This window comes from Rhizobacter sp. Root1221, assembly GCF_001425785.1.
Classification (GTDB): domain Bacteria; phylum Pseudomonadota; class Gammaproteobacteria; order Burkholderiales; family Burkholderiaceae_C; genus Rhizobacter.
Genome location: NZ_LMDI01000023.1, coordinates 1 through 112,316, shown reverse-complemented (window position 1 = coordinate 112,316; position 112,316 = coordinate 1). Strand labels below are relative to the sequence as shown.

The 112,316-nt window shown below is 68.5% G+C and carries 102 protein-coding genes, 1 tRNA gene and 1 pseudogene (1 of these 104 running past the window's edge); 56 read left to right on the top strand and 48 right to left on the bottom strand.

Annotated elements, in window-relative coordinates:
• Positions 1-217, top strand: partial view of a VOC family protein gene (locus ASC87_RS16995; protein ID WP_056664486.1) — the final stretch only. The gene continues 281 nt to the left of window position 1, outside the view; 217 of the gene's 498 nt are visible here — the last part of the coding sequence; its start codon lies beyond the left edge, outside the window; its stop codon occupies positions 215-217.
• Positions 218-248: 31 nt separating this feature from the next.
• Here the strand turns inward: ASC87_RS16995 and ASC87_RS16990 are convergent, their stop codons facing one another.
• Genes ASC87_RS16990 through ASC87_RS16980 form a run of 3 tightly spaced genes read right to left on the bottom strand, consistent with a single transcriptional unit; the run spans position 249 to position 5,942 of the window.
• Positions 249-1,616, bottom strand: a complete 1,368-nt coding sequence (locus tag ASC87_RS16990; RefSeq protein WP_056664483.1) for an efflux transporter outer membrane subunit — start codon at positions 1,614-1,616, stop codon at positions 249-251.
• Positions 1,616-4,747, bottom strand: a complete 3,132-nt coding sequence (locus tag ASC87_RS16985) for an efflux RND transporter permease subunit (protein ID WP_056664480.1) — start codon at positions 4,745-4,747, stop codon at positions 1,616-1,618. Before ASC87_RS16985 ends, ASC87_RS16990 begins: the two co-directional genes overlap by 1 nt.
• A 10-nt stretch (positions 4,748-4,757) precedes the next feature.
• Positions 4,758-5,942, bottom strand: a complete 1,185-nt coding sequence (locus ASC87_RS16980) for an efflux RND transporter periplasmic adaptor subunit (RefSeq protein WP_082568688.1) — start codon at positions 5,940-5,942, stop codon at positions 4,758-4,760.
• Between the two features lie 138 nt (positions 5,943-6,080).
• Here ASC87_RS16980 and baeS point away from each other — a divergent pair, with 138 nt between their 5' ends.
• Positions 6,081-7,481, top strand: a complete 1,401-nt coding sequence (baeS, locus tag ASC87_RS16975) for a sensor histidine kinase efflux regulator BaeS (RefSeq protein WP_056665058.1) — start codon at positions 6,081-6,083, stop codon at positions 7,479-7,481.
• Positions 7,478-8,161, top strand: coding sequence for a winged helix-turn-helix domain-containing protein (locus tag ASC87_RS16970; RefSeq protein ID WP_056664474.1), 684 nt, complete (start codon positions 7,478-7,480; stop codon positions 8,159-8,161). The genes baeS and ASC87_RS16970 overlap by 4 nt, the downstream gene beginning before the upstream one ends.
• 20 nt (positions 8,162-8,181) lie before the next feature.
• On the opposite strand, the gene ASC87_RS16965 is transcribed toward ASC87_RS16970, so the two are convergent.
• Complete coding sequence (locus tag ASC87_RS16965) at positions 8,182-8,949, bottom strand: sulfite exporter TauE/SafE family protein (RefSeq protein ID WP_056664471.1); 768 nt, start codon at positions 8,947-8,949, stop codon at positions 8,182-8,184.
• 96 nt (positions 8,950-9,045) lie between these two features.
• Between ASC87_RS16965 and ASC87_RS16960 the strand changes: the two genes are divergently transcribed.
• The gene (locus tag ASC87_RS16960) at positions 9,046-9,930 is read left to right on the top strand and encodes a LysR family transcriptional regulator (protein ID WP_056665055.1); all 885 of its coding nucleotides are present in this window, start codon (positions 9,046-9,048) and stop codon (positions 9,928-9,930) included.
• Between the two features lie 26 nt (positions 9,931-9,956).
• On the opposite strand, the gene ASC87_RS16955 is transcribed toward ASC87_RS16960, so the two are convergent.
• The 8 genes from ASC87_RS16955 to ASC87_RS16925 form a co-directional block, all read right to left on the bottom strand.
• Positions 9,957-10,325: a response regulator gene (locus tag ASC87_RS16955; protein WP_056664468.1), complete on the bottom strand. Its 369-nt coding sequence runs from the start codon at positions 10,323-10,325 to the stop codon at positions 9,957-9,959.
• Between the two features lie 35 nt (positions 10,326-10,360).
• Positions 10,361-10,993: a response regulator transcription factor gene (locus ASC87_RS16950; RefSeq protein WP_056664465.1), complete on the bottom strand. Its 633-nt coding sequence runs from the start codon at positions 10,991-10,993 to the stop codon at positions 10,361-10,363.
• A complete protein-coding gene (locus ASC87_RS16945; protein WP_157604091.1) occupies positions 10,990-12,387 on the bottom strand; it encodes a CHASE3 domain-containing protein in 1,398 nt (465 codons plus the stop codon). Before ASC87_RS16945 ends, ASC87_RS16950 begins: the two co-directional genes overlap by 4 nt.
• A 159-nt stretch (positions 12,388-12,546) precedes the next feature.
• Entirely contained in the window at positions 12,547-12,714 is a 168-nt protein-coding gene (locus tag ASC87_RS31935; RefSeq protein ID WP_157604090.1) for a hypothetical protein, read from the bottom strand.
• A gap of 28 nt (positions 12,715-12,742) precedes the next feature.
• A complete protein-coding gene (locus ASC87_RS16940; protein ID WP_056664459.1) occupies positions 12,743-13,180 on the bottom strand; it encodes an OsmC family peroxiredoxin in 438 nt (145 codons plus the stop codon).
• A 16-nt stretch (positions 13,181-13,196) separates the two neighbouring features.
• Entirely contained in the window at positions 13,197-14,267 is a 1,071-nt protein-coding gene (locus tag ASC87_RS16935) for a flavodoxin family protein (RefSeq protein ID WP_056664456.1), read from the bottom strand.
• A gap of 80 nt (positions 14,268-14,347) precedes the next feature.
• Entirely contained in the window at positions 14,348-15,484 is a 1,137-nt protein-coding gene (locus ASC87_RS16930; RefSeq protein WP_056664453.1) for a GGDEF domain-containing protein, read from the bottom strand.
• Entirely contained in the window at positions 15,453-16,649 is a 1,197-nt protein-coding gene (locus tag ASC87_RS16925; RefSeq protein WP_082568687.1) for a GGDEF domain-containing protein, read from the bottom strand. Before ASC87_RS16925 ends, ASC87_RS16930 begins: the two co-directional genes overlap by 32 nt.
• 266 nt (positions 16,650-16,915) lie before the next feature.
• Here ASC87_RS16925 and ASC87_RS16920 point away from each other — a divergent pair, with 266 nt between their 5' ends.
• The 3 genes from ASC87_RS16920 to ASC87_RS16910 all read left to right on the top strand — a co-directional run bounded on the left by ASC87_RS16920 (position 16,916) and on the right by ASC87_RS16910 (position 19,634).
• Positions 16,916-17,458 (top strand): Spy/CpxP family protein refolding chaperone, encoded by a 543-nt coding sequence (locus ASC87_RS16920; RefSeq protein WP_056664447.1) that lies wholly within the window; start codon positions 16,916-16,918, stop codon positions 17,456-17,458.
• 80 nt (positions 17,459-17,538) lie between these two features.
• Positions 17,539-18,252, top strand: a complete 714-nt coding sequence (locus tag ASC87_RS16915) for a response regulator (RefSeq protein WP_056664443.1) — start codon at positions 17,539-17,541, stop codon at positions 18,250-18,252.
• 8 nt (positions 18,253-18,260) lie between these two features.
• Complete coding sequence (locus ASC87_RS16910) at positions 18,261-19,634, top strand: HAMP domain-containing sensor histidine kinase (RefSeq protein ID WP_056664440.1); 1,374 nt, start codon at positions 18,261-18,263, stop codon at positions 19,632-19,634.
• Here the strand turns inward: ASC87_RS16910 and ASC87_RS16905 are convergent, their stop codons facing one another.
• The 3 genes from ASC87_RS16905 to ASC87_RS16895 are packed head-to-tail and all read right to left on the bottom strand — an operon-like array spanning position 19,635 to position 22,773.
• Entirely contained in the window at positions 19,635-21,020 is a 1,386-nt protein-coding gene (locus tag ASC87_RS16905) for an MATE family efflux transporter (RefSeq protein ID WP_235582194.1), read from the bottom strand.
• Entirely contained in the window at positions 21,017-21,457 is a 441-nt protein-coding gene (locus tag ASC87_RS16900; RefSeq protein WP_056665050.1) for a DUF3717 domain-containing protein, read from the bottom strand. Before ASC87_RS16900 ends, ASC87_RS16905 begins: the two co-directional genes overlap by 4 nt.
• A gap of 17 nt (positions 21,458-21,474) precedes the next feature.
• Positions 21,475-22,773 carry a tryptophan--tRNA ligase gene (locus ASC87_RS16895; RefSeq protein WP_056664437.1) on the bottom strand — a complete coding sequence of 433 codons (1,299 nt, stop codon included), beginning with the start codon at positions 22,771-22,773 and terminating at the stop codon, positions 21,475-21,477.
• 76 nt (positions 22,774-22,849) lie between these two features.
• On the opposite strand from ASC87_RS16895, the gene purN reads away from it, so the two are divergent.
• Positions 22,850-23,482, top strand: coding sequence for a phosphoribosylglycinamide formyltransferase (gene purN, locus ASC87_RS16890; protein ID WP_056664434.1), 633 nt, complete (start codon positions 22,850-22,852; stop codon positions 23,480-23,482).
• Here purN and ASC87_RS16885 read toward each other — a convergent pair.
• Complete coding sequence (locus tag ASC87_RS16885) at positions 23,474-23,698, bottom strand: DUF1653 domain-containing protein (protein WP_369820771.1); 225 nt, start codon at positions 23,696-23,698, stop codon at positions 23,474-23,476. The two genes, purN and ASC87_RS16885, sit on opposite strands and share 9 nt — an antisense overlap.
• A gap of 39 nt (positions 23,699-23,737) precedes the next feature.
• Here ASC87_RS16885 and ASC87_RS16880 point away from each other — a divergent pair, with 39 nt between their 5' ends.
• The 4 genes from ASC87_RS16880 (at position 23,738) to ASC87_RS16860 (ending at position 28,580) form a co-directional block, all read left to right on the top strand.
• Positions 23,738-24,997 (top strand): RsmB/NOP family class I SAM-dependent RNA methyltransferase, encoded by a 1,260-nt coding sequence (locus tag ASC87_RS16880; protein WP_056664428.1) that lies wholly within the window; start codon positions 23,738-23,740, stop codon positions 24,995-24,997.
• Positions 24,998-25,160: 163 nt separating this feature from the next.
• A complete protein-coding gene (locus tag ASC87_RS16875; RefSeq protein ID WP_056664425.1) occupies positions 25,161-26,384 on the top strand; it encodes a fatty acid desaturase in 1,224 nt (407 codons plus the stop codon).
• A 577-nt stretch (positions 26,385-26,961) separates the two neighbouring features.
• Positions 26,962-27,660 carry a hypothetical protein gene (locus tag ASC87_RS16865; protein ID WP_235582193.1) on the top strand — a complete coding sequence of 233 codons (699 nt, stop codon included), beginning with the start codon at positions 26,962-26,964 and terminating at the stop codon, positions 27,658-27,660.
• Positions 27,639-28,580, top strand: a complete 942-nt coding sequence (locus ASC87_RS16860) for a fatty acid desaturase family protein (RefSeq protein ID WP_056664419.1) — start codon at positions 27,639-27,641, stop codon at positions 28,578-28,580. Before ASC87_RS16865 ends, ASC87_RS16860 begins: the two co-directional genes overlap by 22 nt.
• Before the next feature lie 108 nt (positions 28,581-28,688).
• On the opposite strand, the gene xopF is transcribed toward ASC87_RS16860, so the two are convergent.
• From xopF to trxB, 5 genes are all read right to left on the bottom strand, one after another.
• Positions 28,689-30,860 carry a XopF/Hpa4 family type III secretion system effector gene (gene xopF, locus ASC87_RS16855; RefSeq protein ID WP_157604089.1) on the bottom strand — a complete coding sequence of 724 codons (2,172 nt, stop codon included), beginning with the start codon at positions 30,858-30,860 and terminating at the stop codon, positions 28,689-28,691.
• An 18-nt stretch (positions 30,861-30,878) separates the two neighbouring features.
• Positions 30,879-31,364 (bottom strand): hypothetical protein, encoded by a 486-nt coding sequence (locus tag ASC87_RS16850; protein WP_056664412.1) that lies wholly within the window; start codon positions 31,362-31,364, stop codon positions 30,879-30,881.
• A gap of 157 nt (positions 31,365-31,521) precedes the next feature.
• Complete coding sequence (gene rpmG / locus ASC87_RS16845; RefSeq protein WP_056664409.1) at positions 31,522-31,689, bottom strand: 50S ribosomal protein L33; 168 nt, start codon at positions 31,687-31,689, stop codon at positions 31,522-31,524.
• Between the two features lie 14 nt (positions 31,690-31,703).
• On the bottom strand, positions 31,704-31,937 hold the full coding sequence (gene rpmB, locus ASC87_RS16840; protein WP_056664405.1) for a 50S ribosomal protein L28: 234 nt from the start codon (positions 31,935-31,937) through the stop codon (positions 31,704-31,706).
• A 222-nt stretch (positions 31,938-32,159) separates the two neighbouring features.
• On the bottom strand, positions 32,160-33,122 hold the full coding sequence (trxB, locus tag ASC87_RS16835) for a thioredoxin-disulfide reductase (protein ID WP_056664402.1): 963 nt from the start codon (positions 33,120-33,122) through the stop codon (positions 32,160-32,162).
• Positions 33,123-33,299: 177 nt separating this feature from the next.
• On the opposite strand from trxB, the gene ASC87_RS16830 reads away from it, so the two are divergent.
• From ASC87_RS16830 to ASC87_RS16810, 5 genes are all read left to right on the top strand, one after another.
• A complete protein-coding gene (locus ASC87_RS16830; RefSeq protein ID WP_056664399.1) occupies positions 33,300-33,965 on the top strand; it encodes a Crp/Fnr family transcriptional regulator in 666 nt (221 codons plus the stop codon).
• 231 nt (positions 33,966-34,196) lie between these two features.
• Entirely contained in the window at positions 34,197-36,581 is a 2,385-nt protein-coding gene (locus ASC87_RS16825) for a DNA translocase FtsK (protein ID WP_056664395.1), read from the top strand.
• A 26-nt stretch (positions 36,582-36,607) separates the two neighbouring features.
• Positions 36,608-37,228: an outer membrane lipoprotein chaperone LolA gene (lolA, locus tag ASC87_RS16820; protein ID WP_200954381.1), complete on the top strand. Its 621-nt coding sequence runs from the start codon at positions 36,608-36,610 to the stop codon at positions 37,226-37,228.
• A 7-nt stretch (positions 37,229-37,235) separates the two neighbouring features.
• Entirely contained in the window at positions 37,236-38,543 is a 1,308-nt protein-coding gene (locus ASC87_RS16815; protein ID WP_056664392.1) for a replication-associated recombination protein A, read from the top strand.
• Positions 38,544-38,653: 110 nt separating this feature from the next.
• Positions 38,654-39,421, top strand: a complete 768-nt coding sequence (locus ASC87_RS16810; RefSeq protein ID WP_056664389.1) for a carbonic anhydrase — start codon at positions 38,654-38,656, stop codon at positions 39,419-39,421.
• 207 nt (positions 39,422-39,628) lie between these two features.
• Here ASC87_RS16810 and ASC87_RS16805 read toward each other — a convergent pair whose 3' ends face one another.
• The 6 genes from ASC87_RS16805 to ASC87_RS16780 are packed head-to-tail and all read right to left on the bottom strand — an operon-like array spanning position 39,629 to position 45,338.
• Complete coding sequence (locus tag ASC87_RS16805; protein WP_056664387.1) at positions 39,629-40,597, bottom strand: phosphatidate cytidylyltransferase; 969 nt, start codon at positions 40,595-40,597, stop codon at positions 39,629-39,631.
• Positions 40,594-41,247, bottom strand: a complete 654-nt coding sequence (locus tag ASC87_RS16800) for a 1-acyl-sn-glycerol-3-phosphate acyltransferase (protein WP_056664384.1) — start codon at positions 41,245-41,247, stop codon at positions 40,594-40,596. Before ASC87_RS16800 ends, ASC87_RS16805 begins: the two co-directional genes overlap by 4 nt.
• Positions 41,248-41,252: 5 nt before the next feature.
• Entirely contained in the window at positions 41,253-41,666 is a 414-nt protein-coding gene (locus ASC87_RS16795; protein WP_056664380.1) for a hypothetical protein, read from the bottom strand.
• Entirely contained in the window at positions 41,663-42,967 is a 1,305-nt protein-coding gene (locus ASC87_RS16790) for a phosphatase PAP2/dual specificity phosphatase family protein (protein WP_056664377.1), read from the bottom strand. The genes ASC87_RS16795 and ASC87_RS16790 overlap by 4 nt, the downstream gene beginning before the upstream one ends.
• On the bottom strand, positions 42,964-44,736 hold the full coding sequence (locus tag ASC87_RS16785) for a bifunctional alpha/beta hydrolase/class I SAM-dependent methyltransferase (protein ID WP_056664374.1): 1,773 nt from the start codon (positions 44,734-44,736) through the stop codon (positions 42,964-42,966). Before ASC87_RS16785 ends, ASC87_RS16790 begins: the two co-directional genes overlap by 4 nt.
• Positions 44,733-45,338, bottom strand: coding sequence for a CDP-alcohol phosphatidyltransferase family protein (locus tag ASC87_RS16780; protein WP_056664371.1), 606 nt, complete (start codon positions 45,336-45,338; stop codon positions 44,733-44,735). Before ASC87_RS16780 ends, ASC87_RS16785 begins: the two co-directional genes overlap by 4 nt.
• A 307-nt stretch (positions 45,339-45,645) precedes the next feature.
• Between ASC87_RS16780 and ASC87_RS16775 the strand changes: the two genes are divergently transcribed.
• Genes ASC87_RS16775 through ASC87_RS16760 form a run of 4 tightly spaced genes read left to right on the top strand, consistent with a single transcriptional unit; the run spans position 45,646 to position 49,174 of the window.
• Positions 45,646-46,569 carry a branched-chain amino acid ABC transporter permease gene (locus ASC87_RS16775; protein ID WP_056664368.1) on the top strand — a complete coding sequence of 308 codons (924 nt, stop codon included), beginning with the start codon at positions 45,646-45,648 and terminating at the stop codon, positions 46,567-46,569.
• 15 nt (positions 46,570-46,584) lie between these two features.
• Positions 46,585-47,679, top strand: a complete 1,095-nt coding sequence (locus tag ASC87_RS16770; protein ID WP_056664365.1) for a branched-chain amino acid ABC transporter permease — start codon at positions 46,585-46,587, stop codon at positions 47,677-47,679.
• On the top strand, positions 47,676-48,464 hold the full coding sequence (locus ASC87_RS16765) for an ABC transporter ATP-binding protein (protein ID WP_056664362.1): 789 nt from the start codon (positions 47,676-47,678) through the stop codon (positions 48,462-48,464). The genes ASC87_RS16770 and ASC87_RS16765 overlap by 4 nt, the downstream gene beginning before the upstream one ends.
• A complete protein-coding gene (locus ASC87_RS16760; RefSeq protein WP_056664359.1) occupies positions 48,461-49,174 on the top strand; it encodes an ABC transporter ATP-binding protein in 714 nt (237 codons plus the stop codon). Before ASC87_RS16765 ends, ASC87_RS16760 begins: the two co-directional genes overlap by 4 nt.
• 67 nt (positions 49,175-49,241) lie before the next feature.
• Here ASC87_RS16760 and ASC87_RS16755 read toward each other — a convergent pair whose 3' ends face one another.
• On the bottom strand, positions 49,242-50,279 hold the full coding sequence (locus ASC87_RS16755) for a CDP-6-deoxy-delta-3,4-glucoseen reductase (RefSeq protein WP_056664356.1): 1,038 nt from the start codon (positions 50,277-50,279) through the stop codon (positions 49,242-49,244).
• A gap of 59 nt (positions 50,280-50,338) precedes the next feature.
• Here ASC87_RS16755 and ASC87_RS16750 point away from each other — a divergent pair, with 59 nt between their 5' ends.
• Positions 50,339-51,241 (top strand): SDR family oxidoreductase, encoded by a 903-nt coding sequence (locus ASC87_RS16750; RefSeq protein ID WP_056664353.1) that lies wholly within the window; start codon positions 50,339-50,341, stop codon positions 51,239-51,241.
• Between the two features lies 1 nt (position 51,242).
• On the opposite strand, the gene ASC87_RS16745 is transcribed toward ASC87_RS16750, so the two are convergent.
• Entirely contained in the window at positions 51,243-51,836 is a 594-nt protein-coding gene (locus tag ASC87_RS16745; RefSeq protein WP_056664348.1) for a rhomboid family intramembrane serine protease, read from the bottom strand.
• Positions 51,837-51,959: 123 nt separating this feature from the next.
• On the opposite strand from ASC87_RS16745, the gene ASC87_RS16740 reads away from it, so the two are divergent.
• Positions 51,960-52,043, top strand: a tRNA-Leu gene (locus ASC87_RS16740).
• A 37-nt stretch (positions 52,044-52,080) separates the two neighbouring features.
• Here ASC87_RS16740 and ASC87_RS16735 read toward each other — a convergent pair.
• Positions 52,081-52,266 carry a hypothetical protein gene (locus ASC87_RS16735; protein WP_056664345.1) on the bottom strand — a complete coding sequence of 62 codons (186 nt, stop codon included), beginning with the start codon at positions 52,264-52,266 and terminating at the stop codon, positions 52,081-52,083.
• A 204-nt stretch (positions 52,267-52,470) separates the two neighbouring features.
• Between ASC87_RS16735 and cysM the strand changes: the two genes are divergently transcribed.
• The 3 genes from cysM to ASC87_RS16720 are packed head-to-tail and all read left to right on the top strand — an operon-like array spanning position 52,471 to position 54,179.
• Positions 52,471-53,376, top strand: coding sequence for a cysteine synthase CysM (gene cysM / locus ASC87_RS16730; protein ID WP_056664342.1), 906 nt, complete (start codon positions 52,471-52,473; stop codon positions 53,374-53,376).
• Between the two features lie 16 nt (positions 53,377-53,392).
• The gene (locus ASC87_RS16725) at positions 53,393-53,935 is read left to right on the top strand and encodes an NUDIX domain-containing protein (RefSeq protein ID WP_056664338.1); all 543 of its coding nucleotides are present in this window, start codon (positions 53,393-53,395) and stop codon (positions 53,933-53,935) included.
• 16 nt (positions 53,936-53,951) lie between these two features.
• Complete coding sequence (locus tag ASC87_RS16720; protein ID WP_056664336.1) at positions 53,952-54,179, top strand: sulfurtransferase TusA family protein; 228 nt, start codon at positions 53,952-53,954, stop codon at positions 54,177-54,179.
• A 50-nt stretch (positions 54,180-54,229) separates the two neighbouring features.
• On the opposite strand, the gene galU is transcribed toward ASC87_RS16720, so the two are convergent.
• Positions 54,230-55,096 (bottom strand): UTP--glucose-1-phosphate uridylyltransferase GalU, encoded by an 867-nt coding sequence (galU, locus tag ASC87_RS16715; protein ID WP_056664333.1) that lies wholly within the window; start codon positions 55,094-55,096, stop codon positions 54,230-54,232.
• Between the two features lie 94 nt (positions 55,097-55,190).
• Here galU and ASC87_RS16710 point away from each other — a divergent pair, with 94 nt between their 5' ends.
• Complete coding sequence (locus tag ASC87_RS16710; RefSeq protein WP_056664329.1) at positions 55,191-56,168, top strand: D-isomer specific 2-hydroxyacid dehydrogenase family protein; 978 nt, start codon at positions 55,191-55,193, stop codon at positions 56,166-56,168.
• Here the strand turns inward: ASC87_RS16710 and ASC87_RS16705 are convergent.
• The gene (locus ASC87_RS16705; protein WP_056664326.1) at positions 56,110-58,914 is read right to left on the bottom strand and encodes a valine--tRNA ligase; all 2,805 of its coding nucleotides are present in this window, start codon (positions 58,912-58,914) and stop codon (positions 56,110-56,112) included. The two genes, ASC87_RS16710 and ASC87_RS16705, sit on opposite strands and share 59 nt — an antisense overlap.
• 110 nt (positions 58,915-59,024) lie before the next feature.
• Here ASC87_RS16705 and ASC87_RS16700 point away from each other — a divergent pair, with 110 nt between their 5' ends.
• From ASC87_RS16700 to ASC87_RS16675, 6 genes are all read left to right on the top strand, one after another.
• Positions 59,025-60,335 (top strand): S41 family peptidase, encoded by a 1,311-nt coding sequence (locus ASC87_RS16700; RefSeq protein ID WP_056664322.1) that lies wholly within the window; start codon positions 59,025-59,027, stop codon positions 60,333-60,335.
• Positions 60,336-60,450: 115 nt separating this feature from the next.
• Positions 60,451-61,377, top strand: a complete 927-nt coding sequence (locus ASC87_RS16695) for an ABC transporter substrate-binding protein (RefSeq protein WP_056664319.1) — start codon at positions 60,451-60,453, stop codon at positions 61,375-61,377.
• Positions 61,374-62,531, top strand: coding sequence for an ABC transporter permease (locus ASC87_RS16690; RefSeq protein WP_056664316.1), 1,158 nt, complete (start codon positions 61,374-61,376; stop codon positions 62,529-62,531). The genes ASC87_RS16695 and ASC87_RS16690 overlap by 4 nt, the downstream gene beginning before the upstream one ends.
• Complete coding sequence (locus ASC87_RS16685) at positions 62,528-63,460, top strand: ABC transporter ATP-binding protein (RefSeq protein WP_056664314.1); 933 nt, start codon at positions 62,528-62,530, stop codon at positions 63,458-63,460. The genes ASC87_RS16690 and ASC87_RS16685 overlap by 4 nt, the downstream gene beginning before the upstream one ends.
• Positions 63,457-64,191, top strand: a complete 735-nt coding sequence (locus tag ASC87_RS16680) for an ABC transporter permease (protein ID WP_056664311.1) — start codon at positions 63,457-63,459, stop codon at positions 64,189-64,191. The genes ASC87_RS16685 and ASC87_RS16680 overlap by 4 nt, the downstream gene beginning before the upstream one ends.
• 73 nt (positions 64,192-64,264) lie before the next feature.
• Positions 64,265-65,098, top strand: coding sequence for a hypothetical protein (locus tag ASC87_RS16675; protein WP_056664309.1), 834 nt, complete (start codon positions 64,265-64,267; stop codon positions 65,096-65,098).
• 6 nt (positions 65,099-65,104) lie between these two features.
• Here the strand turns inward: ASC87_RS16675 and ASC87_RS16670 are convergent, their stop codons facing one another.
• Positions 65,105-65,776: a hypothetical protein gene (locus ASC87_RS16670; protein ID WP_056664306.1), complete on the bottom strand. Its 672-nt coding sequence runs from the start codon at positions 65,774-65,776 to the stop codon at positions 65,105-65,107.
• Positions 65,773-66,216: a YbaY family lipoprotein gene (locus ASC87_RS16665; RefSeq protein WP_056664303.1), complete on the bottom strand. Its 444-nt coding sequence runs from the start codon at positions 66,214-66,216 to the stop codon at positions 65,773-65,775. The genes ASC87_RS16670 and ASC87_RS16665 overlap by 4 nt, the downstream gene beginning before the upstream one ends.
• A gap of 94 nt (positions 66,217-66,310) precedes the next feature.
• Here ASC87_RS16665 and ASC87_RS16660 point away from each other — a divergent pair, with 94 nt between their 5' ends.
• From ASC87_RS16660 to ASC87_RS16650, 3 genes are all read left to right on the top strand, one after another.
• Positions 66,311-66,916 (top strand): TetR/AcrR family transcriptional regulator, encoded by a 606-nt coding sequence (locus tag ASC87_RS16660; protein WP_056664300.1) that lies wholly within the window; start codon positions 66,311-66,313, stop codon positions 66,914-66,916.
• Positions 66,917-67,024: 108 nt separating this feature from the next.
• A complete protein-coding gene (locus ASC87_RS16655; RefSeq protein WP_056664297.1) occupies positions 67,025-67,837 on the top strand; it encodes an oxidoreductase in 813 nt (270 codons plus the stop codon).
• A 29-nt stretch (positions 67,838-67,866) separates the two neighbouring features.
• Positions 67,867-68,868 (top strand): NADP-dependent oxidoreductase, encoded by a 1,002-nt coding sequence (locus ASC87_RS16650; protein ID WP_056664294.1) that lies wholly within the window; start codon positions 67,867-67,869, stop codon positions 68,866-68,868.
• Positions 68,869-68,976: 108 nt separating this feature from the next.
• On the opposite strand, the gene ASC87_RS16645 is transcribed toward ASC87_RS16650, so the two are convergent.
• Positions 68,977-69,897: a hypothetical protein gene (locus ASC87_RS16645; RefSeq protein ID WP_200954379.1), complete on the bottom strand. Its 921-nt coding sequence runs from the start codon at positions 69,895-69,897 to the stop codon at positions 68,977-68,979.
• 110 nt (positions 69,898-70,007) lie between these two features.
• Here ASC87_RS16645 and ASC87_RS33810 point away from each other — a divergent pair.
• Positions 70,008-70,684: pseudogene (locus ASC87_RS33810) on the top strand (TonB-dependent receptor plug domain-containing protein); the annotation flags it as partial.
• Between the two features lie 1,936 nt (positions 70,685-72,620).
• On the opposite strand, the gene ASC87_RS16630 reads toward ASC87_RS33810, so the two are convergent.
• The 4 genes from ASC87_RS16630 to ASC87_RS16615 all read right to left on the bottom strand — a co-directional run bounded on the left by ASC87_RS16630 (position 72,621) and on the right by ASC87_RS16615 (position 75,094).
• Positions 72,621-72,980 carry a VOC family protein gene (locus ASC87_RS16630; protein WP_056664283.1) on the bottom strand — a complete coding sequence of 120 codons (360 nt, stop codon included), beginning with the start codon at positions 72,978-72,980 and terminating at the stop codon, positions 72,621-72,623.
• A gap of 52 nt (positions 72,981-73,032) precedes the next feature.
• Complete coding sequence (locus tag ASC87_RS16625) at positions 73,033-73,380, bottom strand: DUF1428 domain-containing protein (protein WP_056664281.1); 348 nt, start codon at positions 73,378-73,380, stop codon at positions 73,033-73,035.
• Between the two features lie 99 nt (positions 73,381-73,479).
• Positions 73,480-73,983, bottom strand: coding sequence for a Crp/Fnr family transcriptional regulator (locus tag ASC87_RS16620; RefSeq protein ID WP_056664279.1), 504 nt, complete (start codon positions 73,981-73,983; stop codon positions 73,480-73,482).
• A 226-nt stretch (positions 73,984-74,209) separates the two neighbouring features.
• The gene (locus tag ASC87_RS16615) at positions 74,210-75,094 is read right to left on the bottom strand and encodes a hypothetical protein (RefSeq protein WP_056664275.1); all 885 of its coding nucleotides are present in this window, start codon (positions 75,092-75,094) and stop codon (positions 74,210-74,212) included.
• A 157-nt stretch (positions 75,095-75,251) separates the two neighbouring features.
• On the opposite strand from ASC87_RS16615, the gene ASC87_RS16610 reads away from it, so the two are divergent.
• The gene (locus tag ASC87_RS16610; RefSeq protein ID WP_056664273.1) at positions 75,252-76,487 is read left to right on the top strand and encodes an MFS transporter; all 1,236 of its coding nucleotides are present in this window, start codon (positions 75,252-75,254) and stop codon (positions 76,485-76,487) included.
• Positions 76,488-76,531: 44 nt separating this feature from the next.
• A complete protein-coding gene (locus tag ASC87_RS16605; protein ID WP_056664269.1) occupies positions 76,532-77,167 on the top strand; it encodes a site-2 protease family protein in 636 nt (211 codons plus the stop codon).
• 5 nt (positions 77,168-77,172) lie between these two features.
• Here the strand turns inward: ASC87_RS16605 and ASC87_RS16600 are convergent, their stop codons facing one another.
• On the bottom strand, positions 77,173-77,643 hold the full coding sequence (locus ASC87_RS16600) for a nuclear transport factor 2 family protein (RefSeq protein WP_056664267.1): 471 nt from the start codon (positions 77,641-77,643) through the stop codon (positions 77,173-77,175).
• 54 nt (positions 77,644-77,697) lie between these two features.
• Between ASC87_RS16600 and ASC87_RS16595 the strand changes: the two genes are divergently transcribed.
• From ASC87_RS16595 to ASC87_RS16565, 7 genes are all read left to right on the top strand, one after another.
• A complete protein-coding gene (locus tag ASC87_RS16595; RefSeq protein WP_056664265.1) occupies positions 77,698-78,120 on the top strand; it encodes a helix-turn-helix domain-containing protein in 423 nt (140 codons plus the stop codon).
• A 168-nt stretch (positions 78,121-78,288) separates the two neighbouring features.
• Complete coding sequence (locus tag ASC87_RS16590) at positions 78,289-78,960, top strand: SDR family oxidoreductase (protein WP_056664262.1); 672 nt, start codon at positions 78,289-78,291, stop codon at positions 78,958-78,960.
• A gap of 162 nt (positions 78,961-79,122) precedes the next feature.
• Positions 79,123-79,884 carry a response regulator transcription factor gene (locus ASC87_RS16585; RefSeq protein WP_082568679.1) on the top strand — a complete coding sequence of 254 codons (762 nt, stop codon included), beginning with the start codon at positions 79,123-79,125 and terminating at the stop codon, positions 79,882-79,884.
• Positions 79,885-79,954: 70 nt separating this feature from the next.
• Positions 79,955-81,304, top strand: a complete 1,350-nt coding sequence (locus ASC87_RS16580; RefSeq protein WP_162255174.1) for an ATP-binding protein — start codon at positions 79,955-79,957, stop codon at positions 81,302-81,304.
• Positions 81,305-81,357: 53 nt separating this feature from the next.
• Positions 81,358-82,419, top strand: coding sequence for a TRAP transporter substrate-binding protein (locus ASC87_RS16575; protein ID WP_082568678.1), 1,062 nt, complete (start codon positions 81,358-81,360; stop codon positions 82,417-82,419).
• A gap of 8 nt (positions 82,420-82,427) precedes the next feature.
• Positions 82,428-84,461 (top strand): PAS-domain containing protein, encoded by a 2,034-nt coding sequence (locus ASC87_RS16570; RefSeq protein ID WP_056664255.1) that lies wholly within the window; start codon positions 82,428-82,430, stop codon positions 84,459-84,461.
• Between the two features lie 56 nt (positions 84,462-84,517).
• A complete protein-coding gene (locus ASC87_RS16565; protein WP_056664252.1) occupies positions 84,518-85,114 on the top strand; it encodes a HutD family protein in 597 nt (198 codons plus the stop codon).
• 397 nt (positions 85,115-85,511) lie between these two features.
• Here ASC87_RS16565 and prpF read toward each other — a convergent pair whose 3' ends face one another.
• From prpF to prpB, 4 genes are read right to left on the bottom strand one after another with little or no spacing between them, the layout of a single operon-like run.
• The gene (prpF, locus tag ASC87_RS16560; RefSeq protein WP_056664249.1) at positions 85,512-86,696 is read right to left on the bottom strand and encodes a 2-methylaconitate cis-trans isomerase PrpF; all 1,185 of its coding nucleotides are present in this window, start codon (positions 86,694-86,696) and stop codon (positions 85,512-85,514) included.
• Between the two features lie 13 nt (positions 86,697-86,709).
• Positions 86,710-89,304 (bottom strand): Fe/S-dependent 2-methylisocitrate dehydratase AcnD, encoded by a 2,595-nt coding sequence (gene acnD, locus ASC87_RS16555; RefSeq protein ID WP_056664246.1) that lies wholly within the window; start codon positions 89,302-89,304, stop codon positions 86,710-86,712.
• Between the two features lie 7 nt (positions 89,305-89,311).
• Positions 89,312-90,472, bottom strand: coding sequence for a 2-methylcitrate synthase (gene prpC, locus ASC87_RS16550; RefSeq protein ID WP_056664243.1), 1,161 nt, complete (start codon positions 90,470-90,472; stop codon positions 89,312-89,314).
• A 30-nt stretch (positions 90,473-90,502) separates the two neighbouring features.
• A complete protein-coding gene (gene prpB / locus ASC87_RS16545) occupies positions 90,503-91,405 on the bottom strand; it encodes a methylisocitrate lyase (protein WP_200954377.1) in 903 nt (300 codons plus the stop codon).
• A 157-nt stretch (positions 91,406-91,562) separates the two neighbouring features.
• Between prpB and prpR the strand changes: the two genes are divergently transcribed.
• The 3 genes from prpR (at position 91,563) to ASC87_RS16530 (ending at position 96,352) form a co-directional block, all read left to right on the top strand.
• Positions 91,563-93,440, top strand: a complete 1,878-nt coding sequence (prpR, locus tag ASC87_RS16540) for a propionate catabolism operon regulatory protein PrpR (RefSeq protein ID WP_056664237.1) — start codon at positions 91,563-91,565, stop codon at positions 93,438-93,440.
• Positions 93,437-94,249, top strand: coding sequence for a hypothetical protein (locus ASC87_RS16535; protein WP_056664236.1), 813 nt, complete (start codon positions 93,437-93,439; stop codon positions 94,247-94,249). The genes prpR and ASC87_RS16535 overlap by 4 nt, the downstream gene beginning before the upstream one ends.
• A 168-nt stretch (positions 94,250-94,417) precedes the next feature.
• Complete coding sequence (locus tag ASC87_RS16530; protein WP_056664233.1) at positions 94,418-96,352, top strand: carbohydrate-binding module family 20 domain-containing protein; 1,935 nt, start codon at positions 94,418-94,420, stop codon at positions 96,350-96,352.
• 28 nt (positions 96,353-96,380) lie between these two features.
• Here the strand turns inward: ASC87_RS16530 and ASC87_RS16525 are convergent, their stop codons facing one another.
• Positions 96,381-96,644, bottom strand: a complete 264-nt coding sequence (locus ASC87_RS16525) for a hypothetical protein (RefSeq protein WP_056664230.1) — start codon at positions 96,642-96,644, stop codon at positions 96,381-96,383.
• Positions 96,645-96,651: 7 nt separating this feature from the next.
• Positions 96,652-98,130 (bottom strand): S8 family serine peptidase, encoded by a 1,479-nt coding sequence (locus ASC87_RS16520; protein WP_056664227.1) that lies wholly within the window; start codon positions 98,128-98,130, stop codon positions 96,652-96,654.
• 151 nt (positions 98,131-98,281) lie between these two features.
• Between ASC87_RS16520 and ASC87_RS16515 the strand changes: the two genes are divergently transcribed.
• The 6 genes from ASC87_RS16515 to ASC87_RS16490 all read left to right on the top strand — a co-directional run bounded on the left by ASC87_RS16515 (position 98,282) and on the right by ASC87_RS16490 (position 106,750).
• Complete coding sequence (locus ASC87_RS16515) at positions 98,282-99,550, top strand: extracellular solute-binding protein (RefSeq protein WP_056664225.1); 1,269 nt, start codon at positions 98,282-98,284, stop codon at positions 99,548-99,550.
• An 87-nt stretch (positions 99,551-99,637) separates the two neighbouring features.
• A complete protein-coding gene (locus tag ASC87_RS16510; protein WP_235582192.1) occupies positions 99,638-100,891 on the top strand; it encodes an ROK family transcriptional regulator in 1,254 nt (417 codons plus the stop codon).
• Positions 100,892-100,915: 24 nt separating this feature from the next.
• Positions 100,916-101,908: a Gfo/Idh/MocA family protein gene (locus tag ASC87_RS16505; RefSeq protein ID WP_056664219.1), complete on the top strand. Its 993-nt coding sequence runs from the start codon at positions 100,916-100,918 to the stop codon at positions 101,906-101,908.
• A 396-nt stretch (positions 101,909-102,304) separates the two neighbouring features.
• Complete coding sequence (xylB, locus tag ASC87_RS16500; RefSeq protein WP_056664216.1) at positions 102,305-103,774, top strand: xylulokinase; 1,470 nt, start codon at positions 102,305-102,307, stop codon at positions 103,772-103,774.
• Between the two features lie 15 nt (positions 103,775-103,789).
• Complete coding sequence (gene xylA / locus ASC87_RS16495; protein WP_056664214.1) at positions 103,790-105,103, top strand: xylose isomerase; 1,314 nt, start codon at positions 103,790-103,792, stop codon at positions 105,101-105,103.
• A gap of 3 nt (positions 105,104-105,106) precedes the next feature.
• Entirely contained in the window at positions 105,107-106,750 is a 1,644-nt protein-coding gene (locus ASC87_RS16490) for a glycoside hydrolase family 43 protein (protein ID WP_056664211.1), read from the top strand.
• Here the strand turns inward: ASC87_RS16490 and ASC87_RS16485 are convergent.
• Positions 106,742-108,817: a bifunctional diguanylate cyclase/phosphodiesterase gene (locus ASC87_RS16485; protein WP_056664208.1), complete on the bottom strand. Its 2,076-nt coding sequence runs from the start codon at positions 108,815-108,817 to the stop codon at positions 106,742-106,744. The genes ASC87_RS16490 and ASC87_RS16485 overlap by 9 nt on opposite strands.
• A 218-nt stretch (positions 108,818-109,035) precedes the next feature.
• On the opposite strand from ASC87_RS16485, the gene greB reads away from it, so the two are divergent.
• Positions 109,036-109,605 carry a transcription elongation factor GreB gene (gene greB, locus ASC87_RS16480; protein WP_056664206.1) on the top strand — a complete coding sequence of 190 codons (570 nt, stop codon included), beginning with the start codon at positions 109,036-109,038 and terminating at the stop codon, positions 109,603-109,605.
• A gap of 13 nt (positions 109,606-109,618) precedes the next feature.
• Here greB and ASC87_RS16475 read toward each other — a convergent pair whose 3' ends face one another.
• A complete protein-coding gene (locus tag ASC87_RS16475) occupies positions 109,619-111,901 on the bottom strand; it encodes a bifunctional (p)ppGpp synthetase/guanosine-3',5'-bis(diphosphate) 3'-pyrophosphohydrolase (protein ID WP_056664201.1) in 2,283 nt (760 codons plus the stop codon).
• Positions 111,902-112,316 lie beyond the last annotated feature (415 nt).

The window sequence follows — 112,316 nt, the reverse complement described above, 5'->3', positions numbered from 1 at the left end:
TCACTTCTGGAACAAGCTGGGTGCCGGCGGCCCGAAGGAAGCCCAGCAGTGCGGCTGGGTCAAGGACAAGTTCGGGCTGAGCTGGCAGGTGGTGCCCAAGGTCCTCGGGGAACTCATGGCCGACCCCGACCCGAAGAAGGTGGAACGCACTTTCGCCGCGATGCTGGGCATGAAGAAGCTCGACATCGCGGCCTTGAAAAAGGCCCACGGCGGCTGAAACCCGGGCCCCGTCGGCACCGGGCTGGCGTTCAGTCCGCCCCGCCCCCCAGCACCCGGTACAACGCCACGCGGTTCGTCTGTTCGGCCAGCCGCAGCGTGATGGCCGACTGCTGTGCCGCGTACAGCGACCGCTGGCTCACCAGCACGTCGAGCGAGCTGCTGGCGCCGTTCTTGAAGAGGGCGTTCGACAGGTCGTAGGCACGCTGCGAGGCCTCGACCAACGCATCCTGCGCGGCCAGCCGGTCGGCAAGGGTGGCGCGGTCGGCCAGGGCGTCGGCCACGTCGCGGAACGCCGCCTGCACGGTGCGTTCGTAGTTCGCCACTGCCACCTTCAACTGCACCTCGCTCACCTGCACGTTGGCACGGCGCACGCCGGCGTCGAACAGCGGGATGTCGATCTGCGGCACGAGGCTCCACACGCCGGTGCCGCGGCCGAACAGGTCGGAGAGGCTCGAGCTCTGCGTGCCCACCGAGGCGGTGAGCGCGATGCTCGGGAACCGCGTGGCCCGCACCGCGCCCACGTTGGCGTTGGCTGCCCGCAGCTGATGCTCGGCCGCCAGCACGTCGGGCCGGCGCAGCAACACTTCCGACGGCAGGCCCGCGGGCACGCCGACCAGCAGGCTGGCCGCCGCCGTGGTGCCCGCTGCCGGCAACAGCGTGCCAGGCACCGGGGCACCCACCAGCAGGTCGAGGGCGTTGCGGTCCTGGGCGACACGGCTCGTGTACGTACCCACGTCGACCCGCGCGGATTCGACCGTGGTGCGCGCCTGTGCGAGCGCGAGGCCCGATGCGCCACCTAGTTCGCGGGTGCGGCGAACCAGGTCGTACGCCGTTTCCTGGTTGGCCAGCGTGTCGCGCACCAGTTGCAGGCGTTCGGTGTCGGCGGCCAGGGTCAGCCAGGCGGTGGCCACCTCGGCGACGAGGGCGAGCTGCGTGGCGCGGCGGTTCTCCTCCACCGCAAAGAAGTCCTGCAGCGCGGCGTCGCCGAGGTTGCGCACCTTGCCGAAGAAGTCGAACTCGTAGCGGTTCAGCGCGAGGCCCGCGCTGTACTGCGTCGTGGTGGCGTCCGAGCTGGCGCTGTGCTGGCGTGACGCGGCGGCCGAGCCATCGGCCGTGGGGTACACGTCGGCCCGCGCGATGCGGTAGCGCGCACGCGCCTGCTCGATGTTCAACACCGCCACGCGGAGGTCGCGGTTGTTCTGCAGGCTCGACGCGATGACCTGGCGCAGGCGCTCGTCGGCGATGAAGGCTTGCCAGTCGGCCGGCAAGGGCGCGGCGGCGGCCGTGGCGCCGGTCCAGCGGTGGGGCACCGGGGCGGCGGGGCGCTCGTAGGTGGGGGCGAGGTTCACGCAACCGGCCAGGGCGGCCGCGGCAGCGAGGGCGAGGAGCGTGCGCATCACGCGGTGCCCTCGGCCAGCGCGGCCGGCTGGCGGCGCGCGAAGAACTTGCGGATCAGGACGTAGAAGATGGGCACGAAAAAGATCCCGAGGACAGTGGCGGTGAGCATGCCGCCCAGCACGCCGGTGCCGATGGACCGGCGGCTGCCCGCGCCGGCGCCCGTGCTGAAGGCGAGTGGCAAGACGCCGAACATGAAGGCGAGCGACGTCATGAGGATGGGCCGCAGCCGCTGGCGAACGGCCTTCAGCGTGGCGTCGATGAGCCCCATGCCCTGCGCCTGCAGCGACTGCGCGAACTCCACGATCAGGATCGCGTTTTTCGCCGACAGGCCCACGGTGGTGAGCAGGCCGACCTGGAAGTACACGTCGTTCGCCTGGCCCGCGAGCGTGCTGGCTAGCAATGCCCCGAGCACCCCGAGCGGCACGACCAGCATCACCGAAAACGGCACCGACCAGCTCTCATACAGCGCCGCGAGGCACAGGAACACGAAGAGCACCGAGGCGGCGTACAGCATCGGAGCCTGCGAACCGGACAGGCGTTCCTGGTACGAGCGGCCGGCCCACTCGAAACCGACGCCGGGTGGCATCTGCTTCATGATGTCCTCGATGAGGGCCATCGCGGTGCCGGAGCTGACCCCGGGTGCGGGGTCGCCGATGAGCTCGTACGAGGACATGCCGTTGTACCGCGTGAGCTGCGGCGCCCCGAACGCCCACCCGCTGGTGGCGAAGGCCGAGAACGGCACCATGTCGCCGGCGGTGTTGCGCACGAACCAGTCCTTGTAGCTCTCCGGTTCCATGCGGAACGCGGCGTCCCCTTGCATGTAGACCTTCTTGACGCGGCCGCGGTCGATGAAGTCGTTGATGTAGCTGCCGCCCATCGCTGCCGACAGCGTGTCGTTGATGGCCGTGGTGGTCAGGCCCAGCGCGCCGGCGCGGCGGTCGTCGATGCGGATGTTGAACTCCGGTGTGTCGACGAGGTTGTTGTTGCGCACCCGGGACAACTGGGGATGTTCGTTCGCGAGGTCGAGGAACTGGTCTCGCGCGGTGGCCAGCGCGGCCGGGCCGAGGCCGCCCACATCCTGCAACTGCACCGAGAAGCCGGCGTTGGCGCCGAGGCCACGCACTGCCGGGGGCAGCAGGAAGAACACTTGCGCGTCGCGCACCTGCTTCTGGATCTCGCTGGTGAACCGGCGCGCCAGTTCGGCGGCGCCCTGGCCCTGGCCCGTGCGTTCGGACCAGTTCTTCAGCCGGATGAAACCCTGGCCCACGCCCTGGTTGCCGTTCTGGCCACTCACGAGGTTGTAGAACGCCACGTCGTTCTCCTTCGCGAGGTAGGTCTCCAGCTGGTTGAGCACCTGTTGCAGCCGCTCGTTGGTGGCGCCCGCCGGCATGCGGATCTGGACCTGCACCGTGCCCTGGTCTTCCTCGGGCAGGAACGACGTGGGCAGGCGCACGTAGAGGAACCCCGCCACGCCGATCAGCAACGCGTACAGCACCAGGCTGCGGCCGCTGCGTTGCAGCAGCCGGGCCACGCCGTGCTGGTAGCGTTCCGCGTTGCGGTCGAACAGGCGGTTGAAGCCGTTGAAGAAGCGGCCGATGGGGCCGTGGCCGTCGGTGTGGCCCGGCTCGTCACCCACGTGCAGCAGCGTGGCGCACAGCGCGGGTGTGAGCGTCATGGCCACCAGCACCGACAGCACCATGGCCGACACGATGGTGATCGAGAACTGCCGGTAGATCACGCCGGTGGATCCGCCGAAGAAGGCCATCGGGATGAACACGGCCGACAGCACGAGGGCGATGCCGACGAGGGCCCCGGTGATCTCGGTCATCGACTTGCGCGTGGCCTCGAGCGGGGTGAGGCCTTCCTCGGCCATCAGCCGCTCGACGTTCTCGACGACCACGATGGCGTCGTCCACCAGCAGGCCGATGGCGAGCACGAGGCCGAACATGGTCAGCGTGTTGATGGAATAGCCGAACACCGAGAGGATGCCGAACGTGCCGAGCAGCACCACCGGCACCGCGATGGCCGGGATCAGCGTGGCCCGCAGGTTCTGCATGAACAGGTACATGATCAGCACCACGAGCACCATGGCCTCGAGCAGCGTGTGCACCACCCCCTCGATGGACACTTCCACGAACGGCGTGGTGTCGAAGCTGACGGTGGCCTTCATGCCGGGCGGGAAAAACGGCGCCAGTTCGTCGATCTTCTGGCGAACGGCCTTCGCGGTGCCAACGGCGTTGGCGCCGGTGGCCAGGAAGATGGCCATGCCCGACGACGTCTTGCCGCCGAGGCGGGCGCGCGTGGTGTAGCTGTCACTGCCCAGTTCCACGCGGGCCACGTCGCCCACCCGCACCACCGACCCGTCGGCGGCCGATTTGACCACCACGTTGCGGAACTGTTCGGCCGTCTGCAGCTTGCCGCGTGCGGTGACGGTGGCATTGAGCTGCTGGCCGTCGGGTGCGGGCAGGGCGCCCAGCTGGCCGGCGGACACCTCGGTGTTCTGTGCCGTGATGGCCGTGCGCACGTCGGACGGCATCAGCGCGTACTGGTTCAGCTTGGCCGGGTCGAGCCACAGCCGCATCGCGTAGCCGGTGCCCTGGATGTTCACGTCGCCCACGCCGTCCACGCGGCTGATGACGTCCTGCAGGTTGCTGGCGATGTAGTCACCCAGGTCGGTGGCCGACATGCTGCCGTCCTCGGACGTCAGCGACACCACCATCAGCAGGTCGGTGCCCGCCTTCGTGACGGAAACCCCCTGGCTCTGCACCGCCTGCGGCAGCTGCGACATCGCCTGCTGCAGCTTGTTCTGCACCTGCATCTGCGCCACGTCCGGGTTCGTGCCTGCCTCGAACTGCAGGCGCACGTTGGCGGTGCCGGCCGAGTTGCTGGTGGACGACATCGACACCAGCCGGTCCAGGCCCTTCAGGCGCTGCTCGATCACCTGGGTGACCGAGTCCTCGATGGTCTTGGCGGACGCGCCGGTGTAGGTGGCGTTGATGGAGATCGTGGTGGGGGCGATGTCGGGGTACTGCTCCAGCGGCAGCATCCGGATCGCCACCAGCCCGGCGAGCATGATGACGATGGCGATGACCCACGCGAAGATGGGCCGGTCGATGAAAAAGCGGGCCATGGGCGAGACCTCAGCGCTTGGGCGAGGACGGGGCCGAGGCCGCCGACGCCACCGTGGTCGCAGGGGCAGCGCCTGCCGGTACCGGATGCACCGTGGCACCCACGCGCGTGCGCTGCAGGCCGTCCACGATGACCAGGTCGCCGGCGTTCAGCCCGGCCGTCACCTGCCAGCGGTTGCCGATGGCGCGGTCCACCGTGAGCTTGCGGGCCTCCACCTTGTTCCCGGCACCGACCACCCAGGCCGAGGCATCGCCCGACGGCGTGCGCGTGACCCCTTGTTGTGGCACGAGCAGTGCCTGCTCGGCCACGCCTGTCTCCACCCGCGCGCGCACGTACATGCCGGGCATCAGCACGCCGTCCGGGTTGGGCACTTCGCCGCGCAGCGTCACGGCGCCGGTGGCCGGGTTGACCGACACGCCGCCGAACTTCAGCTTGCCCGCGTGCGGGTAGGGCGTGCCGTCTTCCAGCACGACCTTGATGGGGGCTTCGCCGGCACCACGGGACTGCAGCGTGCCGTCCGCGAGTTCGCGCTTCAGGCGCAGCAGTTCGGCGCTTGATTGCACGATGTCCACGTAAAGCGGGTCGAGCTGGCGCACCGTGGTCAGGGCCACGTCCTGGTTGGCGGTGACCAGGGCGCCCGGCGTGACGGTGGACACCTCGATGCGCCCAGCGATGGGTGACACGATGCGCGTGCGTTCGAGGTTGATGCGGGCCGTCTGCAATGCGGCGCGGGCCACCTCCAGGTCGGCCTGCGCCTGCTTGAGTGCGGCGGCGCTGGTGTCGCGCTGCTGCTGGCTGATGGCGTCGATCTTGACGAGTTCGGCGTCGCGTTCGGCCACCGTGCGGGCGGACCCGAGCGTGGCCGAGGCCTTCGAGACCCCCGCCTCGGCGCTGGCCACCGCGGCGCGGTAGGTGGCCGGGTCGATCTCGTAGAGCGCCTGGCCTGCCTTCACGACGGCGCCTTCCTCGAACAGGCGCCGCAACACGATGCCGCCCACCTGGGGCCGGATTTCGGCAACGAGGCGCGCCTTCGTGCGCCCGGGCAGCTCGGAACTGATGGCCTGGGCCTGGGCTTCCACCTTGAACACGCCCACGGTGGCCGCCTTGGGCGGCCCGGCTGGCGGGGTCTGCTTGGAACACGCGGCCAGGCAGGCCAGGAACAGCGGGGCCAGGGCGCGGGAGAATCGTGGGTGCATGGGATGTGGAGGCTGCGAGGCGGTTGCGCCCATCCTGACGGCCAATTGTGGAGAGAGGTTGAAGAACCCTGGGTGCCGTTCCCGCAGGTTGCCAAGGGCCCGGGGATCGGCGCTAATGCGACGCCAATGCCCCCCGCCATGAAGTTCAGCATCTCCACCAAGTTGTTCGCCGCCGTCCTGGCGACGGCACTGCTGGTCGCGCTCGCGATGGGCGTGGCCGCGCACGTCAACCTGAAGCGCGGGTTCCTCGGGTACCTGAACGAGCAGGCAGAACGGCGGCTCGAAGCGGCGGTGCCGAGCCTCACGGCCGGCTACCGCACCAACGGGTCCAGCTGGCAGTACCTGCGGGACCGTCCCGACCTCTGGTACAAGCAGTTGCGGCCGCTCGCGGACGAGGAGGGCCGCGCACTGAATCCGCTCGAACGCCCGCCGGCCACCGTGTCGGAACTCACCGGGGCCACCGTGCGCTTCACGTTGTATGACGAACAGCGCCGCCGGGTGGCCGGTTTTCCGGGCCCTTCGCCGCATGCGGTGGAACGCCCCATCGTGGTGGACGGGCGCACCGTGGGCTGGTTGTCGATGGCCCGGTTCGAGAGCGTCAGTTCGGCCGCCGAGCGCCGGTTCGAGGACGCGCAGTGGCGGTCGCGCTGGCTCGTGGGTGCCGGCGCCATGCTGCTGGCGGCGGCGGTGGCCGTGTGGGTGTCACGCGCGCTGCTCCGGCCTGTGCGGCACGTGGCGGCGGCCACGCACAGGCTGGCCGCTGGCGAGTACGGCACGCGGGTGGAGGTCCAGGCCCGCGACGAGGTGGGGCAGCTCGCCACCGACTTCAACCGCCTGGCCCACACGCTGCAGCGCAACGAGCAGATGCGCCGCGAGTTCATGGCCGACGTCTCGCACGAACTGCGCACGCCGCTCGGCGTGCTGCATGGTGAACTGGAGGCCATCGAGGACGGGGTGCGCACGCTCGACCGCGACTCGGTGCGTTCGTTGCAGGCCGAGGTGGCCACGCTGAACAAGCTGGTGAGCGACCTGTACGACCTGTCGCTCGCGGACGTGGGTGCGCTCACGTACCGCAAGGCCGACGTCGACGTGGCGGAGGTGCTGCGGCTGGCGGCCGGGGCATTCCGCGATCGCCTGGCCCAGCGCGGCGTGACCCTGTCGCTCGCGCTGAACGACCAGCCGCTGATCGCCTTCGGCGACGAGCGCCGCCTGCATCAGCTGTTCAACAACCTGTTCGAGAACTCCTGCCGCTACACCGATGCGGGCGGCACGCTGCAGGTGACGGCGCGCCATGCCGATGGCCGGGTGCACATCGACTTCAACGATTCGGCGCCCGGGGTGGACGTGTCCCACCTCGACCGCCTGTTCGACCGCTTCTACCGCACCGACGCGTCGCGCAACCGCCAGAGCGGCGGCGCGGGCCTGGGCCTGGCCATCTGCCATCGCATCGTCGAGGCGCACGATGGCCACATCGCCGCCAAGGCCTCGCCGCTCGGCGGGCTGTGGATCGCCATCGACTTCCCGCAGGTGTCGCCATGACCAGCCCGGCCGCTGCACGCATCCTCGTGGTGGAGGACGAGCCGAAGATGGCCTCGCTGGTGTGCGATTACCTGCGTGCGGCCGGCCATGAGCCGCAGTGCCTCGCCGACGGCCGGGACGTGGTGCCGGCCTACCGCGAGCACCGCCACGACCTCATCCTGCTCGACCTGATGTTGCCCGGCCGCGGCGGCCTCGACATCTGCCGCGAGTTGCGCACGTTCAGCGACGTGCCCATCGTGATGCTGACCGCGCGGGTGGAGGAGGCCGACCGACTGCTCGGCCTCGACCTCGGCGCTGACGACTACATCTGCAAGACCCCGTTCAGCCCGCGGGAGATCGTGGCCCGCGTGAAGGCGATCCTGCGCCGCAGCCGCCAGGCCGACCAGAAGGACCCGCCGGCCGTGCAGGTCGACGAAGACGGCGTGCGAGCCGCGTACCACGGCACGCCGCTCGACCTCACGCCCATCGAGTTCCGCCTGCTCAAGACGCTGGCGGGTGCCCCGGGCCGCGTGTTCTCGCGCGACCTGCTGCTCGACCGGTTGCACGCCGACCAGCGTGCCGTGACCGACCGCGCCGTGGACACCCACGTCAAGAACCTGCGCCGCAAGCTCGAGGCGGCCGGCGCCGACCCGGAGTGCATCCGGTCCATCTACGGGGTGGGGTACCGGTTCGACGGCTGAAGCGCCGTGTTGCGGCCGGGTCACCGCGCCCAGACGGCGTGCCAGCAGAGATGCACCCCGAGCACCATCAGCGCGGCGAAGAACCCGGTGCGGAACGCGGCCGGTGACAGGCGGGTCCGCAGGCGCCGTCCGAGTTCCATGCCGGCGAGGGCCGGCGGCAGCATCAGCAGTGACAGGCCCGCCTCCGCCCAGCCGGCGTCGCCCCGGGTGCCCAGGCCGATGGCCAGCGCCAGGGTGGACACACTGAACGACAGCCCCATCGCCCGCACCAGGTCGTCGCGCGCGAGCCCGAGCATCTGCAGCCACGGCACGGCGGGCACCACGAACACACCGGTGGCTGCGGTGAGGCCGCCGGTCAGCACCCCGACGGGGGCGGTGAACCAGCGCTCCGCGCGTTCACCCGCATGCAGCGGGCGTCCCGCCAGGCCCCATGCACCGTACGCGATCAGCACCGCGCCGAGGGCCCCCGTGGCCGCCTGTCCTCCGGGCATGCCCCAGGCGGCGAGCCCGCCCCACGTGCCGGCGCACACACCCACCTGCAGCGGGGCCAGCCGCCGCCACAGCGGAACGAGCGTGCGCCACGACCCGGCCTGCCACAGGTTCGTCGCGAGCGACGGCACGATCAGGAAGGCCGCCGCCTGGGCGGGCGGCAGCGGCAGCAGCAGCGCGAGCAGGGCCATCGCCACGGTGGGCAGGCCGAGACCCACGACACCCTTGACCAACCCCGCGGCCAAGAAGACCGCGGCAGTGCCACACAGCAGCAGCGGAGAGAGGGTGTCGGTCGCCATGGGGAGATTGTGCGAACCGGGCGCGGTGACGGGAATGCGGAAGTGGCGAACCCAGCCTCAGGCCCCGCCTGAGGCTGCTTGTGCTACGTTCACCACGTGCGTTTCGATCTGGTCGACCTCCAGCTGTTCCTCCACGTGCACGACGCCGGGTCCATCACCGGCGGCGCCGCGCGGTCGCACCTGACGCTGGCGTCCGCGAGCGAACGCATCCGGGCGCTGGAAGACCGGTTTGGCGCACCGCTGCTGGACCGCCACAGCCGTGGTGTGCGAGTCAACGCCGCGGGCCAGGCGCTGGTGCGCAACGCCCGCGCCGTCCTGGAGGCCTGCGATCGCCTGCAGGCCGAACTCGCCCCCCACGCCGCGCAGCCGGTGCGCCTGTGGGCCAACTCGGCCGCGTGTGGCGAACACCTGCCCGCACTGATCGAGACCTTCCTGTGCGCCTACCCGGCTGATGCGGTGGAGGTGGTCGAGGCGCCCAGCGACAGCATCGGCGACGCCGTGCGGTCGGGCCGGTGCGACGTGGGCGTGGCCGCGGGGTGGTCGGACCTGCACGGGCTCGAGGTGTTCCCGTTCCGCGAGGACCGGCTGGTGCTGGTGGTGGCCGCGGCCGATGCGTTGGCGGAACGCACTTCGGTGCGGCTGCACGCGGTGGCGGCAAGGCCGCTCCTCGGCCTGCCCGCGGCTTCGGCGCTGCAGCAGCACATCGACGACCAGGCGCGCCGCGAAGGGGTGGTGCTGTCCGTGCGCACCCGCGCGCCCACATTCGAGGCCGCGTGCCGCATGGCCGGGCTCGGGCTCGGGGTGGCCATCGTGCCGGAGGCGGCGGCGCAGCGCCACGCGGAGGCCGCCGGCACGCGGTGGATCACCCTCGACCACCCCTGGGCCTTGCGCACGCTGAACGTGTGCGTGCGCGGCGGGGCATCACCGCCGGTGCAGCGTCTCGCGGGCCACGTGCGCGGGGTCACTGCACCACGGCGCTGAACGTCACGGTGCCGGCTGCCGCCGCGTCAGCCGCCGGCGATCACCCGCTCCAGGTCGAGGACGAGCCGGCCGAGGCCGTCGCCCTTGTCGTGGAACGCCAGCACACCGAGGTCGGCGCCACGGCGGCGGTACTCGTCGTGGATCGGCTCGTTGGTCAGCACGAGCGCCTGGCAAGTGAGGCCGGCGTCGCGGACGGCCTGTAGCACCTTGAGGCCATGGCCGGGCGACAGGAACAGGTCGAGCAGCACCAGGTCGGGCGCTTCACGCAGGATGAGTGCCACCGCTTCCGCTTCGCCGCTGGCGGCACCCACGACGGTGAGCCCCGGCACGTTCGCCAGCGTGGACAGCAGCATGCGCTGCAGCACGGGCGAATCTTCGACAACGACGATGTTCATGTTCGGTACGGCCGGGGCAGTGGGCGAGGGGACGTTCACTCCGTCAACCCATGCTGCAGGCAGTACTTCGCCAGCTCGACGTTCGACTTGATGCGCATCTTGGTGAACAGCCGCGTGCGGTACGTGCCCACCGTCTTGACCGACACCCCCATCACCTCGGCCGTCTGGGCTGGCGGGCGGCCGGCCGCGATGGACAGCATCACCCGGTACTCCTGCTCCGACAGCGACTGGTGGGGCAGGGCCTGGTTCGCCCGGCCGCCCAGCAGGTCGACGAGGTGGTCGGCCATCGACGCGGTGACGTAGCGGCGGCCCTGCACGAGCCGCTGCAACGCCTCGACGAGTTCATCGCCGGCGCGGTCCTTCGGCAGGTAGCCGGCCGCGCCCATCTGCAGCAGCCGGGCGGCATAGGCCGATTCGGCGTTGAAGCTGAGCACGAGGATCGGCGAGGCCGGCGCGGCATGGAGCATGGCCGAGATGCCGTCGGTGCCGCTGGCGTCGGGCAGGGCGAGGTCCATCACGATGGCCGTCGGTGCCTGGTCCGCCACGTGCGCCAGCGCTTCGGCCAGCGTGCTGGCCTCGTCGATCACCGCATCGGGCCACGCCCGTTCGATCAGCTGGCGTTCGCCGACCCGCATGATCGGGTGGTCTTCGACGATCAGGAATCTCATGGTGTGGAGGTCTCCAACGGAACCAGGACGGTGACACGGGTGCCGCCGCTCGGCCCCGGCCCGAAATGCAACGTGCCACCGACCAGGGCCGCGCGCTCTCGCATGTTGCGCACGCCGCTGGCGTCGGCCCGGATGTCGTGCGGGCCGCGGCCGTCGTCGTCCACGACGAACCGGTAGCGGGAGCCCTCGACGCCACCCCGCACGGACAGGGTGGTGGCGCCGGCGTGGCGCAGCACGTTGGTGGTGGCCTCCTGCAGGATGCGGAAGATCTGGTTGGCGCGGTCGGCGGGCAGGCGGTGATCGCTGGCGATGTCGATGTCGGTCTCGAGCTTGCCAAGGGCGGCCACGGACTGCACATGGTGGGCCACCGCCGCGCCGAGGCCCAGGTCGTCGAGCATCGGCGGGCGCAGTTCACCGGCGATGCGGCGCGTGGTCTGGATGGCCTCGTCGAGCAGGTCCATCAGCTGCCGCACGGCGGCGCGCGGCAATCCGGGGTGGGACCGCACGAGGTCGGCGGTCACGATCTTCGCGGCGGTGGCGATCTGCCCCAGCTGGTCGTGCACCTCGCGGGACAGCCGCCGCCGCTCTTCCTCGACATGCAGGTCCAATTCGCCGGCGAACGACTGGATGCGGCTCTTGGCCTCCGTCAGGGCCTCGGTGCGTTCCACCACCTCGCGTTCCAGGCGCTCGTTGGCCGTGTGCAAGGCGCGGTCCGCACCGTCGCGCAGGCGCCGCTCGTAATGCAGCATGCCCAGCGCGAGCACCATCAGCAAGGTGCCCCCGGACGCCAGGGCGCCGGAGAGGCGCGTGGTGGCAGCGGTGGCGTCGGCGCTGTCGAGGCTGCGGCGGTCCACGACCGCCAACTGGTACGACTCCAGTGTGTCGAACTGGCTGCGCAGCTCGTCCATCAGCGGCTTGCCCTTGCTGTGTTCGAGCAGCTCCCGTTCGGGCTGGTACCCCCGCGCCCGCCGTTGTGCGACGGCCGCGTCGGCCTGGCCGATGCGTTCGGCGATCAGCCCGTCGACCGTGTCGCGCAAGGCGCGAACGCGGGGGAAGTCGGACGTCTCCAGCGTGCGCTTGAGCAACGGGCGCATGCTGTCGAGCGCCACGCGCGACGTGACGAGCGACTGCAGGAATTCGTCGCGGCCGCTCAGCATGAAACCGCGCTGGCCAGACTCCAGCTCGACCAGCATGCCGAGCGTGCGCTGGGTGAGCAGCAGCGCGTCGAGCGCTTGCTGCCGGCTGGCGGCCGCCGTGGCCATTTCGCGAACCCCTCGGTACCCGGCGTATGCCGTGATGGCATATGCGGTGGCACCGACCGCGATGAACGCGAACGCCAGCGTGGAGAAGCCTCGCCGCCGGGTCAGCTTCCCCGACAAGTCCGTTGATGCCAAAGCCGGTCACCTCCCTGGTGACGCCGCGGATGAGCGTCCGGTGGGCCCCGGCGTACCTCTACGCCAGGGCCTCTTCCGGTCAATGTAGCGATTGACGACTTCGTGTCAATGACACTCATTGCACGATTGGCCCACGGGTATAGGGGGGTGGGTCCTGCCTCACGCCTGCCACTCGCGCAATTCCTCGGCGAGCACCGGGTGGCCGTCGCCTTCGGCGCGGCGGATCAGCGCATCGACGTTGTGCTCGGTGACGAGCTCGTGGCCGATGCCCTTGAGCAGCAACTGGTAGACGTCCTCGACGTCTTGCACGTGCTTGGTTTCGTTCATGGGGGCTCCTGTGGTCGGGGTTTGGGGTTCAGGGTTGCAGCGTGGCCTGCAGCGTGATCTCGGGAACGCTCGCGAGGGCTTTCGACAGCGGGCAGCCCTGCTTGGCGCCGTCGGCGATCTCCTGGAACTTCGCTTCGTCGAGGCCTGGCACCTTCGCCGAGAGCGTGAGCGCGATGCGGTCGATGGCGAACCCGTCGCCCTTCTGGGCCAGGCGGACGCTGGCCCGGGTGTCGACGGTCACGGTGGCGAAGCCCGCCTTGTCACACGCGAACGAGAAGGCCATCGTGAAGCAGGCAGCGTGGGCCGCGGCCAGGATCTCTTCCGGGTTCGTGCCGGTGCGGTCGTCGCCGAACCTGCTGCCGAAACCGTACGGGTACGCCTTCAGCGCCGCGGTCTCGGTGCTGATCTGGCCCTGGCCCTGTTTGCCCTGGCCCTCCCAATGGACGGTGGCGGTTTTTTCGGTCATGGTGGACTCCTGCGGTTCATTTGGGGCGGGGGGTGGTCAACCCTTCGCCGGGTTGGGAAAGCGTGTGCTGGCGCAGCGCACCGATGGCCCGGCTCACCGCCAGCGCCACGTTGCGCACCTCGGCCATGAAGGCGGTGTCGCGGTCCAGGGCGTCATGGCTCGTGGCGTAGGGTTCGTAGTAGCCCACGTAGCGGTCCAGCCTGGCCAGGGCGCCGGCGTCGGCGAGCCCCATCCAGTCGAGCCAGTCGGTCAGGTTGCGGCGGTGGCTCTCCACGCCGGCCACGTCGCCGTGCACCACCACGCCGTAGGTCCGGCCGGCGAGGTGTTTCGGGTAGTCCCAGCCGGCCTCCTCGAGGCGCTTGGCCTCGCCGGGGTGCTTGCCGTGGGTGGTGGTGGGGTCGGGGTTGCCGCCGTCGGCGCACACGAGGCGGTCGATCATCAGCTTCAGCGGGCTCGGCGACTGGTACCAGTACGTGGGCGCCACGATGACCACGCCGTGGGCGGCCACCCAGCGTTCGTAGATCTCGGCCATCCAGTCATCCGCCTGGCCGAGTGCGTGGTTCGGGTAGCAGCTGCACGGCCAGTGGCACAACGGCATCGCGGTGGACACGCAACCCTTGCAGGGGTGGATCTGCAGGCCGAATTCGGAGGTCACCCTGCTCAGGTCGAGCACGTCCACGTCGACGCCTTCGGCGGCTGCAGTGTCCCGCACGGCCTGGGTCATGCGCCACGACTTGGAGATTTCACCCGGACAGGTGCCATCGTTGCGCGCGCTGCCATTGACCAGCAGCAGCCGCGATGGCGTGGCGGGGGTGTCCCACCGGGCCTGCGCGGCGCGCAAGCGGTCGCGTGTGTCGAGCCATTCCAGCGACAGGTCGTAGGAGGGATCTGCGAAATGTTCGCCGGCCTTGCGGGTGCGAGGGGCTTTCCGGCCTTTGTCGTAGGCATCCCAGGCAATGGCTTCCAGCCGTGCGATGGCGTCGTGTTCGCCGTCGAATGCCGGATCGTGGAACCGGCGGCGATACCGTTCGCCGAACGCGTCGCGGGTGAGCGGTTCAGGTGCCTGGCCGGTGCGCACGTGGGTCATGCGGCCAGTATCGGCACGGGGCCCCGCGTGTGCCGTCGGACGGTGGCGCGACGGCGCCCGGGCGCCGTCCTACAGCGGGCTCATCCGGTCCGCGTGCAGTCCCGGCCGTCGTGCTTGGCCCGGTACAGCGCGGCGTCGGCCCGCCTCAGCAGGTCTTCCGTCGATTCCCCGGGGAGGTGGCCGGCCAGGCCGCACGAGAAGGTCACCTGCAGGTCCAGGGCCACGTCGTCCCATCCGCGGGCCCGCAGTGCTTCGCGGAAGCGTTCCACCGGCACGCGCGCGTCGCCGGGGGGCGTGCCGGCCAGCACCAGGAGGAACTCCTCGCCGCCGTAGCGGCCGAAGCGGTCCGTCGTCCGGGCGAGCTGCTTCACCGTGCTCGCAAAGCGCTTCAGCGTGCGGTCGCCGGCCGGGTGGCCCAGCGTGTCGTTGATGGCCTTGAAGTGGTCGAGGTCGAACAGCGCCACCGTCAGCGCCTGGCCGGTGCGATCGGCGTGCTGCTGCTCGCCGGCGAGGATGGCCAGCAGGCTGCGGCGGTTCAGCAGCCCGGTGAGTTCGTCGTGGTGGGCGAGGTGCTGCACCTTGCGGGTCAGTGCGGCCAGTTCGCGGCTGCGGCGTTTCAGCGTGGCGGTCATCGCGCCGTTGAACAGGCCGATCCAGATGCACTGCCAGAGGGTCAGCGACACGAAGGCCCACGACAGCACCTGCTCGACGATGTTGGCGTCGGGGATGCGCACCGTGGTGCCTCCCATGGCCAGCACGAGCCCCGCGCCTACGCAGATCGCCGCGCAGGCCGCGACGGCCCGGCGCGGCGCCACACGCATCGCGAGCGCCGTGAACACGATGAAGAGGATCAGCAGGAACATGAAGCTCAGCTTCGGCATCAGTGCCATGCCGGCCAACTGCAGCACCTGGTGGGGCAGCGACATCGTCATCGGCATGTGCGGATCCTTCGCACCGAGGGTCCAGCCGTTCTGGAACACGACGGTCCAGAACGTGCCGATCAACAGGCCCATCACGGTATAGGCCGCCACCGGCACCCACGGCACCGTGCCGGCCAGCGCGAACAGCGACAGCACCAGCCCGTCGATCAGGTAGCTGTACGAGATGATGCGCACGTTGCGCAACGCGTGCCGGGTGAACGTGGCCTGGCGGTCGCTTTGGAGGCCGCCTGCGGGCGGCGGCGCGTCAGCCGGCGCGTAGGCAGTCGCGGCCTGCATGTTTGGCTCCGTAGAGGGCGTGGTCGGCGCGGCTCAACAATTTCTCGGCGGTGTCGCCGGGCTGCCAGGCCACGAGGCCGGCCGAGAAGGTGACGCGCAGGCCGGGCGAGACCGTGTCCCACTCGGCGGTGGCCACGCCGCCGCGCAGCAGCTCCACGGCGTGGCGCGCGTCGCCGATGACCGTGTCCGGCAGGATCAGCAGGAATTCCTCGCCGCCGTGCCGGCCGAAGGTGTCGGTGGGGCGGCGGTGCGTCTGCACCGCGGTGGCGAACGTCCGCAGCGCATGGTCCCCCACCAGGTGGCCCCGGGTGTCGTTGACGGCCTTGAAGTGGTCGAGGTCCAGCAACGCGACGGCCAGCGGCGAGCCGCCGCGCCCGCTGCGGGCCATCTCGTCGTCCAGCGTGCGCAGCAGGTTGCGCCGGTTGGGCAGGCCGGTGAGTTCGTCGAAGTTCGCTAGCCGTTCGATCTGCGCGAGTGTGTCGGCCATCTGCTGGCTGCGCTGGCGCAGCAGCAAGTTGTGGCCGGTGTTGATCAGGCTCAACAGGACGCAGTGGGCCAGCGTGGCCGCGAAGCAGGCCCACGCGGCCACCTGCTCGGCGGCCGTCGCATGGGGAATCTGCAGTGTGCGGTGGCCGCTCAGGGTGGCGGCGCCGATCAGCACACTCGCGCCGAACCACGCGAGGTTGATCCGGATGCGCGACATCCGGTACGTGGCGCCCAGGAAGATCGTGAACAGGATCAGCACGTACAGGAATGTCATCTCGGGGTAGAGGACGATCCCGGCACCGCAGATCACCATGCCCGCGAACGATTGGGCGTCCGACACGGCCGGGTCGTTCCAGTGCAGCGAGTGGCCGCCGGCGATCATCGCGCAGGCCAGGGAACAGGTGATCCAGCCGGGCAGGACGTACAGCGCCGCGGCGGACCAGTGCACGGTCCCGGTCAGGGCAAACACGGCAAGGAACACGCCGTTGACCAGGTAGCTGCCCGCGATGATCTTCGACTCGCGCAGCCACAGGGTCTGGCGGTGCTGCGCCCGCTCGGCGGACTCGCGCGCGGCCGCGGTCTCTGTCTCCGATGGCGACGGCGGGGCCGCCGCGTCGCGCGGCCGGTCGGGCCAGGGGATCACGTGACCCGTGCGGGGGGCGGGGGTGTCGTGGCTCATGGTGCGGTCCGGTCGCCGGGGGGCCGGACACGGTCAGCCAGATGCGAGAGACGTCGGGTCTCGGAAAGCATGTCGTGCCTCGTGGTGGTCGCGCGGACCGAAAATCATGGGTACGGATGGGTTATCGGCGCTTTCCACGAGGGCTTGAAGATGTCGGCGCGGTGTGATGGCATTCACAGATCTTTACGCCCTGGCCATGGGGTCTTCACGGCCTCCCGCGACCATCACTTCATGGGCGATCGGGCCCGTCTGCAAGGAGAAGCAAGATGATCAAGACACAATCGAACAGCCTCAAGCTGCTGTTCATGGGCATGCTGCTGGCCGTGATGGCAACCGTCGCCATGACCGGCTGGGCCCAGCCGCCGCACGGCGAGGGGCGGGGCGCGCTGCCCATGGGCGGACCAGGCATGTTCCTGATGAGGTCGCCGGAACACATTGATCGCGCGGTGGACCGCATGCTCGACGGCGTGGATGCCACCGACACCCAGCGCAAGCAGGTCAAGGCCATCGCCCAGGCCGCGGCCAAGGATGCGCGGGACCAGATGGCCTCGGGCCGTGAGCTGCACGCGAAGATGCGTGCGCTGCTGGTCGCGCCCACCATCGACGATGCCGCCATCGAAGGCGTGCGCCAGCAGATCGCGCGCCAGCACGACGCCGTGGGCCAGCGCATGACCCAGGCCATCGTCGACGCCGCCAAGGTCCTCACCCCGAAGCAGCGGGAGCAACTGGCCACCCGGTTCGAGAAGCACCGCGGCCACATGCGCGGCCGCGAGCAGGGTGCGCTTCCCTCGACCATCCCGATGACCTGAAATGTGTTCTGATTGACACACGGACCGTGTGTCGTCCGCCCCGGCGCCCTCCGCCGGGGCTTTCCAGTTTGTGTACTGCCATGACCACTCGCCTGCTGTTGATCGATGACGATGCCCGCCTGTCTGCCATGGTGGCCGACTACCTCCGGGGGTCCGGCTACGAGGTGGCGGTGGCCGGCTCGCTGGCCGAGGGCCGCGAGGCGATCGCCACCGGCACGCACGACGCGCTGGTGCTCGACCTGATGCTGCCCGACGGCGACGGCCTCGACCTGTGCCGCGAACTCCGCGGCAACGCGCGCACCCGGCAACTGCCGCTGCTGATGCTGACCGCCCGCGGCGAACCCATGGACCGCATCGTGGGCCTCGAGATGGGGGCCGACGACTACCTCCCGAAGCCGTTCGAACCGCGCGAGCTGCTGGCACGTGTCAAGGCCCTGCTGCGCCGCGCCGCGCCCACGCCGGCGGGTGACGAACTGCTGCGGTTCGGCCGCCTCGAGATCGATCTGGGCGAACGTGCCGCGCGGCTCGACGGCAAGGTGTGCGACCTCACCAGCCACCAGTTCGACCTGCTGGTCGTGATGGCCCAGAGCCCCGGCCGCGTGCTGTCGCGCGACCAGATCATGGACCTGCTCAAGGGCCACCCGATGGAGGCCTTCGACCGCTCCATCGACGTGCACATCTCACGCATCCGCGCCGTCATCGAAGACGACCCGAAGAACCCGCGCCGCGTGCTGACGGTGCGGGGCGCGGGCTACGTGTTCGCCAAGAAGCAAGACGCCGAAAACGGGGCGTGAGCGCCCGCATGCACACCCTCACCCTGCGCATCTACCTCACCGTCGTGGCGGTGCTGGCGCTGTTTGCATTCGCGTCGGGCTGGCTGTTCCAGCGCCACATCGAGGAGGAACGGGTGCAGGTCAACTCGATGCTCGCGGAGCGGGTGTCGGCGTGGGCCGACCTGATCCAACGCTCGTTGCCGGGCGCCGAGGAGCCCCTGGCGGACCAGGCGGCGGCGTTGCGGGCGTGGTCGTACCGACTGAGGTTGCCGCTGGCGCTGGACGACGCGGAGGGCAAACGCATCGCGGCGTCCGATTCATTCGAGCACCGCCAGGCGGACGGGCACGGGCGCGGCCTGGCCATCAGCCTGGACGACGGGCGCACGCTGTGGGTGATGCGCCCCGGCGCGCGGCCGCTGCGGCCGCCTCCCATGGGGGGCAACGAGCCCATGTTCCGCAACGGGGGGCCGCCGCCGCTCGACGTGGGCCGGCAGGGGCCGGATGGTCCGCCGGGCTTCTGGCCGTGGGGCCAGGGCCTGATCGGGCGCGGCGTGGGCCTCGCGGTGGTGCTGCTGCTGCTGTTCGTGGCCGTGGCCGCCGGGGCGTGGCCCGCGGTGCGCCGGCTCACGCGCCGGTTGAAGGCGTTGCAGAACGGGGTCGAGCACTTCGGTGAAGGCAACCTGGGGCACCGGGTCGAGGTGTCCGGCCGCGACGAGGTGGCCGCGGTGGCGGCCAGCTTCAACCAGGCCGCCGGCCGCATCGAGGCGCTGGTGCAGTCGCACCGGTCGCTGCTGGCCAACGCGAGCCACGAGCTGCGCTCGCCGCTTGCGCGCATGAAGATGGCGGTGTCGATGCTCGACGACGCACCGCCCGCACAACGCGAGCGGCTCAAGCGCGAGATCGACACCAACGTGGCCGAACTCGACGCACTGGTCGAGGAGGTGCTGCTTGCGAGCCGGCTCGACGCGGCCCCGCAGATGGGCCAGCGCGAGCCGGTGGAACTGCTGGCGCTGGCCGCCGAGGAGGCCGCCCGCGTGGACGCCGTGGCCGGCGGTGAACCTGCCCCGGTGCTGGGCGACGAGCGCCTGTTGCGCCGTGCGTTGCGCAACCTGCTCGAAAACGCCCGCCGCTACGGCGGGGGCGACGTCAGCGTGACGGTGGGCACCGAGGGGGCTTCGGTCGTGGTGCAGGTGTGCGACCGCGGGCCGGGGGTGCCCGAAGACCAGCGGGCGCGCATCTTCGAGCCGTTCTACCGGTTGCCGGGCCATGCGGAGCAGGCCGGCGGCGTGGGCCTGGGGCTGAGCCTCGTGAAGCAGATCGCCGAGGGGCATGGTGGCCAGGTGCGCTGCCTGCCGCGCGACGGTGGCGGGTGCTGTTTCGAGCTGTCGCTGCCGAAGGCCTGATCAGGCCCCGGCGGGAATCTCGTCGCGCTGCCGCTGGCGCAACACCCATTGGAGGAAGCCGCCCAGCCCGAGCGCGGCGATGGCGAGGCCCAAGGTGGCGGCCGCCCAGAACCCGCGGGCACCGTGCAGCGCCGGCGGCGCGAGACCCAGCGTGTCGAAGCCCAGCACGAACCCGCCGCCGAGCCCCACGCCCCAGATGGCGAACGCATAGATCAGCAGCGGCACCGTGGTGATGCGGTGCGCGCGCAGCACGAACGACGTCAGCGCCTGGCCCGCGTCGGCGATGTGGAACACCGCCACCCACGCGAGCAGCGGCATGGCGGCGGCCACGATGGCGGCGTTGCCGGTGTAGAGGCCCAGCACGCCTTCGCGCGCCGCGTACACGGTGGTGCCCAACCCCGCGGCGATCAACAGCGCGATCAGCAGCCCGTGCCAGCCCAGGCGGCGGGCGTCGGGCAGGTCGGCCGCGCCGATGCGCTGCGCCACCAGCGTGGCCGTGGCATTGCCGAGCGACAGCGGCACCATGAACAACATGGCCACGAGGTTCGATGCGAGCTGGTGGCCCGCCACCGGCGTGGTGCCCATGCGGGCGATGAAAAACGCCATGAACGTGAACCCGGTGACCTCGATCAACACCGACAGCCCCATCGGCACGCCGAGCTTGACCAGCGCCACGAGGCTGGCCCGGTCGGGCGGTGCGATACCGCCCGTGTGCAAGCCGAACGGCGCGTAGAAACCGTCGCGCCGCACGACCCACACCGCCACCGCGAGCTGCCCCCACATCACGAGGGCGGTGGCGATGCCGCAGCCCGTGGCGCCGAGCGCCGGCACGTGCTCGCCCCAGCCGAACACCAGCAGCGCACTCAGCGGCACCTTCAGCGCGAGGCCCACCAGCTGCACCGACATCACGATCTTGGGCCGCGACACGGATGTGTTGAACCCGCGGAACGCGGTGAAGAGGAGCGCGGGTGGCAACGCGAAAGCGAGCGCGGCCAGGTAGCCGTGAACCTTCTCGCCCACCTCGGGAGAGGCCCGGGACAGCGCGAGGAACGGCTGCGGGAACAGCAGGGCCGCACACCCGATGACGGACAGCGCAAGCGCAAGCCATCCCGCCTGGTGCAGTTGCCGGCCGGCGTCGTGCAACTGCTTCGCGCCGAACAGTTGCCCGGCGATGGGCCCCACGGCAAGCACCACGCCCATCAGGCCGATGAACACGGTGATGTAGGCCGCCCCGCCGATGGCCAGCGCGGCCAGGTCGAGCGCCGACGCCCGGGCGACGAGCACCGTGTCCACCGTGCCGAAGGCGAGCACCGCGAGCTGGCCCACGAGCACGGGCCAGGCGAGCGGCAGGATGCGCGCCGCGCTGTGCCGCAGGCCGACGGTCACGCCGGGTTCTCGCGCGAGGTCGCGGGTGAGGGGTCCTCGAGCGCACGTTCGCTGTAGCGGTTGAACCGCCACGCCGTGCCTTCCATCGTGATGCGCCGCCAGGTGGCGCGCTTTTCACCGGGGGTCATCACCGGCCAGTGCTGCACCTCGTCGAACGTGCGGCCGCAGCCCTTGCACAGGTCGTCGCCCTGGCTCGTGGAGCAGATGGCGATGCAGGGCGCGTCGGGCATCGTGGCGTACCACGCGAGCCAGGCGTCGCGGGCGCGCGGGGGCATGGAGTCCTCGTCGCACTCGGTCTCGTGGTAGTACACCAGCAGCGCGTACACCTCGGCCAGCGCAAGCACCTCGCGGCACGCCGTGATGCCGTCGGGCGACGGTTCGCGGTCGCGCCACCAGTTGATGGCGCTTTCGATGTCGGTGATGTGGATGCCGGCCACGGGCACACCTTGCAACGTCACGCCTGGGCCGCCATCAGGGCGGAGAGGGCGGCGTCCACCGCCGCGCGGTCGGCCACGAGGCGAACCGGTGCGTCGGCGAGGGCCGCGCTGCCTTCGGTCTTCAGGCGCTTGACCCACGCGCCGGCAGCCTTGCCCTCCGTGAGGCCGTCGCTCTGCAGCAGATCGGTGCCGTCGGCGTCGGCCAGCTTGAAGAAGAAGCGGCCGTCGGCTTCCCGGTACTGCTTGAACTCGGGCAGCTTGGCGTGGGCGGCCCGGGCTTCCTTTTTCTGCGACACCACCGCCACCATGGCGCGCAGGCCCACGGCTTGGCGCAACTCGTCGAGCAGCGGGCGCGCCACGGCGCGGGCCTTGCGTGCGCCTTCCTGCAACGCCGCTTCGACGCGCTCGGGGTGGGCCATCAGGTCGGCGTAGGTGGCACGCAGGGGGCCGATGTGCGATTCGATCAGCTCGACGGTGCGCTGCTTGGCGTCACCCCAGCCGAGGCCGGCCCGCAGGTCGGCCCGGAAGGCGTCGCGCTGGGCGGGGGTGGCGAACGCGTCGTGGATGGTCACGAGGCTGGTGCCGTCCGGGTCCTTCGGTTCGCCGGGCAGGCGCGAGTCGGTCACGATGCGGGCAACCGCGTCCTTCAGGCCCTTCGGGCCCCCTTCGAACAGCGGCACGGTGTTGTCATAGCTCTTCGACATCTTGCGGCCGTCGAGCCCGGGCAGCGTGGCCACGTCTTCTTCCACCTCGGCCTGCGGCAGCACGAAGAGTTCGCGGCCCTGGCCGTACAGGTGGTTGAACCGCTGGGCCACGTCGCGGGCCATCTCGATGTGCTGCACCTGGTCCTTGCCGACCGGCACGCGGTGGGCGTTGAACAGCAGGATGTCGGCCGCCATCAGGATGGGGTAGCTGTACAGGCCCATCGAGATGTCGGCGTCGATGTCCTTGCCGTCGGCCACGTTGGCGTCGGTGGCGGCCTTGTAGGCGTGGGCGCGGTTCATCTGGCCCTTGGCCGTGACACACGTGAGCAGCCACGTGAGTTCCGGGGTCTCGGGGATGTCGCTCTGGCGGTAGAACACCACGCGGTTGGTGTCGAGGCCCGCCGCGAGGAACGTGGCGGCGATCTCGAGCGTGGACCGGGCTACCCGCTCCGGGTCGTCGCACTTGATCAGCGCGTGGTAGTCCGCCATGAAAAAGAAGCTCTCGACACCGGGCGCCCGGCTGGCCGCGATGGCGGGCCGGATGGCCCCGACGTAGTTGCCGAGGTGCGGGGTGCCGGTGGTGGTGATGCCGGTGAGAACGCGTTCAGTCATGGCGTGGGGACGGTCGGTCACGGTGGAGCAGGGGAGTCGGGCATTGTACGGACCGGGCGCTACACTGCCGGCCGATATGAAGCGCATCGTGATCCTGATTTCCGGCCGCGGCTCCAACATGGAGGCCATCGTCGACGCCTGTGCCGCCGAGGGCTGGCCGGCCCACGTGGCCGCGGTGATCAGCAACCGGCCCGATGCCGCCGGGCTCGTGTTCGCGCAGGCACGGGGCATTGCCGCCGAGGTGGTGGACCACAAGGCCTACGCCGACCGCGACACGTTCGACACGGCGCTGGGCGACACGATCGACACGTTCGCCCCCGACGTGGTGGTGCTCGCCGGGTTCATGCGCATCCTGACCGACGGGTTCGTGAACCGGTTCAAGGGGAGGCTGGTCAACGTGCACCCGTCGCTGCTGCCGGCCTTCACGGGCCTGCACACCCACCGCCGCGCCATCGAGGCGGGCTGCAAGGTGGCCGGTGCCACGGTGCACTTCGTGACGGCGGAGCTGGACCATGGGCCGATCATTGCGCAGGCCACGGTGCCGGTCCTGCCCGCAGACACCGAGGCCACGCTGTCAGCGCGTGTACTGGTGCAGGAGCACCTGATGTACCCGCAGGCCGTGCGCTGGATCGTCGAGGGCGCGCTGACGGTGGATGCCGGCGGGGTGGTCACCCACGCCGGCGGGGTGTCGCAGCTGGTCTCAGGCTGAGATCCGTTCGAAGCGGGGGCGGCGCACGCCGTCGATCACCACGTCCCCGAAGAACATGGCGTGCGGCCGCACCCACCAGCCGGACTGGTCGTACAGCGTGCGGTACACCACCATCAGCTCCTCGGTTTCACTGTGGCGCGCGGCGCCCAGCACCTCGTATTCACCGCCCTTGTAGTGGCGGTATCGGCCCGGTGGGGTGGGGGGAAGGGAAGGCATTTCGGCGTCGCTCATGGCGGACAAGGATAATCGGGGTCTATGCATCCGAACGCCCTGCTTGAACTCGCCACCGATCTGCTGCACCAGGTGCTCCAGTTCCAGTCCCCCGCCGACCGCGTGGTCTCCGACTTTTTCCGCACCCACCGGGAGCTGGGTTCGCGCGAGCGCCACTCGCTCGCCGAAACCACCTACGGGGTGCTGCGGCAGCGCCTGCTGTTCCAGCACCTGGCCCAATCGGGCAAGGGCGAGATGGAACGGCGCCTCGTCCTGCTCGCCTGGCAAGGCAACGAGGGCTTCCTGCGTGCCGCGTTGTCCGAGCAGGAGCAGCAGTGGCTCGAGCAGGTCAAGGCGGTGAACCGCACCGCGCTCCCGGAAAAGCTGCGGCACAACCTGCCCGAATGGCTCGCCGAACCGCTGGCAGCGGCGCTCGGTGAGGACTTCTGGCCGCTGGTGGACAGTCTGAACCAGGCGGCACCGCTCGACCTGCGGGTCAACACGTTCAAGGCCAAGCGCGAGGACGTGCAGGCCGCCCTGAAGGCCGGCGGCATCGATGCCGAAATCACGCCCCATTCCCCCTGGGGCCTGCGCGTGCAGGGCAAACCCACGCTGAACAAGGTGGACGCGTTCAACCGCGGCGAGATCGAGGTGCAGGACGAAGGCAGCCAGCTGCTCGCGCTGCTGGCCGATGCCAAGCGCGGCGAGATGGTGGTCGACTTCTGCGCGGGCGCCGGCGGCAAGACGCTGGCTCTGGGCGCGTCGATGCGCAACACCGGGCGCCTCTACGCGTTCGACACCTCCGGCCACCGCCTCGCGGCGCTGAAGCCGCGCCTGGCCCGCAGCGGGCTGTCGAACGTCTACCCGATCCAGATCGCCCACGAGCGCGACGACCGCATCAAGCGGCTGGCCGGCAAGATCGACCGGGTGTTGGTCGATGCCCCCTGTTCGGGGCTCGGCACGCTGCGCCGCAACCCCGACATGAAATGGCGCCAGTCGCCGCAGTCCGTCGAGGAACTGAAGGTGAAGCAGGCTGCCATCCTGGCCAGCGCGGCGCGCCTGCTGAAGCCTGGCGGCCGCCTCGTGTACGCCACCTGCAGCCTGCTCGACGGCGAAAACGAGGGCATCGCCACGGCGTTTTCCGAGGCCCACGCCAAGGACTTCACCCCGCTGCCGGCCGTCCAGGCGCTGGAAAAGGCACACGCCGGAGACGCCGCGTCGCTGGTGCGCGGCGACTACCTTCGCCTTTGGCCGCACCGGCACGGCACCGACGGTTTCTTCGCCGCTGTGTGGGAACGTCGCTGAAAATCGGTCAAAAGTTTCGAACCATTGCGCTTGATTGCGCTCAAACTCGCGCCAGATCGGGTGAACTGACCCCCGGGAAACCCTTTGTTTTCGACGGATTGTCCCTCCTCCGGTCATTTACAATGGCCCACCCCGCCTGGTTTGGCGGTTCGAAAGAGTTTTGATGAACGAATTGTTGACCTTGAAGGACGCCTTGGTGGATTGGCTGGCACACGGCCTGATCCAGACCACGTGGTGGCAGATCGTGTTGATCACGCTCGCGCTCACCCACGTCACCATCGCGTCCGTCACGATCTTCCTGCACCGCTCGCAGGCGCACCGCTCGCTTGACCTGCACGCGGTGCCGGCGCACTTCTTCCGCTTCTGGCTCTGGGCCGCCACCGGCCAAGTCACGAAGGAGTGGGTGTCCATCCACCGCAAGCACCACGCCAAGTGCGAAACCGCTGACGACCCGCACAGCCCGTACACCCACGGCATCAAGACCGTGCTCACGCGCGGTGCCGAGCTGTACCGTGCGGAAGCCAAGGTCCAGGAAACCAAGGACAAGTTCGGTCACGGCACGCCCGACGACTGGATCGAGCGCAACCTCTACAGCCGCTACACGTGGCAGGGTGTGGGCCTGATGCTGATCGTCGACCTGGCCCTCTTCGGCGCCGCCGGCCTCACCGTGTGGGCCGTCCAGATGGCCTGGATCCCCATCACCGCCGCCGGCATCATCAACGGCCTTGGCCACTGGTGGGGTTACCGCAACTTCGAGGCGCCGGACGGCAGCACGAACCTGACCCCGTGGGGCATCATCATTGGTGGTGAAGAGCTTCACAACAACCACCACACGTACCCCACGTCGGCCAAGTTCTCCATCAAGCCGTACGAATTCGACATCAGCTGGGGCTACATCCGCGCCATGGAAATGGTGGGCCTGGCCAAGGTCCGCAAGACCGCGCCGGTGCTGCGCACGGGCGCCATCAAGCCGGTCGCCGATTCCAAGACGCTCGAAGCCGTCATCGCCAACCGCTACGAAGTCATGGCCACCTACGCGCGCAACCTGCGCGTGGCCTGTGCCGCCGAAATCAAGCGCCTGAAGGCTGACGGCGCGGCCAGTGCGGCCACCCTGTCGAACATGCAACTGGCCCAGCGCTGGCTGCACCGCGACGAGGACAAGATCCCTGCGCACCTCAAGGCCCAGGTGGCCAGCGCCATGGCGCAGACCCCGGCCCTCGAGAAGCTCGTCGCCATGCGCGAGGAACTGCGCCAACTGTGGACCCGCACCAACGTGTCGGCCGAGCAACTCGTGATCGACCTGCAGGCCTGGTGCCGCAAGGCCGAGGAGAGTGGCATTGCCGCCCTTCACGAGTTTTCGCTGAAGCTGAAGGCCGCCCACGCGTGAGACTGGGCCCCCCAGTCGGCTAGCGCCTCCTGCCCCCAGGGGGCGACCCCGGGTCGGCCGGCAAAGCCGGTCCTCGCGGGTGGCTTGATGGGGCGCTTCGCTTCGCTTGCTTGAGCCCGCCTTGTGCGGGCTTTTTTGTGGGTGGTTGATGCCCCCAGGGGCGACCCCGGGTCGGCCGGCAAAACCGGTCCTCGCGGGTGGCTTGATGGGGCGCATCGCTTCGCTTGCTTGAGCCCGCCTTGTGCGGGCTTCTTTGTGGGTGGTTGATGCCCCCAGGGGGCGACCCCGGGTCGGCCGGCAAAGCCGGTCCTCGCGGGTGGCTTGATGGAGCGCATCGCTTCGCTTGCCTGAGCCCGCCTTGTGCGGGCTTTTTGGCTTCGTCATGCGCCGGTTTCATTGCGGTGTCACGGGCTCCGGGCACTCTGGCGGGTTCCTGAACTCGTCAAGTCTTGGCATGCATTTCCTGTCCCTCGTGCGCCAGCGCTACTGCGTGGGCGATGGCCCCCGTGGCGATGCGCATCGGACCTCCTTGGCTGTTGCTGACCACCCATGGGCAGGCCCGCGTGTCGGTGGCCGCGTGGCGCCGCAGCCCGCTGTCGTGGTCCGCTTTCTTCGGCAGGGCGATCTGCCCGCCCTGCTTGAACTTGAACATGCGGTGTGGGAGCCGCATCAGGCGGCCAGTGCGGGTGACATGGGCGCCCGCATTTCGCGTCACCCGCAACTGGCGATCGGTGCGTTCTGCCCACGCACTGGCAGGGCCCTGGCATCGCTGTTCGCGAAACCCGCGCACGCCGAGGCGATCAAGCGGGCCGGCAGTTGGCAGGAGTGCGTCAACGGCAGCGGTCCCGCGAAGCGGGAGCCTACCTCGGCGTTGTTCGGCATCAGCCTGAGCAGCACCAGCGCCGAGGCTGCGAAGGCCATCTTCGGGTTCTTCTGGCCCCATGCGCTCAAGAATGGCTGGCGCGAGATGTACCTGGGTTCACCCGTGCCGGGTTTGCGTGACTGGGTGCGCGACAACCCGGGGCGGCATGCCGAGGACTATGTGTTCACCTACCGCAAGGGGCAGCCCCGCGATCCGCAGTTGCGCTACTACTTCCAGAAAGGTTTCCGAAAGGTCATCGCCGTGCGGCGTGACTACTTTCCGCATGCGGCGTCGCTGAACTACGGCGTCATCCTGGGCGGCAAGATCCCGTTGTCGGCCTTGTCACCGTTGTGGAGGCTGCTGCCTCTCTCATGGCTTCAAGGGATGAAGAAGTGGCTGTTCGTCCTGCACTGAAGATCGAGCGCGAACTTCTCCGGCACCTCGGCCGGCCGGTGCCGCTTCGGCTGATGCGCCAGGTGCTGATCGAATGGGCCTGGATCGTGGGCGCCATCTTGATGGCCGTGCACGTGGGCCAGGCCTGGGCCACTGTTCCGGCCATCCTGTTCATCGGCACCCGCCAGCATGCCTTGCTGACGCTGATGCACGAGTTCGCGCACCGGCAGTTCAGCCGCACGCGGCCCGCATGGAACGACAGCCTGGGAGACGTGTTCACGGCCTTGCCTTTCCTGATCACCATCCACGGGTACAGGCGCGACCACTTCCAGCACCATCGGGCGACTTCCACGGCTTTGGACCCCAACTGGACGTCGTCCCTCCGGCGGGCGCGCTATCGGTTTCCGCGGTCGCGCGCCGGCATGGCGTGGCTGTTGCTTCTCCACCTTCTGGGCGTCTATGCGATCCAGGACATCAAGGCCTATCTGTTCGATGCCAAGATGAGCGTGGACACCCCGCGCGCCACGCAGCTTCGCCAGGCTGTCTTCGCCTTGCTGGTGGTGGGCGCGGCCAGCGTGTTGGATGGGTGGGCCGTGATCGGGCTCTATTGGTTCGTGCCGATGTTCACGTCGCTGATGGCGCTGCTCTACCTGCGTGACGTGGGCGAGCATCACGCGATGCCGCGGCCCGGGTTGGAGGCGTCGCGCACGACACTCACCGGGTGGTTCGAAGGCTTCTTCATCGCGCCCAACGCCGTGGGCTTCCACGCTGAACACCACCTCTACCCAGCGGTGCCGTTTTGCCGGCTGCGCGAGCTGCATGGCCTGTTGCGCCAGCAACCGGGCCATGCCGACCATGCGGTGCTGACCCATGGCTACTGTCGAGGGCTCTTGACCGAGGTGGCGCAGTCGCCATCTCTTTCCGGCATCGACCAAGCCTGAACGAATTGCCGGACCGGCGATTGTGCGCCGGTGTGATGCCGGGGCTGCATCGCGCCGGCCCCGGGGGGCGCAGGGGACATTGTCCTTGTCAGGTTTGACATGGGCGGGTCATCGGCTGCGGTCTGCGCTGTCGTCCGACGTGCTCGCCGAGGGGCTCCAGCGCTGCCGTTGCGCCTCGTGCTGCTCGGTCGCCTCGATCGCGGTGTTCAACGCCTGGAGCAAGCTGGCGTGGGCCTGGCGCACGTCGGGGTCGCTGCCGATGGCCGCACGCTTGAGGTCGCGCTTGGCAGCCTTGAGTTGCGTCAGGTCGATGCCTTGATCCGTCTCGCCCGGAGGGGCCAAGGCTTCGGAGATGGCCGGCATCACCGCTGCAAGCGCGCTGTCGGACTGCCGGGCCACTGACCGGTGCAGGTCGGCGAGCAAATTGGGCAGGGCGCGTCTCGCTGTCCCCGCGGCCACCAGCAGGCTTTGCTGCGATTGGGCGCGATGGCGGTCCAGATCGGCGGAGAGGCCATAGCTGTCGGCTTTCATGAAGTCCTTGGCAGCGTTCCAGGTGAAATCGTTCATCGTGCTCTGGACGAACTGCTGCAGCAGGTAAGCGCCGGAATCAGGCGCTTCACCCGGCAGCGGTTCGGAACTGCCCCCGCGCAGGAGGGTGCCGAACAGCGGGCCGGTCCCCAGGGCGGTGATGCTCGCCGTTGCACTGGAGAGCGCCGTGCGCAGGATGTCCTTGGCCTGGCCCCCGATCTCGTTCCACGAGCGGCGCGGATTGAAGGTTTGCATGAGGAGGTCGCCCGCTTCACGGGCCGTCCCAGCCATGAACTGCGGAAGGTGTTTGGCGTCAGACCACGTGGCGGCCGGCGCGTTGGGGTCCGGCTGTTGGATGGCAAAGAGGTTGGCCCGTTGCGTGCCGCCCATCAGGTTGTCGACCTCGGTCTGCGCGACGACAGGCAAGGCTTTGGTCATGCCGAGCGTGAACTTGCTCACGGCGCCAGCGCTGGCCGAGGCCAGCACGGAACCGGCGAAAAGTGGCAGCGGTTCGGTCAGTGCCGCTGAGTTGGAAACGGCACGCCGCACCACATTGAAGGCGCCTGCCATGCCGGGTTGGAACCATGCGGCCAGTCCTTTGCCGTCGAGGTTCTGCTGCCACCTCGCCAGGGCTTCGCGCTGGGATGTCGCGCGGTTCTTCAGTTCCGTCATCGTCGGCCCGTCGGAAGTGTCGCTGGTGTCCGAGGCGGGCCGCCAGTATTGCTTGGTGCTTTGCACGGTGCCGTCCACGATGACGTTCACGATGCGCAACTGGACCGGAGCGGGGTCCGGCACCAGGGCCTTCAGATCGACCGCCTTGAGCCCCGGGAAGTTGGCGAGCTTCGCGCGCCGGTCCATCGCCTGGAGTACCCAGGCGTCAACCGCGTAGGCGGCGGTGCCGCCGATGCTGCCGCCGACGCTGGCCGCGTCGAGTTGAAAGGTCAGTTCACCGACGGCATGGCCGGCCGGACTGGTGCGGGGCCCCAGCGCTGCGACGATGGCGTTGCTCACCGGTGAACGCGAGGCCGAAGAAATGAACTGACGGCCCCCTTCGTACAGCGCGGGGAGCACGGCATCCTTCAGCGGGGCTTTCATGTCCTCGCTCAGCGTGTAGGCCGCCCCCGCTCCGAACTGGTCCTGGCGCGCTTGCAACACCCCGACGGCCCAGTCGATGTACTCCGCTTCCATCGCCTCTTGCTCTTCCAGTTCCTCCGCTGACCCCACATCCGCGAAATGCCGGGGCAGTGCCGCCACGATTGTGTCGCGCGGCGACACGTCGGGAATGTCGATCACCACCGAATGTTCGGAGACCATCGATCGGCCCGTCTGTTCGGAGGCCGTCGATTGGGGTGCCGTCACGAAGGAGTCAGAGCGCTCGCTCATCCCCAGCAAGCTCCGCTCCGGCGTGTGAGGCGCCTCCCTGTGCGACCGCGCTGAGCCGTGACGGCGTGTTGAGCCGAGATGGGCGGGAGGAGTGTCCTCTGTCGGCATGTCGATGCCGAGGCTGCCAGGCGATGCGATCGGGACCGAGGGTGAGCGCTGCAACGGCTGGCGGGGTGCCATCGTCGAGGCCCCGCTCGAGCTCGCGGCCTGACTGTCGGCACGGCTGTGAAGCGGACGCGGGGGCAGGCCATCCGCCGGCCTCGTTGATTGCGACGAGCCGGCGGTAGCGGCCGGCTGGGTCCTGGCCGTGTCGCTCGGTGTCGGCGCCACCGGCAGGCCGCCACCGGAGGATAGGCGAATGGAGGGCATGGGAGTGCTCCGCGGCGATCAGTGCTGAACGGCTGGTGGTGCGTCGACCGAGTCGTCTCGTAGCAAGCTCTGCATCACCGCGATGCCGACGCCGTTGGCCAGGTCGAGTGCCGTGGCCGCGTCATAAGGGCTGTCGATCCAGGTCATGCAGCTGAGCTGCAGCAGGCCTTCGGGTGACACGCCGAGGTGCCAACCGAATTCGCTCAGCACCGCACCCTGCACGAGCAGCAGCCGCTCGACCTGGGGCCCCATGAGTTCCGCGGCGGAGATCGGCAACAAGGCTTCCGGCAGCACCGCGGCTTCACCGTGATGCAGGTGCAGGCGGCACGCCAGGCCCGCTGGACCGGTGAAGAATCGCGGCGGGACCAGGGCCTCACCATCGGACGGTGGCAGGCCCAGGTGTGTCGCCAACTGCGACAGGAAGTCGATCTGTGCCGACGTCATCTTGGGCTGCGGGGTGACGGCCGCATTGGCTCGTCCGGCAAAAATGGGGGCCTGGTTCATGGGAAGCCTCACTACGGGAAGGGCTTCAGCTTAGGTCTGTCGGGAAATGGTGAGGGGTTGCGATGCGCAATCAATGCGGAAACTGCGAAGCCCCCAGACGACAAAAAACCCGCCGGGCTTGCGCCGGGCGGGTTCCTGGTGAAACCGGAGTTGCGGGTTACCGCAGCTTCGTTTCCTTGTACATCACGTGCTTGCGAGCCTTCGGATCGAACTTCATGATTTCGATCTTTTCGGGCGTGGTCTTCTTGTTCTTGTCGGTCGTGTAGAAGTGACCGGTGCCAGCCGACGACTCGAGCTTGATTTTTTCGCGTCCACCTTTTGCCATGATCTGCTCCTAGTTCAGAGTTCGCCGCGGGCGCGCAGGTCAGCGACGACCTGTTCGATGCCCACCTTGTCGATCAGGCGCAGCGCAGCATTCGAAATGCGCAGACGCACCCAACGGTTTTCGGTTTCCAGCCAGAACCGGCGGTAATGCAGGTTGGGCAGGAAACGACGCTTGGTCTTGTTGTTGGCGTGGGAAACATTGTTTCCCACCATCGGGCGCTTACCCGTGACTTGACAGACGCGTGCCATGACGCTTCTCCGTTGTATCTCGTTTCAGGCATAGCGCCTAGAGCAAGAGAGCAGCGTCATCGACTCTGACTCACTTGGTGGGCGCCCTTCGAAGGTCGGGCCGATCGAACCAGCAGGGGATTTGACACCCTCACTGGCCCGCAACATCCGAACCGTTTTCGGCAAAGACGCTGATTATAGACTGCTTTTTGAGGCCGAGCCAAGCCCGGCTCCACAAACGTCTCAAACAGCCCCGGCTTGTTCCAGGAAACGCTGGGCGTCGAGGGCGGCCATGCACCCCGTGCCGGCGCTGGTGATGGCCTGGCGGTACACATGGTCCTGCACGTCGCCGGCGGCGAAGACGCCCGGCACGGTGGTCATCGTGGCAAAGCCGTTCAGGCCGCTGCGCGTGACGATGTAGCCGTCCTTCATCTCGATCTGGCCCTTGAAGATGTCCGTGTTGGGCTGGTGGCCGATGGCGATGAAACAACCCTTGAGCGTCAGGTCCTTCGTGCTGCCGTCCACCGTGCTCTTCAGGCGCACGCCGGTGACACCGCTCTGGTCGCCCAGCACCTCGTCGAGCGTGTTGAACACGTGCAGCTGCATCTTGCCGGCGGCGACCTTGTCGTTGAGCTTGTCGACGAGGATGGCTTCGGCGCGGAACTTGTCGCGGCGGTGGATCAGGTGCACCTTGGACGCGATGTTCGACAGGTAGAGCGCTTCCTCGACGGCGGTGTTGCCCCCACCCACCACGCACACTTCCTGGTCGCGGTAGAAGAAGCCGTCGCACGTGGCGCAGCCGCTGACACCCCGGCCCATGAAGGCTTCCTCGGACGGCAGGCCGATGTACTTGGCACTGGCGCCGGTGGCGATGACCAGCGCGTCGCAGGTGTAGGTGCCCGAGTCGCCCTTGAGCGTGAACGGGCGCTTCGAGAAGTCGACCTGGTTGATGTGGTCGAACACGATCTCGGTCTTGAACCGCTCGGCGTGTTCCAGGAATCGCTGCATCAGCTCGGGACCTTGCACGCCCATGACGTCTGCGGGCCAGTTGTCGACCTCGGTGGTGGTCATCAGCTGGCCGCCCTGGGCGATGCCGGTGACCAGCATGGGCTTGAGGTTGGCGCGGGCAGCGTAGATGGCGGCGGTGTAGCCGGCGGGGCCCGAGCCGAGGATGAGGACTTGGGCGTGCTTCGTGATGGTGCTCATGGCGTTGTGAGGGGTCTGCGGCTGAAAAGATTCCGGCCGGAAGTTTGACATGGGGTGGAAACCCGTTGGCGTCAATTCGTGTAATGGTGACAATACGCAAAATTTTGGCGAGCGTTAAGTTTTCACGCTTGTCTCCGATACCCTGACAGGCAGACCGACAAAGAAGGAGTGATTTCAATGGCCATGTTGTCCAACTTGGACTTGATCCGGCGTGTGCCGCTGTTTTCGCTGCTGACGAACGAGCAGGCGACAGCCATCGCCGACAGCGTGGTGAAGCGCCGGTTCCGGCGCGGCGAGATCGTCGTGGAACACGGCAAGAAGTCGAATGCCCTGTTCATCCTGCTCACCGGGCGCGCCCGCGTGCTCACGTCCGACTCGCGCGGCCGCGAGGTCATCCTCGCCGTGCTGCACCCGGGGCACTACGTGGGCGAGATGAGCCTGATCGACAACGAACCCCATTCGGCCACGGTGCGCGCCGAAGTCCAGACCGACATGCTGATCCTCGGCCGCGCCGAGTTCGCCCGCTGCCTTCCGGAGAACTCCAGCCTGTCGTACGCCATCATGCGCGGCCTCGTGCAGCGCCTGCGCAGCGCCGACCGCCAGATCGAATCCCTGGCCCTGCTCGACGTGTATGGCCGGGTGGCCCGCTCGCTGCTCGACATGGCCGAGGACGACGGTGACGTCAAGATCATCCGCAACAAGGTCTCCCGCCAGGACCTGGCCAAGATCGTCGGGGCCTCCCGCGAGATGGTCAGCCGGGTCATGAAGGACCTGGAGGATCGGGGCATGGTCGAGACGCAGGAGAACGGCTCGGTCATCATCAAAGAACGCCTGACTGGATAAGGCCCCCCAGTCGCTTCGCTCCTGCCCCCAGGGGGCGCCCCGGGTCGCCCGGGGGACCCGGGCTCGCGGGTGGCTTGATCGTTCGCCTCGCTTCGCTTGCTCTCCTGGCGCTCGCGGGTCGGGGCGTTGCTTGCTTCGCATCGCTCGTCCCTCGACTTCGGCCTCGTCATCCCGGCGACCGCTGCACTTGCTTGCAGCCCGGGGGCGTGGGATACGCCACAATCGGGGGTTATGACATTCCCGCTTGGATCGCTGCAGGCTGAAGGTGGTCCGGCCGCGCCTTCGAAGGGCTCCGGCTCGAAATCCTCCAGCCGCAAGGCCGCGAAGGCCGCTCCGCCACCGGCCGCGCCCGTTTCGGTCGCCTCGTTGCGCACGCAGGTCGCGGTGATCGTGGGCGGGGTGCTGTGGCTGCTGGCACTGCTGGCGCTGGCCACGCACCACGCGGGCGATGCCGCGTTTTCCACCTCCGGCAGCAACGCGCTGCCGCTCAACAAGGTGGGGGCCCTCGGCGCCTGGTTCTCCGACCTCGCGCTCGTGCTGCTGGGCTACTCGGTCTGGTGGACGCTGCTCGTGTCGCTGCGGGTGTGGCTCGGTTCGCTCGCGCGGCTGCTGCGCGGCGCCGAACACGCCGACCATGCGCCGCCCGCGCAACCGCGCTGGTGGTTCTGGGCCGGGGTGGCGCTGCTGCTTTGTTCCAGTACCGCGCTCGAATGGACACGGCTCTACCAGTGGGAACCCAGCCTGGCCGGCGCCCACGCGGGCGGCATCGTGGGGTACCTGCTGGGCCCGCTGAGCATGAAGCTGCTGGGGTTCGCCGGCTCCGGCGTGCTGTGGATCACCTGCCTCGTGGCGGGCGTGGCGCTCGCCTTCCGCTTCTCATGGTTGCACCTGGCCGAGAACATCGGCGCCTGGGTGGAGTCGTTGCGCGAGAAACGTGTCGAACGCATCGAGCGCGCCGAAGACCATCGCCTGGGCGAACAGGCCCTGCGTGAACGCGAGCTGGTGGTCGAGGTGGAGCACCAGCTCCACGAGGAACACGCGCCCATCGTGATCGAGGCCCCGGTCATCGACGTGCCCAAGTCGGAGCGGGTCGTCAAGGAACGCCAGAAGCCGCTGTTCACCGAACTGGCCGACACCAAGCTCCCGCAGGTCGACCTGCTGGATGCGGCGCCCGCGCGCATGGAGTCGGTCACGCCCGAGACGCTCGAGATGACGTCGCGGCTCATCGAGAAGAAGCTCAAGGACTTCGGCGTCGAAGTGCGGGTGGTGGCGGCGTCGCCCGGCCCGGTCATCACACGCTACGAGATCGAACCGGCCACCGGCGTGAAGGGCTCGCAGATCGTGGGCCTCGCGAAGGACCTGGCGCGGTCGTTGAGCCTCATCAGCATCCGCGTGGTCGAGGTGATCCCGGGCAAGAACTACATGGCGCTGGAGCTGCCCAACGCGCGGCGCCAGATGATCCGGCTGTCCGAGATCCTGGGCTCCGCCGTGTACAACGACGCCTCGTCGCAGCTCACGATGGGCCTCGGCAAGGACATCGTGGGCGCCCCCATCGTGGCCGACCTCGCCAAGATGCCGCACTGCCTGGTGGCAGGCACCACCGGCTCGGGCAAGTCGGTGGGCATCAACGCGATGATCCTGAGCCTGTTGTACAAGGCCGAGGCCCGCGACGTCCGCCTGATCCTGATCGACCCGAAGATGCTCGAGATGAGCGTCTACGAAGGCATCCCGCACCTGCTGGCGCCCGTGGTCACCGACATGAAACAGGCGTCCAACGCGCTCAACTGGTGTGTTGGCGAAATGGAACGCCGTTACAAGCTGATGAGCAAGCTTGGTGTTCGGAACCTGGCCGGCTACAACAAGAAGATCGCCGAGGCCGCCGAGCGGGGCGAACACCTCCCGAACCCGTTCAGCCTCACCCCCGAGCAGCCCGAACCGCTCGACCGCCTGCCGTTCATCGTGGTGGTGATCGACGAACTCGCCGACCTGATGATGGTGGTGGGCAAGAAGATCGAGGAACTGATCGCCCGCCTCGCGCAGAAGGCGCGGGCCGCCGGCATCCACCTGATCCTCGCCACCCAGCGCCCGAGCGTGGACGTCATCACCGGCCTGATCAAGGCCAACATCCCCACGCGCCTGAGCTTCCAGGTGAGCAGCAAGATCGACAGCCGCACCATCCTCGACCAGATGGGCGCCGAGGCGCTGCTCGGCATGGGTGACATGCTCTACATGCCGTCTGGCACCGGCTTGCCCATCCGTGTGCACGGCGCGTTCGTCAGCGACGAGGAAGTGCACCGCGTGGTGGACTACCTGAAGGTGCAGGGCGGCGAGCCGAACTACATCGAGGGCATCCTCGAGGGCGGTGTGCTCGAAGGCGGCGCCGACGGCGAGATGCCGGTGGGCGAGGGCGGTGGCGAGGCCGATGCCATGTACGATCAGGCCGTGGCCGTCGTGCTGCAGCACCGCCGGGCGTCCATCTCGCTCGTGCAGCGCCACCTGCGCATCGGCTACAACCGCGCCGCCCGCCTGCTGGAACAAATGGAGAAATCCGGACTCGTATCCAGCATGGCCACCAACGGCAACCGCGACCTCATCGTTCCCAAGCGCGACGAATGAGGGCACCTGCACCGCCCCCACACCGCATGAATCACACTGTCCTGAAGACCCTCGCCGCCGCCGGCCTGTTGATGGCCGCCATGGCTGCCCGGGCCGACGCCGTCGACACCCTGCGGGAATTCGTCCGCGACGTGAAGTCCGGCAAGGCCGCGTTTTCGCAAGTGGTCACGTCGCCCGACGGCAAGAAGAAAAAGACGTCGAGCGGCGATTTCGAGTTCCAGCGGCCCAACCGCTTCCGTTTCGCGTACATGAAACCCTTCGAGCAGGCCATCGTGGCCGACGGCCAGAAGGTCTGGATCTACGACAACGACCTGAACCAGGCCAGCTCGCGCAAGATGTCCGATGCCATCGGTGCCACGCCGGCCGCGCTGCTGGCCGGTGGCAGCCTCGAGAAGGACTTCTCGCTGAAGGCGCAGGCCGACCGTGACGGCCTGTCGTGGGTACAGGCCTTGCCGAAGGCGAAGGACGGGCAGTTCCAGTCCATCCAGATCGGCTTCAGGGGCAAGCAGCTGGCCGCGGTCGAGATCGTCGACAGCTTCGGGCAGCGCTCGGCCCTCGCGTTCTCCGACCTGCAAGCCAACGTGACCATCGACCCCGAGCGCTTCCGCTTCACGCCGCCGCCCGGCGCCGACGTGCTGGAACAGTAACCCGCACATGCCCGATCTCTTCGAGTCCGCACCCGCGGCCCCGCTCGCCGAGGCGTTGCGCCCCGCGAACCTCGACGAGGTCATCGGCCAGTCGCACCTGATCGGGCCGGGCAAGCCGCTGCGGCTCGCGTTCGAGTCCGGCAAGCCGCACTCGATGATCCTGTGGGGCCCGCCCGGCGTGGGCAAGACCACCCTCGCGCGACTCACGGCCAGCGCCTTCGGGTATGAGTTCATCGCGTTGTCCGCGGTGTTCTCGGGGGTGAAGGACATCCGCGCCTCGATGGAACAGGCCGAGCACCACCTCGCGCTCGGCAAGAAGACCATCCTGTTCGTCGACGAAATCCACCGCTTCAACAAGAGCCAGCAGGACGGCCTGCTGCCATTTGTCGAATCGGGCCTCGTGACGTTCGTGGGCGCTACCACCGAAAACCCGTCGTTCGAGGTCAACTCCGCCTTGTTGTCGCGGGCACAGGTGTACGTGTTGCAGGCGTTGAGCGACGACGAGCTCAAGCAACTCGTGGAACGGGCCCGCGAGACGGTGCTCACGCACCTGCGTTTCGACGCGGGCGCCATCGACACCCTGGTGGGGTACGCCGACGGTGACGCCCGGCGGTTGCTGAACCTGCTGGAGCAGACCGGCACCGCGGCGCGGGTGGCGAAGGTGGACGTGATCGACGGCGCCTTCCTGCAGAACGCGCTCACGCTCAACGCTCGCCGGTTCGACAAGGGCGGCGACAACTTCTACGACCAGATCTCGGCGCTGCACAAGTCGGTGCGGGGCTCCAACCCGGATGCCGCGCTGTACTGGCTCACCCGCATGCTCGATGGCGGCGCCGACGCCAAGTACCTGTCGCGCCGCATCGTGCGAATGGCCTGGGAAGACATCGGCCTGGCCGACCCGCGTGCCATGCAGCTCGCCAACGACGCGGCCACCACGTACGAACGCCTCGGGTCACCCGAGGGTGAGCTGGCGCTGGCCCAGGCCGTGATCTACCTCGCCATCGCCCCGAAGAGCAACGCGGGTTACAACGCCTACAACGCCGCGCGGGCCTTCATCAAGCGCGACAAGTCCCGCGAGGTGCCCATCCACCTGCGCAACGCGCCCACGAAGCTGATGAAGGAACTGGGCCACGGCAAGGCGTACCGCTACGCCCACGACGAACCCGAGGCCTACGCCGCCGGCGAAACGTACCTGCCCGACGGCATGCCCGAGCCGGGCTGGTACCAGCCCGTGCCCCGCGGCCTCGAGGTCAAGATTGCCGACAAGCTGGCGCACCTGCGAGCGCTCGACGAGGCGGCCGGCCGGGACGACTGACCCGTCCCGGGGCAGCAACATTGGCGACATTGGGATACGGTATAAGTGCAGTCGGAACCGTTTTTACCGGCCGATGGCCGGGGCGGGCCCTCTGCTGATTGTTCAAACCCATGTTCGTCCTCCATCGCCTCCACGTTGCCGCGGCTGCGGCGCTTCTTGCCCTGACGTCCTTGTCCGCTGGCGCGGCCGAGACACCGCGACCCGCCCATTGGGAGTACCGCGGTGCCCGCGGCGTGGCCCACTGGGCTCAGCTCGACCACGGCTTCGAGACCTGCGGCATTGGCCACCGCCAGTCACCCATCGACATCCAGCACGCCACCCCGGCGCCGTTGCCGGCACTGGAGTTCGGCTACACGGCCGTGTCGCCGTCCATCGTCAACAACGGGCATACAGTCCAGGTCAACGTGCCCGCCGGCCAGTTCCTCACGGTGGCAGGCAAACGGCTCGAACTGTTGCAGTTCCACTTCCACACGCCGAGTGAAGAGCGGATGAAAGGCAAGGAGAGCGCGATGGTGGCGCACTTCGTGCACCGGGACGAGAAGGGCCACCTCGGCGTGGTGGCCGTGCTGCTCGAACCCGGCAGCAAGGGCTCTGCCTTCGACACGGTGCTGGACCACCTGCCGCGCCTTGCCGGCGAGACCTTGACCGTGGCCGACCTGAAGCTCGACCTGCAGGCGCTGCTGCCGAAGGACCACGGCTACTACGACTTCGAAGGGTCCCTCACGACCCCGCCGTGCAGCGAAGGCGTCCACTGGATGGTGATGCGCCAGCCCGTCAAGGTGACCGCGAAGCACATCCAGGCCTTCCGCGCCGTGTACGCCCACAACGCCCGCCCGGTGCAGCCGCTGAATGGCCGTGAGGTCAAGGTGTCGCAGTAGTCAGCGAGCGCGCTTCGGTCCCGGCTTTCGCCGGGATGACAAGAGTGGGAGGGCGAGCGACGCGCAGCGAGCAACGCCCCGAACCGCGAACGCCAGGCAGGCGAGCGAAGCAAAGCCGCAGATCAAGCTACCGCCGAGCCCGGGTCCCCCGGGCGACCGCGGGCTCCCCCATGGGGGGACCGGCGCGAAGCGCCGTCGGGGGCTCCATCAAGGCGTCCACCAGTAGCGCACGACGTGGAAGAACATGGGGGCTGCGAACACCACCGAATCGAGGCGGTCCAGCATGCCCCCGTGTCCCTCGATCATCGTGCCCCAGTCCTTCACGCCCCGGTCGCGCTTGATGGCCGACATGACGAGCCCGCCGAGGAACCCCATCAGGCAGATGGCCAGCGACACGAGCGCGGCCTGCCACGGCGAAAACGGTGTGCACCAGTAGAGGCTCGCGCCCAGCAGCGTGGCCGACGCGATGCCGCCCACGAGGCCGCCCACGGTCTTCGAGGGTGACAGCTGCGGCGCCACCTTGCGTTTGCCGATCAGCTTGCCCCACACGTACTGCAGCACGTCGCTGCCCTGCACCACCATGATCAGGTAGGCGATCAGCAGCAGGTTGCGGCCCTCGTAGCCGGGGATGTCGAGGGTGAGCAGCGCGGGCAGGTGGGACAGGCAGAACACGCAGATCATCAGCCCCCATTGCATCTTCGCGGTGCGCTCGAGGAAGCGGTTGGTGTCGCCGCCGAAGCTCGCGAGGATGGGCATCACCAGGAACACGTGGACCGGGATGAAGATGGAGTACAGCCCGTACCATTCGATCCAGATCAGGTAGTACTGCAGCGGCAGCGCCACGTAGAACATCAGGGCGAGCACCAGGTGGTCGGCCGTGCGGGTGTAGGTGAGGGTCACGTATTCGCGCAACGCCGCGAACGACATGAACAGGAACAGCAGGATCACGCCGGTCTTGCCGAACACGAACGAGAAACTCACCAGCAGCACCATCACCCACCAGGCCTTGATGCGGCTGTTGAGGTTGTCGATGACGCTGTGGGCTCCGCCGTGGGCCACGCGCCACTTCAGCGTGCCGCCGATGACCGAGGCCACCACCAGCACGCCGAGCACCGCGAGGAACAGCCACTCGGTCTGCTGGTGGAATGGCGCGTTCTGGGCCGGGGAGTAGCTCATGCTTCGATGCTTTCTTGCGGGCGGAGTGCGAGCACGGCGGCTTCGGCGCGCTTGAGGAAGTCGGCCTTGTCTTCGTCCGTGCCCACCGCGAGCGGCGCGCCGTAGCTGACGCTGCACACCATGGGCACGGGCAGCCACTGGCCTTTCGGGATCACGCGGCGGATGTTGTCGATCCACACCGGCACCAGCTCCACGCCGGGGCACCGCTTGCCCAGGTGGAACAGGCCGCTCTTGAACGGCAGCAGCGGCGCGTCGGTGGTGTTGCGGGTGCCTTCGGGGAAGATGATCAAGGACTCGCCGCGGTCGAGCGCACCGGCCATCAGGTCCACCGGGGACGGTTCGCCGGGCTGCGGCTGCCGGTCGATCAGCAGGGCGTTGAACACGTTGCGGCCGATGAAGCGGCGCAGCGCGGATGCCAGCCAGTAGTCCTGCCCTGCGACCGGCCGCGTGGCGCGGCGCAGCGTGGCGGGCAGGGTGGTCCAGATCAGCACGAAGTCACCGTGGCTGCCGTGGTTGCCGAAGTAGATGCGCTGGGCCGGGGTGGGCAGCGAGCCGCGCCACAGGGGGCGCACGCCGGTCAGTGCGCGCGCGAAGAACATGATCAGTTCGCCGACGGCCACGCCGGGCAGGCGCTTGAAGAGGGATGTCATTCGGTTCAGACCCAGGCAAGGATGGCGAGCAGGGCGATCAGCACGACCGTGACGGTGTGCAAGCGGTGGAGGCGGCGTGCGCCGGCGATGCGGGGTGCCAGCGGCCGTCCGGCCTTGGCGGCGGGCACGGACAGCACCTGTTTCAGGCCGGCATCGAGGTCGTCGAGCGTGGCCAGCGACCCCACGGCCAGCCGGTCGAACAAGCGGGCGTCGAGCGCCACGCGCACGGCCAGGTACCGCTCGGCGACGGCCAGTGGCACGAGCAGCACGATGGGATGGGGTGCCCCGCCGGTGGCGAGGCCGGCCAGCGCCGCGGCCACGGCGAGCCAGGCCACGAGCGACAGGGCCGGCGCCGTGCCCAGCCAGTCGGCGCAGACGGCACACGCGGCGCGGTCGGACGGGGACAGCGGGGCGGTCATGGGGTGCTGCGGGCCTCGGCCACGGCCCGTTCGATCACTCCGATGAGGATGGGCTTGAGCACCACCTGCGGGCGCGCCTGGCGCAGCAGTGCCACCGCCTCGTCCACGGTGGAACAGTGGCCGTACACACACAGCCACGTGGCCACCACCGCCGAGCTGCGCGAGAACCCGAGCGCGCAGCTCACGAGCACCGGTCCCTTGTTCGCGGCGATCTCGACGGACCGGGCGGCGTTCAGCAAGTGCTCGGGGCTGGGTTCAGTGAGGTCGAGCCAGCCGTGCGACCGGGCACCCGGGTGGTGGAAACCCAGTTCGGCCGTCACGTCCACCACGTGGTCGAAGCGGTGGTGGTCGCCGTCCCACGGCAGCGGCAGGCGGCCCAGCCAGACGTCGCGGTCACCCACCTTGGCGCTGCGCGGCAGGCCCAGTGTCCAGGCCCGGGCATTGAGCCACGCGCCCACACGGTAGGGCCAGAAAAGCAGCCGCGCCGCGATGCTGTGGTGGCCGTTGACCCGCTTCTGGAAACCCTGCTCGCCGAGTGCGGCGTAGCACAGCGCCACGAGCGTGAGCGACGCGGCGGGCCAGTAGAACCACCACCAGGCACGGCCGAGGCCCGCGACGAGCACACACGCGAACGCACCGACGGCGTAGTACAGCGCGATGCGCCGGCGCTGCGCCGAGACGGACCATTCCCACACGGGGCGTTCGCCGTCGAGCGGCCACAGCCACAGGCACAGCGAACCGGCCAGCAAGCCCGTGGGGATGTCGATGAAGTGGTGCTGGAACGTGGTGAGCACGGAGACGCCGATCAGCGCGCTCCACACGTGCAGCACACCCTTCCAGGCGCCGTGCAGGCGCTGGCGGTAGAAATCCCAGAGGATCAGCAGCAGCACGATGTGCAGCGACGGGGCCTGGTTGTACGGCAGGTCGAAGCCGGCGAGGGCGTCGAACAGCTGGCCGGCCCAGCCGTCCACGTGCGGGCGCGGCGTGGAGAACTTCAGCGGGAACAGCAGGAAACACGCGACGCAGAGCAGCTGCGCGGTCAGCAGCCGCAGGCCGTGCCGGCGCAGTTCAAGCCGCGTGGTGCAGATCAGCAGCGAGAGACCGTAGAAGATGTCGATGGACCAGTACGGCAGGATCGTCCAGGGCCACAGCGGGATGTGCCGTTCCCAGTCGAACACGATGCTGGGCACCACGGCCGCGCTGGCGGCGTGGTGGTTCGCAAAGCCGTACGACAGGAAAAAGAGCGGCCCGAGGACAAGCAGCCAGACCAGCCCCGGCTTCCACAGCGGCGGCAGCTTCATCGCGGCTCGCGCACCGCCATCGAGACGGTGAAGATGCCCCATTCGTCGACACGCTGCGTCACCTTGCGGAACCCGGCGGCGGCCACCAGCTGGTCCATCTCCTGCTGCGTGCGACGGCGCATCACCCAGGCCGCGCCTTCGCGGTGGCTGGTGAGGGCGCGGGCGATCAGCTCGAGCTGCGGGTGCCACGGCTGGCCGGTGTAGACCAGGCACGCGCCGGTGGGCATGGCTTGCGCCAGGCCGCCGAGCGAACGCTCGAGCAGCGCGTTGTCGGGGAACAGTTCGTACAGGCCGGACACCACCCCCACCGTGGGCGTGGGCTGGGCCTTGGCGAGGCTCGAGCGGTCGAAGGCGTCGGCCTTCTCGAACGTGGCGATGTCCTGCAGGCCGCGGCTCACGATCAGCGTGGCGCCGTCGCGTACGTTGATGTCGCTGTAGTCGCGCAGGCGCACCGATTGCGGCCGGATGGGGCTCAGGCCCACGGCGTCGAGCACGTAGCGGCCGTGGCCGGCGGCGATGTCGATCAGGTTGAGTGGCAGGCCGTTGTCGCGGGCCGTGTTCATGGCGAGCTGCAGCAGTTCCTCGACGTGCAGCTTGCGCTGGCGGATGCCGCGCCAGCCGATCGACTGCAGGTAGGTGCCGTCGATCAGGCGGCCGACGGGGCCGGCGCCCTGCGGTGTGTTGCGGTACACGTAGTCGAGCGTGCTGCCGGAATCGAAGCCGGTGTCGCGGCCGATCTGCAGGCCCTTCGACAGCGGCGCCGACCACTTCAGGCTGGCCCGCGTGATGGCCCAGTACAGGCCGCGCGGGCTGTACGGAGACAGCGGCTTCGAGAGTTCCTGGGCCTCGTCGAACGTGAAGCCGCGCTGGTGGGCGTCACGCACGTCCGGCACGTGGACCGCCGCGGCGAAGCGCTGTTCGATGAAGGTGCGGATCTGGCGCACGGGGGCCGCGCGGTCGCGTTCGCCGAGGGTGTCGTGGTAGAAGCCCGGCAGCACGTGGCGTTCCTTGATGGAGCTGCTCAGCCGCTTGAAGAACTGGTGCTGCGGTTTCGCATGCACCACCCAGTCGGCACCCGAGATCATCAGCTGCGTGGGCACCGTGATGGCGCCCGCGTCGGCCACCACCCGCTCGGCGGCGTCGTACAGGCCCAGCAAGATGTTCGACGCGATGGGGCGGGTGATCAGCGGGTCGGTGCCGTAGCTCGCGATGCGTTCGGGATCGTGCGTGAGGAACTTCGCCTTCACGTAGCTGTTGACGAAAAACTGGCCGCGCAGCGCCTGCATCAGCTTGATGCCGGAGCGGGCGAACGGCACGTACAGCTTCACCTTGAACGCCGGCGAGGCGAGGGTCATGCCTCGCAGGCGGGGCGCGTAGTCGTGGACCCAGGTGGACACGAGCACCGCGCCCACGCTCTGGGCGATCACGTAGGTGTCCTCGGGCTTGACCTGGTGGTCGGCCTCGAGGTGCTTCGTGAACGTCTGGATGTCGCGCACCGACGTGCCGAAGCTCGGGCTGTAGCCTCGCTCGCCCGGCGACCGGCCGTGGCCGCGGGCGTCCCACGCGAAGAAGTCGAAGCCCGGCAGGTCGAGTTCGTCGACCAGGTGTGCCATGCGGCCCGCGTGTTCGTGGCCGCGGTGGAACAGCACGATGGCGCCGCGGCGGGGCCCCTGGGTGGCGGGCCAGTGGCGGTAGAAGAGCTCGACGCCGTCGTGGGTGGTGAAACGGAGTTCGTTCAGCGGGCGGCGCGTCAGCGCGGGAGCGGTCATCGGATTTCCTGCAGGCCCTTGCGCACTCGCTGGGCCACGGTGAAGGCGGTCAACCCGACCGCCAGGGGAATCAGCCAGCCAACCCAGGCCGGCAAGGGGTGCCACAACGCAACGGCGAGGCCGAGGGTGCCGATCAGCACCGCGCGGTCGCTCTTGCCGAACGGGCCGTCGTAGCGGCGGCTGGCGCCCACGGTCTGGCCGAGGATGCCGGCCATCTCCGACAGCGCGGCCACCAGGACGAGGACGCCGATCCACAGCGGATCGAAGGGCACGAGGCGGGCGAACGGCAAATATAGGGCGGCATCGGAAATGACGTCGGTCAGTTCGTTCAGGTAGGCGCCGAGGTTCGAGCGCTGGCCGAACTCGCGCGCCAGCATGCCGTCGAGGGCATTGAGGGCCATGCGCACGAAGAACCACAGCGGCACCAGCGCGAATGCGGCCGGTGCCGGCGCGAGGTACAGGCCCACGCCGAGGGCCACCGACAGGACGCAGGCGGACAGGGTGACCTGGTTGGCCGTGACACCCGCACGGAACAAGGCTCCGGCCGCGGGCCGCAGCAGCCGCTGGAAGGCGGGTTTGAGCTCGTAAATCGAAAGCGCCATCGTATCGGCCCTGCGCTGCGCGGTGTCGAACCGCGGCAGGGAACCGGTCTCCCTGGAAAGTGGTGCCCGGAGAATACCCGGGTTCACTCGGTGGACAGGTCCTCCCTAAGAGGGGAGCATCGCATTGTTCCATTGGGATGAGGGGTGAAGGCTGCAAGACAGAGTCACCCCGGAGCAGCCACTAGAATTCGCCGCCACGGAAGGCATGCAGGAGCCGCGCGCTGCCATGGCAGTGTTTTTGCTACAGCTTGCAATCGCCTTTGGGGCCACGAGCCCCCCACACGAATCGCAGGAAAACATACAGTCGATGGACACCTTCATTCAACAGATGATCAACGGGCTCGTGCTCGGAAGCGTCTATGCCCTGATCGCCCTGGGTTACACCATGGTGTACGGGGTGATCAACCTGATCAACTTCGCCCACGGGGAGGTCCTGATGGTGGGGGCCATCACCGCCTGGACCGTCGTCACCGCACTCTCCGGCCTCGGCTGGCCGGGCTGGGTGCTCATGCTGATCGCCTTGCTCGCGGCCATGGTCGTGTGCGCCGTGCTCAACTTCCTCATCGAGAAGCTGGCCTACCGGCCGCTGCGCAGCGCCCCGCGCCTGGCGCCGCTCATCACCGCCATGGGCATGTCGCTGCTGCTGCAGACCCTCGCGATGATCATCTGGAAGCCCAGCCCGAAACCGTTTCCAATCCTGCTGAATGCCGAGCTTTACCACATCGGCGGCGCGGTGATCAACACCGTGCAGATCCTGATCCTGGTGCTCACCGTGGTCACGCTGCTCGGCCTGATGTTCCTCGTCAACAAGACGCGCATCGGCCGGGCCATGCGCGCCACTGCTGAAAACCCGAAGGCGGCCGCCCTGATGGGCGTGAACCCCGATACCGTGATTTCCTTCACGTTCATCGTGGGGGCCGTGCTCGCGGCGCTCGCCGGGGTCATGTACGCCGCCAACCTGGGCACCGTGCAGCACACGATGGGTTTCCTGCCGGGCCTCAAGGCCTTCACCGCGGCCGTGTTCGGCGGCATCGGCAACCTGGCCGGCGCCATGGTGGGCGGCGTGCTGCTCGGGGTCATCGAGGCCTTGGCCGCGGGGTACAGCGGCATCCTCACCAACGGCGTGATCGGCAGCGACTACAAGGACGTCACCGCCTTCATCGTGCTGATCCTCGTGCTGACCTTGCGGCCGCAGGGCCTGCTGGGCGAACGTGTCGCGGACCGAGCCTGACGGGAGCCTCACACCATGAAACTCCGTCAACAATCCCTCACCACCTTCGCGATCGCCGCGGTGGCCCTCTTCGTGCTGCCGCTGCTGGTGCAACCGTTCGGCGACGGCTGGGTGCGCATCATCGACGCCGCGCTGCTGTACGTGCTGCTGGCCCTCGGCCTGAACATCGTGGTCGGCTACGCCGGCCTGCTCGACCTGGGCTACGTCGCGTTCTACGCGGTGGGCGCCTACCTGTTCGCGCTGCTCGCGTCACCCCACCTGCTCAACACCTTCCCGGGGTTGAGGGCCTACTTCCCGAACGGCCTGCACACCTCGCTGTGGCTCGTGATCCCGCTCGGGGCCCTCGTGGCGGGCGCGTTCGGCGTGCTGCTCGGCGCGCCCACGCTGAAGCTGCGGGGCGACTACCTCGCCATCGTCACGCTCGGTTTCGGCGAGATCATCCGCGAACTGGTCACCAACCTGAACAAGCCCATCAACTTCACGAACGGCGCGCAGGGCCTGTCCGACATCGATTCGGCACGCATCTTCGGCATGGACCTCAACAAGACGAAGCACATCTTCGGCTTCGAGATCTCCGGGGTCACGCAGTACTACTACCTGTTCCTTGCCCTGGTGCTGGCCAGCGTGTTCATCTGCTACCGCCTGGAGCGCTCGCGCATCGGCCGCGCATGGATGGCCATCCGCGAGGACGAGATCGCCGCGAAGGCCATGGGCATCAACACCCGCGACATGAAGCTGCTCGCGTTCGGCATGGGCGCCACGTTCGGCGGGGTGTCGGGTGTGATGTTCGCCACGTTCCAGCGGTTCGTGTCGCCGGAGTCGTTTGCGCTGAACGAGTCGGTCATGATCGTGGCCATGGTGGTGCTGGGCGGCATCGGCCACATCCCCGGCGTCATCGTGGGTGCGCTGCTGCTCGCGGCCCTGCCCGAGACGCTGCGCTACGTGGCCGGTCCGCTGCAGGAGATGAGCGGCGGCCGGCTGGACGCCTCCATCCTGCGCCAGTTGCTGATCTCCAGCGCCATGATCGCCATCATGCTGCTGCGGCCGAGGGGGTTGTGGCCATCGCCTGAACACGGCAAGGCGGGTGCGCCGAAAGGGGGGCAGGCATGACCGCCGCCGTCCTCGAAGTCACGGGGGTGTCGAAGCGGTTCGGCGGGCTGCAGGCCCTGTCGGACGTCAGCATCCGCATCCATGCGGGCCAGGTCTACGGCCTGATCGGCCCCAACGGCGCGGGCAAGACCACGTTCTTCAACGTGATCACCGGCCTCTACACGCCCGACAGCGGCAAGTTCCTGCTGGGCGGTGAGCCCTACCAACCCACGGCGGTGCACGAGGTCGCGAAAGCGGGCATCGCCCGCACGTTCCAGAACATCCGCCTGTTTGCCGACATGACCGCTCTCGAAAACGTGATGGTGGGGCGCCATGCGCGCACCCACTCCGGCCTGATCGGGGCCGTGTTCCGCACCAAGACCTTCAAGGACGAGGAGGCCGCCATCACCGCGCGGGCGCGCGAGCTGCTCGCCTACGTGGGCATCTCGGCCTTTGCCGACTACAAGGCCCGCACGCTCAGCTACGGTGACCAGCGCCGCCTCGAGATCGCGCGCGCACTGGCCACCGACCCGAAGCTGCTGGCGCTCGACGAACCCGCGGCCGGCATGAACGCCACCGAGAAGGTGGTGCTGCGCCAGTTGATCGACCGCATCCGCAACGATGGCCGGTCGGTGCTGCTGATCGAACACGACGTCAAGCTCGTGATGGGCCTGTGCGATGGCGTGACGGTGCTCGACCACGGCAAGCAGATCGCGGAAGGCACGCCGGCGCAGGTGCAGGCCAACGAAGCGGTGATCGAGGCCTACCTGGGCTCCGGCCACGGCCAGAAGGCGGTGGCCCCATGAGCGCGTCGCTGCTGAAGGTCAATGACCTGCACGTGTCGTACGGAGGCATCCAGGCCGTCAAGGGCATCGCGTTCGAGGTCTTCGAAGGCGAGGTCGTGAGCCTCATCGGCGCCAATGGTGCCGGCAAGAGCACCACGCTGAAGGCCATCACCGGCCTGCAGCCCATCAAGTCCGGCGAGGTCTTGTACCTCGGCAAGGGCGTGAAGGGGCAGGGCGCGTGGAACCTCGTGCCGCAGGGGCTCGTGATGGTGCCCGAGGGCCGGGGCACGTTCACGCGCATGAGCATCGACGAGAACCTGCTGATGGGCGCGTTCATCCGCAAGGATGCCGACGTGGCCGCCGACGTGGACAAGGTCTTCGCACTGTTCCCGCGCCTGAAGGAACGCCGCAAGCAGCTGGCCGGCACGCTGTCGGGCGGCGAACAGCAGATGCTTGCGATGGGGCGCGCGCTGATGACCCGCCCGAAGCTGCTGCTGCTCGACGAACCGTCCATGGGCTTGTCGCCCATCATGGTGGACAAGATCTTCGAGGTGGTCGAGGCCATCGCGAAGCAGGGCGTCACGGTGCTGCTGGTGGAGCAGAACGCCAGCCGGGCGCTGCAGCTGGCCGACCGGGCCTACGTGATGGAGTCGGGGGAGATCACGATGAACGGGGACGCGAAGGCGTTGCTGGTGGATCCGAAGGTTCGGGCGGCGTACCTGGGCGAGTAGGCGTCATTCCGGCGAAAGCCGGGACCCACTTTGGCGGTGGGCACCGGCCTTCGCCGGTGTGACGGATTCATCCCCCGTGTTTGTCCGCCTCGCTCGTGAACGAGTCTGCGAAGAAGCTGTCGTCCGGCAGCCCGCATTGCGCCTCGAACTCACGCTGCGCCGTTTCCACCATGATGGGCGCGCCACACGCGTACACGTGGTGGCCCGACAGGTCGGGCAGGTCGGCCATCACCGCGAGGTGCACGAAGCCGGTGCGGCCGGTCCATTCGTCGGTGGGCTTCGGGTCGCTCAGCACCGGCACGTAGCGCAGGTTGGGGGTGGTGCGGGCGGCCTCCACGAGCCACTCATGAGCGTACAGGTCGACGAGGCTGCGGCAGCCCCAGTACAGGTCCACCGGGCGGGTGTCGCCGGTGTGGCGCATGTGTTCGACGATGGACTTGATGGGGGCGAAGCCCGTGCCGCTGGCCAGCAGCACGATGGGATTCGGCGCGTGCTCGCGCAGGAAGAAGCTGCCGAATGGCCCCTCGAGCCGCAGGATCTCCTTTTCCTTCATGCCATGGAACACGTGCTCGGTGAACTTGCCGCCGGGCATGTGGCGGATGTGGAGTTCGATGCCGGGGCGCTCGTCCTGCACGTGAGGGGCGGTGGCCATGCTGTAGCTGCGGCGGCTGCCGTCGCGCAGGATGAACTCGATGTACTGGCCGGCGTGGTAGCCGAGCTTGTCGTTGGCCGGCAGCTGCAACTTGACGATGGCCACGTCGGGGGCGGGCTTGTCGATGCTGATGACACGGCTCGGCATCTTGCGCACGGGGAACTCGCCGGCACCGGCCACCGTGCGGGCCTCGAGCACGACGTCGGTCTGCGGGGCGGCCACGCAGGTGAGCACCATGCCGGCGGCCTCTTCTTCCGAACTGAGGGCCTTGGCCTGGTGGGCGCCGTGGATCACGCGGCCTTCGACGAGGCGGCACTTGCACGAGCCACAGGCGCCGTCCTTGCAGCCGTACGGGAGGCCGATGCCCTTTTCGATGGCCGCGGCGAGGATGGGTTCGTCGCGGTCCACCTCGAAAGTCACACCACTGGGCAGCACGGTGACGTTGAAAGTCATGGGGTAATCTCTTCCGGCGTTCGCTTCTTTCATCACCCCCCGATTCTGCCCGCGATCCCATGCCCGCTTTTTCCACCCGTCCGCGCCGTTTCCGGCAACCCGTCCTGTTGATCGTCGGCTGTGGTGACGTGGGCCTGCGGGTGGCGCGGCAACTGGCCGGCCGGTGGCGCGTGCTCGCGCTGACATCCACCGCCGACCGCGCCCCGGCGCTTCGGGCGGCCGGGGCGGTGCCGTTGCAGGGCAACCTGGACACCCCCGCCACGCTGGGCCGCCTGGCCGGCCTGGCCGACGCGGTGCTGCACCTCGCCCCGCCGGCGCGCGACGGCGACACCGACGAACGCACCCGCCACCTGCTGCAGGCGCTCGCCCGCCAGGGCCGGGTGAAGCGGCTGGTGTATGGCAGCACCACGGGGGTCTATGGCGACGCGGGAGGCGCCCGTTTCGACGAGACGCGCCCCGTGAACCCCGCGAACGACCGGGCGCGGCGGCGGGTCGATGCGGAGGCGCGGGTGCGGTGGTATGGCCAGGCCTTCGGCGTGGCCACCACCGTGCTGCGCATCCCCGGCATCTACGCCGGCGACCGGCCCGGCGGCCACCCGCGCGAGCGGTTGGCCCGTGCCACGCCGGTGCTGGTGGCGGAGGACGATGTCTACACGAACCACATCCACGCAGACGACCTGGCGCGGGCGTGCATTGCCGCATTGCACCGGGGCCTGCCGCAGCGCATCGTGCACGCGAGCGACCACTCGGCGCTGAAGATGGGCGAGTACTTCGACCTCGCTGCCGACCTGTGCGGCCTGCCGCGCCCGCCGCGCATCACGCGCGAGGAGGCGGGCCGCACGATGTCGGCGATGCAGCTGTCGTTCTGGAGCGAGTCGCGCCGGCTCGACAACCGGCGGCTCGTGAAGGAACTGCGGGTGGCGTTGCGCTACCCGACCGTGCGTGAAGGGCTGGTGGCCTGAATCAGCGGCGGGAGCCGAACGGCGGCCGGCCGCGCCAGTACTGGATCATCAGGAAACCGCCGATCATGCCACCCAGCGCGGAGAACTGCACGATGCCGCCGCGTTGCTCTAGGTACGTCACCAGCAACTGGATGCCGCCGAACACGATCACGAATACCCGTGCCTTCATCGGAATGGGCGGGAACAGCGGCATGATGGTGCGGTTGGGGAACAGCAGGCCGAAGGCCATCAGCAGGCCGAAGAGGGCCGCCGTGGCGCCGGTGGCCGGGTTCATGGAACCGAACAAGGCCGATGCACCCAGCTGCACGAAGGCGCCGGTGATGATGGCGGCGGCGTAGAACTGCAGGTAGCGCTTCGGGCCCCACAGCCGCTCCATCTCGGCGCCGAACATCCACAGGCCGAGCATGTTGAAGAACAGCTGGATCATCGAGACGTGCACGAACGCGTACGTCACCACTTGCCATGGCAGGAAACCGCTGCCCCACGGCCAGAGCGCGAACAGGCGGCCGAACCAGCTGTCGAACAGGAACAGCGCACAGAAAACGCCCGTGTTGATCAGCATCAGGGCTTGGGTAATGGGAGGCATCGGGGGCATGCGCGGGTTCCGGGTCGAAGTCAGCAAAGAGGCGCCAAGGGTACCCGGTTTGGGAAAGTGCACCGGCGCACACCGCATCGGCCGATGGATGCCCGGGATGAGGCACAATAGCGGACTTGCCGTGCCCTGGTGGTGAAATGGTAGACACGACGGACTCAAAATCCGTTGCTGAAAGGCGTGTCGGTTCGAGTCCGACCCGGGGCACCACGGCGCCTTTGCGCCGCGCGCAACAGCGTCGCCGCGCTCAGGACATCAGCTTGAGGATCACGGCCGCCAGGCCCGTGGCCGCGGCCATGAAGCCGGCGCCGGCAACGAATGGCATCATGCCGGTCTCGCGCACGATCTTTCGGGTTTCCGCGCGGAGCTTGTCGATCTCGAGTTTCATCTTGTCGATCTCCACCTCGGTCTTGATCGCATTCATCGTGCTCATCTTGCCACTCTTTCGGGGATGGTGGGAACGGTGCGCATGGGCGCCTCGCCAGATGATCGCCCCGCGGTGAATTGCGCGGGCTGGCGCGCTGGTAGCGAAAGTGCAGGCAAAGACACCCTGTTGCTCCCCGGGCGCGCCACCAACGGGAATCCGCAGGCCCGCCGGGTACTTTCGCGCCCTGCGACAATGGCAGGAGGAGAGCGCATGACAACCTACAAGACCCTGGAAGACACCATCGGCGAGACGCCCCTGGTGCGGCTGGTGCGGGTGCCCGGCGAAGACAACGAACGGCGTGGCAACGTGATCCTCGGCAAGCTCGAGGGCAACAACCCGGCCGGCTCCGTGAAGGACCGCCCGGCCATCAGCATGATCCGGCGTGCGGAGGCGCGCGGCGACATCCATCCCGGCGACACGCTGATCGAGGCCACGTCGGGCAACACTGGCATCGCGCTCGCGATGGCCGCGGCGGTGCGCGGCTACCGCATGGTGCTGATCATGCCGGAGGACCTCAGCATCGAACGGGCGCAGACGATGAAGGCGTTTGGCGCCGAACTCGTGCTCACGCCCCGCAGCGGCGGCATGGAATACGCCCGCGACCTGGCCGAACAGATGCAGCGCGACGGCAAGGGCCGCGTGCTCGACCAGTTCGGCAACGCCGACAACCCGTTGTCGCACTACGAGGGCACGGGCCCCGAGATCTGGCGCGACACCGATGGCCGCATCACGCACTTCGTCAGCGCCATGGGCACCACCGGCACCATCACCGGCACGTCGAAGTTCCTGAAGGAAAAGAACCCGGCCATCCGCATCGTGGGTGCCCAGCCGAGCGAGGGCTCGCGCATTCCGGGCATCCGCAAGTGGCCGGCCGCCTACATGCCGGCCATCTACGACCCCACGAACATCGACGAGACCATCGAGGTGAGCCAGGCCGACGCGGAAGACATGGTGCGCCGCCTCGCCCGCGAGGATGGCCTGTTCGCCGGCATCTCGGCGGCCGGCGCCTGCTGGGCCGCGCTCGAGGTGGCCAAGCAGGTGGAAAACGCCACCATCGTGTTCATCGTCTGCGACCGCGGCGATCGGTACCTTTCCACCGGTGTGTTCCCGGCCTGACAGACTCTGGACAACCATGGAGCACGCCTTCCACTTCTGCCCGAACTGTGCCACCCCCCTGCAGCGCATCACCGAGGTCGAGGACGGTGGTCCGAAGGAGCGCACGCGCTGCCCGGCGTGCGCCTGGACCCACTGGAACAACCCCACGCCGGTGCTTGCCGCGGTGATCGAGCTGCCCGAGGCGGGCGGGCACCTGCTGCTGGCCCGCAACGCCGCCTGGCCCGAGAAGATGTTCGGCCTGGTCACCGGGTTCATGGAAGCCGGCGAAACCCCGGAGGACGGTATCCGCCGCGAGGTGGCCGAGGAAACGTCGCTGCAGGTGGATTCGGTCGATCTGGTGGGGGTCTACGACTTCCAGCGCATGAACCAGGTCATCATCGCGTACCACGTGGTGGCCCGGGGCGAGGTGACGCTGTCGCCCGAACTGGCCGAGTACAAGCTGGTGGCGCCCGGGAAGGTGAAGTGCTGGCCGGCCGGCACCGGACAGGCCGTGGCAGACTTCCTGCGCTCGCGCGGCATCGAGCCGCAATGGCTGGAATGGCCGCCCGCCACGTCATAAGTTCACGAGACACCCCATGAACGCACACAAGGAAATCGACACCCGCGGCATGAACTGCCCGCTGCCCATCCTGAAGGCCAAGAAGGCGCTGGCCGACATGAGCAGCGGCGAGGTGTTGAAGGTGGTGGCCACCGACCCGGGTTCCACCCGCGACTTCCAGGCGTTCGCCCGGCAGACCGGCAACGAGCTGGTGGAGCAGAGCGCGGACGCCGGGGAGTTCATCCACTATCTTCGGCGGCGGTAAGGGCCGGACGTTGGCCTTGTTTGTCATCCCGGCGGAGGGGCCGAGGAAACTCAGATCTCCAAGCTGCGCAAATACGCCTTGAACCCGGGCCCCAGCAGCTCGTGCTTGAGCGCCAGTTCCACGTTGGCCTGCAGGAAACCTTCCTTGCTGCCGCAGTCGTAGCGCTTGCCCTCGTAGCTGTATGCAAACACCTTCTCGCGGCGCAGCAGGCCGGCGATGCCGTCGGTGAGCTGGATCTCACCGCCCACGCCGCGCGGCTGGCTGGCGATCTCGGGGAACACGCCTGGGGTCAGGATGTAGCGGCCGGCCACGGCCAGGCGCGACGGCGCCACCTCGGGCGCCGGTTTTTCGACGATGCGGGTCACGTCGAGCAGCCGGTCGTTGATGGGCGTGCCGGCCACGATGCCGTAGCGGCGCGTGTGTTCGGCAGGCACTTCCTGCACGGCGAGGATCGACACCCGCCATTCGTCGTACTGCTCGACCATCTGCTTGAGCACGGGTGTCTCGCCCACCATCAGGTCGTCCGCAAGGAGCACGGCGAACGGTTCCTTGCCCACGAGCCGCTGGGCGCACAGCACCGCGTGGCCGAGGCCAAGCGCCTGCGGCTGGCGCACGTAGATGCATTCCATGTCGTCGGGCTTGACGCTCCGCACCACCTCGAGAAGCTCGTGCTTACCCGCCTGTTCGAGGGCTACCTCGAGCTCGAAAGTCATGTCAAAGTGGTCTTCGATGGGGCGCTTGTGCCTGCCGGTCACGAAGATCATTTCGCGCACGCCGGCGGCGTAGGCCTCTTCCACCGCGTACTGGATCAGGGGTTTGTCCACCACCGGCAGCATTTCCTTGGGCTGCGCCTTCGTGGCTGGCAGGAAGCGGGTGCCGAGACCGGCCACAGGGAAGATTGCCTTGGTGACTGTCATGGTACGCAGCGTTCGTGAGGGTGTGGGACCAGAAAAACAATTGTGTCACGGGGCCAGGCCCCTGGCCCTTCTACCGAGACTGCGTGACAACCCTATGGACCTGCTGATCGTCGACACGCTGGACGCTGAAGTGACGCAGTGGCTGGAGTCGCGCCATTCGGTCCGCTACGCGCCCGAACTCGCCCTCGACTCCCGCGAATTCCGCTCGGCGCTCTACAACGTGCGCGCCGTGATCCTGCCGTCGTCGGTGCCCTTCGGCGCCAAGACCCTCCCGTTCGCGCCCCTGATGCGGGCGGTGGGGCGGGTCAACGGCGGCGCGGAAAACATCGACGCCGACGCCTGCATGCGCGCCGGCATCGAGGTGGTGCGCAGCGCCACGGCCACCGCGCAGGCCGAGGCCGAATTCATGATCGGTGCATTGCTGTCCATGCTGCGCCGCGTGCCCATTGCGGGCACCGACGGCATGCTGGTGGGGCGTGAGCTGGGCGCGGCCACCGTGGGCTTGATCGGCATGCCCCCGGCCGCGCGGGCCATGGCGTCCATGCTGGGCGGTTTCGGCTGCCGGGTGATCGGCTACGAGCCGTCGCTGCACGCGAGCGACGGGGTATGGGACCGCTGGAAGGTGGCCCCCATGCCGCTGCGCGAACTGATCGAGACGTCCGACGCGCTGGCCGTGCAGCTCAGCTACTTCACCCGCTACCAGGGCCTGCTGGGCGAACGGCTGCTGCCGTACTGCAAACCCCACCAGGTGATGGTGAGCGTGTCGCACTCGGGCGTGTTCGACGAGCGCTCACTCGCCGACGTGCTGGCCAGCGGCCGCATGGCCGCCGCCTGGCTCGACAGCCTGGAACCGGGCGCCCTCGACGAGGGCCGCCCGCTGCACGGCGCGGGCAACCTGCAGATCACGCCGCGCCTCGGCAGCACCACGCGCGAATCGCGGCTGCGCAGCGCCTGGGCCGTGGCCCGGCGCATCGACGAACTGCTGATGGCCACACCCGTGGCCCCCAACGAGTTCAGGCCAACTTCGCCAGGCGAGCCGCTTGATCTCGCAGCTGAACCAGAGTCGCCGTGAACTCGGCGATGCGCTTGCGCTCCTGATCCACCACCTCGGGCTTGGCCCGGGCCACGAAACTCTCGTTCGAGAGCTTCGCGGTGGCCTTGGCCACCTCACCCTCGAGGCGGGTGATCTCCTTCGACACCCGCACCTGCTCGGCCGCCACGTCGATCTCCACGTGCAGGGCCAGGCGGGCGTCACCCACGTTGGTGACGGGTGACAGGCTGGTGGCGGCGATGAACGCGGCCTCGTCGGCCAGCACGTTCACCTCGGACAACTTCGCCAGTGCCTTCAGCACCGGCGCAGCCTGCGTGACGAACGCGGTGTCGCCGAAGGTGTTCAGCGGCACGCGGTTGCCCGGCTGCAACTGCATCTCGCTGCGCAACACGCGGCACGCGCCCACCATGGCCTTGAGCTTGCCCACCCAGGCGTCCGCCTCGGCGTCCACGCGCGACAGGTTGGCTTCGGGGTAGGTGGCGGTCACGATGCTGGCGCCGGCGGCCTTGCGGCCAGCCAGCGGGGCCACGTGTTCCCACAGCTCGGCGGTCACGAACGGCGTCACCGGGTGCAGCAGGCGCAGCAGCGTCTCGAGCGTGCGGATCAGCGTGCGGCGCGTGGCGCGTTGCTGCGCCTCGTTGCCGGACTGGACCTGCACCTTGGCGATCTCCAGGTACCAGTCGCAATACTCGTCCCAGGCGAACTGGTAGAGCGCGGTGGCCACGTTGTCGAGGCGGTACTCGGCAAAGCCCTTGGCCACGGCCGCTTCCACCCGCTGCAGTTCACCGATGATCCAGCGGTCGGCCGGCGACAGGTCGACCGGCAGCGCTTCATCGGTGCCGCAGTCGTGGCCTTCGCAGTTCATCAGCACGAACTTCGTGGCGTTCCAGAGCTTGTTGCAGAAGTTCCGGTAGCCCTCGCAGCGCTTGCTGTCGAAGTTGATGTTGCGGCCCAGGCTGGCGAGCGACGCGAACGTGAAACGCAGCGCGTCGGCGCCGAACGCCGGGATGCCGTCCGGGAATTCTTTCTCGGTGTCCTTGCGCACGCGCGGTGCGGTCTCGGGACGGCGCAGGCCCACCACGCGCTTGTCGAGCAACGGGGCCAGTTCGATGCCGTCGATCAGGTCCACCGGGTCGAGCACGTTGCCTTCCGACTTGCTCATCTTGCGGCCTTGCGAATCGCGCACGAGGCCGTGGATGTAGACGTGGTGGAAGGGCACCTTGCCGGTGAAGTGCTTCGTCATCATGATCATCCGGGCCACCCAGAAGAAGATGATGTCGAAGCCGGTCACGAGCACCGATGACGGCAGGAACAGGTCGAGTTCCTTCGTCTTCTCGGGCCAGCCAAGCGACGAGAACGGCACCAGGGCCGACGAGTACCAGGTGTCGAGCACGTCCTCGTCGCGGCGCAGGTCGCCCGTGTAGCCGGCGGCCGTGGCCTTGGCGCGGGCCTCGGCCTCGTCGCGGGCCACGAACAGTTCACCCCCCGTGCCGTACCAGGCCGGGATCTGGTGGCCCCACCACAGCTGGCGCGAGATGCACCAGTCGGTGATGTTCTTCATCCACTGGTTGTAGGTGTTCACCCACTGTTCCGGCACGAACTTGACCTCGCCGCTCTCGACCACGTCGATGGCCTTCTGGGCGATGCTGGTGCCGTCGGCGCCGGGTTTGGTCATGGCGACGAACCACTGGTCCGTCAGCATGGGTTCGATGACCTGGCCCGTGCGCTCGCAGCGCGGCACCATCAGCTTGTGTTTTTTCACCTCGACGAGGAAACCCTGCGCTTCCAGGTCGGCCACGATCTGCTTGCGGGCCTTGAAGCGGTCGAGGCCGCGGTAGGCCTCGGGGGCGTTGTCGTTGAGCGTGGCGTCGAGGTTCAGCACGCCGATGATCGGCAGCTGGTGGCGCTGGCCCACGGCGTAGTCGTTCGTGTCGTGGGCGGGGGTGACCTTCACCACGCCGGTGCCGAACTCGCGGTCCACGTAGTCGTCGGCGATCACCGGGATCTGGCGGCCCACGAGCGGCAGGGTCACCTGGCGGCCGATCAGCGCGGTGTAGCGCTCGTCCTCCGGGTGCACCATGACCGCCACGTCGCCCAGCATCGTCTCGGGCCGGGTGGTGGCCACCACCACGTCGCCGGAACCGTCGGCCAGCGGGTAGCGGATGTGCCACAGGAAGCCGTCTTCCTCTTCGCTGGAAACTTCCAGGTCGGACACCGCCGAGCGGAGCACCGGGTCCCAGTTCACGAGGCGCTTGCCGCGGTAGATCAGGCCCTCGTCGAACAGCTTGACGAAGGTTTCGGTGACGACGGCCGACATCTTCGGGTCCATCGTGAAGTACTCGTGGTCCCACGAGACCGAGGCGCCCATGCGGCGCATCTGCTCCGTGATGATGGAGCCGCTCTCTTCCTTCCAGTCCCAGATGCGGCTCACGAAGTTCTTGCGGCCCAGGTCGTGGCGGTTCTGGCCCTTGTCCTGCAGCTGGCGCTCCACCACGATCTGCGTGGCGATGCCGGCGTGGTCGGTGCCGGGCACCCACAGCGTGTTGTGCCCGCGCATCCGGTGGTAGCGGGTGAGCGAGTCCATGATCGTCTGGTTGAACGCATGGCCCATGTGCAGCGTGCCGGTGACGTTGGGCGGGGGCAGCTGGATGGCGAACGACGGCCGGGCGGCGTCGAGCGTGGGGTCGTACAGGCCGCTCTTTTCCCACAGCGGGCCCCAGTGGGCTTCGATGGCGGCGGGTTCAAACGATTTGGCGAGTTCGGTCATGGGCGGGACGGCTCCGGCTGGGCGGGGCGGCACGGTGAAACGGGGAAGGTGCGAATTGTAGGTGGCGGGGCGGGGCTGCTATCGTGGCGGGGCTCTGGAGGATTTTCACGATGAGATTTCTGCAACGTCTCACCGCCATCGCGGCCCTGGCCGTGCTCGCCAGCTGCGGCGGCGGCGATTCCAACGACGACAAGGCGTTCGTCTGCACCGCGTCGGGCGACAAGGCCTGGCTGCGCGAGGAGATGTACGACTTCTATTTCTGGTCCGGCCGCTCGCCCGACCCGTCCCCCGACGGCTACGCCGACGTGAACGCCTACCTCAACGCCCTGCGTTTCCAGGGCGACGCCGACGAACCCCGCGACCGCTTCAGCTACATCGAAAGTGCCGCCGCGTTCAGCCAGTTCTTCGAGGAAGGCAGGACGCTTGGCTACGGCGTGTCCGTCAACGGCGTGGAAGCCACGCTGCCGCTGAAGGTCCGCTACATCGACCCGAACAGCCCGGCCGCCACGGCGGGGCTGCTCCGGGGTGACACCATCGTCTCGGCCAACGGCACGGCTGCCGCGCAGCTGGTGTCGTCCGGCGATTTCTCGGTGCTGTCGCCGGCGCGTGCCGGCGACACGCTCACGCTCGTGATCGACAGCGGGGGCACCACCCGCACCGTGGTGCTCACCGGGGCCACGTACGCGCTGGTGCCCGTCACGGCCACCACGGTGTTCACGCTGCCCAACGGCAACAAGGCGGGTTACCTGTCGCTGAAGGATTTCATCACGCAGGCAGAGGGGCCGCTCGCCACCTCCATCGCGCAGATCCGCCAGGCCGGGGCCACCGAACTGATCCTCGACCTGCGCTACAACGGCGGCGGGCGGGTGTCCACCGCCACCCACCTGGCGTCGCTGGTCACCGGGGCCACCCACGCCGGCAAGCTGTTCACCAACCTGGTCTACAACCCGAAGCAGCAGCGCCACAACGCCGCCTACAACTTCGCGTCGAAGCCCGGCACCGCGTTCCCGCGGGTCGTGGTGCTGACCGGCTCGCGCACGTGTTCGGCCAGCGAGATGGTCGTCAACGGCCTGAAACCATACGCGGACGTGGTCACCATCGGTGGCACCAGCTGCGGCAAGCCGGTCGGTTTTTCGCCGCAGGAACACTGCGACAGCGTCTACAGCCTCGTGAACTTCGAGAGCCTGAACGCCAACGGCCAGGGCAAGTACTACACCGGCCTGCCGCTCACCTGCACCGTGAAGGACGACTTCACGCGGGCGCTCGGTGACGCGTCGGAAACCCTCACGGCCGCCGCGCTGTCCTACCTGCAGAACGGGTCGTGCCCGGTGCAGCCGCAGGGGCTGCCGGCCCGCGTGATGCGCACCACCGACCGCCAGGTGATCGAACCCGGGCAGCGGTCCGGCATGTTCGCCGACTGACGAAGAGGGGCGGGCAGGGCGTTTCGCCCTGCCACGCTGCCTTCGCGCCTGGGTCTGCGGCATGCTGTTTGCCACGTCTGCCACGTTCGCCCGTGACTGCCCCCAGGAGCCCTGCATGACTTCATTGCCCTCGCGGCGCCAGCTGCTCGCCGCCGCCCTCGTGTCCTGCACCACCGGGGCGTTCGCGCAGGCCGCCGCCCCGGTTCGGGTGGCGTCCAAGATCGACACCGAAGGATCGCTGCTCGGCCAGCTGATCCTGCAGGTGCTGGAGGCCAATGGCATCAAGACCCGGAACAGGTTGCAGCTCGGGGTCACGAAGATCCTCCGAGGGGCCCTCGTGGCGGGAGAGGTGGACATCTACCCGGAGTACACCGGCAATGGCGCCTTCTTTTTTGCTGATGAAACGAACCCGGTCTGGAAAGACGCGAAGGCCGGGTACGCGCACGTGAAGGCCCTGGACCTCGAGCGGCACCGGCTGGTGTGGCTCGACCCCGCGCCCGCGAACAACACGTGGGCCATCGCCATTCGCCAGGATGTGGCGGCGGCGAACCGGCTGAAGTCGCTCGACGATTTCGGGAAGTGGGTGGCCGCCGGCGGCAAGCTCAAGCTCGCGGCGTCGGCCGAGTTCGTCGAACGGCCCGACGCGCTGCCCGCCTTCCAGCGCACCTACGGTTTCAAGCTGTCGCAGGACCAGGTCCTGACCCTCGCCGGGGGCGACACCACCGTCACCCTCAAGGCCGCTGCCCAGGGCACGTCGGGGGTCAACGCGGCCATGGCGTACGGCACCGACGGACCGGTGGCAGCCCTCGGGCTGGTGCTGCTCGACGATCCGCGGTCGGCCCAGCCCGTGTACGCGCCCGCGCCGGTGGTGCGGGCCGACGTGTTGGCGAAACAGCCGAAGATCCAGGCCGTGCTGGCCCCGGTATTCCAGTCGCTCGACAGCAAGACGCTGCAGCAGCTCAACGCCAGGATCGCGCTCGAGGGACAGGACGCCAGGCAGGTCGCGGCCACCTACCTGCGCGCCAAGGGTTTCATCCGGTGACCGGTCGCCGGGGGCCTCGCAACCGGGTGCTGTCGCTGCTGGCCCTGGCCGGCCTGGCAGCAGCCTTCGGCCTGGCGTTCCTGACGCAGGCCCCCAACCGCCTGGTGTCGGGCACCGGCATCCCGCTGCATGAGGTGTTGCATGGCACGCGGCTGGTGGTGCTCGTGCCGGCCGCGGTGTTGCTGGCCGGCGCGTGGCTCCCGGCGGGCTGGCGCCAACACGCCGTGGTGGCGGGGGCCGCCTCGTTGTGGCTCACCGGCCTCGTCTGGGTGGCCGGTGACCACGCCCGCCAGGTGGCCGGCACGGCGAGCGGCTTCGGGCGCACGTCGTTCGGCGGTGGTTTCTGGGTGCTCGTGGCGCTGGCGGGGCTGGCCGCGGCCGACGCGGTGCAGCGCCTCGGGCTCGGGGCGATGGGCCGCACCGCGGTGCTGGCCGCCGTGTGGGCTCCGGTGGTGGCGCTTGGCGCCAGCGGTGCGCTCGATGCGCTGTCGTTGTTCAAGGAATACGCGAACCACCGGGACGTGTTCGTCGATGCGTTGTGGCGCCACGCCGAGATCGTCGCGGCCACGCTCGTGCCCACGCTGCTGGCGGGTGTGCCGCTCGGTGTCGCAGCCTTCCGTCGGCCCGCCCTGGCGGCACCGCTGCTGGCGGTGCTCAACGTGGTCCAGACGGTGCCGTCCATCGCGCTGTTCGCATTGCTGATGGCGCCGCTGGCCGCATTGGCCGGGGCGGCCCCTTGGCTCGGCATCGGCGGGGTGGGGCTGGCGCCGGCCGTGATCGCGCTCACGCTCTATTCGCTGCTGCCCATCGTGCGCGCCACCCTGGCCGGCCTGCACGAGGTGCCGCCGGCCGCAGTGCAGGCCGCGGTGGGCATGGGGTTCACGCGCAGCCAGGTGTTCTGGCGTGTGGAGGCGCCGCTGGCGTTGCCATTGCTGCTGTCCGGCCTGCGGCTGACCACGGTGCAGGCCATCGGCCTCGCGGTGGTGGCCGCGCTGATTGGCGCCGGCGGCCTGGGCGCCATCGTGTTCCAGGGGCTGCTGGGCAGCGCGCTCGACCTGGTGCTGCTCGGGGTGTTGCCCGTCGTGGTGATGGCCGCTGCGGCCGATGCGGTGTTCGGGGTGGCCGCCCGCCTCGTGGCCAGGGGGCACCGGTGATCGAGTTCCAGCACGTGGGCAAGTCGTACGGGGGCACGCCGGCCGTGAGCGACCTGTCGCTCACCATCGCGCGTGGCGATTTCACCGTGTTGATCGGTGCGTCGGGGTCGGGCAAGTCCACCGCGCTGAAGGTGATCAACCGCCTCGTCGAACACGACGCGGGCCGCGTGCTGTTCCAGGGCGAGGAGATCCGCCGCTTCCGCCCCGAGGACCTGCGCCGCCGCATGGGCTACGCCATCCAGTCCACCGGGCTGTTCCCGCACTGGACGGTGGCGCGCAACATCGCCACCGTGCCGGGGCTGCTCGGCTGGCCTCGCGAGCGCATCCGAGCGCGGGTGGACGAACTGCTGGTGCTGCTGGGCCTCGACCCTGCCACCTTCGGACACCGCTACCCGCACGAGCTGTCGGGCGGGCAGCAGCAGCGGGTGGGCGTGGCCCGGGCGCTCGCCGCCGACCCCGAGGTGCTGCTGATGGACGAGCCGTTCGGTGCGCTCGACCCGCTCACCCGCGGCGCCTTGCAGCAGGAGCTGGCGCGCATCCACCGGGTGTCCGGCAAGACCATCGTGCTGGTGACCCACGACATCGATGAAGCCCTGGCCCTCGGCAACCGCCTCGTGCTGCTGGACCGGGGCCGCATCGTGCAGGTGGGCATCCCCACCGACCTGCTGGTGAACCCGGCCAACGACTTCGTCATCGACTTCCTGGGCCGCGCCGAACGGGGCCTGCGCCTGCTCGGCCTGCAGACGGTGGCCATGCGCCTGCGCCCGGGCGACGCGGCCGATGGCGAGCCGCTGCCCGCCCACCTCACCCTGCGCGACGCGCTGTCGGTGTTTGCCACCCGCCACACGGACCGCCTGCCGGTGGTGGATGCGCAGGGCCGTTGCATCGGCGCGCTGCACGTGGGCGACGTGCTGCGCGCGCCGCCATGACCCGCTGGCGCGATCCGCTGCCCTGGACCGCGTTGGCCCTCGTCGCGCTGTCTGTCGGCATGCCGTGGCTCAAGCCCGTGTTCGCCGCGCTGTTCCCGGGCCTTGACCGGCCCCTGTACGAGCAGGACACGTTCCCCGCGCTCGTGTTCGCCCACGTCGTGCTCGTGGGGGTGTCCAGCGGGATCGCCGTGGTCGTGGGCGTGGCCGCCGGGGTGGCGGTGACCCGGCCGGCGGGGCGGGAGTTCAGGCCGCTCGTGGAGTCCGTCGTGGCGATGGGGCAGACCTGGCCGCCGGTGGCGGTGCTCGCCGTGGCGGCGCCGCTCACGGGGTTCGGCGAGACCCCCGCGCTGGTGGCGCTGACCGTGTACGGGCTGCTGCCCATCGTGCGCCAGACCATCGCCGGCCTCGAGGCCGTGCCGGCGGCCGCCCGCGAGGCGGCCGAGGGGCTGGGCATGGATGCCGGCCAGCGCCTGCGCCAGGTGGAGCTGCCCTTGGCACTGCCGGTGATCGTGTCGGGCATCCGCACGTCCGTTGTCATCAACATCGGCACGGCCTCCGTGGCGTCCACCGTGGGGGCGAAGAGCCTCGGTTCACCCATCATCGTGGGCCTGAGCGGGTTCAACACCGCCTACGTGATCCAGGGCGCGCTGCTCGTGGGCCTGCTGGCCATCGTGGCCGATCTCGTGTTCGCCCTCCTCGGCCGATGGGCCGCGCGGTGGCGCCACCGGTGAGGGATTGGGGGAACTGCGGGGTCTTGAAACCGGTTTCATCCGTATCCTGCGGGGTCCTCCTCCTGTCCATGCCATGAACCACCTGCCGTTTGCTGCCGCCTTGCTGCTGGCCCTGTCCGCTTGCCAATCCGCGCCCGTCGTGCCTTCGCCGTCATTGCCCGCGGACGCCCGCGCCCACTGCAAGAACGGGGACGCCGTGGTGATCGGCCCGTACAAGTACGAGAACAACATGTGGGGCCTCGACAAGGTTCGCGGCTTCACGCCCGAGCAGTGCCTGCTGACCCGCGAGGTGGACGGCCGCACGGAGGTGGGTTGGAAGTGGCACTGGCCCGGCCTCGACTACACCGTCTTCGCGTACCCGCAGATCATGTACGGGTGGAAGCCGTGGTCGGGCGGGAAGCCCAGCGATGTGCGCTTCCCGCTGCGGGTGGACCGCATCACCGAACTCACCATCGACTACGCCGTGGAAACCGAGGCCACCGGGTCCTACAACCTGGCCCCCGAGGTGTGGCTCATGCGCGATGGCCAGTGGAGCGAGAAGGCCGACCCCAGCCGCATCTCGGGCGAGATCATGTTCTGGATGGATTACCGCGAGGGCGCCAGGCCAGCCGGCCAGGTGGTGGGTCACCCGGTGGTGGGCGGTGTCACCTACGAACTCTGGAAGCTCGACAACATCGGCGACAAGGGCGACGGCACCGGCTGGACCATCTACTCCTTCAAGAGCCCCACGCGCCAGCGCAGCGGCCGCATCCCGGTGCACGAGCTGCTCGCTTACATGGTGGCCAACAAGCACATCCGAACGGACGAACACGTGGCGAGCGTGGAGTTCGGGAACGAGGTGATGGGGGGAACCGGGACGACCTGGGTGAAGCGTTTCAAGGTGGAGGTTGGCCCCCTGCGGCCGTAGGGGGCCTCAGCGCGCTTTCAGCACCACGTCGTGCAGCGTGTCGGCGAAGGTTCCGAAGCAGCATTGCCGGCCGTACAGGCTGAACGAATGGAGGCCCACGAGGTGGGGCTGGGCGGCCAGCGTGTCCGGCAGCGGGTGGGGCACGCGGCGGCCGAGCACGTGGCTCTTGACGAGGTAGTCGATCTCCCGTGTCGCATGGCCGGGGTCGGCGCCGCCCACGGACCAGGTGCGGTGGATGGCGAGCGTGTCACCCGCCACGGTGAACTCGGCCACGTGCACGACGGTGCCGGTCCAGCTGCGGCAGAAGTAGATGCGGTCGCCGTGGAGGTAGATGTCCCACTTGTCTTCCATGGCCTCGGCCTTGAACAGCGGACCGTCGGGTGGGGCGCCATCGGACCGGTAGGCGAGCGTGCAATCGGCCGCGACCGCGTCGCCCGGCAATTGCCCGGCCAGGTTGGCCCCATCCGCATGGCGTTGCAGGTGGAATGACTCGGCGATGGCCGGGTCTAGCGTGGTGGACACCATCGACCGCACGAAGGCGAGGCAGTCGTACCCTTCGACGACAAACGGGTTCGCCGGGTCGTCCAATCCCATCCAACGCACTGACGGGCCGCCTGCCACCGCGTTGGCGGACGGGGCGGCCGGGCGGCGGAACCGCGCGAGCAGCCGGCCGATCATAGGCTGGGGATGGGCCGGTGCGAGCCGCCGTCGCCCTTGAGCAGCAGCTCGACGTGTTTCTTGCCGTCGGTCCCGAGCACCGGGTAGGCCGTGTCGGTGGTGAACCGCAGCCCGCCGTCGACGGAGATCGTGGCGCGCACCACGTAGCGGTGGTCTGCCAACACCTTCGCGGGGTCGTACCCGATCTGGAACGGGAAGGGCGGTGCTTTCGGTGATTCGATGCGCGTGCGGCCGATCACCTCCGACGGGGCGCCTACGCGCGACACGTCTTCCAGCGTGGCCTCGAACACCGCCCCGGGCGGCAGCATCAGCCGCGCCTTGTAGGTGGCCACGCCGGTGATGACGGGGGCGGCCGGGTCAGCCACCGGCGGGGCTGCAGCGCAACCGAGCAGGAAGGCCGCGGCAACGGCACTGGTCAGCAGGTGTTTGAACGGGCCCATCTGGCGGTGCCTCCGTGTCGGGATGCGAAGCATTGTAGGCAGTGCGGCCGCGGGGCGGCAGATCGACCCGGCCCACGCATTCGTGAAATGTCGTATGATGTACGTCATGCGTAATTCGAAATTGAACGCCAGGGCCGCCGCAAAGGAAGCATCGCACGAACGCATCGTGTCGGTGGCCGCGCGCGCCATCCGCCGCAGCGGCTACGGGGGCACGGGTGTGGCCGACATCATGAAAGAGGCGGGCCTCACCCACGGCGCGTTCTACGCACACTTCGCGTCGCGTGAGGCCATGCTGGCCGAAGCGGCCGCGCGGGCCTGCGCCGAGTCCGCCACCGCGGCGGCCGACGTGGTGGCCCGCATGCCGGCCGGGCAGGCCTTGGCCGCCATGCTCGGCGCCTACCTTTCCAAGGAACACGGCGAGAACGTCGAGGCGGGTTGCCCACTCGCGGCGCTTGGCTCCGAAACGTCGCGCCAGGCACCCGAAGTCCGGCGGGTGACCACCCGCCATCTCAAGGAAATGATCGACCTGCTGGCTCGCCAGTCGCCCGACTGGGGGCAGCCGGTGGCCCACGAGCAGGCGCTCGTCACCCTCTCCACCATGGTGGGCGCGTTGCTGCTGTCCCGCGCCGTGGACGAACCCGGCTTGTCGGACGGCTTGCGAGAGGCCGCGCTCCGTCACCTGACGCGCACCGCCAACTGAGGCAGCCTGGATGGCCGCCTCCTTCTTTTTCGCACTTCAACATGATGATCATCATGTGAAAGTTGCCCAAACGGCCCACACTTCCCACGCGCCCCACGGAGAAACACCATGACCACCACCGCCAAAATCGCCCTCGTCACCGGCGCCTCATCGGGCATCGGGCAAGCCATTGCCGAGCGCCTCGCTGGCGCGGGCTACAAGGTCTACGGTACGAGCCGGCGGGGCACGCCCACGGCCGGCCAACCATTCGAGATGCTGCCCCTCGATGTGACGCGTGACGCGTCGGTCGATGCCGCCGTCGAGTCGCTCATGCGGTGGCATGGCCGCATCGACCTGCTCGTCAACAACGCCGGCTTCGGCCTTGCGCCGGCCGGCGCGGAAGAGAGTTCGCTGGCGCAGACCCAGGCGATCTTCGAGACCAACTTCTTCGGCCTCGTGCGCATGACACGCGCCATCGTGCCGTCCATGCGCCACCACGGCCACGGCCGCATCATCAACATCGGCTCCGTGCTGGGCTTCCTGCCCATGCCGTACATGGCGCTCTACTCCGCCACCAAACACGCGGTTGCGGGCTACTCGGAATCGCTGGACCACGAACTCCGAACGCACGGCATCCGGGTTTCGGTGGTCGAGCCCGCGTACATCAACACCCCCTTCGATGCAAACCAGCTGGAGCCCGACGCGCCCCTGGAGACGTACCGCCAGGTCCGTGACGGTGTGCGCCGGCGCGTCAAGGAAGTGCTGGTCGGTGCCGACGGCCCCGACGTGGTGGCCGACATCGTGTTGAAGGCGGCCACGGCGGCCCACCCGAAGACCCACTACGCGCCCGGCCTCGCAGGCCGCATGCGCCTGCTCCGGCGTTTTGCGCCGGCCCGCGTGCTGGACGCCGGGGTCCGCAAGGACCTGCGGCTCGAAGCCTGAACCATCCATCCCGTTGACAAGGAAGACCCATGAAAGCATTTGTTCTCGAGCGCTACGGCAAGCAGCGCGCCCTGCGGTCGGCGGACGTACCGGACCCGGTGCTGCGTGACGACGAGGTGCTCGTGCAAGTCCATGCCGCAGGCCTGAACCTGCTGGACGCCAAGATCCGGAACGGCGAGTTCAAGCTCATCCTGCCGTATCGCATGCCGTTGGTGCTCGGCCACGACGTGGCGGGCGTGGTGGTCAAGACGGGTCCGCGCGTGCGGCTGTTCAAGCCGGGCGATGAGGTGTATGCGCGTGCCGATGACTTCCGCATCGGCACGCTCGCCGAACTCATCGCGGTCAAGGAGGCCTCCTTGGCCCTCAAGCCCGAGGGGCTCACGATGGAACAGGCTGCGTCCATTCCCCTGGTGGGCCTGACCGCGTGGCAGGCGCTGGTCGAGCGGGGCCGGCTGCAGAAAGGGCAGAAGGTCTTCATCCAGGCCGGCTCCGGCGGGGTGGGCACCTTCGCCATCCAACTCGCCAAGCACCTGGGTGCCACCGTGGCCACCACGGCGAGCGCGGCCAACACCGGCCTCGTCAAGGGCCTGGGCGCGGACGTCGTGGTCGACTACAAGTCGCAGGACTTCGAGCAGGTGTTGAAGAACTACGACCTGGTGCTCAACAGCCAGGACGCCAAGACCCTCGACAAGTCGCTCCGGGTGCTCAAGGCGGGCGGCAAGCTCATTTCCATCTCCGGTCCGCCGGACCCCGCGTTCGGGAAGGAAATCGGCACACCCGGCTTCGTGAAGCTGGTGATGCGGCTGCTGAGCTCGGGTGTCCGGCGCAAGGCCGCGGCGCGGAACATCGACTACCAGTTCCTGTTCATGAAGGCGCACGGCGAACAGCTGCGGGAGATCACGCGGCTGATCGAGGCGGGGGCCATCCGCGCCGTGGTGGACAAGGTGTTTCCGTTCGAGGCCACCAACGAGGCGTTGGCTTACGTCGAGGCTGGGCGGGCGAAAGGGAAGGTGGTGGTCAAGGTCAGGTGAGGTCGACGGCGGCGAGCTTGCGCTTCAGTTCAGCGAGCGCGGGCGCGTGCGACCGGCAGACATGAAGGCGGCCGGCAAATGCCGGCCGCCAAGTGGAACGAAGGCGTGTCAGCGCAGCTTTACACCACCGTTCCTGTCGTAGGTTTGCGTCCAGCCGAAAAAGCGGCCGCCATCGGATTCCGGCGACGTCTGAGGCGTATCGCCGGCGCCGAACAGCAGCGCGGCAATATGCGCGTCAGCCACCTTCTCCATGTTGTTGAAGAGGTAGTCCACCTTGTTGTCCTGCCAGTGGTTGGTCGTGTTGTTCTGCTGCCAGTTGCCGAGCGGGATCTGCCACATCACGGTGGACTTGCCGACGACCTCGGACAGCTTCTTGCTCCAGGCCAGGTAGGCCGCGAAGCTTTGGTCGGTCCAGAAGGTGTCCATGTTCCTTTCCTTCTTGTACCAGCCTGCATCGCGGTCCGATGGGTCGGTGGTCACGAAGTCGCCGTCGCCAGCGCCCAAGGCCATCATGAAGTTGCCGATCTCCTCTGCGTTGCCCTTCTCCGTGTAGTTCCACGACGAGGCGTGCAAACCGACGGCCGCGTTCGGCGCGTACTTACGTGCCATTGCGATCATGCAGCGGCTCAGGCCCGCGGCACTGTTCTCGTAGTAGGCGCAGTCTGTTGGATTGGCGGCCTTTACCTGAGCCGGCACGGCACGCGGATCCTTGTTCTTGCCGCGCACGAAGCCCCACAGGTCGGGCTCGATCTGCAGAATCACACGCTCATTGCCGATCGTCTGCAGCAGGTAGCGCCAGTCGGCGAAATAGCGGTTGAGCGTTGCGGTCGTGTTCATCGCCACCAGTTCAGCTTGATCAAAGATTGATTCATGGTTCCCATTTGTTTCGAGCGGAGCGGATCGTCCCCAGCGATCCCGGCTTGGGGGCAACGCTGCGGTACTTCGGGTCATCGTGATCGTGGCGTCGGGCGCGTTTCCGAGCTCCCGTCTTGATCGAGACAGTCCGCTTTTTGTTTCGGTGTGCGGCATTTGTCGCGGTTTCTTGTCTGTTCGGGTCGGGTCGTCATGTTGGACACTTGCCGCCAAGACGTTCGCAATAGAACGCGCGGCGCCCTCCCTCATCGACGAACAACAAGGACATGCGAGTCCGAACGCAAGCACTTCGAATGGCCACTGCAAGAATCGCCGTGGCGGCAATGGCCTCGCTGTGTCTGCGTGTGCCGCAAGCGGCAGTTCCCTTGCAGGAACGGGATTTCGACATCCCCGCAGGGGCCCTCAGTACCGCGCTGATCGAGATCGGGCGGTGCAGTGGGGTGATCGTGTCGTTCCGGCCGGAGCTTGTCGGCACGCATTCGATCGGGCCGATCCGGGGGCGCTTCGTGCTCGAGGAGGCGCTCGCGCGGGCGTTGCTCGGCACCGGCTTGTGGGTCGATGTCAAACCGGACGGCGCGGTGACGGTCGTGGCTGCGCCGCCGTCAGCCCTGGGTCGTTCTCCGGAACCAGCAACGCCCGATGTCGGCACCCTGTCGACCGTGCAGGTGAGCGCTTCGGCCGACGCACCGGCCGACATCGGGCTCCTGGCGCCGAGCGCCTCGACGGCCACGCGCACGGACACGGTGTTGTCGCGGGTGCCACAAGCGGTGTCGGTCGTGACACGAGATGCCATGGATCTGCAGGGTGCGCAGACGAGCACCGACGCACTGCTTCACGTTCCCGGTGTGACGGCGCAGATCTACGATGTTTCGCTCGGCATGATGCCGTCGTTGGAAATCCGGGGCTTTCCTGTCCTGCTCCTGGTGTCCGGCATGCGCACCGANTGTGACGGCGCAGATCTACGATGTTTCGCTCGGCATGATGCCGTCGTTGGAAATCCGGGGCTTTCCTGTCCTGCTCCTGGTGTCCGGCATGCGCACCGAGCGAGATGAACTGCCGTTCGGCAGCGAAACCCTGGAGCGCATCGAAGTTCTCAAGGGCCCGAACGGCGTGATCAGCACCACCGCGGCGCTCGGAGGACCGGGAGGCACGATCAATCTGATCCGCAAGCGGGCAGAACCCAACCATCGGAACACCGTGACGATGGGCCTGTCCTCTCGCGACGACGGCACGTTGCGCTCGAGTTTCGATCTCGGCGCAACCCTCGCCCCCGAGACGTACTGGCGCCTGGTCGGGTATGGCAGCCGATCTGGACACACCGACGGTGGCTATGACGGGCAGAACAGCCGTGGCTTGCTCGGCGTGCTGACCCATCGCGGGCGCGATGTCCAGGTCACGCTGACCATGCAGGGCGACCGACGCCGCGACGTGCCGTCCAGGGCAAGCCGGATCCTCGTGTCCCCCGATTCGGGCAATGCCGTGGGGATTGGTGGCGAGGCCTCGGCAATATCGAGCGAGGACCGAATGCTGTCGAATGCCGGAGACATCGAGCTTGACGCGGCATGGCGCTTCTCGCCCAAGTGGCGCACCACCCTGAAGATGCGACGGGAAACCGTGCGCCGTGACGTGCGCCGCCACGTGCACCGCGAGGGGCCGTTCCCGCATGTGGTCCTGGGGCTGGAGCGCTCGGCGAGCCGGTTCTCCAGTGTGCAGGCTGGCGTGATCGGCGACGTGGTCACGGGGCCTGTGAACCACCAGTTGATGGTGGCGGCCGACGTGGAGCGCTCGCGATCGGTCTGGGACTACGGACTCGCGTGGTGGCCTCTCGATGCGGCAACGTTCCAGCCTGGGCAGACGGTGTTGTCCGATACGTCCGCCGTAGGCGACCGCTTCGCGCTGAAGCCGTCGATCACGAATAGCGTCTTGCGACGTGGCCTGCTGCTCCAGGATCAGCTTTCCTGGGGGAACGCGAGTGCCCGGTTGGCCGTGCAGCAGAGTCGCCTGTCGGAGCGGGACGTGTTCTTCGAGAACTATGGCGGGCGCGACGGCGAGGAGTCGTACAAGTGGCCGAGGGCTTTCAATTGGGATGTGGGCCTGGCCTACCAGGTGGCCTCGTTCGCGGCGGTCTATGGCGGTTGGCAATCCATCGTGGACTGGGACTACGGGTCGGCAAATCCGGTGTTGCTCATCGACGGCAGCGTGGTGCGCGCGCCGCGGATGCGCCAGGTCCAGGCCGGCGTGAAGTTCGACCTGCTCGATGACAGCCTGGCGCTGACCGTGGAGGCCTTCCGCCTGCAGCAGTTGAACCAGCTGGCCCATTCCGAAGCGTTGTCCGGAAGCTTCATGTATCCGGGGCTCGAGGTGCGCGGTCTCGAGATCGAGATGAAGGGGCGCGTGGCCCCGGCCTTGGAGATGAGCCTGGGGCTCACCGCCGTTCGTGCACGGTCCACGCTCGCCGACCTCCAGACCACACAAGTGTCCACCATCGCGGCAACCGGCATCCCGGCACGGTCCCTCAATCTGCTCGCGCGCTATCGCCTGCCCGAAACCCTGGTGCGGGCGTCGAGCGTGGGCCTTGCGTTGCGCGCCTTTTCATCGATGTGGTCCGTCCCGCCGGGGCTGGGAGAGACGCCGTCTCTGCGGCTACCCGGGGGCGCGCGCACGGACGTGTCCTGGACGCGCAAGACTGGCCCGTGGACGTTCGGCGTGTCGGTCCAGAACCTCTTCGATCGCAAGCTCTACGGGACCTATTCCACGCAGGGGTACGTCCCGTTGCAGCCCGGACGAAGTCTGGGTGTTGTCGTGGTTTTCGGGGAATGACATCCGGGCGCCCGCAGGGCGGTCAACGAGCCCTTCGCAGCCAAACGGGCGACCATCCCCTAGAGCGTCTGAATCAACGCCATGATGTTTCCCTCGCTGTCCTTGAACCATGCCGCCTTGGCACCGCCTGCGGTGATGGCGCCAGCAGCGCTCCTCTCTCCCGGCATGGCGTAGTCCTCGAATACCACGCCCCGTGCCTTGAGTGCTGCAATTTCGCGATCGACGTCGTCGACCGACCAGAACGCCTGGCTGGCCTGCGAAGTCCCCGCATTCGGTGTCGGGTACAGGAAACAAGCGGTGCCCCGGCCGAACGCGTAGACCACGCCATCGGCAACCTCTTCCTTGGGTTTGAAGCCGAGCTTGCCCTCGTAGAACTGCCGGGCCCGGGCCATGTCCTTTGCCGGGATGTACGCGTACATGGGGGAATCCTGAAGCATGGTCTTTCTCCTGCTGGATGGCGCGGGGGATCAGCTATGCGCTGACGATCACCTCGAATCCGCCGTAGATGAGCCGCTTGCCGTCGAACGGCATCGACTCGGCCTGCAGCCGCGGGTCGGCCATCGACTTCTTCATCCCTTCGTCGCGCACCGCGCGGGAGGGCCAGGTGATCCACGAGAACACCACGGTTTCATCGTCCTTGCGCTGCACAGCCATCGGGAACGACGTGAGCTTGCCCTCCGGCACGTCATCTCCCCAGCACTCGACCACCTCCAGCGCGCCGTGCTCCTTGAAGACAGCCGCTGCGGCCTGCGCGTGGCGCAGGTAGATTTCCCGGTTGGCCGTCGGGACGGGGACCACGAATCCATCGACGTAGTTCATGCCAGGTCTCCTGTGAATGGGCGGGGTCAAAGCGTAGCCCACAAAGCTGCGCTGAACCAGATGGCGCGCGCTCGACGTGGGTGCGCGGCACCGTGGACCTCAGTTGGGCGGTTTCCTGACCACTTGCATGATCGTCGTCTGCGGCTCCGCGTTCATCTCGACGGCGAAGAGGCGCTCGTCGGTGGCGCGCAGCCGGCGGCACACCTCCCGCCCCATGTTCATCTGGATGAGCACGAACTGCTCGACGTCGCGCTCGAACAATCGCATCAGGTGAGCTGGGCGCAGCTCGATCGCGCTGCAATCTTCCAGTGCCTTGACCGAGGCGCTGCGCGGCATCAGGTCCATCAGCGCCATCTCGCCGAAACAGTCGCCGCGGTGGAATTCGTGCAGCTTGTACTTGCGGCCTTCCCAGTCCTTCAACACGGCCGCGCAGCCGGCCTCGAGCACGAACATGCCCTGCGCGTCGTCGCCTTCCCGGAAGAAGTAGGCACCAGCGGGAACCGCCACGACGTTCGCCTGGTCGAGGAGGGACTGCAGGACGTCCTCGCGGATGGCGCCGAAGATCGGCATGCCCTGCAAGAGTTCGATTCGCGTTGCCTGCATCACGTACCTCCAGACTCTCGGCCGCTCAGGCCCAGATCCGACGAAATCATCGCATTGGACGGGTCGTGGACGGTACGGAATCGACCCCCGAACTCAGGGGAGTTGAACGCGACACCGGGCTCAACCCGCGGGGTACGGTGTGGCGCCAGCAAAAGGGCCTGTCATCAATTCCGCGTGGACGTGCGTTCAGTTCGGATCAAGTCACGAGGGTCTCGCCTCTTGAAACTCAGCGCCCTGTGCGCTGCGTCGAACGCGAAGACCGATCATCCGCCGCCGGCCCCAGCGCCCACAACAGCATCCACAGGCACCCGACGATCCCCAGCAGCCATGCCCCGGCAAGGGCGGTCAGCAGCGTGTACGACCACGACGCATCGACGCGCAATGCCAGGTCGCTGCGGTCAGGGTTCGTCCACGGGCCGGTGGCGATGGCCGCCGCGACATGCACGGACCACAGCGCGTGCACCGGAACCCACTGGAGGAGCAGCGTCACCACCGTCGCGACCCGGTGCACCTTCAGCGCCCGGACCACGGCGAGCACGAAGGTGAGCCCGACGATCCAGCCCAGCGCCCACAGCACGTCGTAGCCGTGACCGGCAGAGGCCTGCCGGGCCGCGGACAACACCGGGTCGAACGCGAGGGTGTCGGCCAGCTCGCGGCCGGTGAGGATCCCGGGGAAGACCGGGTCGGTGAACCAGAGGACACCTTCTCCCAGGTCGGCCGCGTATGCCGCCACGAAACAGGCGGCGGCCGTGGCCCACACCGCGCGGCGCACCCGCAGGCACGGCGGTTCACCGTCGCCAGAGGCCGCACACGGTTCGGCCGCTGCCAGCACCACACCACCCGCGCCGATGAACACGGCTACCGCCAGGAGCACGGCGGCGAGGCCGCTGTCGTGGTGAGGCCCGGCGGGCGACAGGAGCACGGACATCTGGCCCGTGAGCAACCCCGTGGCCGCCCAGGCGAGCCACGTGAGGGCGATGGCACCGAGTGCCCACCGGCGGACCAGCACCTTCTGCTGGCGCACCAGGGGACCGAGCAGGCGCCAGTGGGCCGCGGCCGGCGGAGCGGGCGCACGGGCGCGGGAGGTTCGTTTCTTCCGGGATCGGGTCATCGGGTTCGGGTGGGGGGACGCGCGCGCGGAGTCTAGCGGGCGCCCGGGGTGACCTGGGTCACGTTCCGGCCGCCTTTCAGAAACCCCTTGTGCCCGTCTTTTGGTGCGCCGCAACATAATGCAAACCTGCCGTCCCCGCCTTCAATGCCGCTCCCGCATGCAGTCCCCATCCCCCGCCAGCACCGCCACCCTGCCTCTGTCCGCCAGCCGTGAAAGGGCCTTCTGGCCGGCCATCGTGGCGCTCGGGGTGGGTGGTTTTGCCATCGGCACCGGCGAGTTCGTCATCATGGGCTTGCTGCCCGAGGTGGCCCGCGACCTGGCCGTCTCCATTCCCGACGCGGGCCACGTGATCAGCGCCTACGCACTGGGGGTGGTGATCGGGGCGCCGTTGCTGGCCGTGCTCTCGGCCCACTGGCCGCGCCGCACCTTGCTGATGGCGCTGATGGCACTGTTTGCGGTGGGCAACCTGGCCAGTGCGATGGCACCCGGGTACGTGTCGCTGAACCTGCTGCGGTTCGTTGCGGGCCTGCCCCACGGCACCTACTTTGGCGTGGCCGCCCTGGTGGCTGCATCGCTGGCACCGCCCGCGCGGCGGGCGAGTGCGGTGGGGCTGGTGATGTGCGGCCTCACGAGTGCCACGCTGGTGGGTGTGCCGCTGGCGGCCTGGCTTGGCCAGCACTTCGGCTGGCGTGCGGCGTTCGTGCTCGTGGGTGCCATCGCGGCCGTGGCCTGTGCGCTGGTGCTGCGGCACGTGCCCGACATGCCGGCCGACGAAGGTGCCGGCCCCATGCGCGAACTTGGCGCGCTCGCGCGCCCGCAGGTGTGGCTCACCCTCGGCATTGGCGCCGTCGGGTTCGGCGGCATGTTCGCGGTGTTCAGCTACATCAAGCCGCTGCTCACCGAAGTGACCGGCCTGCCGGTGGGCGCGGTGCCCATCGTGCTGGGCCTCTTCGGCCTCGGCATGTTCGTCGGCAACCTGGTGGGCTCGTGGCTCGCCGACAAGTCGCTCACCCGCACCATCGCCGGCCTGCTGGCCTGGAACGCGCTGGTGCTGCTGGCCGTGGTGTTCACCGCGCCGCACATGGTGGCCATCGCGTTCAACGTGTTCCTCGTGGGCACCATCGCGGCCATCGCCCCGGCGTTGCAGATCCGGCTGATGGACGTGGCCGGTGATGCCCAGACGCTCGCAGCGGCGCTGAACCATTCCGCGTTCAACACGGCAAACGCGCTGGGGGCGTGGCTCGGCGGCGTGGCCATTGCCTCGGGCCTCGGGTGGACGTCCACCGGCTGGGTCGGTGCACTGCTGGCCCTGGGGGGCATGGCGGTGTTTGCCGCGTCGGTCTGGCACGACCGGCGCGGGCGAGGCGCCTTGGCAGCACCCGGCATCGCGTAGCATTCCGGCTTGCCCGACCAGTCGGGCGCGCCGGACCTTCGCCGATGCTGTTGCTGCTGCTTGCCCTCCCGCTGTGCGTGGCGGTCCAACTGGGGACCCTGGCCCATGTTGCCCGTCGCTTCGGCCTGCCGCTGCGGGAGTTCACGTTCGGCATGGGACCCACGCTGCTGCACCGTGGGCGGTTCCGCTGGCGGCTGCTGCCGCTGGGCGGCTCGGTCGCGTTCGTCGAGCCGAAGGGCCCCGGGTCCGGCCTCGACGCCTTGCCACCCGCCGTCCAGCTGCTCATCTGCCTGAGTGGGTGCTGGGTACTGCTCGCCGTGGCCGCCGTGTTGGCAGGGGCCCCGTTGGCGTGGGCCGCCTTCATCACCACGCCCGGCCAGTGGCTGGCCGGCGCCCTGTCGCCATGGCAGGACGCGCAGCCGCTGCTCCGATCGGCCGCCCGCCTGGCCCACGAGGCGCCCGCCCCGGTGGTGGTGGGGACGGTAGCGGCCAAGCTGGCCGCATTGAACCTGCTGCCGCTGGCGGCGCTCAACGGTGGCGCAGCCGTTCGTGTGCTGGCGCGCGCGGCGGGGCTCGACCGCTGGTGGCCGCCGTCGTTCACGGTGTTGTCCGCGCTGGTGTGGCTCGGGTCCCTGCTGTTATGGGCAGCCGCGATCGTGCGTTTCGCGAGTGCGGCGTGACACCGTCACCCGAACAACACCGCAGCCTCCCCCTCGAACCACACGTTGTCGATCCGCACGCGGGCCATGCGCCACGTGCCGGCCTCGCGGCGCAGGTCCACGTCGTACCAGTTCTTCAGCAGCAGGCGGCGTGAAGGGGCCGCGCGCTGCACGTGCTGGGCCTCCACCAGTGCCATGAGCCGTGCGGTGTCGCCCTCGACGTGAACGCGGCCGTTGGTGACGGTGTGCGTGGTGTCGAGCGGAGCGATGTTCGCGAAGATGGTGGACACGACGCTGTCGCGGCCCGCGAACACATCCACATGGACACCGAACCGCGCGGCCGGCTGGGTGAAGTCGAGGGTCGCGTCGGCGGTGAAGGCCGATTCGAACAGCGCGCGGTCGCGCAGGTCCTGGCCGGCGCCGAAGCGCAGCAGGGCGTCCAGGGCATCGAGCCGGTCGGCGGCGGTTCCGGCGGGCAGAGTGAACGGGGCAGCCATCGGGTTTCTCCGGGAGCGTTAGGATGGCCGCAGTCTCTGCCGACGCCCCGATCCATGCCCGCCAGTCACCGCCAGGTAACCGAAACGCCAGCGCGCAGCGAACTGCCGTATTGCGGTGGCCAGTCGTGCGAGGTGGCCGTGATGCAGGCCGTGGCACTGCTCGCCAACCGCTGGGCGGTGCCGGTGCTCGAACGGCTGTACCTGGGTGGCGGCGCCATGCGCTTCAAGGAACTGCAGCGGCACGTGGGCGGCGTGTCGTCGAAGGAGCTGACCCGGCAGTTCACCACGTTCGTGCGGCACGGCATCGTGCGGCGCTGCGAGGCTGAACGTGCCGGCGTGCGCGTGGCCTACGAACTGCTGCCGGCCGGCCAGGCGCTGGTGGGGCACATGGCCTCGCTGGGCGAATGGGCGCGCGGGCGCCGTGATGCGCCGGCTGGCGACGCCGGCACGTGGCTGTCGCCGCTCACCCGGGGCTGAACGCCACCGCTTGTCACAGGGCAAGCTTCCCCGGCCTTCGCGCCGTCAGGCGTGCCCGGGGCCGCCAGGATGCAGCCGGCCATGGGCAGGCGGAAGGCAGGACCCGTTGTGCGGGTGACGGGGTCGCCGCATCGCCGTACGATGGACCATCACTTCCGGAGCGCCGCCATGAATGCATCCCCCCGCATCCTTGTCGTCACCGGCGCCGCGGGCGCCCTCGGGCAGGCTGTCGTGGCCGAGATGGGGCCCGGCACCAACCTCGTGTTGATCAACCGCAGCGTGTCCCCGGCCCCCCACGGCGTGCTGTCACTCGCGGCCGATGTCACGTCGGACGCCGAAGTGGCCCACGCCGCGGGGCTCGTGGCCAAGCGGTTCGGCCAGGTGGATGTGTTCGTGCATGTGGCCGGCGGGTTCGAGATGGGGGACCCGGTGCACGCGTTGTCGCGCGAGGCGTGGACCCGCATGATGGACCTCAACGCGTGGTCGTTCGTGAACGTGGCGAAACACCTGGTGCCGTTGATGCGGGGCGAGGGTGGCGGGCGCATCGTGGCCGTGTCGGCCGCCGCTGCGGCCCGAGGCGAGGCGCACAAGGGCGCCTATGCGGCGTCGAAGGCCGCGCTGCAGCGGCTGGTGGAGTCGATGGCGGCGGAGTTGCACGGCGAAGGTTTCACCGTGAACAGCGTGGCCCCCACCGTGCTCGACACCCCGGCCAACCGCGCGGCGATGCCCGGCGCCGACCCGTCGGCGTGGACGTCACTGGCCGATGCGGCCCGGGCCATCGCGTTCCTGGCGTCGGATGCGGCGCGGGCGGTGAACGGGCGGCACCTGGTGCTTGGGTGAGCGGCCCCCCGGCGCGCCAATGGCCGCGCCTGCCGCCATCGGCCCTTCATTCCTAGGGATGGCACCAAGACATGCCAGTACCTACCATCAAGTGGCGCCAGTGATTGGCAGCTTTGACGTCCACGTCGTGGATGTCGCGCATGCGCACAGGCGGTAACCAACATGAGAGGTATTGCTGCCGTGCGAGATGCTCTGCTGCACCCTGAAGATCCACTGCAAGGTGTGCCCACCGCAGCGAGGAAACCCGCTGAGAGGATCACCGTCTTCATTGCCGACGATCACCCCGCGATCGGTCTCGCCCTTTCGTTCGGGCTGCAAGCGCACCACATCTCGGTGGTTGGCCGGGCGACTGCGCCCGAGGAAGTGGTCGACCAAGTCAAGGCACTGAAGCCAGACGTGATCGTTCTCGACGTCCGGTTTGGCCGGGAAACGGTCAACACGGGAATCGATGTGGCGAGGCAACTTCTGCACGACGACCCGCGAAGGGGCGTCGTGGTCTATTCGCAGTTCGACACCGTCGAAATCATCCAAGAGGCCTACCGGACAGGGATTCACGCCTTCGTGCCCAAGTGCGCGCCGCTGGACCTGATGGCAACAGCCATCGAACACGCGCATTCGAACCGTGTCTATTTCGTGCCCGAAGTGGCTGAGCGGTTGGCCATGGTCAACATTGCCGGCGACCGTTCACCGCAAGCGTTGCTCGAGCCCCGTGAACTGGAAGTGTTCCGCTACATCGCGATAGGGCTCACCAGCAACGAGATCGCCGAGGAAATGAGCCTCTCGCCAAAGACCGTCTCCAACGTCCGTCAATCAGTGCTGGAGAAACTGAAAGCAGACCGGCAAGCTGACATCACACTGCTCGCAGTGGAGCACGGGCTGATCAACCCTGTGCCGTTCTCGCACGCTCGCCATCAGGCCAACTGAAGTCATGTCCAGGTTGGAGGAAGGCCGAAGCTTGTCCAGGCGCTCTGCGTTCGGCCGGTTGACTCATGTCGTGTTCCTCGCGGTCGCCCTGGTCGCCGGCGCGTCGATGTGGATGGCTCACGTGAGCCTTGAGCGCCTGAGTCGCGAGAGTGCTCACCGCCGTGCCGAAGCGCTTGCCGCGGCAGTGTCTGGCGCCCTGGGCAACGACTTGCGGGCGTCCCAGTTGTCCGTGGCCCGCGGGGTCATGCAGAAAGTTGTCGATTCTGATGAGGACGTCAAACTCATTGCGATCCTTGATCAACATCGCGCGCCGATCCTGACCTATGGCGACGCGAATGCCACGCACGACCTGGGCGCTGAAGCGATCGGGGCGATTCAGCCTTCAATCGCATCAGAACAAGCGAAACCCGATGGCTACGTTCGAGTCGTGCTCGCATCCACGGACCCGGGGGAGGCCTTCGCATGGTTCAGCGGTGCGGTTGCCATGGCGGCTCTCGGCGCGTTGATTCTCACGACGCTCATGTCGTCGTCGCTGAAGCGAAAGGCGCGCGCCGCGCTCTTGCTTGCCCGTGATCTCGGCGGGCATTTGTGCGCCCGTAACAATGCCCCACCGTTGCCTGACGACCTCGCCGAAATCGAGGCCTTGCTCCGGTACGTGATGGACGATCGCGAAGCGATGCGCGCACAACGCACCGCGCGTGCTCAGGAAGAACTTCGGGATGTTCACCTTGCCATCAGCGATGTGGTCAAAGGCGAGCGAGACAAGCAGCGACTGCTCGAGTATGCGGACGAACTGGTTGAAAAGGAGCGTGAACGAATATCCCTGGAGATTCATGACAACCTGAATGCCACGGTGGTTTCGATCAAGCTCTACGCCGAGACCATCGTGGCTTCGGCCGACGCATCTCCCCCGGAGGACGTGCGTCATTGCGCGACTCAAATCGTGGCGATCGCTTCGGAGTTCTACGACAACGCACGAGCCATCGTGCGTGAGCTTCGCCCGGAGGTGCTCGACACCCTGGGATTGAAGTGCGCGATCGCCGAGCTGGTACGCACGCTCAACGAAGCAAAGGGCAGCTGCCGCTTCGAGTGCCACGGTGACGATTCATTTGACGAGGTGCCCAGGCCGCTGTCGATTGCGGCCTATCGAGTGGTCCAGGAGGCGCTCGCGAATGTCGTCAAACATGCCAGGGCGAACCTGACCAGCGTCAGTGTCACGGGCGCTCCGCCGCCGCACCAGATCCGGATCGTTGTGTGTGACGACGGGGTCGGCATCGATACGGCACGGCAGCAGCGTGCCAACCCGGGCAGCACCGCTGGCCTCGGGTTGATCGGCATGCGGGAGCGCATCCAGCGGCTCGGAGGAAGCTTCAGCGTCGCATCTGGCGTGCAGGGTACTTGCATCACGATGGTCATGTGATCAGCGCCCATCGGGATTGCAAACGTCTTACCGCAGGGAGAAGAATGAGAAGAATGGGCACAGCGTTCCTGAGCGCAATACTGTTGCTGGGCGCGACGCACTCTCCGCTCGGTTGGTCGGGAGAAGTGCGTGACCACGAGGCCAAGGCGGCGCCGGGACCCCTGCGCTTGCACATCGTCGGCGGCCTGGCGAACGTCCACCAGTTCCAACGTCACGAGGTGCCCTTCTGGACCGAGCGGGTGAGGTCGCTCACGGGTGGACGTGTCATTGCAGACATCGTTCCATTCGACAAGGCCGGTGTACCGGGCAATGACATGCTCCGGCTCATGTCTGCAGGCGCTGTGCCGTTCGGCACGGCGTTGTTGGGCGTTTCATCGTCCACCGATCCTGAGTTCGGCGCCATCGACCTGGCCGGCCTCAGTCCGGACATGCCCACGCTGCGCCGAAGCGCGGACGCGCTGCGACCCTACCTGCAGAGAATCCTCAACGAGCGCTACGGACTCAGGCTGCTCGCGGTGTATGCGTACCCCGCTCAAGTGCTGTTCTGTCGTGACCGATTCAAGTCATTGAAGGACCTCGCAGGCCGGCGCATTCGAACGTCCACCCCTTCGCAGTCGGATCTCTTCGAGGCCCTCGGTGCCTATCCTGTCCGGACGGCGTTTTCAGAGATGCTTTCCCACATGAACTCGGGAAACACCTCCTGCGCCGTCACGGGGGCCATGTCCGGCAACACGGTCGGCCTTCATCAGGTCACGGGCCATCTGTCTCCCCTGACGATCTCCTGGGGAATGTCACTGTTTGCCGCGAACGAGGCCGCCTGGCAGGCGCTCCCTCCCGACATTCAGAAAATCATCAGCACCGAGCTCCGGCAACTCGAGGTTGACGTGTGGGCCGACGCCGACCGTGAAACGCAGGAGGGCATTGACTGCAATGTCGGTGCCCGCACCTGCGCCAACGGCAGTCCTGGGCGGATGCAACTCGTTCAACCTACGGCAGACGACGTGCGACTTCGGGCCGAGGTCTTCCGGCACACGGTCCTTCCGCGGTGGTTCATGCGATGCGGCGAGCCATGCGAAAAGCTTTGGGCGACTCGCATGTCAGTGTCTTCCCAATAGGACATCGAATGTTCCGCGCGCGTCTCACCTATGCGATTGTCTGGACGCTTGCCGTCGCCTTCAGCGGACTGCTGGTTTCGCTGGCCAGCCGGCTCGTGGAAGAACGACGGTTGAGTGCATTGGAGAGTGCGAAGGCCCGCGCGGCTTTTGCCGCCGACAACGCTGAAACCTCGGTGAACCGCTTTCTTCTGGGCATCGACGTGTTGTTGTCGAGCGTCGACCCCGTGCGAGACCGGCCTGGGCTCGCCCTCAAGGAACTGGCGCGATCGCATCTCGCAGTGCGGGATCTGGTGATCGCTGATGCCGATGGCAACGTCCTGGCGTCCGCCATGCCGGTCACCGAACGGTTGGGCCTGCGACTCCCTGACGGCCTGTTCGCCTCTCTGCTGCAAGGTTCCTCGCCGACGCTCGGCATCAGTCAATCCGTGGAGAGCTTCGCCACCTCCGAGCCCGTGATCTACTTCGCCCGACAACTGGGACATGGTCCTGACGCCCAACTTGTCAGCCTCGCCGTGGTGCCCATGGTGCACGTGGTCGCAAGCCTCGGTGCGCCTCAGGAGGGCTTCACGTTCATGCTCGAGCGTCACGACGGCGAGTTGATCGTTGCGGCCCCCCAGCATGGCGTCCCCACGTCCTCCTGGTTCTCTCGTGCACCGGACAAGGCGGTGCCCGACGGGGCGGCGGACCAGGCTCGATCTCCGGTGGAGGGAAAACGAGCCATCGTTGCGTCTCGCGCGCTGGTCCACCCAGGCCTCCGGGTGGCCGTGAGTGTGCCGCAGGAAAAGGCCTTGGAAAGTTGGCTCGTCTATCGGCGAAACGTCTTCGTCAGCGCCACCTTCCTTGGGCTTCTCGTGCTGGCCGGTGCGGCGCTGGTGCACTGGACCCTGCGGCGGATGCACTTGTCGAATCATGAAATCGGTTCGGCAAAGCAGTGGCTCGACCAAGCCATCTCTTCGGTGGCTGAAGGGATCCTCCTGTGCGATGCACGGGACAGGGTCGTGGCGTGGAACGACAGGTACCTTGGCTTCTATCCCTGGCTGAAGACAGTGATCCGGCCGGGGATCCCTCACGAGCACTTGATTCGGCTTTCAGTGCGGCACCTGTGCGCGTCGGAGACTGACGAGCAGCGGGAGGCGCTTGTCCGGCAGCGTCTGGCCGTTCAGGCGCATCCGGGCGGACAGTTTGAACACCATGTCAGCGAGGACCTGATCGTGCAGGTGACTGAGAGTCGCACGCCAGCTGGCGGGACCGTCAGCGTGTTTCGAGACATCACTGCCACGGAGCGGGAGTTGGAGGCGGCCCGCCGGGCAGAACAGATGGCGCGCAGCGCCAATCAACATTTCATCACCAGCATTCGCGACGAACTTCATGACGGGGCCCTTTCTCTGGTGGGATTGCTGGATCGGGTCAGGTGCGTCCAGCCTGCCATCATCCAGCCTTCGATCCTCGACCTGATTCACTGCCAGGCTCAGCAGGTGGTTTCCGGGATCACCGATCTGCATGAGTTGCACAGGCTGCAAAGCGGCGTGGTGCAAGTCAAACGCGAACCGATCGATATCGCTAGCCTGATCCGCCAAGCGGCCAAACACGCCGAACAGCTCGCCCGTGTGCTGAGCGTTCGGCTCGATGTGGTTTGCATGCCGTCGTTGCCACGGCGGGTGGTTTCAGACAGCGGGCTCCTGGCACAGCTTGTCTATTCGGTGTTGAGGGCGGCGGTCGGCGCTGCACCATCCGGCACGAATCTTCGTGCGGTCTTCTGCCACGAGGTGGGCGCCGACGCCATGGGCCAGCCGCAGTTGCTCCTGGAAATGCACTGCAAGGGCACGGACGACGCCAACAAGCTGATTCACGCCCTCAAGGAAGGTTCGAAAGGTACAGGTCGAACGAGCACCGCGTTGCGCCTGGCCCGTCGGCTGGCGCAGACCTTGGGTGGCGAAGTGGTTGTCATCGCGCATCGGGATGCCGCTGCATTTCCGAAGGTGATCTCGATGTCGATGAGGCCCGAAGCATTCCACGCAGACAGTACGGAGCTGGCCGCATGAACGATGCGACCGATTCGCCCGCACACAACAGGCTTTCACAACAGGTGACTTGAACCATGGACTTTGAACTTCTGGATCTGAACGAAACGCCCAAGATTCCCTGGAGGAATGGCGCAGGGTTGATGCGTGAGATTGCCATTGAACCGCGAGGCGCCGCCCCCGATGCCATGGACTGGAAGTTCTCGTGGGCCGAGACGATCAAGGACTCACCGTTCTCGTCGTTTCCCGGCATTGACCGATCGATCGTGCTGCTTCGCGGCGCCGGGCTTCGCCTGCGGTTCGCCGATGAAGCCATGAACGTGTCTTTCGACGACCCGCTGCGTCCGTTCTCGTTCCAGGGAGAGGCAAAGATTCACGCGGAACTGATTGACGGACCCGCGGAGAACCTCAGCATTCTGCTGAGCCGGGATCGCTATTGGACTTCAGTGACTTGGGTGGATACGGGCGATGACGTGCCGGCCGCTGACACGTTGTTGATTCTTTGCATGACCGGGGCGGTGCGGGTGTCACGAGGCGACCTGGCGCCGATCAACCTGCGCGCGCAGCAGGGCGCCCTTTGGCGAAAGGGCGCAAGCGGCCTTCGCATCGAGGCGGTTCCGCCCGGCGGGCGGGCGGTGGCTGTTGGACTCAAGAGCCGCCAGGAAAGCCGGTAGCTCGTACCTCGGCTTGGGCGATCGTCAGTCCGAGGTGGATGCCGCATGTCTCCCTCGATGCCGTTCGCCCGCATGCCACTCTTCTTTTGTACCGGGTTCGAGCCTGGACCTCATCGGGTGGGTCCTCGGTACATCCATGTCGAACCAAGCAACAGGACTTCATATGGCAACCACTCGCCGCGCAGCGGCCCCTCTTCCCGGCAGCAGTGATTCCCTGACAACATTGACCTTGGCTGGCCTTCGAATCAATGTTTTCGTGGGCGAGATACAGACCTTGAGTCCAAAGGTCATGGGCGCCCTCGAGGACGCCTCCGCACGCGGCTATGTCGTGACAGATCAGCACGGGAACCTGTGCGGTCGCCTGGTTCCCATCGACTCGCTGGGTCGCGCCTAGTTTTCACGGATGCGGCACCCGCACCCAGCCCTCCATCAGCACCCGCGCACTGCGGCTCATGATCGCCTTCGTGACGGTCCACTCGCCATCGGCCAGTGTGGCCTCGGCGCCCACGCGCAAGGTGCCCGACGGGTGGCCGAAGCGCACCGCGGTGCGGGCGCCACCACCGGCGGCCAGGTTGACGAGCGTGCCCGGGATGGCGGCCGCGGTGCCGATGGCCACGGCGGCCGTGCCCATCATCGCGTGGTGCAGCTTGCCCATCGACAGGGCCCGCACCAGCAGGTCCACGTCGCCGGCAGCGACGTGTTTGCCGCTGGACGCGACGTAGGCCGCGGGCTTCGCCACGAAGGCGACCTTCGGCGTGTGCTGCCGCTTGGCGGCTTCATCGATGTGTGCGATCAAGCCCATGCGCACGGCCCCATGCGCGCGGATGGCCTCGAACTTCGCCAGCGCCTGCGGGTCCCCGTTGATGGCGTCCTGCAGCTCCGTGCCGCTGTAGCCGATGGCGTCGGCGTTCACGAAGATGGTGGGGATGCCGGCGTTGATCAGCGTGGCCTTCAGCGTGCCCACGCCCGGCACCTCGAGGTCGTCCACCAGGTGGCCCGTCGGAAACATCGCGCCGCCACCGCCTTCCTCGTCGGCCGCCGGGTCGAGGAACTCGAGTTGCACCTCGGCCGCCGGGAACGTGACACCGTCGAGTTCGAAGTCGCCGGTCTCCTGCACCTCGCCGGCCGTGATGGGCACGTGGGCGATGATGGTCTTGCCGATGTTGGCCTGCCAGATGCGCACCGTGGCCACGCCGTGCGTCGGCACGCGGGCCGCGTCGACGAACCCCGCACTGATGGCGAACGAACCCACCGCCGCCGACAGGTTGCCGCAGTTGCCACTCCAGTCGATGAACGGCGAGTCGATCGACACCTGGCCGAACAGGTAGTCGACGTCGTGGCCCGGCTTCGAACTGCGCGACAGGATCACCGCCTTGCTGGTGCTGGACGTGGCCGCGCCCATGCCGTCGATCTGCTTGCCGTACGGATCGGGGCTGCCGATCACGCGCAGCAGCAGCGCGTCGCGGGCCGGGCCGGGCACCTGCGCCGCGGCGGGCAGGTCCTGCAGGCGAAAGAACACGCCCTTGCTGGTGCCGCCGCGGATGTAGGTGGCGGGGATGCGGATCTGGGGAAGGTGGGCCATGGGGTGGAAGTGCTCAGGCGGCCTGGGCCGATTGGAGGAAGTCCTGCGCGAACCGTTGCAGCACGCCGCCGGCCTCGTAGATCGACACCTCCTCGGCGGTGTCCAGGCGGCAGGTCACGGGCACGTCGAGGCGCTCGCCGGTCTGGCGGTGGATGACCAGCGTCAGCGAGGCACGCGGCGTGCGCTCGCCCAGGACGTCGAAGGTCTCGGTGCCGTCGAGGCCGAGTGTCAGGCGGTTCACCCCCGGCTTGAATTCGAGCGGCAGCACGCCCATGCCCACGAGGTTGGTGCGGTGGATGCGCTCGAACCCCTCGGCCACGATGGCCTCCACGCCGGCCAGGCGCACGCCCTTGGCGGCCCAGTCGCGCGACGACCCCTGGCCGTAGTCGGCACCGGCGATCACGATCAGCGGCTGCTTGCGGGCCATGTAGGTCTCGATGGCCTCCCACATGCGGGTGACGCGGCCTTCGGGTTCGATGCGGGCCAGTGAGCCGGCCTTCACCTTGCCGTTTTCCACCACCATCTCGTTCTTCAGCGTGGGGTTGGCGAAGGTGGCGCGTTGGGCGGTGAGGTGGTCGCCACGGTGGGTGGCGTAGGAATTGAAGTCCTCCTCCGGCAGCCCCATCCTGGCGAGGTATTCGCCGGCGGCGCTGTCGAGCATGATGGCGTTGGACGGCGACAGGTGGTCGGTGGTGATGTTGTCACCCAGCACGGCCAGCGGCCGCATGCCGCGCAGCGTGCGTTCGCCGGCGAGGGCGCCTTCCCAGTAGGGCGGGCGGCGGATGTAGGTGCTCTGCGGGCGCCAGTCGTACAACGGGCTCACCTTCTGGCCGTCGTCGGCCTGCTGGGCAAACATCGGGATGTAGACCCGGCGGTACTGCTCGGGCTTCACGCTGGACGCCACGATGGCATCCACCTCGGCGTCTGACGGCCAGAGGTCCTGCAGCCGGATGGGCTGGCCGCCGGGGCCGGTGCCCAGCACATCCTTCTCGATGTCGAAGCGGATGGTGCCGGCGATGGCGTAGGCCACCACCAGCGGCGGCGAGGCCAGGAAGGCCTGGTTCGCGTACGGGTGGATGCGGCCGTCGAAGTTGCGGTTGCCTGACAGCACGGCAGTGGCGTACAGGTCGCGGTCGATGATCTCCTTCTGGATGGCCGGGTCGAGCGCACCCGACATGCCGTTGCACGACGTGCAGGCATAGGCCACCACGCCGAACCCGAGCTGCTCCAGCTCGGTCATCAGCCCGGCCTCCTGCAGGTACAGCGTGACCGTCTTGGAGCCGGGTGCGAGGGAGCTCTTCACCCACGGCTTGCGGGTGAGGCCCAGCCGATTGGCGTTGCGCGCCAGCAGGCCCGCGGCAATCATGTTGCGCGGATTGTTGGTGTTCGTGCAACTCGTGATGGCGGCGATGATCACCGCGCCGTCGGGCATCTGCCCGGGCACGTCGTCCCACTTGCCGGCAATGCCGCGGGCGGCCAGGTCGGACGTGGGCAGGCGCTTGTGCGGGTTGCTGGGTCCGGCCATGTTGCGCACCACGGTGGACAGGTCGAACGTGAGCACGCGTTCGTAGTCGGCGGTCGCGAGGCTCCCGGCCCACAGGCCGGTGTGCTTCGCGTAGGTCTCGACGAGCGCCACCTGGGCGTCCTCGCGGCCGGTGAGCAACAGGTACTTGATGGTCTGCTCGTCGATGGCGAACATCGCGGCGGTGGCGCCGAACTCGGGCGCCATGTTGGAGATGGTGGCGCGGTCGCCCAGCGTCAGGTTCGACGCGCCTTCACCGTGGAACTCGAGGTAGGCGGACACCACCTTCTGGTTGCGCAGGAACTCGGTGAGGGCCAGCACGATGTCGGTGGCGGTGATGCCCTCGCGGCGCTGGCCGGTGAGTTCCACGCCGACGATGTCGGGCAGGCGCATCCACGAGGCTCGGCCCAGCATCACCGTCTCGGCTTCCAGCCCGCCCACGCCGATGGCGATCACACCCAGCGCGTCCACCATGGGGGTGTGGCTGTCGGTGCCCACCAGCGTGTCGGGGTAGGCCACGCCGTCCGTCACCTGCACCACGGGCGACATGCGCTCGAGGTTGATCTGGTGGAGGATGCCGTTGCCCGGCGGGATCACGTCGACGTTCTTGAACGCTTTCTTGGTCCAGTTGATGAAGTCGAAGCGGTCCTCGTTGCGGCGGTCCTCGATGGCGCGGTTCTTGTCGAAAGCGTCGGGGTCGAAGCCACCGCATTCCACGGCCAGCGAGTGGTCCACCACCAGCTGCGTGGGCACCACCGGGTTGACCAGGGCGGCGTCCCCGCCCTGGGCCGTGATGGCGTCGCGCAGGCCGGCCAGGTCGACGAGGGCGGTCTGCCCCAGGATGTCGTGGCATACCACGCGGGCCGGGAACCACGGGAAATCGAGGTCGCGCTTGCGTTCGATCAGCTGCTTGAGCGAATCGGCCAGCGTGGCCGGGTCGCAGCGGCGCACCAGGTTTTCGGCCAGCACCCGCGACGTGTAGGGCAGGCGGGCGTAGGCGCCGGGCTGGATCGCGTCGACGGCGGCTTGCGCGTCGAAGTAGTCCAGCGACGTGCCGGGCAGGGGTTTGCGGTGGGCGGAGTTCATGGCGGTGTTACTTGCGGTCCGTGAGTGGCACGAAGGCCTGGTCTTCCGGGCCGACGTAGTTCGCGCTCGGGCGGATGATCTTGCCGTCGATGCGCTGCTCGATGACGTGGGCGCTCCAGCCGCTCATGCGCGAGATGACGAACAGCGGCGTGAACATCGCGGTGGGAACCCCCATCAAGTTATAGCTGACGGCACTGAACCAGTCGAGGTTCGGGAACATCTTCTTCGCATCGGCCATCACCGATTCGAGGCGTTCGGCGATGTCGAACAGCTTCGTGCTGCCGGCGGCCTTCGACAGGTCGCGGGCCACTTCCTTGATGACCTTGTTGCGCGGGTCGCTCACGGTGTACACCGGGTGGCCGAAGCCGATCACCACTTCCTTGCGTTCCACGCGGGCGCGGATGTCGGCCTCGGCCTCGTCCGGGTTGTCGTAGCGGCTCTGGATCTCGAGGGCCACTTCATTGGCGCCGCCGTGCTTGGGGCCCCGCAGCGCGCCGATGCCGCCGGCAATGGCCGAGTAGAAATCGCTGCCGGTGCCGGCAACCACGCGGCACGCGAACGTGGACGCGTTGAACTCGTGTTCGGCGTAGAGGTTCAGCGAGATGTTCATGGCCTGCACCCAGGCCGCGCTGGGCGCCTGGCCGTGCAGCAGGTTCAGGAAGTGGCCGCCGATGGAGTCGTCGTCGGTCTCGACGTCGATGCGCTTGCCGTTGAACGCGAAGTGGTACCAGTACAGCAGCGCGGAGCCGAGGCTCGCCATCAGGCGGTCGGCGATGTCGCGGGCGCCCGGGTGGTTGTGGTCTTCCTTCTCGGGCAACACGCAGCCGAGGGTGGACACGGCGGTGCGCATCACGTCCATCGGGTGGCTGGAGGCCGGCAACTGCTCCAGCACGGCCCGCAGGGCGGCGGGCAGGCCGCGCAGGGCCTTCAGCTTCGTCTTGTAGGCGCGCAGCTCGGCCGCGTTGGGCAGCTTGCCGTGCACCAGCAGGTGGGCCACTTCCTCGAATTCGCAGGCGGTGGCCAGGTCGAGGATGTCGTAGCCGCGGTAGTGCAGGTCGTTGCCGGTGCGGCCCACGGTGCACAGCGCGGTGTTGCCGGCGGTGGTGCCCGACAGGGCGACGGACTTCTTGGGGCGAAAGCCGGTGGCTGGGGTGTTGTTGGCGGACATGGCGTCTCCTCGGGAAATGGAATCAGCGGCTCAGGTGGCCTTGCGGCTGGCAAAAAGCTGGTCGAGGTGGGCCTCGAACTCGTGGTAGCCGATGCGGTCGTAGAGTTCCTCGCGCGTCTGCATCAGGTCCACCACGTTCTTCTGGTGGCCGTCCCGGCGGATCGCGGTGTACACGGCCTCGGCGGCCTTGTTCATGGCGCGGAAGGCGCTCAGCGGGTACAGCACGATGCCGCAGCCGGCCGAGCGCAGCTCGTCCACCGTGAAGAGCGGCGTCTTGCCGAACTCGGTGATGTTCGCGAGCACCGGCACCTTCACGGCATCGACGAAGCGGCGGTAGGTGGGCAGGTCGTAGGCCGCCTCGGCGAAGATGGCGTCGGCCCCCGCTTCCACGCACCGCACGGCGCGTTCGATGGCGGCGTCTACGCCGTGCACCTGGATGGCGTCGGTGCGGGCGATGAGGAAGAATCCGGGGTCGAAGCGGGCGTCGGCGGCGGCCTTCACGCGGTCCACCATCTCGTCGGTGGTGACGATCTCCTTGCCTGGGCGGTGGCCGCAGCGCTTGGCGCCCACCTGGTCTTCGATGTGGCAGGCGGCGGCGCCGAACTTGATCAGGCTCTTGATGGTGCGGGCGATGTTGAATGCACTGGGCCCGAAGCCGGTGTCGATGTCCACCATCAGCGGCAGGTCGCACACGTCGGTGATGCGGCGCACGTCGGTCAGCACGTCGTCGAGCGTGTTGATGCCGAGGTCGGGCAGGCCCAGCGACCCGGCGGCCACGCCCCCGCCCGACAGGTAGATGGCGCGGTACCCGGCCCGCTTGGCCAGCAGCGCGTGGTTCGCGTTGATGGTGCCGATCACCTGCAGCGGCGACTCGTCTTTCAGGGCCTGGCGGAAGCGGGCGCCGGCGCTCGCGGGCATCGGGGAAGTGGTCATGGCGGTCTCCAGGGAATTGATCCTTCGGGCGCAAGCCGCGTGCCGGATCACCGGCTGTGCTGCAAGGTCTTGATTTCAAAGGAAATAACCCGGCAGGGCAAGCGCTTTGAGGGCCTTGATGTTTCATCCTTGGAACGGACGTGTTCCAATGTGAACCATGAGTGAAACGCGCATCGTCGCCGTGGGCTTCCACCGGCTGAAGGGCCTGCTGCAGGCGCTGGTGCCGGCGTACCGGGCCGTGGCCGACGTCGGCGTGCTCGACAAGGGCTTCGACGAGGCCGTGGCCGACCTGCGCGCACGCCAGGTCGACGTGGTGGTGGCGGCCGGTTCGAACGGGGCCTACCTGCGCCAGCACCTCGACGTGCCGGTGGTGCTGGTCAAGGTGGGCGGTTTCGACGTGATGCGGGCCCTGGGCCGTGCCCGCAACATCTCGCCGCGCATCGCCCTCGTCACGTATGGTGGCGTGGCCGACGAAGTGGACCAGTTCGACCGCCTGTTCGACCTGGGCATCGTGCAGCGCTCCTACACCACCGAGGAAGACGCCCGCGACGTGGTGCGCGAGCTGAAGGCCCTCGGCATCGAGGCGGTGGTGGCGCCGGGCCTGGTGGCTGACCTCGCGGACGAAGCTGGCATGGTGGGCGTGTTCCTGTACTCGCAGGATGCGGTGCGCGAGGCCATCGACGACGCCATCGAGATCGCCCGCATCGGCCGCATCGAGCTTGCCAAGCGCGAGCGCCTGAACACCGTGCTCGGGCAACTCACGGATGGGGTGGTGGCCGTGGACCTGCAGGAACGCATCGACAACGTGAACCCGGCCATGGCGAAGTTCCTCGGTGCGCCGGCCGAGGCCTTGCTGGGGCGCACGCTGAGCGACGTGGCGCCGGAGCTGAGCCTGCGCACCACGCTGCGCGACGCCCGCGACGAACCCGAGCAGATCCACCGCCACGGCAACCGCACGCTGGTGGCGAGCCGCATGCCCATCGTGGAGGACGGGCGGCTCACCGGCGCGGTGCTGACGTGCCAGGACGCCGTGTCCATCCACCGCGTGGACCGCCACCTGCGCGCGCGGCAGGCGCCACGCGAGGCGTCGGCCCGCTACGAACTCTCCCACCTCACCGGCACCAGCCCGGCGGTGCTGTCGGCGAAGGCCCGGGCCGAACACTGCGCCCGCAGCCAGGCCACCGTGTTGATCACCGGCGAAAGCGGCACCGGCAAGGAACTGCTCGCGCAGGGCATCCACAACGCCAGCAGCCGGCGCCGCCAGCCGTTCGTGGCCGTCAACTGCGCGGCGTTTCCCGAGACCCTGCTGGAGGGGGAGTTGTTCGGCCACGAGGAGGGTGCGTTCACCGGCGCACGCCGCGGCGGCCGTGCCGGGCTTTTCGAGGCCGCCCACACCGGCACCATCTTCCTCGACGAGGTGGGGGAGATGCCCGTGTCGTTGCAGACCCGGCTGCTGCGCGTGCTGCAGGAGCGTGAGATCCTGCGCATCGGTGCCACCGAACCCATCCCCATCGACGTGCGCGTGATCGCCGCCACCCACCGCGACCTCAAGGCCCAGGTGGCCGCCGGCGCGTTCCGCAGCGACCTGTACTACCGCCTCAACATCCTCGGCCTGTCGCTGCCGGCGTTGCGCGATCGTCTGGAAGACCTGCCGATGCTGTTTGCCAATCTCCTCGACAAGGTCGCCACGCGCGTGGGCCTGCCGGCCACGCCGGTGGCCGCAGTGGCGCGCGAGGTGCTGGCGCGCGGCACGGCCTACGCGTGGCCCGGGAACGTGCGTGAACTGGAGAACATCGTGGAGCGCCTCGTGGTGCATGGCAACGAACTGGACGGCGGGCCCGAGGCCCTGCAGTCGCTGGTGCCCGAATGGTTCGAGCACGCGCCGGTGGTGACCCTGTCAGGCCAAAGCCGCGAGGCCGGCGTGCGGCACGTGCGCGACGTGCTCGCCGCGTGTGGCGGTGACCGCGCGCTCGCGTGCGAGCGGCTGGGCATCAGCCGCACCACGCTGTGGCGGCGCTTGCAGGGGAACGCATGACACCACTCGATCCTGACACCACCTTTGTCCTGGGCGCCCAGGACCCCGAGATGCGCGAGATCGAACGGGTCGTCTCCGATGCGGGCCTCGTGTGCCTCCACGCCGCGGCGGCCGGCCGCCGGTGCACGCCCCAGACGGCGTACGCGGCCGACGGGGTGGTGCGCGTGGGCAGCGGCGGCATCGCGCGCCAGGCCGTGCTGCGCCCCGCGGTGCCGGCGGTGTGGGTGGAGTGCCGCATCGTGGGCCGCGAACCGCGCGTGCGCGTGGACCACCACCACCCCGGCGACCCCGGCTACACCGCCGCGCCCGAGCACTACCTGCAGGGCTCGTCGCTCGGCCAGGTGCTGGCGCTGCTGGGCCGCGAACCCACCGAAACACAACGCCTGCTGGCCGCGAGCGACCATTGCCTGACCGCGGCGTACCAGGGCCAGTGCCCCGGTGTCGATCCGCACGAGCTGCTGTTCCTGCGGGCGTCGTGGAAGGCGCACATCATGCAGCGCACGTTGACGGACGTGATGGCCGGCATCCTCGATGCGGCCGAGCGCGTGCGCCGCCAGCGCGACAGCGTGTCCGGCGAAAGCCGTTTCCTCGACCCCACCCGCGTGCCGGCCGACCTGCCCGAAGGGGCGGCCTATGCCGGCGTGCCGGTGCGCTACCGCGCGTGGATGCCCGACGGCACGGTCAAGGAGATGTTCAAGGGCGGCACGCCCGAAGCCATCGAGGCCTTCCTGGCCGAACACCGTGCCGCCGGGCGCGAGGTGTACGGCAACCCGTACCGCGGGTACGGCGGGGCCTACTGGCCCGCCTGACACCCGCTTTCAATTGCGGGGGTGCGTCGAGGGAAAGTCCCTACGCGGCCGGTCTTGGCGTCAATTCTTTACCGATTCAGAATCACGGCTCGCGCTGCGGTTCGAAACGTGTGCGTGACCCATCAAACCCACAGAGGGCGCCGAACGCGCCCCGACCGAGGACGACCGATGACACCCGACCACACGTTGGCTGGCGCACACGCGCCCGCCCGGAAACGCTCGCGCCTGCTGAAGGGCCTCCAGGGCCTCGCGGCGCTGTCCGCACTGGCCGCCGCCTGCGTGGGCCACGCGCAGACCACCACCCCCCGCACCGCGTTCGTCCACCTGCTCGAATGGAAGTGGACCGACGTCGCGAAGGAATGCGAGTCGCACCTCGGCCCGAAGGGCTTCGCCGCGGTGCAGGTGTCACCACCCAACGAACACAACTGGATCGCGACCGGGGACGGCGCGCCGTTCCCGTGGTGGATGCGGTACCAGCCGGTGAGCTACAGCCTCGACCGCAGCCGCAGCGGCAACCGTGCCGAGTTCGTCGACATGGTGAACCGCTGCAACGCCGTGGGCGTGGGCATCTACGTCGATGCGGTGATCAACCACATGTCCGGGGGCGACGGCGGTTCGTCGAGCGCCGGCAACGGCTGGAGCCACCATGGCTACCCGCGTGTGCCGTACGGCACCAACGACTTCCACCAGCCCGTGTGTGGCATCAACAGCGCCGACTACAACAACGACGCCTGGCGCGTGCGGAACTGCGAGCTGTCGGGCCTGCAGGACCTGAACACCGGCACCAGCTACGTGCGTGGGAAGATCGCCGACTACCTCGTCGACCTCGTCAACATCGGCGTGAAGGGCTTCCGTGTCGATGCAGCCAAGCACATGGACCCGGCCGACCTGGGCGCCATCGTCGATGCGGTGAACGGCCGCGTGGCGAACAAGCCGTACTGGTACCTGGAGGTGATCCAGGCCGACGGCGAGGCGGTGCAGCCGAGCCAGTACTACGGCCTCGGCGGCGGCGCCGTCAACGTGCTCGAGTTCAAGTACGGCACGAAGATCTCCGAGAAGTTCAGCGGCAAGCTGGCCGACCTGAAGACCTTCGGCGAAAGCTGGGGCCTGTCACCGAGCGGCAAGGGCGTGGCGTTCATCGACAACCACGACAAGCAGCGCGGCCACGGCGGTGGCGGCAGCTACATGACCTACCACTGGGGCGCGCCGTACGACCTCGCGAACGTCTTCATGCTCGCGTGGCCGTACGGTTACCCGCAGGTGATGTCGAGCTACGCGTTCGTGAACTCGGGCACGCAGTTCGATTCGAGCTACGGCCCGCCGTACAACAGCGACGGTTCCACGAAGGGCCCGTGGGATGGCGGCGTGAGCGCGCCGGCCTGCTTCAACCAGAACCGTGGCGGCTGGGTGTGCGAACACCGCTTCCGCCCGATCGCCAACATGGTGGGCTTCCGCAACGCCACGGCGGCCAACTGGACCGTCGACAACTGGTGGGACAACGGCAACAACCAGATCGCGTTCGGCCGCGGTGACAAGGGCTTCGTGGTCATCAACAAGGAAGGCGCCACGCTGTCTCGCAGCTTTGCCACCGGCCTGCCGGCCGGCCAGTATTGCGACGTGATCGGCGGCGACCTGGTCAACGGCGCCTGCACGGGCAACGTGATCACGGTGGTCTCCGGTGGCGCGGCCAACATCGCCGTGGCGGCGAACTCGGCGGCTGCGATCCACGTGGGTGCAAAGGTGGGCAGCACGGACCCCGGCACAGGCACGGGCACCACGCCGGCCGCCGGCACGGCGAGCGTGACGTTCAAGGTGACCGCCAGCACGGTGATGGGCCAGAACCTCTACGTGGTGGGCGACGTGACGGCGCTCGGGGTGTGGACCCCGGCCAATGCGGTGGCGATGTCGGTGGTGCCGGGCACCAACGCCGGCCAGCAGAATCAGTGGACCGCGACGTTCCCGCTGCCGTCGGCCACGGGCATCCAGTACAAGTACATCAAGCGCGACGGGTCGGGCAACACCACGTGGGAGAGCGGCAGCAACCGCACGGCCACCACGGCGGCGAGCGGCGGGTCGCAGACCCTGACCGACACCTGGAAGTGAGCGCGGAAGTGACGAGGGGGTGAATGTGTCAGCGGGCGGCGGCCGATGCGGCTCGCCGCACCCGCTCCGCGGCACGCCGTTCGGGGATCCGGGTGGCGTGCCGTTCGACGCTGTAGCGCCACTGGGGCAGGGCGCGTGCCACCTTGCGCACGAGGTCGGGGTCGGCTTCGAGCAGCATGGTGCCCACGCCGCTCTGCACGACCGTGACCCCGAGCGCGCTGGCCGTGGCCCGCGCGGCGCGGATGGTCTGGGCGTCGAGCGACTCCCGGGCGTAGAAGACGTAGCGGTCCATGGACGCATTATCGCGCCAGACCGTCTCCCTGCATATCCCGGGGCAGGCCCACGTCCTGGGCATTCGTTCGCGCCAGCGCCAGGATCGCCTCCGAACGGGCGGCATCGCGCGGCAGCCGGCGCACCGCGGGCGTGGCCGCCAGGCGCCGGGCCAGCACGCCGGTGGCCACCGGGCACGCCATCGACGTGCCGTCCATCACCCCCCAGCGGTTGTTGAAGATCGTCGAGACGATGCCGACGCCCGGCGCGGTGAGCGCCACCTTCGCGCCACGGTTCGAGAACGTGGCGAGGAACACGGTGTGGCCGCCGATCGCGATGCCCCGGTGCCGCCCCGCGTGCAGGCGCTGCGACGCGCCGTCGGGCCAGCTGCCGTCGAGCCCGATGGCCGAGACGGCCAGCGAGCGGGTGTAACGCGCGGGGTAGTCCACCTGGCCGCGGCCGTCGTTGCCGGCGGCAGCCACGCACACGCACCCGAGTTGCCAGGCCTGGTCGATGGCGTCGCGGATGGCGCCGTCGGCCGGCCCGCCGCCGAGGCTCAGGTTGACCAGGTCGCAGCCATCCACGGCGGCTTGCTTGATGGCGCTGCTGATGGCAAACGAGGACGACTGCTCGGCCCCTTCGGCAAACACCCGGTAGGCCCGCAACGTGGCGGCGGACGCCTCGCCGCGCCGCCAGCCATTGGCGCGTGACGCGATCACGCCGGCCACGTGGGTGCCGTGGCCATGCCAGTCGCTCAGCCGGCGCGGCGATTCGCCGGTGGTGTTGCGGCCCCCGGCCACGTCGAGCGCCAGGTGGCGCCCCACGCCGGTGTCGACCACCCCCACCACCACCCCGCGGCCGTCGCCGGCCTTGCGCTTGCCGTGCACGAGGCCGCGGGCGTCGGGCACGGGCTGCAGCGGAGGCAGTTCGGCCTCGAACACGCCACCGGCCGCCACGTCGGCCAGCACCACGGGCCAGGCGCCGTGCAGTGGGTCGATGTGCAGGGCCTGCACCTGGGCCACCAGCGCGCCGAGTTTCAACGCGGCCCGGCCATGGCGGTCGGTGACGGCTTCCGTGACGATGCCGGCATGGGCGTCGACCACCGCGGTGACGCGCACGTCCTTCAGCGGCGCCCGCGCCGCGCGCACCACCACCGTCCACGTGCGCTCGGCCCCGGCGCCGGCCTTGGCGGAGGAGCGTGCCAGCCGCGGCAGCAGGAGCCCGAAACGCTCCAGGTCGTACCACTGTTCCTCGAACACCTTCACGCCCGGCGCGGCGGCTTTCACGTCTTCCACCGTCAGGCCGCCCGGGTTGACGAGCACCGCACCGTCGGGCCGGGAGGTGTTCACCACCTGCAGGCCCAGCACCTGCGGGCGCGACGCGTTGGCCGCGCGCAGCGCGGCGGACACCGCCCGCAACGCGTGGGGCACGGCCTCCGGCTCCGCCAGGGGCGCGGCCTTCGGGATGAGGATCAGGCGGGGCAGGGGGTCGAGGGTGGAGGTCGTCATGGGGCCATTGTGGCGGGCTGGTGGATCAGGGCGTGAGCCAGTGAAACAGGGTTCACCTTAATTAGTTTCCCTAATGCACGAATTAAATTCGAGCGCCCACACTGCCGCAGGTTTCCCCGCCGCCCGTCTCTCCCAACCTGGATCGAGTGACATGAACGCCAACCCCCTGTTCCCTGCCCGCCGTGCCGTCCTGCTGGGCGCCGCGGCGCTTGCCTTTGCCCAAGGCACCGTGGCTGCGGCCACCACCACGCTCACCGTGGCCTCGTTCCCGAGTTTCGACGACTCGATCAAGCTGGCGATTCCGCTCTACAAGAAGTTGCACCCCGAAGTCGAGATCAAGCTCGTGAGCCTCGGGTATGCGGACCACCATACGGCGATGACCACCGCGCTGGCCACCGGCGCGAACCTGCCCGACGTGATGGGCCTCGAGATCAACTACATCGGCAAGTTCGCCGAGTCGAAAGGCCTCGAGGACCTGGGCGCGGCGCCCTACAACGCGAAGCAGATGCAGAAGCTGTTCCATGCGTTCGCGTTCCCGCAGGGCGTGGACGCTTCCGGCTCCGTGGCGGCCATTCCCGCGGACGTGGGCCCCGGCACGCTGTTCTACCGCAAGGACATCCTCGACAAGGCCGGCGTGACCGAGGCGGACCTGAACAAGTCGTGGGAATCCTTCATCACCTCGAGCAAGACCGTGCGCGAAAAAACCGGCGCGTACATGCTGACGAGCGCCGCCGACATCGTGAACATCTACATCCGCACCACCATCAAGCCGGGTGAGGGCTTGTACTTCGACAAGGCCGGCAAGCCGCAGCTGGATACGCCGCGCTTCAAGAAGGCCTTCGAGCTGGCCGTGGCCGCACGCAAGGCCGACATCGACGGCAAGATCGCGCCGTGGAGCAACGAATGGCGGGAGGCCTTCCGGAGCAACAAGCTCGCGTCCCAGATGATGGGGGCCTGGCTCACCGGCCACCTGACCGCGTGGCTCAACCCCGAGGCCGCCGGCCAGTGGCGCGCGGCCCCCTTGCCCGCAGGCGCGTTCGCGTCGTGGGGCGGTTCCTTCTACGCGATCCCGAAAGTGGGCAAGCAGAAGAAGGAAGCCTGGGAGTTCGTGAAGTTCATGACCACGAACAAGGAGATCCAGACGCTGTCGTTCGTGAAGATGGGCGCCTACCCCGCCATCGTCGAGGCGCAGGACAAGGCCTTCCTGTCCGAACCCATCCCGTACCTCGGCGGCCAGCAGGCGCGCCTGCTGTGGTCCGATGCCGCGGCGAAGATCCCGTCGATGAAACCCGACCGCTTCGACGGCGTGGCGCTCGAGATCACGACGGCCGCGCTCGACGACGTGCTGGAACGGGGCAAGTCCGTGGACCAGGCGCTCGCTGATGCGAACGCCCAGCTGAAGCGCCGCACGCGGCGTTGAGCGTGCCGGTGTGCCGGCACGGTGTTGTGCAATGATTCGAAGCCCGGCCGATCTCTTCGGCCGCCGGTCTTTCGAAGAAGGTGAGCCATGCCGACAGCCCCGATGACGGGAGACCAGCGTTTCGTCAAGAACCTCAACCGCATGGCGCTGCTGCGCTTGCTCCGTGACGAGTCCGGCCTGTCGCGTGCCGACCTGGCGAACCGCAGCGGCCTCACGAAATCCACCGTGAGCCTGATCGCCAAGGAACTGATCGACGAAGGGTGGCTGGCCGAGGACGGCGCGCTCGTGACGGGCGCGCTGGGCCGCCGGCCCACGCCGCTGCGCATCGACGGGCGCCACCTCGTGCTGATCGGCAGCGAACTCGACACCGACATCATCCGTGTCGTGGCCGTGTCCATCCGCGGCGAGGTGCTCGAGATGAACCAGGCCGCGCTGAAGTCGAAGGACCCCGATGCGGCCTGCCACCAGCTGGTGCAGATGGTCACCGCGCAATCGGCGAAGGTGACGGCGGCGGGCTCGCGCCTGCTCGGCATCGGCGTGGGGCTGCCGGGTGCGGTGGACTCGACGACCGGTGTGCTGCAGTTCGCACCCAACATCGGGTGGCGCGGCGTCGAGGTGGGCAAGCGGCTGGGCGCCGAACTTACCGCGGCCGGGCTCGGTGCCGTGCCCGTGTACTTCCAGAACGAGGCCGACCTGGCGGCCGTGGGCGAGGCCGAGTTCGGCGCCCGTCCCGTCGAGGACCCGCTTGTCTACGTGAGCTGTGGCGTGGGGGTGGGCTCCGGCATCATCCTGAACGACTCGCTGTTCACCGGGGCCACCGGCTCGGCGGGCGAAATCGGCCACACCACGTTGTTCATCGACGGGCGGCCGTGTTCGTGCGGTCGGCTCGGTTGTGCCGAGGCCTACATGGGGCTCAAGGCCGTGGCCGAAAAGGCGGGCTGCCTCGACGCCGACGGCCACATCGACCGCGCGGCGCTGAAGGCGCTCGCGGGCAAACGCGCCGCCAGCGCCCGCGATGCGTTCGGTGCGGCGGGCGACGTGCTCGGCGTGCTGCTGCAGAACGTCTGGACCACCTTCAACCCGCAGGTGATCGTGCTGGGCGGCGAATCGGTGGGCCTGGGCGGTGAGCAGTTCCTGCAGGCGGCGATCGAGCGGCTCGAGCAGTTCGCCAAGCAGGCCGGCCTGCCCGGCCCCGACGTGCGTGTGGCGAAGTACGCCGAACTGGCCACCGCCGTGGGGGGCGCGGCCTTTGCGCTGCACTCGCTGCTGCGCCCGTACTCGCATGCGCCCACTGCGCGCGCCAGTGTTTCGCCGGTGCCCTCCGTGCCGGTCCTTGCCTGAAGTCCTTTCCCTGGAGTTCGTGCCATGTCAGACACCACCGTCCGCTGGGGCGTGATCGGCCCCGGCCGCATCGCCAACCGGTTTGCCGAAAGCCTTGCCGCCGTGCCGGGCGCCCGCCTCGTGGCCGTGGCCAGCCGGGACCTCGCCCGCGCGCAGGATTTCGCGCAGCGCCACGGCGCCGAACGCACGTTCGGCGACTACGCCTCGCTGTACCGCGACGACGGCGTCGACGCCATCTACATCGCCACGCCCCATGCCCAGCACGCGGCCGTGGCCATCGACGCACTCTCCGCCGGCAAACCCGTGTTGTGCGAGAAGCCGATCACCGTCAACGCGGCCCAGGCCCGCGCCGTGTTCGCCGCGGCGTTGGCGAACCAGCGGTTCGTGATGGAGGCGTTCTGGTCGCGGTTCCTGCCCGTCTATGGCCGCGTGCGCCGCTGGCTCGGCGACGGCAGCATCGGCGCGGTCACCGGCATCGAGTCCTACTTCGGCTACGCGCAGCCGCGCGACCTCGACGACCGCCTGTGGCGCGCCGACCTGGCCGGCGGCGCGCTGCTCGACGTGGGGGTGTACTGCATCTCGATGTCGCAGTTCCTGTTCAAGGGGCCGCTGAAGTTGCTGGAAGCGTCGGCCACCGTGGGCGAGCCCGGGGTGGACGAGGACTTGCGCGCCCGCGTGGCGGTGGGTGAGCAGGGCATCGAGCTGCGCTTCCACGCGAGCTTGATCCACAAGTACTACAACTGCTTCCGCATCCAGGGTGAGCTCGGCGAGATCCTGATCACCGAACCGTTCTGGGACACGGGGCAGGCCATCCTGCTGCGCCATGGCGAGGCGCCGGTGACGTCGCACTCGCCTTACCTGCGCAACGGGTTCGAGTACCAGGTGCAGGAGACGCAGCGTTGCATGGCCCGCGGCGTGTTGGAGAGCGAGACGATGCCTTGGGCGGATTCGTTGACCGTGCTGACTTGCATGGATGAGATCCGGGCGGCGGTGGGGGTGCGTTACCCCTTCGAGTGAGCGCTTTCGCCCGTCACCCCTCCCGTCACCCCCACGGACGTCGGGGCCCACTCTGGTGAAAAAGAAGGAACCAAGAAAACACCTCAACACCAGCTTCCCAGACCTTTGCCCAGGCGCTTCGGCTGAGCGGGACTCGCTCGGTGTACGCCGAGCACTCGATGACGCCAGGACGTCTCTCCAGGCCCTGACTCCCGGGGTCTGCCTTCCCAGGCACTGCACCACCCGTGCCACTCGCGTCACCCTGGACGGGTCTCCGGCTTGGTCATCGATAGCCTGGCACTGCGTGTGGAGGGCCTCGTCGTCCTGGTGCATCGAGGGCAGGGCCGGAACAGGGCATTCCCTATTTACTTCGACTGTCGAACTAATCTATATTCGTTGAATCGAAAGGGGGCACGCATGTACCTCGGCATCGACCTCGGCACATCCGAAGTCAAACTCGTCTTGTTGAACGACCAGGGCACGGTGGTGGCAGGGTCGGGCGTGAAGCTCGACATCTCGCGGCCGCACCCGGGCTGGAGTGAGCAGGATCCGGAGGCCTGGTGGGGTGCCACCGTGGCGGCCGCAGCGCGCCTGCGCGCGGAACATCCGCAGGCGTGGGGCCGCGTGCGGGCCATCGGCCTGTCGGGCCAGATGCACGGTGCGGTGCTGCTCGACGCGGCCGGCGCGGTGTTGCGGCCGGCGATCCTGTGGAACGACACCCGCTCGGCCACTGAATGCGCCGAGATGATGGCGGCGATGCCGTCGCTGCCCGGCATCGCCGGCAACCTCGCGATGCCCGGCTTCACGGCGCCGAAACTCGCATGGGTGGCCAAGCACGAACCGGCGCTGTTCGCCCGCGTGGCGAAGGTGCTGCTGCCGAAGGATTACCTGCGCTACCGCCTGTCCGGCACCTTCGTCGGCGAGATGTCCGATGCTGCCGGCACGCTGTGGCTCGACGTGGCGGGCCGCCGATGGTCCGACGGGCTGCTCAAGCTGACGGGTCTCGACACGTCGCACATGCCGTCGCTGGTGGAGGGCAGCGCGCCCAGCGGCGAGGTGCGTGACGACGTGGCCACGGCGTGGGGCCTGTCCCGCGGCGTGGTGGTTGCCGGTGGGGGTGGCGACAACGCCGCGAGTGCCGTGGGCATCGGCGCGGTGCGCCCGGGCGAGGGCTTCGTTTCGCTGGGCACGAGTGGCGTGGTGTTCGTGGTCAACGACCGCTTCCGCCCGAACCCGTCGTCGGCCGTGCACGCGTTCTGCCACGCGGTGCCCGGCCGCTGGCACCAGATGTCGGTGATGCTCTCGGCGGCGTCGAGCCTCGCGTGGGTCACGAAACTCACCGGTGCGGGGGGCGAAGCCGAACTGCTGGCCCGCATGGAGGCGCTGCCGGAGGCCACCCATGTGGCCGCACCGCTGTTCCTGCCGTACCTGTCGGGCGAACGCACCCCGCACAACGACGCCAACGCACGCGGTGTGCTGTTCGGCCTCACCCACGACACCGACGCCGGTGCACTCGCCTACAGCGTGCTCGAAGGCGTGGCCTTCGGCATGCGCGACGGTGTGGAGGCGCTGCGCGCCGCCGGCACCGAGGTGGGCCGGCTGGCCGTGGTGGGCGGTGGCGCACGCAGTGCGTTCTGGGTGCAGCTGCACGCCGACCTGTTCGGCACCGAACTCGTCACGCTCGACGGGGGCGAGGCGGGCGGTGCACTCGGCGCCGCGCGCCTGGCCTGGCTGGCCGATGGCGCGAGTGAAGCCGACGTGTGCCGCTTGCCCCCGGTGCGCCAGGTGTTCACCCCCGACGCGGCCCGCGCCGCGCGCCTGGCCGACCGCTACGACACCTTCGGCCAGCTGTACCGCACGCTGCGCCCTCATTTTCCCCCCCGCTGACCCCGGAGTACCCCGATGACCTATTTCGCCGAGATCGATCCCATCCGCTACGCCGGCCCCGAAAGCACCGAGGCCCTGGCATTCCGCTGGTACGACAAGGACCGTGTCGTGCTGGGCAAGCGCATGGAGGAACACCTGCGTTTCGCGGCCTGCTACTGGCACACCTTCTGCTGGAACGGCTTCGACCCGTTCGGCTACGACGGCACCTTCGAGCGCCCGTGGCACCGCATTGCCGACCCGATGGAAGCGGCCCGTGCGAAGGCCCAGGCGGCGTTCGACTTCTTCTCGAAGCTCGGCGTGCCGTACTACTGCTTCCACGACCGCGACGTGGCCCCCGAAGGCGCCACGCCGAAGGACAGCGTGGACAACTTCCAGCGCATGGTGGGCGTGCTGGGTGAACACCAGCAGCGCACGGGCATGAAGCTGCTGTGGGGCACCGCGAACGTGTTCAGCCACCGCCGTTTCATGAGTGGTGCCGCCACGAACCCGGATCCCGAGATCTTCGCGCTGGCCGCGCTGCAGGTGCGCGAGGCGATGAACGCCACGAAGGCGCTGGGCGGCGAGAACTACGTGATCTGGGGCGGCCGTGAAGGGTACGAAACCCTGCTCAACACCGACGTGAAGCTCGAGCTCGACAACCTGGGCCGCTTCCTGTCGATGGCGGTCGAGCACAAGCACAAGATCGGCCTGAAGGGCCCGATCCTGATCGAGCCGAAACCGCGCGAGCCCACCAAGCACCAGTACGACTTCGACGTGGCCACCGTCTACGGGTTCCTGAAGGCCCGCGGCCTCGAGAACGACGTGAAGGTCAACATCGAGGCCAACCACGCCACGCTCGCCGGCCACAGCTTCGAACACGAGATCGCCACGGCCGTGGCCCTCGGCATCTTCGGTTCGCTCGACATGAACCGCGGCGACATGCAGTGCGGCTGGGACACCGACCAGTTCCCGAACAACATCCCCGACACCGCGCTGGCGCTGTACCACGTGCTGCTCGGTGGCGGTTTCACCACCGGTGGCCTGAACTTCGACGCCAAGGTGCGCCGCCAGTCGCTGGACGCGGAAGACCTGTTCCACGGCCACATCGGGGGCATGGACGTGTCGGCCCGTTCGCTGCTGATCGCCGAGAAGATGATCCAGGACGGCGGCCTGGCGCGTGCCGTCTCCGAGCGCTATGCCGGCTGGGAAGGCGACCTGGGCCGCGACATCCGCGGCGGCAAGCTGAGCCTCGACGCGCTGGCGCAGCGCGCGCTGGACCGCAACGTCGACACGCGCCCGGTGTCGGGCCGCCAGGAAGCCCTGGAGAACTGGCTCAACCGGTTCATTTGACCCATGGTCCAGACCATCCAGAACCCGGTGCTGCCGGGCTTCCACGCCGATCCGTCGATCCTGCGCGTGGGGGGCGACTTCTACGTGGCCACGTCCACGTTCGAGTGGTGGCCCGGCGTGCGCATCCACCATTCGCGCGACCTGGTGAACTGGCAGCACCTGTCGTACGCCTGCACGCGCACGAGCCAGCTCGACCTGCGCGGCAACCCCGACTCGTGTGGCATCTGGGCGCCGTGCCTGAGCCATGCCGACGGTGTGTACTACATGGTGTACACGAACGTGCGCAGCACGATCGGCGCGTACAAGGACACGCACAACTACATCGTCACGGCACCGCACCCCGGCGGCCCGTGGTCGGAGCCGGTGTACGTGAACAGCAGCGGTTTCGACCCGTCGCTGTTCCATGACGACGACGGCCGCAGCTGGTTCCTCAACATGCAGTGGGACCACCGCGCCGGGCACAACCCGTTCTGCGGCATCCTGCTGCAGGAGTGGGACCGCACCACGCAGCGGCTGAAGGGCCCCGTCAAGCGCATCTTCCTCGGCACCGACCTCGGGGTGGTGGAGGGGCCGCACCTGTACAAGAAGGACGGCTGGTACGTGCTGCTGACGGCCGAAGGGGGCACGTTCTACGAACACGCCATCACCATCGCCCGCTCGCGCACCCTCGACGGCCCGTACGAGGTGAGCCCGCACCACCCGCTGCTGACGGCACACCACGAATCACCGGCCGGCCTGCAGCGCAGTGGCCACGGCAGCCTCGTGGACGCCGGCAACGGCGAGTGGTACCTCGCGCACCTGTGCGGGCGCCCGCTCGAATGGCTTGAGCAGCCCCCCGCCCACGCCCCCCCGGTGTACGAGAACCTGCATTGCCCGCTGGGCCGCGAAACCGCGTTGCAGCGCATCACGTGGACCGATGCGGGGTGGCCTCGCCTCGCGCACGGCGGCCCCGCGCCCGCCACGTCGGTGCCCGCACCGGACCTGCCGCCCGCACCCGTCGAACGCGAACCGGCACGCGACACCTTCGACAGCCCGCTGCTGTCGGGCCACCTGAATTCGCTGCGGGTGCCGTTCGATCCGTCGTGGGTGTCACTCACCGCCCGGCCGGGGCACCTGCGGCTGTGGGGGCGCGAGTCGCTGATGTCCCTGTTCGACCAGAGCCTCGTGGCCCGGCGCCAGCAGCACTTCCGCTGCGAGGCCGACACGGTGGTCGAGTTCGCACCCGACAGCTTCCAGCAGATGGCCGGCCTCGTGGCGTACTACAACACGCAGAACCACGCGTACCTGCACGTCACGCACGACGAAGCGCTTGGCCGGGTGGTACGCCTGTCGGTCAACAACGACGGGGTGCCGGGTGAACCGGCCGCACCGGTGCCGGTGGGCGATGCGGCGCGGGTCGCATTGCGTGTCCGTTTCCATGGCCCCGTGTTCCGCTTTGCGTTTGCCGTGGGCGAGGGCGCGTGGACCGGCATCGGCGGGGATCTCCCCACGTCGATGCTGTCCGACGAACACGCCACGCGGTTCGACAACGGCATCGCCCGCAGTTTCGGCTTCACGGGCAACTTCGTGGGCCTGGCGTGCCAGGACCTGGGCGGTGGCCGGCATCCGGCCGACTTCGACCACTTCGGGTATCGCGTGTCAGAGTAGGGCGTCGAAGCCCGCCTGCGGCATCGGCCGCCCCAGCAAGAACCCCTGCGCCAGGTGGCAGCCCATGCTCGCGAGCAGGCGGGCCTGGTCTTCGGTCTCGACCCCTTCGGCCACGAGGCCCATGCCGAGGCTGCGCCCCAGCGACACGATGGCCTTGACCAGCTCGGCGCTGTTGTGGTTGCCCGGAAGGTCTTTCACGAACGAGCGATCGATCTTCAGCGTGTGGACGGGGAAGTGGATCAGGTAGCTGAGCGCCGAGTAGCCCGTGCCGAAGTCGTCGAGTGCGATGGTGATGCCCATCACGGCGAGCGTCTCCAGGTCGTCGCGCACGGTGCTGCGTTTGTCGATCAGCAGGCTTTCGGTGATCTCGAGTTCGAGCCACTGCGGCTCGCAGCCGGAGGCGGCCAGTGCCTCGCACACCGTCTCCACGAGCTGGCCGTTGGCGAACTGGCGCGCCGACAGGTTGACAGCCACTTTCACGGGCCGGGCGGGATCCGTGTTCCAGCCCACGGCCGCGCGGCACGCGGTGTGGAGGGCCCACGTGCCCATCGGCACGATGAGGCCGGTCTCTTCCGCCACCGGGATGAAGTCGAGCGGTGACACGAGTCCGCGCTCGGGGTGCTGCCAACGCATCAGCGCCTCGGCGCCCACGAGGCGCCGGGTGGTGAGGTCGAACTTGGGCTGGTAGTGCAGCAGCAGTTCACCGTGTTCCACGGCATGGCGCAACTCGGTCTCCAGCGCGAGGCGGGCCGACGCCTGGGCAGTGAGCTGCGGCGAGTAGAACTTGAGGTTGTTGCGGCCGCTCGACTTGGCGTCGGACAGGGCGGCGTCGGCATGCTGCAGCAGCGGCTCGGCCGCGTCGGCATCCGCCGGGAACAGCGCAGCGCCGATGCTCGTGGTGACGAAAACGTCGCGGTTGAGCAGCCGGAACGGTGATTCGAACGCGCGCAGCAACTTGGCCGCGATCAGGTCCAGGTCGTCGGGGGCGCGCACGGATGGCAGCAGCACGGCGAACTCGTCACCGCCGATGCGGGCCACGGTGTCATGCTCGCGCAGTGCGCCGGTGAGGCGGCGCGCCGCCTGCTGGATCAGGTCGTCGCCGCTCGCGTGGCCGAGGGACTCGTTGACGTGCTTGAACTGGTCGAGGTCGAGCATCAGCACCCCGAGCACCTTGCCGTCGCGGGTGGCGTCGTCCATGGCCAGCCGGATGCGGTCCACGAGCATCGCGCGGTTCGGCAATTGCGTGAGCGGATCGAAGTAGGACAGGGTGTGCAGGCGCTCGCGGTAGGCGCTGAGTTCCGTGACGTCCTGGATGGTGCCGAACAGGTGGCGAGCCTGGCCGCCGCGCACGTACTGGGCCTTGACGACCCCGTGGAAATCGCGCCGTCGGCCGTCGGCCCCGTGGCGGTGGTAGGCGTAGCGGAAGGGGCTCTGCTGCTGGGCGATGGCGGCGGTGAATGCTTCGACGATCGGTGCGCGCTGGTCTTCCGGAATCGTCCCGGCGAACTGGTAGAGGTCGGGGCTCGCGTCGGGCGCCATGTCCAGGATGACGCGGGCCTGGGAGGAGTACTTGGCCTTGCGGCGCGAGAAGTCCCATTCCCAATGGCCCACGCGTGCGAGTTCCTGGGCCTCGTCGAGGCGCCGCTCGGCCAGCGCCAGGCGGTCGGCGAGCTGGTGGCGTTCGGTCACGTCCTGGATGGCGGCGTCGATGTGGTGCAGCCGGCCACCGGGGCTGTAGGCGATGGTGGCAGACACCCGCACGTGCTGGTGGGCACCGCCCTCGCGCACCAGGGGCACGTCGAGGCACACGCGGCGCTGCAGCGACTCCAGCGCCTCGAGCCAGGCGGTGCGCAGCCCGCCCAGGTGGCCGCGCCGGACGAGGGTGAGCAGCGCGACGTGATCGCCCTCGGCTCCGGGTTGCACCCGCAGGATCTGGCGGGCGTCGCCGCACATCGACAACCGGTCGGTGCGGGCGTCCCAGTGCAGCCGGCCGATGGGCAGCAACGCGTCGTCCCGGGGCATCGTGCCCAGGGGGATCGAAGCCGCATCAAGGCTGTCAGTCTTCATCGTTTCCGCAACGCACCGTCAATGTCCAAAGGGGATTCCGGGCGCGGACAAGGGACCGCCCCCTGAGAGGCTATCGACCGTGCGGCGGGGCAGTTGAGGGTGCGGTGGGCGGGATGCCGCCAGCCGCGAGGGGGGTGTGGTTTATCTCACACCGCGCGGCCGACCCGGCCGGCCGCCCCGGTCATGTCCGAACCCCGAAAAAGTGCGAGGATGGGCGGATGAGCAAGGCCTTTACGAAAGAAACCGACAGCGCCGACAGCGACGACGATGGGGACCTCGCGCTGCCCGAGTTGCCCGCGGGCGGCAAGAACTACGTCACGCCGGGGGGCTATCGCCGCCTGCGCGAGGAACTGATCTCGCTGCTCGACGTCGAGCGGCCCAAGGTGGTCGAAGTGGTGTCGTGGGCTGCCAAGAATGGCGATCGTTCGGAGAACGGCGACTACCTGTACGGCAAGAAGCGCCTGCGCGAGATCGACCGCCGCATCCGCTTCCTCACGAAGCGCCTCGACATCGCCGAGGTCACCGACCCGTCGCTCCACCACGGCCGCGACCAGGTGTTTTTCGGTGCCACGGTGACCTACGAGAACCAGCGCGGCGAGCAGAAGACCATCACCATCAAGGGCATCGACGAGTCCGACAGCAGCCAGGGCGAGGTCAGCTGGATCGCCCCCATTGCCCGCGCGCTGCTGAAGGCGCGCGTGGGCGACGAGGTGCAGTTGCTGACCCCGGGCGGGGTGGAGCGGGTGGAGGTGCTGGACGTGCGCTACCCGGCGCCCACCGCCGACTGAGCGGGCGGCGGCGTCAGGGTTTCACGCGGGTCACGCGCAGCACCGCGTTCGCGCGGCGCAGCGTGCGCATCACGTCGGCGAGGTGCAGGCGGTCGCGCACGCTGACCAGCAACTGCAGCTCGGCCGTTTCCGACGCGGGTTCGTTGCCCATCTCGATGTGCGTGATGTCGGCTTCCGCCGCGCTGACCGCGGCAGCCACCTGGGCCAGCACACCCTTGCCATTGCGCAGCAGGATGGTCACGCCGGTCTCGAACGCGCGGGTGGGCTCTTCCGCCCAGTCCACCGTCATCCAGCGTTCGCTGTCGCGTTCGAGCAGGCGCTTGCCCACGCCGCATTCGGCCGTGTGCACCATCAGGCCCTCGCCGCGGCCCAGGTAACCGACGATGCTGTCGCCCGGAATGGGGCGGCAGCACGGGGCCAGCTGCACCGAGGCGCCCTCGGCCCCGTCGATCACCACCAGGCCCTGGGTGGGCGTGGCGTCGTCGGCGGCGGCATAGCGGCCCATGGTCAGCGTGAGGGCGTCGGGCTTGACCCCGTGTTCGCCCATCATCTGTGCCAGGCGCTTGGCCACGATGGTGGCGATCTTGCGGCCGAGGCCCACGTCGATCAGCAGGTCGCCACGGGTGCGGTTGCCGCTCCAGCGGGTGAGTTGCTGCCACAGGCCCGGCGGGTTGTCGGGGGTGTCGGGCGGTGGCAGCGTGAGGCCTTCCGCGCGCAGCGCCTGGGCCAGCAGCTTCTCGCCCAGCTGTTCCGACTCCTCCTGCTCCATGTTCTTCAGGTAGTGCCGGATCTTCGAGCGGGCACGGCCCGTGCGGACGAAGTTCAGCCAGCCCGGGTTCGGGCGGGCGCCCGGTGCCGTGATGACCTCGACCACGTCGCCGCTGCGCAACTCGGTGCGCAGTGCCACGGGGTCGCCGTTGACCTTGGCCGCCACGCAGTGGTCGCCGATGTCGGAGTGGATGGCGTAGGCGAAGTCGACCGGCGTGGCGCCGCGGGGCAGGGCCATGATCTTCGACTTCGGCGTGAACACGTAGACGGCGTCCGGGAACAGGTCGATCTTGACGTGTTCGAGGAACTCGCTGGCGTCGCGGGTTTCATCCTGGATGTCGACGAGCGACTGCAGCCACAGGGCGCCCAGGCGCTGCGCGTCCTGCACCTGGCTGCCGCCGGTCTTGTACATCCAGTGGGCCGCGATGCCCTTCTCGGCCACGGCGTGCATGGCCTCGGTGCGGATCTGGAACTCCACCGCGGTGCCGAGCGGGCTTACGAGCGTGGTGTGCAACGACTGGTAGCCGTTGGCTTTCGGGATCGCGATGTAGTCCTTGAAGCGGCCCGGCAGCGGCTTGTACAGCTGGTGCAGCACCCCGAGCGCCAGGTAACACTCGGGCAGCGACGCCACGACGATGCGGAACCCGAAGATGTCGTTCACCTGGGCGAAGCTCAGGTGCTTCTCGCGCATCTTCGTGTAGATCGAGAAGAGCGTCTTCTCGCGGCCGTACACCTGGGCCTTGGCCCCCTGGTCGAGGAAGGCCTTTTCCACCTCGCGCTGGATGCGGTCGACGATGTCGCGCCGGTAGCCGCGGGCGCGCAACACGGCCTTCGAGAGCGCGGCGTGGCGCCAGCGGCGCAGGTACTGGAACGACAGCTCCTGCAACTCGCGGTAGGTCTGGTTCAGGCCCAGGCGGTGGGCGATGGGCGCGTAGATCTCGAGCGTCTCGCGGGCGGTGCGCACCCGCTTGGTCTCGGCCATCGACGACATCGTGCGCATGTTGTGCAGCCGGTCGGCGAGCTTGATCAGGATGACGCGCACGTCGCGCGCCATGGCCAGCAGCATCTTGCGGAACGACTCGGCCTGGGATTCTTCCTTCGTGGAGAACTGCAGCTTGTCGAGTTTCGTGAGGCCGTCGACCAGGTCGGCCGTGGGCGCACCGAAGCGCTCGATCAGCTCCACCTTCGTGACGCCGCAGTCTTCCATCGCGTCGTGCATCAGCGCGGCCATGATGGCCTGGGCGTCGAGCTTCCAGTCGGCGCAAAGGCCGGCCACCGCGATGGGGTGGGTGATGTAGGGCTCGCCGCTGGCGCGGAACTGGCCGAGGTGGGCCTCGTCGGCGAAGCGGTAGGCATCGCGCACGCGCTTGATGTCGGCCGGCTCGAGGTAGTCGAGCTTGTGGGTGAGGGCGGCAAACGAGGCTGCGGCCGCGTCGGTGGCGGCCGCAGGCAAAGGCGGTGTGGGGTTCCGGCGGCCGGAACCGGGAACTTCAGGTTTTCGCAGCGACGGAGACGATTGGGCACCCATAGAGATACATCATAGCCCTGGAATGATGCCCCCTACGCCGCTTCGCGTCGGTCCCCCCATGGGGGAGCCCGCGGTCGCCCGGGGGACCCGGGCTCGGCGGTAGCTTGATCTGGCGCCTCGCTGCGCTTGCTTTCCTGGCGTTCGCGTTTCGGGGCGTTGCTCGCTTTGCTCGCTCGCCCTCTGGCGCTGCCACCGCTCGGGCAGTCCACCCCTCGGTCATCCCACACGCCCCTCAGTGATGCCACGCACCCCTCAGTCATCCCGTACATGGACGCCCCTGTTTCGCAAGCACTTTGTTGGCATGGTCTGGCTGGCAGGAAGAGAGTTGCACCCGTACATCCGGACTTTGAAGTTGAGGACCGTGACGGTCGCAACGCCTGAATGGGGATGGATCGGCATGCCACCGCCGGAGGCC

Excerpts from the sequence above, each read along its gene's own strand:
- ASC87_RS16990 (WP_056664483.1), bottom strand. The coding sequence starts at position 1,616 with ATGCGCACGCTCCTCGCCCTCGCTGCCGCGGCCGCCCTGGCCGGTTGC.
- ASC87_RS16985 (WP_056664480.1), bottom strand. The coding sequence starts at position 4,747 with ATGGCCCGCTTTTTCATCGACCGGCCCATCTTCGCGTGGGTCATCGCC.
- ASC87_RS16980 (WP_082568688.1), bottom strand. The coding sequence starts at position 5,942 with ATGCACCCACGATTCTCCCGCGCCCTGGCCCCGCTGTTCCTGGCCTGC.
- baeS (WP_056665058.1), top strand. The coding sequence starts at position 6,081 with ATGAAGTTCAGCATCTCCACCAAGTTGTTCGCCGCCGTCCTGGCGACG.
- ASC87_RS16970 (WP_056664474.1), top strand. The coding sequence starts at position 7,478 with ATGACCAGCCCGGCCGCTGCACGCATCCTCGTGGTGGAGGACGAGCCG.
- ASC87_RS16965 (WP_056664471.1), bottom strand. The coding sequence starts at position 8,949 with ATGGCGACCGACACCCTCTCTCCGCTGCTGCTGTGTGGCACTGCCGCG.
- ASC87_RS16955 (WP_056664468.1), bottom strand. The coding sequence starts at position 10,325 with ATGAACATCGTCGTTGTCGAAGATTCGCCCGTGCTGCAGCGCATGCTG.
- ASC87_RS16950 (WP_056664465.1), bottom strand. The coding sequence starts at position 10,993 with ATGAGATTCCTGATCGTCGAAGACCACCCGATCATGCGGGTCGGCGAA.
- ASC87_RS31935 (WP_157604090.1), bottom strand. The coding sequence starts at position 12,714 with ATGAACGAAACCAAGCACGTGCAAGACGTCGAGGACGTCTACCAGTTG.
- ASC87_RS16940 (WP_056664459.1), bottom strand. The coding sequence starts at position 13,180 with ATGACCGAAAAAACCGCCACCGTCCATTGGGAGGGCCAGGGCAAACAG.
- ASC87_RS16935 (WP_056664456.1), bottom strand. The coding sequence starts at position 14,267 with ATGACCCACGTGCGCACCGGCCAGGCACCTGAACCGCTCACCCGCGAC.
- ASC87_RS16930 (WP_056664453.1), bottom strand. The coding sequence starts at position 15,484 with ATGCAGGCCGCGACTGCCTACGCGCCGGCTGACGCGCCGCCGCCCGCA.
- ASC87_RS16925 (WP_082568687.1), bottom strand. The coding sequence starts at position 16,649 with ATGAGCCACGACACCCCCGCCCCCCGCACGGGTCACGTGATCCCCTGG.
- ASC87_RS16920 (WP_056664447.1), top strand. The coding sequence starts at position 16,916 with ATGATCAAGACACAATCGAACAGCCTCAAGCTGCTGTTCATGGGCATG.
- ASC87_RS16915 (WP_056664443.1), top strand. The coding sequence starts at position 17,539 with ATGACCACTCGCCTGCTGTTGATCGATGACGATGCCCGCCTGTCTGCC.
- ASC87_RS16910 (WP_056664440.1), top strand. The coding sequence starts at position 18,261 with ATGCACACCCTCACCCTGCGCATCTACCTCACCGTCGTGGCGGTGCTG.
- ASC87_RS16895 (WP_056664437.1), bottom strand. The coding sequence starts at position 22,773 with ATGACTGAACGCGTTCTCACCGGCATCACCACCACCGGCACCCCGCAC.
- purN (WP_056664434.1), top strand. The coding sequence starts at position 22,850 with ATGAAGCGCATCGTGATCCTGATTTCCGGCCGCGGCTCCAACATGGAG.
- ASC87_RS16885 (WP_369820771.1), bottom strand. The coding sequence starts at position 23,698 with ATGCCTTCCCTTCCCCCCACCCCACCGGGCCGATACCGCCACTACAAG.
- ASC87_RS16880 (WP_056664428.1), top strand. The coding sequence starts at position 23,738 with ATGCATCCGAACGCCCTGCTTGAACTCGCCACCGATCTGCTGCACCAG.
- ASC87_RS16875 (WP_056664425.1), top strand. The coding sequence starts at position 25,161 with ATGAACGAATTGTTGACCTTGAAGGACGCCTTGGTGGATTGGCTGGCA.
- xopF (WP_157604089.1), bottom strand. The coding sequence starts at position 30,860 with ATGCCCTCCATTCGCCTATCCTCCGGTGGCGGCCTGCCGGTGGCGCCG.
- ASC87_RS16850 (WP_056664412.1), bottom strand. The coding sequence starts at position 31,364 with ATGAACCAGGCCCCCATTTTTGCCGGACGAGCCAATGCGGCCGTCACC.
- rpmG (WP_056664409.1), bottom strand. The coding sequence starts at position 31,689 with ATGGCAAAAGGTGGACGCGAAAAAATCAAGCTCGAGTCGTCGGCTGGC.
- rpmB (WP_056664405.1), bottom strand. The coding sequence starts at position 31,937 with ATGGCACGCGTCTGTCAAGTCACGGGTAAGCGCCCGATGGTGGGAAAC.
- trxB (WP_056664402.1), bottom strand. The coding sequence starts at position 33,122 with ATGAGCACCATCACGAAGCACGCCCAAGTCCTCATCCTCGGCTCGGGC.
- ASC87_RS16830 (WP_056664399.1), top strand. The coding sequence starts at position 33,300 with ATGGCCATGTTGTCCAACTTGGACTTGATCCGGCGTGTGCCGCTGTTT.
- ASC87_RS16825 (WP_056664395.1), top strand. The coding sequence starts at position 34,197 with ATGACATTCCCGCTTGGATCGCTGCAGGCTGAAGGTGGTCCGGCCGCG.
- lolA (WP_200954381.1), top strand. The coding sequence starts at position 36,608 with ATGAATCACACTGTCCTGAAGACCCTCGCCGCCGCCGGCCTGTTGATG.
- ASC87_RS16815 (WP_056664392.1), top strand. The coding sequence starts at position 37,236 with ATGCCCGATCTCTTCGAGTCCGCACCCGCGGCCCCGCTCGCCGAGGCG.
- ASC87_RS16810 (WP_056664389.1), top strand. The coding sequence starts at position 38,654 with ATGTTCGTCCTCCATCGCCTCCACGTTGCCGCGGCTGCGGCGCTTCTT.
- ASC87_RS16805 (WP_056664387.1), bottom strand. The coding sequence starts at position 40,597 with ATGAGCTACTCCCCGGCCCAGAACGCGCCATTCCACCAGCAGACCGAG.
- ASC87_RS16800 (WP_056664384.1), bottom strand. The coding sequence starts at position 41,247 with ATGACATCCCTCTTCAAGCGCCTGCCCGGCGTGGCCGTCGGCGAACTG.
- ASC87_RS16795 (WP_056664380.1), bottom strand. The coding sequence starts at position 41,666 with ATGACCGCCCCGCTGTCCCCGTCCGACCGCGCCGCGTGTGCCGTCTGC.
- ASC87_RS16790 (WP_056664377.1), bottom strand. The coding sequence starts at position 42,967 with ATGAAGCTGCCGCCGCTGTGGAAGCCGGGGCTGGTCTGGCTGCTTGTC.
- ASC87_RS16785 (WP_056664374.1), bottom strand. The coding sequence starts at position 44,736 with ATGACCGCTCCCGCGCTGACGCGCCGCCCGCTGAACGAACTCCGTTTC.
- ASC87_RS16780 (WP_056664371.1), bottom strand. The coding sequence starts at position 45,338 with ATGGCGCTTTCGATTTACGAGCTCAAACCCGCCTTCCAGCGGCTGCTG.
- ASC87_RS16775 (WP_056664368.1), top strand. The coding sequence starts at position 45,646 with ATGGACACCTTCATTCAACAGATGATCAACGGGCTCGTGCTCGGAAGC.
- ASC87_RS16770 (WP_056664365.1), top strand. The coding sequence starts at position 46,585 with ATGAAACTCCGTCAACAATCCCTCACCACCTTCGCGATCGCCGCGGTG.
- ASC87_RS16765 (WP_056664362.1), top strand. The coding sequence starts at position 47,676 with ATGACCGCCGCCGTCCTCGAAGTCACGGGGGTGTCGAAGCGGTTCGGC.
- ASC87_RS16760 (WP_056664359.1), top strand. The coding sequence starts at position 48,461 with ATGAGCGCGTCGCTGCTGAAGGTCAATGACCTGCACGTGTCGTACGGA.
- ASC87_RS16755 (WP_056664356.1), bottom strand. The coding sequence starts at position 50,279 with ATGACTTTCAACGTCACCGTGCTGCCCAGTGGTGTGACTTTCGAGGTG.
- ASC87_RS16750 (WP_056664353.1), top strand. The coding sequence starts at position 50,339 with ATGCCCGCTTTTTCCACCCGTCCGCGCCGTTTCCGGCAACCCGTCCTG.
- ASC87_RS16745 (WP_056664348.1), bottom strand. The coding sequence starts at position 51,836 with ATGCCCCCGATGCCTCCCATTACCCAAGCCCTGATGCTGATCAACACG.
- ASC87_RS16735 (WP_056664345.1), bottom strand. The coding sequence starts at position 52,266 with ATGAGCACGATGAATGCGATCAAGACCGAGGTGGAGATCGACAAGATG.
- cysM (WP_056664342.1), top strand. The coding sequence starts at position 52,471 with ATGACAACCTACAAGACCCTGGAAGACACCATCGGCGAGACGCCCCTG.
- ASC87_RS16725 (WP_056664338.1), top strand. The coding sequence starts at position 53,393 with ATGGAGCACGCCTTCCACTTCTGCCCGAACTGTGCCACCCCCCTGCAG.
- ASC87_RS16720 (WP_056664336.1), top strand. The coding sequence starts at position 53,952 with ATGAACGCACACAAGGAAATCGACACCCGCGGCATGAACTGCCCGCTG.
- galU (WP_056664333.1), bottom strand. The coding sequence starts at position 55,096 with ATGACAGTCACCAAGGCAATCTTCCCTGTGGCCGGTCTCGGCACCCGC.
- ASC87_RS16710 (WP_056664329.1), top strand. The coding sequence starts at position 55,191 with ATGGACCTGCTGATCGTCGACACGCTGGACGCTGAAGTGACGCAGTGG.
- ASC87_RS16705 (WP_056664326.1), bottom strand. The coding sequence starts at position 58,914 with ATGACCGAACTCGCCAAATCGTTTGAACCCGCCGCCATCGAAGCCCAC.
- ASC87_RS16700 (WP_056664322.1), top strand. The coding sequence starts at position 59,025 with ATGAGATTTCTGCAACGTCTCACCGCCATCGCGGCCCTGGCCGTGCTC.
- ASC87_RS16695 (WP_056664319.1), top strand. The coding sequence starts at position 60,451 with ATGACTTCATTGCCCTCGCGGCGCCAGCTGCTCGCCGCCGCCCTCGTG.
- ASC87_RS16680 (WP_056664311.1), top strand. The coding sequence starts at position 63,457 with ATGACCCGCTGGCGCGATCCGCTGCCCTGGACCGCGTTGGCCCTCGTC.
- ASC87_RS16675 (WP_056664309.1), top strand. The coding sequence starts at position 64,265 with ATGAACCACCTGCCGTTTGCTGCCGCCTTGCTGCTGGCCCTGTCCGCT.
- ASC87_RS16670 (WP_056664306.1), bottom strand. The coding sequence starts at position 65,776 with ATGATCGGCCGGCTGCTCGCGCGGTTCCGCCGCCCGGCCGCCCCGTCC.
- ASC87_RS16665 (WP_056664303.1), bottom strand. The coding sequence starts at position 66,216 with ATGGGCCCGTTCAAACACCTGCTGACCAGTGCCGTTGCCGCGGCCTTC.
- ASC87_RS16660 (WP_056664300.1), top strand. The coding sequence starts at position 66,311 with ATGATGTACGTCATGCGTAATTCGAAATTGAACGCCAGGGCCGCCGCA.
- ASC87_RS16655 (WP_056664297.1), top strand. The coding sequence starts at position 67,025 with ATGACCACCACCGCCAAAATCGCCCTCGTCACCGGCGCCTCATCGGGC.
- ASC87_RS16650 (WP_056664294.1), top strand. The coding sequence starts at position 67,867 with ATGAAAGCATTTGTTCTCGAGCGCTACGGCAAGCAGCGCGCCCTGCGG.
- ASC87_RS16645 (WP_200954379.1), bottom strand. The coding sequence starts at position 69,897 with ATGCCGCACACCGAAACAAAAAGCGGACTGTCTCGATCAAGACGGGAG.
- ASC87_RS16630 (WP_056664283.1), bottom strand. The coding sequence starts at position 72,980 with ATGTACGCGTACATCCCGGCAAAGGACATGGCCCGGGCCCGGCAGTTC.
- ASC87_RS16625 (WP_056664281.1), bottom strand. The coding sequence starts at position 73,380 with ATGAACTACGTCGATGGATTCGTGGTCCCCGTCCCGACGGCCAACCGG.
- ASC87_RS16620 (WP_056664279.1), bottom strand. The coding sequence starts at position 73,983 with ATGCAGGCAACGCGAATCGAACTCTTGCAGGGCATGCCGATCTTCGGC.
- ASC87_RS16615 (WP_056664275.1), bottom strand. The coding sequence starts at position 75,094 with ATGACCCGATCCCGGAAGAAACGAACCTCCCGCGCCCGTGCGCCCGCT.
- ASC87_RS16610 (WP_056664273.1), top strand. The coding sequence starts at position 75,252 with ATGCAGTCCCCATCCCCCGCCAGCACCGCCACCCTGCCTCTGTCCGCC.
- ASC87_RS16605 (WP_056664269.1), top strand. The coding sequence starts at position 76,532 with ATGCTGTTGCTGCTGCTTGCCCTCCCGCTGTGCGTGGCGGTCCAACTG.
- ASC87_RS16600 (WP_056664267.1), bottom strand. The coding sequence starts at position 77,643 with ATGGCTGCCCCGTTCACTCTGCCCGCCGGAACCGCCGCCGACCGGCTC.
- ASC87_RS16595 (WP_056664265.1), top strand. The coding sequence starts at position 77,698 with ATGCCCGCCAGTCACCGCCAGGTAACCGAAACGCCAGCGCGCAGCGAA.
- ASC87_RS16590 (WP_056664262.1), top strand. The coding sequence starts at position 78,289 with ATGAATGCATCCCCCCGCATCCTTGTCGTCACCGGCGCCGCGGGCGCC.
- ASC87_RS16585 (WP_082568679.1), top strand. The coding sequence starts at position 79,123 with ATGAGAGGTATTGCTGCCGTGCGAGATGCTCTGCTGCACCCTGAAGAT.
- ASC87_RS16575 (WP_082568678.1), top strand. The coding sequence starts at position 81,358 with ATGGGCACAGCGTTCCTGAGCGCAATACTGTTGCTGGGCGCGACGCAC.
- ASC87_RS16570 (WP_056664255.1), top strand. The coding sequence starts at position 82,428 with ATGTTCCGCGCGCGTCTCACCTATGCGATTGTCTGGACGCTTGCCGTC.
- ASC87_RS16565 (WP_056664252.1), top strand. The coding sequence starts at position 84,518 with ATGGACTTTGAACTTCTGGATCTGAACGAAACGCCCAAGATTCCCTGG.
- prpF (WP_056664249.1), bottom strand. The coding sequence starts at position 86,696 with ATGGCCCACCTTCCCCAGATCCGCATCCCCGCCACCTACATCCGCGGC.
- acnD (WP_056664246.1), bottom strand. The coding sequence starts at position 89,304 with ATGAACTCCGCCCACCGCAAACCCCTGCCCGGCACGTCGCTGGACTAC.
- prpC (WP_056664243.1), bottom strand. The coding sequence starts at position 90,472 with ATGTCCGCCAACAACACCCCAGCCACCGGCTTTCGCCCCAAGAAGTCC.
- prpB (WP_200954377.1), bottom strand. The coding sequence starts at position 91,405 with ATGACCACTTCCCCGATGCCCGCGAGCGCCGGCGCCCGCTTCCGCCAG.
- prpR (WP_056664237.1), top strand. The coding sequence starts at position 91,563 with ATGAGTGAAACGCGCATCGTCGCCGTGGGCTTCCACCGGCTGAAGGGC.
- ASC87_RS16535 (WP_056664236.1), top strand. The coding sequence starts at position 93,437 with ATGACACCACTCGATCCTGACACCACCTTTGTCCTGGGCGCCCAGGAC.
- ASC87_RS16530 (WP_056664233.1), top strand. The coding sequence starts at position 94,418 with ATGACACCCGACCACACGTTGGCTGGCGCACACGCGCCCGCCCGGAAA.
- ASC87_RS16525 (WP_056664230.1), bottom strand. The coding sequence starts at position 96,644 with ATGGACCGCTACGTCTTCTACGCCCGGGAGTCGCTCGACGCCCAGACC.
- ASC87_RS16520 (WP_056664227.1), bottom strand. The coding sequence starts at position 98,130 with ATGACGACCTCCACCCTCGACCCCCTGCCCCGCCTGATCCTCATCCCG.
- ASC87_RS16515 (WP_056664225.1), top strand. The coding sequence starts at position 98,282 with ATGAACGCCAACCCCCTGTTCCCTGCCCGCCGTGCCGTCCTGCTGGGC.
- ASC87_RS16510 (WP_235582192.1), top strand. The coding sequence starts at position 99,638 with ATGCCGACAGCCCCGATGACGGGAGACCAGCGTTTCGTCAAGAACCTC.
- ASC87_RS16505 (WP_056664219.1), top strand. The coding sequence starts at position 100,916 with ATGTCAGACACCACCGTCCGCTGGGGCGTGATCGGCCCCGGCCGCATC.
- xylB (WP_056664216.1), top strand. The coding sequence starts at position 102,305 with ATGTACCTCGGCATCGACCTCGGCACATCCGAAGTCAAACTCGTCTTG.
- xylA (WP_056664214.1), top strand. The coding sequence starts at position 103,790 with ATGACCTATTTCGCCGAGATCGATCCCATCCGCTACGCCGGCCCCGAA.
- ASC87_RS16490 (WP_056664211.1), top strand. The coding sequence starts at position 105,107 with ATGGTCCAGACCATCCAGAACCCGGTGCTGCCGGGCTTCCACGCCGAT.
- ASC87_RS16485 (WP_056664208.1), bottom strand. The coding sequence starts at position 108,817 with ATGAAGACTGACAGCCTTGATGCGGCTTCGATCCCCCTGGGCACGATG.
- greB (WP_056664206.1), top strand. The coding sequence starts at position 109,036 with ATGAGCAAGGCCTTTACGAAAGAAACCGACAGCGCCGACAGCGACGAC.
- ASC87_RS16475 (WP_056664201.1), bottom strand. The coding sequence starts at position 111,901 with ATGGGTGCCCAATCGTCTCCGTCGCTGCGAAAACCTGAAGTTCCCGGT.